Source organism: Vibrio sp. Vb0667, from assembly GCF_033391095.1.
Genome location: NZ_JAWPOL010000002.1, coordinates 57,672 through 173,014, shown reverse-complemented (window position 1 = coordinate 173,014; position 115,343 = coordinate 57,672). Strand labels below are relative to the sequence as shown.

Annotated in this window: 103 protein-coding genes and 2 pseudogenes (2 of these 105 cut by a window edge); 49 read left to right on the top strand and 56 right to left on the bottom strand. The window is 43.7% G+C overall.

Annotated features, from left to right (window positions below; translation table 11 throughout):
* A protein-coding gene (locus R8269_RS03395; RefSeq protein WP_005376305.1) for a TonB-dependent hemoglobin/transferrin/lactoferrin family receptor crosses the window boundary here: on the top strand, positions 1–456 show its final stretch. It extends 1,683 nt beyond the left edge of the window; 456 of the gene's 2,139 nt are visible here — the last part of the coding sequence; its start codon lies off the left edge, out of view; the stop codon is at positions 454–456.
* A gap of 335 nt (positions 457–791) precedes the next feature.
* Here R8269_RS03395 and galE read toward each other — a convergent pair whose 3' ends face one another.
* A complete protein-coding gene (galE, locus tag R8269_RS03390; RefSeq protein WP_005376309.1) occupies positions 792–1,808 on the bottom strand; it encodes a UDP-glucose 4-epimerase GalE in 1,017 nt (338 codons plus the stop codon).
* A gap of 54 nt (positions 1,809–1,862) precedes the next feature.
* On the bottom strand, positions 1,863–3,821 hold the full coding sequence (locus R8269_RS03385; RefSeq protein WP_064376836.1) for a diguanylate cyclase domain-containing protein: 1,959 nt from the start codon (positions 3,819–3,821) through the stop codon (positions 1,863–1,865).
* Between the two features lie 319 nt (positions 3,822–4,140).
* On the opposite strand from R8269_RS03385, the gene R8269_RS03380 reads away from it, so the two are divergent.
* The 3 genes from R8269_RS03380 to R8269_RS03370 are packed head-to-tail and all read left to right on the top strand — an operon-like array spanning position 4,141 to position 6,511.
* A complete protein-coding gene (locus tag R8269_RS03380; protein WP_005386314.1) occupies positions 4,141–4,896 on the top strand; it encodes a 5-oxoprolinase subunit PxpA in 756 nt (251 codons plus the stop codon).
* On the top strand, positions 4,896–5,579 hold the full coding sequence (locus R8269_RS03375; RefSeq protein ID WP_064354778.1) for a 5-oxoprolinase subunit B family protein: 684 nt from the start codon (positions 4,896–4,898) through the stop codon (positions 5,577–5,579). Before R8269_RS03380 ends, R8269_RS03375 begins: the two co-directional genes overlap by 1 nt.
* The gene (locus tag R8269_RS03370) at positions 5,576–6,511 is read left to right on the top strand and encodes a biotin-dependent carboxyltransferase family protein (RefSeq protein ID WP_005376316.1); all 936 of its coding nucleotides are present in this window, start codon (positions 5,576–5,578) and stop codon (positions 6,509–6,511) included. Before R8269_RS03375 ends, R8269_RS03370 begins: the two co-directional genes overlap by 4 nt.
* A gap of 28 nt (positions 6,512–6,539) precedes the next feature.
* On the opposite strand, the gene R8269_RS03365 is transcribed toward R8269_RS03370, so the two are convergent.
* The 3 genes from R8269_RS03365 to R8269_RS03355 form a co-directional block, all read right to left on the bottom strand.
* Positions 6,540–7,979, bottom strand: coding sequence for an FAD-dependent oxidoreductase (locus R8269_RS03365; protein WP_033907074.1), 1,440 nt, complete (start codon positions 7,977–7,979; stop codon positions 6,540–6,542).
* A 352-nt stretch (positions 7,980–8,331) separates the two neighbouring features.
* Positions 8,332–10,788: an ABC transporter permease gene (locus tag R8269_RS03360; RefSeq protein WP_258476995.1), complete on the bottom strand. Its 2,457-nt coding sequence runs from the start codon at positions 10,786–10,788 to the stop codon at positions 8,332–8,334.
* Entirely contained in the window at positions 10,788–11,480 is a 693-nt protein-coding gene (locus tag R8269_RS03355) for an ABC transporter ATP-binding protein (protein WP_005376323.1), read from the bottom strand. The genes R8269_RS03360 and R8269_RS03355 overlap by 1 nt, the downstream gene beginning before the upstream one ends.
* On the opposite strand from R8269_RS03355, the gene tesA reads away from it, so the two are divergent.
* The 4 genes from tesA to R8269_RS03335 all read left to right on the top strand — a co-directional run bounded on the left by tesA (position 11,479) and on the right by R8269_RS03335 (position 17,184).
* Entirely contained in the window at positions 11,479–12,081 is a 603-nt protein-coding gene (tesA, locus tag R8269_RS03350) for a multifunctional acyl-CoA thioesterase I/protease I/lysophospholipase L1 (RefSeq protein ID WP_005376324.1), read from the top strand. The two genes, R8269_RS03355 and tesA, sit on opposite strands and share 2 nt — an antisense overlap.
* A gap of 82 nt (positions 12,082–12,163) precedes the next feature.
* A complete protein-coding gene (gene fabV / locus R8269_RS03345) occupies positions 12,164–13,363 on the top strand; it encodes an enoyl-ACP reductase FabV (RefSeq protein WP_005376325.1) in 1,200 nt (399 codons plus the stop codon).
* 180 nt (positions 13,364–13,543) lie between these two features.
* On the top strand, positions 13,544–15,457 hold the full coding sequence (locus tag R8269_RS03340; RefSeq protein WP_005376326.1) for a sensor domain-containing phosphodiesterase: 1,914 nt from the start codon (positions 13,544–13,546) through the stop codon (positions 15,455–15,457).
* A gap of 71 nt (positions 15,458–15,528) precedes the next feature.
* The gene (locus R8269_RS03335) at positions 15,529–17,184 is read left to right on the top strand and encodes an ABC-ATPase domain-containing protein (RefSeq protein ID WP_064354773.1); all 1,656 of its coding nucleotides are present in this window, start codon (positions 15,529–15,531) and stop codon (positions 17,182–17,184) included.
* A gap of 79 nt (positions 17,185–17,263) precedes the next feature.
* On the opposite strand, the gene R8269_RS03330 is transcribed toward R8269_RS03335, so the two are convergent.
* Entirely contained in the window at positions 17,264–17,884 is a 621-nt protein-coding gene (locus tag R8269_RS03330) for a DNA-J related domain-containing protein (RefSeq protein ID WP_005376328.1), read from the bottom strand.
* Positions 17,885–18,012: 128 nt separating this feature from the next.
* Positions 18,013–18,852, bottom strand: coding sequence for an isopenicillin N synthase family dioxygenase (locus tag R8269_RS03325; RefSeq protein ID WP_215810382.1), 840 nt, complete (start codon positions 18,850–18,852; stop codon positions 18,013–18,015).
* Positions 18,853–19,094: 242 nt separating this feature from the next.
* Between R8269_RS03325 and R8269_RS03320 the strand changes: the two genes are divergently transcribed.
* On the top strand, positions 19,095–19,691 hold the full coding sequence (locus R8269_RS03320) for a DUF2238 domain-containing protein (protein ID WP_005376330.1): 597 nt from the start codon (positions 19,095–19,097) through the stop codon (positions 19,689–19,691).
* On the opposite strand, the gene cutA is transcribed toward R8269_RS03320, so the two are convergent.
* The 5 genes from cutA to R8269_RS03295 all read right to left on the bottom strand — a co-directional run bounded on the left by cutA (position 19,653) and on the right by R8269_RS03295 (position 22,698).
* Positions 19,653–19,985 carry a divalent-cation tolerance protein CutA gene (cutA, locus tag R8269_RS03315; protein WP_005376332.1) on the bottom strand — a complete coding sequence of 111 codons (333 nt, stop codon included), beginning with the start codon at positions 19,983–19,985 and terminating at the stop codon, positions 19,653–19,655. The two genes, R8269_RS03320 and cutA, sit on opposite strands and share 39 nt — an antisense overlap.
* Before the next feature lie 14 nt (positions 19,986–19,999).
* Positions 20,000–20,251, bottom strand: a complete 252-nt coding sequence (locus R8269_RS03310) for a hypothetical protein (RefSeq protein ID WP_005376334.1) — start codon at positions 20,249–20,251, stop codon at positions 20,000–20,002.
* Positions 20,235–21,944 (bottom strand): SgrR family transcriptional regulator, encoded by a 1,710-nt coding sequence (locus tag R8269_RS03305; RefSeq protein ID WP_054579607.1) that lies wholly within the window; start codon positions 21,942–21,944, stop codon positions 20,235–20,237. Before R8269_RS03305 ends, R8269_RS03310 begins: the two co-directional genes overlap by 17 nt.
* A 79-nt stretch (positions 21,945–22,023) precedes the next feature.
* Positions 22,024–22,257, bottom strand: a complete 234-nt coding sequence (locus R8269_RS03300) for a DUF3389 domain-containing protein (RefSeq protein ID WP_005376338.1) — start codon at positions 22,255–22,257, stop codon at positions 22,024–22,026.
* A gap of 6 nt (positions 22,258–22,263) precedes the next feature.
* Positions 22,264–22,698, bottom strand: a complete 435-nt coding sequence (locus R8269_RS03295; protein ID WP_005376340.1) for a hotdog fold thioesterase — start codon at positions 22,696–22,698, stop codon at positions 22,264–22,266.
* Positions 22,699–22,899: 201 nt separating this feature from the next.
* On the opposite strand from R8269_RS03295, the gene R8269_RS03290 reads away from it, so the two are divergent.
* Positions 22,900–23,688 (top strand): M48 family metallopeptidase, encoded by a 789-nt coding sequence (locus R8269_RS03290; protein ID WP_017634168.1) that lies wholly within the window; start codon positions 22,900–22,902, stop codon positions 23,686–23,688.
* Between the two features lie 76 nt (positions 23,689–23,764).
* Here R8269_RS03290 and R8269_RS03285 read toward each other — a convergent pair whose 3' ends face one another.
* Positions 23,765–24,793 (bottom strand): site-2 protease family protein, encoded by a 1,029-nt coding sequence (locus R8269_RS03285; protein WP_225452562.1) that lies wholly within the window; start codon positions 24,791–24,793, stop codon positions 23,765–23,767.
* A gap of 422 nt (positions 24,794–25,215) precedes the next feature.
* Between R8269_RS03285 and R8269_RS03280 the strand changes: the two genes are divergently transcribed.
* The 4 genes from R8269_RS03280 (at position 25,216) to R8269_RS03265 (ending at position 30,073) form a co-directional block, all read left to right on the top strand.
* Entirely contained in the window at positions 25,216–26,451 is a 1,236-nt protein-coding gene (locus R8269_RS03280; protein WP_005376347.1) for an outer membrane protein transport protein, read from the top strand.
* Positions 26,452–26,471: 20 nt separating this feature from the next.
* The gene (locus R8269_RS03275; RefSeq protein ID WP_230238024.1) at positions 26,472–28,880 is read left to right on the top strand and encodes a VolA/Pla-1 family phospholipase; all 2,409 of its coding nucleotides are present in this window, start codon (positions 26,472–26,474) and stop codon (positions 28,878–28,880) included.
* 136 nt (positions 28,881–29,016) lie between these two features.
* Complete coding sequence (locus R8269_RS03270; RefSeq protein ID WP_017634171.1) at positions 29,017–29,226, top strand: YgdI/YgdR family lipoprotein; 210 nt, start codon at positions 29,017–29,019, stop codon at positions 29,224–29,226.
* 289 nt (positions 29,227–29,515) lie between these two features.
* Complete coding sequence (locus tag R8269_RS03265) at positions 29,516–30,073, top strand: PhnA domain-containing protein (RefSeq protein ID WP_005376350.1); 558 nt, start codon at positions 29,516–29,518, stop codon at positions 30,071–30,073.
* A 185-nt stretch (positions 30,074–30,258) separates the two neighbouring features.
* Here the strand turns inward: R8269_RS03265 and R8269_RS03260 are convergent, their stop codons facing one another.
* From R8269_RS03260 to R8269_RS03250, 3 genes are all read right to left on the bottom strand, one after another.
* Positions 30,259–30,450 carry a hypothetical protein gene (locus tag R8269_RS03260; RefSeq protein ID WP_005376351.1) on the bottom strand — a complete coding sequence of 64 codons (192 nt, stop codon included), beginning with the start codon at positions 30,448–30,450 and terminating at the stop codon, positions 30,259–30,261.
* A 279-nt stretch (positions 30,451–30,729) separates the two neighbouring features.
* On the bottom strand, positions 30,730–31,749 hold the full coding sequence (locus R8269_RS03255; protein WP_031781325.1) for a TerC/Alx family metal homeostasis membrane protein: 1,020 nt from the start codon (positions 31,747–31,749) through the stop codon (positions 30,730–30,732).
* Between the two features lie 622 nt (positions 31,750–32,371).
* Positions 32,372–34,114 (bottom strand): bifunctional metallophosphatase/5'-nucleotidase, encoded by a 1,743-nt coding sequence (locus tag R8269_RS03250; RefSeq protein WP_053303605.1) that lies wholly within the window; start codon positions 34,112–34,114, stop codon positions 32,372–32,374.
* 268 nt (positions 34,115–34,382) lie between these two features.
* Here R8269_RS03250 and R8269_RS03245 point away from each other — a divergent pair, with 268 nt between their 5' ends.
* Positions 34,383–36,017: an ATP-dependent endonuclease gene (locus tag R8269_RS03245; RefSeq protein ID WP_047103581.1), complete on the top strand. Its 1,635-nt coding sequence runs from the start codon at positions 34,383–34,385 to the stop codon at positions 36,015–36,017.
* 153 nt (positions 36,018–36,170) lie between these two features.
* Here the strand turns inward: R8269_RS03245 and R8269_RS03240 are convergent, their stop codons facing one another.
* The gene (locus tag R8269_RS03240; RefSeq protein WP_017634175.1) at positions 36,171–36,653 is read right to left on the bottom strand and encodes a DUF1097 domain-containing protein; all 483 of its coding nucleotides are present in this window, start codon (positions 36,651–36,653) and stop codon (positions 36,171–36,173) included.
* A gap of 228 nt (positions 36,654–36,881) precedes the next feature.
* A complete protein-coding gene (locus R8269_RS03235) occupies positions 36,882–37,787 on the bottom strand; it encodes a LysR substrate-binding domain-containing protein (protein WP_005376369.1) in 906 nt (301 codons plus the stop codon).
* A 301-nt stretch (positions 37,788–38,088) separates the two neighbouring features.
* On the opposite strand from R8269_RS03235, the gene focA reads away from it, so the two are divergent.
* Complete coding sequence (gene focA, locus R8269_RS03230; RefSeq protein WP_186585330.1) at positions 38,089–39,540, top strand: formate transporter FocA; 1,452 nt, start codon at positions 38,089–38,091, stop codon at positions 39,538–39,540.
* A gap of 137 nt (positions 39,541–39,677) precedes the next feature.
* Here the strand turns inward: focA and R8269_RS03225 are convergent, their stop codons facing one another.
* From R8269_RS03225 to R8269_RS03215, 3 genes are all read right to left on the bottom strand, one after another.
* The gene (locus tag R8269_RS03225) at positions 39,678–40,247 is read right to left on the bottom strand and encodes a YceI family protein (RefSeq protein ID WP_017634178.1); all 570 of its coding nucleotides are present in this window, start codon (positions 40,245–40,247) and stop codon (positions 39,678–39,680) included.
* Positions 40,244–40,783, bottom strand: a complete 540-nt coding sequence (locus R8269_RS03220; protein ID WP_005390157.1) for a cytochrome b — start codon at positions 40,781–40,783, stop codon at positions 40,244–40,246. The genes R8269_RS03225 and R8269_RS03220 overlap by 4 nt, the downstream gene beginning before the upstream one ends.
* Positions 40,784–40,957: 174 nt before the next feature.
* Positions 40,958–41,200 (bottom strand): DUF2164 domain-containing protein, encoded by a 243-nt coding sequence (locus R8269_RS03215; RefSeq protein WP_005376386.1) that lies wholly within the window; start codon positions 41,198–41,200, stop codon positions 40,958–40,960.
* 183 nt (positions 41,201–41,383) lie between these two features.
* Here R8269_RS03215 and R8269_RS03210 point away from each other — a divergent pair, with 183 nt between their 5' ends.
* Both R8269_RS03210 and R8269_RS03205 read left to right on the top strand, forming a co-directional pair.
* A complete protein-coding gene (locus R8269_RS03210; protein ID WP_005376385.1) occupies positions 41,384–42,016 on the top strand; it encodes a hypothetical protein in 633 nt (210 codons plus the stop codon).
* 187 nt (positions 42,017–42,203) lie between these two features.
* Positions 42,204–42,992, top strand: a complete 789-nt coding sequence (locus tag R8269_RS03205) for an EAL domain-containing protein (protein WP_258476999.1) — start codon at positions 42,204–42,206, stop codon at positions 42,990–42,992.
* A 27-nt stretch (positions 42,993–43,019) separates the two neighbouring features.
* On the opposite strand, the gene R8269_RS03200 is transcribed toward R8269_RS03205, so the two are convergent.
* From R8269_RS03200 to R8269_RS03190, 3 genes are all read right to left on the bottom strand, one after another.
* Positions 43,020–44,279 carry a DEAD/DEAH box helicase gene (locus tag R8269_RS03200; RefSeq protein ID WP_005376383.1) on the bottom strand — a complete coding sequence of 420 codons (1,260 nt, stop codon included), beginning with the start codon at positions 44,277–44,279 and terminating at the stop codon, positions 43,020–43,022.
* A 67-nt stretch (positions 44,280–44,346) separates the two neighbouring features.
* A complete protein-coding gene (locus tag R8269_RS03195) occupies positions 44,347–44,949 on the bottom strand; it encodes an ACP phosphodiesterase (RefSeq protein WP_033906543.1) in 603 nt (200 codons plus the stop codon).
* An 81-nt stretch (positions 44,950–45,030) separates the two neighbouring features.
* The gene (locus tag R8269_RS03190; protein ID WP_005376381.1) at positions 45,031–45,204 is read right to left on the bottom strand and encodes a hypothetical protein; all 174 of its coding nucleotides are present in this window, start codon (positions 45,202–45,204) and stop codon (positions 45,031–45,033) included.
* A 314-nt stretch (positions 45,205–45,518) separates the two neighbouring features.
* On the opposite strand from R8269_RS03190, the gene R8269_RS03185 reads away from it, so the two are divergent.
* Positions 45,519–46,949, top strand: coding sequence for a methyl-accepting chemotaxis protein (locus R8269_RS03185; RefSeq protein ID WP_213898345.1), 1,431 nt, complete (start codon positions 45,519–45,521; stop codon positions 46,947–46,949).
* A 430-nt stretch (positions 46,950–47,379) separates the two neighbouring features.
* Here the strand turns inward: R8269_RS03185 and R8269_RS03180 are convergent, their stop codons facing one another.
* Both R8269_RS03180 and R8269_RS03175 read right to left on the bottom strand, forming a co-directional pair.
* Positions 47,380–48,048 carry an HAD-IA family hydrolase gene (locus tag R8269_RS03180; protein ID WP_047103569.1) on the bottom strand — a complete coding sequence of 223 codons (669 nt, stop codon included), beginning with the start codon at positions 48,046–48,048 and terminating at the stop codon, positions 47,380–47,382.
* Between the two features lie 195 nt (positions 48,049–48,243).
* Positions 48,244–48,753 carry a flavodoxin gene (locus tag R8269_RS03175; protein ID WP_169628835.1) on the bottom strand — a complete coding sequence of 170 codons (510 nt, stop codon included), beginning with the start codon at positions 48,751–48,753 and terminating at the stop codon, positions 48,244–48,246.
* A 145-nt stretch (positions 48,754–48,898) separates the two neighbouring features.
* On the opposite strand from R8269_RS03175, the gene R8269_RS03170 reads away from it, so the two are divergent.
* The 4 genes from R8269_RS03170 (at position 48,899) to glgC (ending at position 54,646) form a co-directional block, all read left to right on the top strand.
* Positions 48,899–49,369, top strand: coding sequence for a CreA family protein (locus tag R8269_RS03170; protein WP_005397614.1), 471 nt, complete (start codon positions 48,899–48,901; stop codon positions 49,367–49,369).
* Between the two features lie 232 nt (positions 49,370–49,601).
* Entirely contained in the window at positions 49,602–50,906 is a 1,305-nt protein-coding gene (locus R8269_RS03165) for an inosine/guanosine kinase (RefSeq protein WP_005376376.1), read from the top strand.
* A gap of 236 nt (positions 50,907–51,142) precedes the next feature.
* Positions 51,143–52,891, top strand: coding sequence for a formate--tetrahydrofolate ligase (locus tag R8269_RS03160; protein ID WP_258477000.1), 1,749 nt, complete (start codon positions 51,143–51,145; stop codon positions 52,889–52,891).
* A 537-nt stretch (positions 52,892–53,428) separates the two neighbouring features.
* Positions 53,429–54,646 (top strand): glucose-1-phosphate adenylyltransferase, encoded by a 1,218-nt coding sequence (glgC, locus tag R8269_RS03155; protein ID WP_033906540.1) that lies wholly within the window; start codon positions 53,429–53,431, stop codon positions 54,644–54,646.
* Between the two features lie 97 nt (positions 54,647–54,743).
* Here the strand turns inward: glgC and R8269_RS03150 are convergent, their stop codons facing one another.
* Together R8269_RS03150 and R8269_RS03145 are read right to left on the bottom strand one after the other, a co-directional pair.
* Positions 54,744–57,905: a chitinase C-terminal domain-containing protein gene (locus tag R8269_RS03150; protein WP_258477001.1), complete on the bottom strand. Its 3,162-nt coding sequence runs from the start codon at positions 57,903–57,905 to the stop codon at positions 54,744–54,746.
* A 277-nt stretch (positions 57,906–58,182) separates the two neighbouring features.
* On the bottom strand, positions 58,183–59,064 hold the full coding sequence (locus tag R8269_RS03145) for an AraC family transcriptional regulator (RefSeq protein WP_005386077.1): 882 nt from the start codon (positions 59,062–59,064) through the stop codon (positions 58,183–58,185).
* Positions 59,065–59,270: 206 nt separating this feature from the next.
* Between R8269_RS03145 and R8269_RS03140 the strand changes: the two genes are divergently transcribed.
* The 7 genes from R8269_RS03140 (at position 59,271) to R8269_RS03110 (ending at position 65,812) form a co-directional block, all read left to right on the top strand.
* Positions 59,271–60,419: an iron-containing alcohol dehydrogenase gene (locus tag R8269_RS03140; protein ID WP_104976106.1), complete on the top strand. Its 1,149-nt coding sequence runs from the start codon at positions 59,271–59,273 to the stop codon at positions 60,417–60,419.
* Positions 60,420–60,713: 294 nt separating this feature from the next.
* Entirely contained in the window at positions 60,714–61,370 is a 657-nt protein-coding gene (locus tag R8269_RS03135) for a lysoplasmalogenase (protein ID WP_005376394.1), read from the top strand.
* Between the two features lie 169 nt (positions 61,371–61,539).
* Positions 61,540–62,274 (top strand): amino acid ABC transporter ATP-binding protein, encoded by a 735-nt coding sequence (locus R8269_RS03130; RefSeq protein WP_017820955.1) that lies wholly within the window; start codon positions 61,540–61,542, stop codon positions 62,272–62,274.
* A complete protein-coding gene (locus tag R8269_RS03125) occupies positions 62,274–63,071 on the top strand; it encodes an amino acid ABC transporter permease (RefSeq protein ID WP_258477002.1) in 798 nt (265 codons plus the stop codon). The genes R8269_RS03130 and R8269_RS03125 overlap by 1 nt, the downstream gene beginning before the upstream one ends.
* Positions 63,072–63,080: 9 nt before the next feature.
* Entirely contained in the window at positions 63,081–63,899 is an 819-nt protein-coding gene (locus R8269_RS03120; RefSeq protein WP_206954118.1) for a transporter substrate-binding domain-containing protein, read from the top strand.
* Between the two features lie 81 nt (positions 63,900–63,980).
* The gene (locus R8269_RS03115; protein ID WP_213880723.1) at positions 63,981–64,901 is read left to right on the top strand and encodes an amino acid ABC transporter permease; all 921 of its coding nucleotides are present in this window, start codon (positions 63,981–63,983) and stop codon (positions 64,899–64,901) included.
* Between the two features lie 92 nt (positions 64,902–64,993).
* Positions 64,994–65,812, top strand: coding sequence for an EAL domain-containing protein (locus tag R8269_RS03110; RefSeq protein ID WP_258477003.1), 819 nt, complete (start codon positions 64,994–64,996; stop codon positions 65,810–65,812).
* Between the two features lie 106 nt (positions 65,813–65,918).
* Here R8269_RS03110 and R8269_RS03105 read toward each other — a convergent pair whose 3' ends face one another.
* Complete coding sequence (locus R8269_RS03105) at positions 65,919–66,452, bottom strand: RNA-binding S4 domain-containing protein (RefSeq protein ID WP_005376400.1); 534 nt, start codon at positions 66,450–66,452, stop codon at positions 65,919–65,921.
* A 226-nt stretch (positions 66,453–66,678) separates the two neighbouring features.
* Between R8269_RS03105 and R8269_RS03100 the strand changes: the two genes are divergently transcribed.
* A complete protein-coding gene (locus tag R8269_RS03100) occupies positions 66,679–67,632 on the top strand; it encodes an endonuclease/exonuclease/phosphatase family protein (RefSeq protein WP_318111058.1) in 954 nt (317 codons plus the stop codon).
* Positions 67,633–67,649: 17 nt separating this feature from the next.
* Here the strand turns inward: R8269_RS03100 and cra are convergent, their stop codons facing one another.
* The gene (gene cra / locus R8269_RS03095) at positions 67,650–68,630 is read right to left on the bottom strand and encodes a catabolite repressor/activator (RefSeq protein ID WP_062730994.1); all 981 of its coding nucleotides are present in this window, start codon (positions 68,628–68,630) and stop codon (positions 67,650–67,652) included.
* 373 nt (positions 68,631–69,003) lie between these two features.
* Between cra and fruB the strand changes: the two genes are divergently transcribed.
* From fruB to fruA, 3 genes are read left to right on the top strand one after another with little or no spacing between them, the layout of a single operon-like run.
* Positions 69,004–70,137, top strand: coding sequence for a fused PTS fructose transporter subunit IIA/HPr protein (fruB, locus tag R8269_RS03090; protein WP_318222450.1), 1,134 nt, complete (start codon positions 69,004–69,006; stop codon positions 70,135–70,137).
* A gap of 9 nt (positions 70,138–70,146) precedes the next feature.
* Positions 70,147–71,118: a 1-phosphofructokinase gene (gene pfkB / locus R8269_RS03085; protein ID WP_064377085.1), complete on the top strand. Its 972-nt coding sequence runs from the start codon at positions 70,147–70,149 to the stop codon at positions 71,116–71,118.
* Between the two features lie 18 nt (positions 71,119–71,136).
* Complete coding sequence (fruA, locus tag R8269_RS03080) at positions 71,137–72,876, top strand: PTS fructose transporter subunit IIBC (RefSeq protein ID WP_005376409.1); 1,740 nt, start codon at positions 71,137–71,139, stop codon at positions 72,874–72,876.
* A gap of 82 nt (positions 72,877–72,958) precedes the next feature.
* On the opposite strand, the gene R8269_RS03075 is transcribed toward fruA, so the two are convergent.
* From R8269_RS03075 to R8269_RS03060, 4 genes are all read right to left on the bottom strand, one after another.
* A complete protein-coding gene (locus tag R8269_RS03075) occupies positions 72,959–73,669 on the bottom strand; it encodes a hypothetical protein (protein ID WP_064377087.1) in 711 nt (236 codons plus the stop codon).
* 175 nt (positions 73,670–73,844) lie between these two features.
* Complete coding sequence (locus tag R8269_RS03070; RefSeq protein ID WP_053349132.1) at positions 73,845–76,904, bottom strand: efflux RND transporter permease subunit; 3,060 nt, start codon at positions 76,902–76,904, stop codon at positions 73,845–73,847.
* Entirely contained in the window at positions 76,904–77,965 is a 1,062-nt protein-coding gene (locus R8269_RS03065; RefSeq protein WP_062730998.1) for an efflux RND transporter periplasmic adaptor subunit, read from the bottom strand. The genes R8269_RS03070 and R8269_RS03065 overlap by 1 nt, the downstream gene beginning before the upstream one ends.
* Entirely contained in the window at positions 77,965–79,038 is a 1,074-nt protein-coding gene (locus R8269_RS03060) for an efflux RND transporter periplasmic adaptor subunit (protein ID WP_064377088.1), read from the bottom strand. Before R8269_RS03060 ends, R8269_RS03065 begins: the two co-directional genes overlap by 1 nt.
* A gap of 160 nt (positions 79,039–79,198) precedes the next feature.
* Here R8269_RS03060 and vdeR point away from each other — a divergent pair, with 160 nt between their 5' ends.
* Complete coding sequence (vdeR, locus tag R8269_RS03055; RefSeq protein ID WP_005376423.1) at positions 79,199–79,927, top strand: efflux transporter transcriptional repressor VdeR; 729 nt, start codon at positions 79,199–79,201, stop codon at positions 79,925–79,927.
* 71 nt (positions 79,928–79,998) lie between these two features.
* On the opposite strand, the gene gcvT is transcribed toward vdeR, so the two are convergent.
* Both gcvT and R8269_RS03045 read right to left on the bottom strand, forming a co-directional pair.
* Positions 79,999–81,117: a glycine cleavage system aminomethyltransferase GcvT gene (gene gcvT / locus R8269_RS03050; protein ID WP_064377089.1), complete on the bottom strand. Its 1,119-nt coding sequence runs from the start codon at positions 81,115–81,117 to the stop codon at positions 79,999–80,001.
* A 260-nt stretch (positions 81,118–81,377) separates the two neighbouring features.
* On the bottom strand, positions 81,378–82,001 hold the full coding sequence (locus R8269_RS03045; RefSeq protein WP_005376429.1) for a helix-turn-helix domain-containing protein: 624 nt from the start codon (positions 81,999–82,001) through the stop codon (positions 81,378–81,380).
* Positions 82,002–82,380: 379 nt separating this feature from the next.
* Here R8269_RS03045 and R8269_RS03040 point away from each other — a divergent pair, with 379 nt between their 5' ends.
* The 3 genes from R8269_RS03040 (at position 82,381) to gcvP (ending at position 87,101) form a co-directional block, all read left to right on the top strand.
* On the top strand, positions 82,381–83,676 hold the full coding sequence (locus R8269_RS03040) for a serine hydroxymethyltransferase (RefSeq protein WP_005376430.1): 1,296 nt from the start codon (positions 82,381–82,383) through the stop codon (positions 83,674–83,676).
* 53 nt (positions 83,677–83,729) lie between these two features.
* A complete protein-coding gene (gcvH, locus tag R8269_RS03035; RefSeq protein ID WP_005376432.1) occupies positions 83,730–84,110 on the top strand; it encodes a glycine cleavage system protein GcvH in 381 nt (126 codons plus the stop codon).
* Between the two features lie 126 nt (positions 84,111–84,236).
* Positions 84,237–87,101, top strand: coding sequence for an aminomethyl-transferring glycine dehydrogenase (gcvP, locus tag R8269_RS03030; RefSeq protein ID WP_017820968.1), 2,865 nt, complete (start codon positions 84,237–84,239; stop codon positions 87,099–87,101).
* A gap of 240 nt (positions 87,102–87,341) precedes the next feature.
* On the opposite strand, the gene R8269_RS03025 is transcribed toward gcvP, so the two are convergent.
* The 3 genes from R8269_RS03025 to R8269_RS03015 all read right to left on the bottom strand — a co-directional run bounded on the left by R8269_RS03025 (position 87,342) and on the right by R8269_RS03015 (position 89,993).
* The gene (locus R8269_RS03025; protein WP_005376435.1) at positions 87,342–87,743 is read right to left on the bottom strand and encodes a VOC family protein; all 402 of its coding nucleotides are present in this window, start codon (positions 87,741–87,743) and stop codon (positions 87,342–87,344) included.
* A 250-nt stretch (positions 87,744–87,993) separates the two neighbouring features.
* On the bottom strand, positions 87,994–88,821 hold the full coding sequence (locus tag R8269_RS03020) for an MBL fold metallo-hydrolase (protein WP_225455282.1): 828 nt from the start codon (positions 88,819–88,821) through the stop codon (positions 87,994–87,996).
* Positions 88,822–89,087: 266 nt separating this feature from the next.
* A complete protein-coding gene (locus R8269_RS03015) occupies positions 89,088–89,993 on the bottom strand; it encodes a LysR family transcriptional regulator (RefSeq protein ID WP_005376440.1) in 906 nt (301 codons plus the stop codon).
* Positions 89,994–90,086: 93 nt separating this feature from the next.
* Between R8269_RS03015 and R8269_RS03010 the strand changes: the two genes are divergently transcribed.
* The 3 genes from R8269_RS03010 to R8269_RS03000 all read left to right on the top strand — a co-directional run bounded on the left by R8269_RS03010 (position 90,087) and on the right by R8269_RS03000 (position 92,502).
* Positions 90,087–90,998, top strand: a complete 912-nt coding sequence (locus R8269_RS03010) for a DMT family transporter (protein WP_031778924.1) — start codon at positions 90,087–90,089, stop codon at positions 90,996–90,998.
* A 197-nt stretch (positions 90,999–91,195) separates the two neighbouring features.
* Positions 91,196–91,657: a carboxymuconolactone decarboxylase family protein gene (locus R8269_RS03005; RefSeq protein ID WP_005376442.1), complete on the top strand. Its 462-nt coding sequence runs from the start codon at positions 91,196–91,198 to the stop codon at positions 91,655–91,657.
* Positions 91,658–91,761: 104 nt separating this feature from the next.
* Complete coding sequence (locus R8269_RS03000) at positions 91,762–92,502, top strand: helix-turn-helix domain-containing protein (RefSeq protein ID WP_169644074.1); 741 nt, start codon at positions 91,762–91,764, stop codon at positions 92,500–92,502.
* Between the two features lie 119 nt (positions 92,503–92,621).
* On the opposite strand, the gene R8269_RS02995 is transcribed toward R8269_RS03000, so the two are convergent.
* From R8269_RS02995 to accD, 5 genes and pseudogenes are all read right to left on the bottom strand, one after another.
* The gene (locus R8269_RS02995) at positions 92,622–93,116 is read right to left on the bottom strand and encodes a YcxB family protein (protein WP_213885581.1); all 495 of its coding nucleotides are present in this window, start codon (positions 93,114–93,116) and stop codon (positions 92,622–92,624) included.
* Positions 93,117–93,340: 224 nt separating this feature from the next.
* Entirely contained in the window at positions 93,341–93,601 is a 261-nt protein-coding gene (locus R8269_RS02990) for a DUF5062 family protein (protein WP_005376453.1), read from the bottom strand.
* 82 nt (positions 93,602–93,683) lie between these two features.
* A pseudogene (locus R8269_RS02985) lies at positions 93,684–93,908 on the bottom strand (hypothetical protein); the annotation flags it as partial.
* 52 nt (positions 93,909–93,960) lie between these two features.
* Positions 93,961–94,821 carry an immunity 49 family protein gene (locus R8269_RS02980; protein ID WP_171344637.1) on the bottom strand — a complete coding sequence of 287 codons (861 nt, stop codon included), beginning with the start codon at positions 94,819–94,821 and terminating at the stop codon, positions 93,961–93,963.
* A 224-nt stretch (positions 94,822–95,045) separates the two neighbouring features.
* Positions 95,046–95,915, bottom strand: a complete 870-nt coding sequence (gene accD / locus R8269_RS02975; RefSeq protein ID WP_171344638.1) for an acetyl-CoA carboxylase, carboxyltransferase subunit beta — start codon at positions 95,913–95,915, stop codon at positions 95,046–95,048.
* Between the two features lie 109 nt (positions 95,916–96,024).
* Between accD and R8269_RS02970 the strand changes: the two genes are divergently transcribed.
* Complete coding sequence (locus R8269_RS02970; RefSeq protein ID WP_165439074.1) at positions 96,025–96,930, top strand: LysR family transcriptional regulator; 906 nt, start codon at positions 96,025–96,027, stop codon at positions 96,928–96,930.
* A gap of 204 nt (positions 96,931–97,134) precedes the next feature.
* Here the strand turns inward: R8269_RS02970 and R8269_RS02965 are convergent, their stop codons facing one another.
* Complete coding sequence (locus tag R8269_RS02965) at positions 97,135–99,777, bottom strand: hypothetical protein (RefSeq protein WP_171344640.1); 2,643 nt, start codon at positions 99,775–99,777, stop codon at positions 97,135–97,137.
* Between the two features lie 311 nt (positions 99,778–100,088).
* On the opposite strand from R8269_RS02965, the gene R8269_RS02960 reads away from it, so the two are divergent.
* Positions 100,089–101,849 carry an ABC transporter ATP-binding protein/permease gene (locus tag R8269_RS02960; protein WP_238967207.1) on the top strand — a complete coding sequence of 587 codons (1,761 nt, stop codon included), beginning with the start codon at positions 100,089–100,091 and terminating at the stop codon, positions 101,847–101,849.
* A gap of 499 nt (positions 101,850–102,348) precedes the next feature.
* Positions 102,349–102,741: a hypothetical protein gene (locus R8269_RS02955; RefSeq protein WP_005376463.1), complete on the top strand. Its 393-nt coding sequence runs from the start codon at positions 102,349–102,351 to the stop codon at positions 102,739–102,741.
* A gap of 40 nt (positions 102,742–102,781) precedes the next feature.
* On the opposite strand, the gene R8269_RS02950 is transcribed toward R8269_RS02955, so the two are convergent.
* From R8269_RS02950 to R8269_RS02935, 4 genes and pseudogenes are all read right to left on the bottom strand, one after another.
* Positions 102,782–103,786 (bottom strand): metal-dependent hydrolase, encoded by a 1,005-nt coding sequence (locus tag R8269_RS02950; RefSeq protein WP_206969559.1) that lies wholly within the window; start codon positions 103,784–103,786, stop codon positions 102,782–102,784.
* Between the two features lie 328 nt (positions 103,787–104,114).
* Entirely contained in the window at positions 104,115–104,573 is a 459-nt protein-coding gene (locus R8269_RS02945) for a hypothetical protein (RefSeq protein WP_005388759.1), read from the bottom strand.
* A gap of 93 nt (positions 104,574–104,666) precedes the next feature.
* Positions 104,667–105,700, bottom strand: a pseudogene (locus tag R8269_RS02940) (phospholipase A).
* A gap of 226 nt (positions 105,701–105,926) precedes the next feature.
* Entirely contained in the window at positions 105,927–106,430 is a 504-nt protein-coding gene (locus R8269_RS02935) for a DUF2938 domain-containing protein (protein ID WP_025767821.1), read from the bottom strand.
* Positions 106,431–106,514: 84 nt separating this feature from the next.
* Between R8269_RS02935 and R8269_RS02930 the strand changes: the two genes are divergently transcribed.
* Complete coding sequence (locus tag R8269_RS02930) at positions 106,515–106,922, top strand: helix-turn-helix domain-containing protein (protein ID WP_031778925.1); 408 nt, start codon at positions 106,515–106,517, stop codon at positions 106,920–106,922.
* Positions 106,923–106,994: 72 nt separating this feature from the next.
* On the opposite strand, the gene def is transcribed toward R8269_RS02930, so the two are convergent.
* The 4 genes from def to R8269_RS02910 form a co-directional block, all read right to left on the bottom strand.
* A complete protein-coding gene (gene def / locus R8269_RS02925; protein ID WP_318222449.1) occupies positions 106,995–107,501 on the bottom strand; it encodes a peptide deformylase in 507 nt (168 codons plus the stop codon).
* Between the two features lie 234 nt (positions 107,502–107,735).
* Positions 107,736–108,200, bottom strand: coding sequence for an ABZJ_00895 family protein (locus tag R8269_RS02920; RefSeq protein ID WP_017635325.1), 465 nt, complete (start codon positions 108,198–108,200; stop codon positions 107,736–107,738).
* A 538-nt stretch (positions 108,201–108,738) separates the two neighbouring features.
* Positions 108,739–110,184: an AGE family epimerase/isomerase gene (locus R8269_RS02915; protein ID WP_318222448.1), complete on the bottom strand. Its 1,446-nt coding sequence runs from the start codon at positions 110,182–110,184 to the stop codon at positions 108,739–108,741.
* 107 nt (positions 110,185–110,291) lie between these two features.
* Positions 110,292–110,834, bottom strand: a complete 543-nt coding sequence (locus R8269_RS02910; RefSeq protein WP_005376482.1) for an AAA family ATPase — start codon at positions 110,832–110,834, stop codon at positions 110,292–110,294.
* Between the two features lie 53 nt (positions 110,835–110,887).
* Here R8269_RS02910 and R8269_RS02905 point away from each other — a divergent pair, with 53 nt between their 5' ends.
* Complete coding sequence (locus R8269_RS02905) at positions 110,888–111,148, top strand: hypothetical protein (protein WP_005376483.1); 261 nt, start codon at positions 110,888–110,890, stop codon at positions 111,146–111,148.
* Here R8269_RS02905 and R8269_RS02900 read toward each other — a convergent pair.
* Positions 111,125–112,468, bottom strand: coding sequence for a magnesium transporter (locus R8269_RS02900; protein ID WP_215810368.1), 1,344 nt, complete (start codon positions 112,466–112,468; stop codon positions 111,125–111,127). The two genes, R8269_RS02905 and R8269_RS02900, sit on opposite strands and share 24 nt — an antisense overlap.
* A gap of 215 nt (positions 112,469–112,683) precedes the next feature.
* Here R8269_RS02900 and R8269_RS02895 point away from each other — a divergent pair, with 215 nt between their 5' ends.
* On the top strand, positions 112,684–113,559 hold the full coding sequence (locus tag R8269_RS02895; protein ID WP_215810367.1) for a universal stress protein: 876 nt from the start codon (positions 112,684–112,686) through the stop codon (positions 113,557–113,559).
* Between the two features lie 43 nt (positions 113,560–113,602).
* On the opposite strand, the gene R8269_RS02890 is transcribed toward R8269_RS02895, so the two are convergent.
* Positions 113,603–113,992 carry a MazG nucleotide pyrophosphohydrolase domain-containing protein gene (locus tag R8269_RS02890; RefSeq protein ID WP_213886086.1) on the bottom strand — a complete coding sequence of 130 codons (390 nt, stop codon included), beginning with the start codon at positions 113,990–113,992 and terminating at the stop codon, positions 113,603–113,605.
* 26 nt (positions 113,993–114,018) lie between these two features.
* Complete coding sequence (locus R8269_RS02885) at positions 114,019–114,447, bottom strand: PaaI family thioesterase (RefSeq protein ID WP_215810366.1); 429 nt, start codon at positions 114,445–114,447, stop codon at positions 114,019–114,021.
* A gap of 211 nt (positions 114,448–114,658) precedes the next feature.
* Between R8269_RS02885 and gloA the strand changes: the two genes are divergently transcribed.
* Both gloA and R8269_RS02875 read left to right on the top strand, forming a co-directional pair.
* Complete coding sequence (gene gloA, locus R8269_RS02880; protein WP_053303545.1) at positions 114,659–115,045, top strand: lactoylglutathione lyase; 387 nt, start codon at positions 114,659–114,661, stop codon at positions 115,043–115,045.
* An 11-nt stretch (positions 115,046–115,056) separates the two neighbouring features.
* Positions 115,057–115,343 carry the 5' portion of an alkene reductase gene (locus R8269_RS02875; protein ID WP_033906506.1) on the top strand. Its footprint extends 814 nt past the window's final position, so 287 of the gene's 1,101 nt are visible here — the first part of the coding sequence; it begins with the start codon at positions 115,057–115,059; the stop codon falls past the right edge of the window.

Genomic DNA, 115,343 nt, shown 5'->3' with positions numbered 1-115,343 from the left:
TCTAACCGTCTTGATTGGCATGCCATTGCTGGTCTTCCATCAGGCGTGACAACTCGCTTTGTTGCAGCATACACAGAAGGTGAAGATGGTGATGGTAATCCTTTGAACAGTGTAAACCCATGGAATGCCGTAGCTGCTGTAAATTACGATTCACCAAATGCACTTTGGGGGACAAGCCTAAAAGTAAACTACACGGCTAAGAAATCGAACAGTGATATCAACTCTGATGGTGATAAAGGCGGAATCAAAGACCAAGTTGCTTTGCCGTCTGCGACAGTCGTTGACTTAACGGCGTACTACAAACCAATGAAAGATATAACCATTCGTGCTGGTGTTATGAATCTAACGAATGAAGAATACCATCTTTGGAACGATGTTCGCGGTAAGACTGAGTTAAGTCGAGACAAAACGCAAGCTGAGCGTAATTATAACATTAGTGTTAAATACGAGTTCTAAACCTTAAAAACACAAAAGCCAGCGTAATGCTGGCTTTTTTTATGGCTTTCATTTCAAAAATGTAAAGAAAAGTATGAAAAATGAAAGTTTACTGTTTTGCCATCTCTTTTTTCACCATTACTGCTGCTGCAATGATGAAAGTGATGATCAGACCGAGTTCCATGAACTACCCCAATAGCTATGAGAAAATTTATAACCCAAATTAAGAGTCGGGCATAGTTTAACAGCTCTATATATACTTGCTACCTTTTAACCAGTAATTTACGATTTTTTCCGATTTGGATCAAAAAAGACGCAATCACGCGCCTTTTTGTTACTATTATGTAAATTAAAGATTAGGCATCTGGATAACCTTGAGGGTTAGTAGACTGCCAGCGCCATGTATCGCCAGTCATTTCTTCTAGAGTGCGAGTTGCTTTCCAACCTAACTCATTCATCGCTTTTGATGGATCCGCCCAACACTCTGCAATATCACCTGGACGACGCTCAACAAGTTGGTATGGGACATCTTTACCACTTGCGGCTTCAAATGCTTTCACCATGTCCAGTACACTGTAGCCGTTACCAGTACCGAGGTTATAGATATGAAGGCCAGCTTTGCTACCTACTTTTTCTAATGCAGCAACGTGACCATCGGATAAGTCCATTACATGAATATAATCACGTACGCCTGTGCCATCTTTGGTCGGATAATCACTACCAAACACAGAAAGGAACTCTCTGCGCCCTACCGCAACTTGAGAAACAAACGGCATTAAGTTGTTGGGAATACCTTGAGGATCTTCACCTAGCTCGCCTGTTGGATGTGAACCTACCGGGTTAAAGTAACGAAGAAGTGTAATGCTCCAGTCAGGGTTCGCGTTTTGGAAGTCGGTTAAACACTCTTCTACCATTAATTTGCTGCGCCCATATGGGTTAGTTGCGCTAGTTGGAAAGTCCTCTGTGATGGGTACAGAAGCAGGATCACCGTATACAGTCGCTGATGAACTAAATACCAACGATTTAACTCCGGCTTCACGCATTGCATCAACCAATACTAAAGTGCCATTAACGTTGTTGTCGTAATACTCTAAAGGTTTTGCTACAGACTCACCGACGGCCTTTAAACCTGCAAAATGGATAACAGCTTCAATATTGTGCGACTTTAGTGCTTCTACCATCGCCAATTTATCTCTGATATCGGCTTTAATGAAGGTTGGCTTTACACCACATACCTTTTCAATTCGATCTAATACCGTAGATTTACTGTTGTACAGGTTGTCTAGAATCACTGGCGTCATGCCAGCTTCGATCATTTGAATACACGTATGACTACCGATATAGCCCATACCACCCGTAACGAGTACTTTCATTTTATTATTCCTTCTGACGCGAATTGAGTTAGTTTAAAGCTTTGACGTTACGATTTAAACTGTCTCTTGTAATTCGCATCCCATTAATATTGCTTGGCCTTTCCCGGCTTTCTTTGCTTGATACATTGCCGTATCCGCACTTTTTAAAACTCGAGTAGCATCGCGCTCATTTACGCCGACTAATTTTACGCCGATACTAACGCCAACTTTGAGTAAGTGACCTTTGTACTCAATTGGAGCACATATGCTCTCGAGCAACTGTTCTGCTATTCGGGTGACCACTTTTTGATTGGCGGGATTAACCAACATGACAAATTCATCACCAGAAAGTCTTGCGATTAAATCACTATGTCTCGTCGCAGATGTTAGACGCTCGGAAACTTTTTTCAAAACTTCATCACCTGCATCATGACCGTAGGTATCGTTAACTTCTTTAAATCCATCCAGATCGAGGTACAAAACTGCAAATTCGTCACGCAAGTATCCAGAGCGTTGTACTAGTTGTTCCAACTCTAAATGGAACTTAGATCGATTGGCTAACCCCGTTAAAGCATCGTGATGAGCTAAATGCTCTAATCGTTCCATCTCTTTTGCGCCGGAAAGGTCGGTAAGAACAATAACCAGATCATAGAAACCATAGTCTTCACACTTAACGATACGATTGACTCGAGCAAACATCGGTACAAACTGACCAATATGGTTCTTCTCGATAACTTCACCTTGCCAAACGCCATAATTTTCTATCGACTCGATGATACTAGGCATCATTTCCTGTAACTTGCGCCACTTTAGCGTTTGGATGAATGACTTCCCAATAAGCTGATCCACCTCTAAGCCGACTAACTTAGTGACGGCAGGGTTTGCCATCGTAATGACACCGCGATGATTAAGAACAATGAGACCATCTTGGCTGCTTTCAAAAACACGTCCCGCAACACGTTGCCGGTTTATGGCTTCTTCAATTTCGGTGATATCTTGAATCGAAAACAGTAAGTATTCATGTGTCGAGAGGCGACGACTGGTTAGGCTCAACTGCTGTTCATTATCTGCATTTTTGAGGTGAATATCATCGCACTCTAGGCCTCGACTCAGGATCTGACTCAGCTCATTCGGTGTTTTAGTTTTAATTAGATCACGAATATTGGCATATTTAAGTTCATCTAATTTTTTTTGAAATATTTGCTGGGTCGCCGTATTACAATGAATAACACGTCCGGAATTGTCTGTAATAACTAATGCATGCTGAACAGATTCGATAACCTCTTCTGAAAATGCGCGCTTTTGTTCTAGTGTGTCTAGCGAATGTTGCCGCTGCTTCTCACGTACTGTTAACCTATTCATCATTTGATTGAAAGAGCTCGCGAGGTCTCCAATTTCATCCTTGGCGTAATAGCGAGCTTGATTTTCCGTGTTTCGTCCGTGTGTCACATTCTCTATTACGCGGTTGAGTTCCATCACGGGCTTGAGAACAAGCCTCTCGATACTTATGTAAAAAACAGTGCCACCAGCGATCAGAAACAGAAGAAGTAAAGCGCCATCTTGAAGTAAAGATTGTATGGCTTCTACAATTGGGCGATGAGAAAGCGTAACTCTCATGCTACCAATGACATAGCCATCATGGATAATCGGCTCTAGAACATAAAGAAATTTGGTTGATAAGGCATACCCTAGAGCGTGCAACCTACTTCTTTCGGTTTGACTTGGAACGGGTGCCAGTGCCCCACTTATCTCCATAACAGCGAATGGTTGGTCATCTTGGTCATAAAGTTTGACCCGCGTTACATTTGGCTGGTTTAAAAAGTTGGCGAGAATAGTTTGAGCTTTTTGCTTGTCCTTTGTCGTCAGCGCATCTTTAATTGAGAAAGAAACGTTGTTAATCAACTTTCTTGTCTGCTCGACCAGTTCATGCTTAGACGATTGGTATACAGTATACGAGGTGTAACCTTTTGAGATAACAAAGATAGCCGTTAAAAAGACCAGAAGAGGCCAAATAAGCTTCGCTCGTAATGACATATATATTCCTGTCGCAGACAACCACAAAAATGACAGAAGAACCATTATGCAATCTATCACCCATGAAGGGCGACAAGATTAACACGATGCTAATGCAAAATAACCTTAAATTCTCAAAAATTGGATGGAAAAGAAACGAAATACCTCAAAATTCGGATCAACTCAAATAACGGCAACATCTTTATGGACTAACGTGATCTTTTTCGTCACCTATCTGCTCAAAAAGCCTCGTTTTCATGATAGAAGAATGAAGTGAGTCACTGAACCTAGATGCATTTTCCTGCATCGTAAACCCATTGCTTGTGTAGAAATAAAACGTATGACATTGAATAAACAGCAACTTACATTGAACTGTGATATGGGCGAGAGCTTTGGCTCTTGGAGTATGGGCGCAGATGAAGACGTGATGCCCCATGTTGATATGGCGAACATCGCGTGTGGTTTTCATGCCTCCGACCCTAATGTCATGCACGACACCATCACCCTAGCGAATGACAACGATGTTGATATTGGCGCACACCCAGGTTACGCCGACCTACAAGGCTTTGGCAGACGAAGCATAAGCATGACGGGTGATGAAATTACGAACATGGTTATATATCAGGTTGGTGCTTTACAAGCATTATGCCGGGCGCAATACACAGACATCAGTTACATAAAGCCTCATGGTGCTCTATACAACGACATGATGAAAAGTGATGCGATATTTAGAGCGGTAGTAAAGGCGGCAGCACTGTTCAAAGTACCGTTAATGATCCTAGCTTCACAGGAAAACGAAAAATACTTAGAAATCGCAGACGATTATGATGTTCCCTTGCTATTTGAAGCATTTGCAGATCGTTTATACCAAGATGACGGCTTACTGACTCCTAGAACACAGCCCAATGCCGTGTTAAAAAGCGAGCACGCGATACTTGAGCAAGTCCGGACCTTAGCTGACTCTGGGCGTGTCAAAACCGCTTCAGGCGGTTACATATTATTGGAAGCCGATACAATTTGTGTTCATGGTGACAATGAAGAGTCGATCGCGCTGATCCAAAAGATCCGCCAAAGCCTATACGCTGGAGGAAATTAATGCATAAAGAGAAATTTAATATCTCTTTGATCTCCGAGTGCAGTATTTTCATTAAGTTTGATGAGAGTATTTCTGAAAATGCAGTCGGAGAGCTTGCTCGCAGCATAAGAGAAACTTTCGCTTCAATTGTTATGAACGTTGTCCCCTCCTATCAAACTATTCTCATTGATTACTTACCTTTTCGAATCAACGAAAAGAACTTAGTCAATGAGCTGCAACAAATCGTGAGCCAGTTTGATACTCAATCACTTAAGCTTTCCCAGCCGAATCACATTACTATCCCTGTATATTACTCTGAAGAAACCGCGTTAGATCTATCTCGTTTTAAAAAGCGAGGTCTGTCATTAGACGATCTTATTACCCTGCATACGAAAACCGAGTACGCGGTTTCTGCAATTGGCTTTGCTCCAGGCTTTGCATTTCTCTCTGACGTTGATACTCAATTGCACATGGCAAGGCTTGCCACACCAAGAACTCACGTGCCGGCCGGAAGTGTCGGAATCGCAGACTCTAAAACGGCCGTCTATCCATCAGATAGTCCTGGCGGATGGAACATTATTGGTAAAAGCCCGCTTGCGCTCTTCTCCGACTCTCCTCCTTTTATACCGTTTGAAGTGGGTGACAAGGTCACCTTTAATGCTATTTCAAAACAAGAGTTTATCGATTTAGGAGGCGTACTATGAGTTACGGTGGATTACTGGTGGAAAAGCCAGGACCGCTCTCTTTAGTTCAAGACTTTGGTCGTTTTGGCTTGGCGCATGTCGGTGTGACTCAAGGTGGCCCGGTCGACGACTATGCTTACAGTTGGGCCAACCATTTGCTTGGTAACGTAGTCAATTGCGTTGCGATTGAAATTACTTTGGGTAACGCTTGTTTTATTGCCTTGCATAACTGCCACCTTGCTATATGTGGCGGTGATTTAAATGCAAAAATAGATGGTGAACCTATTTCAAATTGGTCTGACTTTACGTTGAAAAAAGGACAGAAGCTTCAGTTCGGAGTCGCAAGGAATGGACTTCGCTCCTACCTAGCGGTTAAAGGTGGATTCAATGTTGCTCAGCACTTAGGAAGCGCATCGACCGTCTTGCGAGAATCTCTAGGTGGTTATGATTCAAATGGTGGCGCTTTGAAAGCTGGCGATATTCTTCCCTTTGTCCCTCATAACTTACCGAAACGTAAACCAAGGCAAATGACGTTTCGCTTTAAGCCAGATTACAACTTACCCATTAAGCTGAGAGTGATTGAAGGCTATCAGAACGAGGACTTTGATGAAGACGCTCGCCAAGCATTTTACAACAAAGCATTCATCATCTCCCCCAATTCGAATCGCATGGGCTACCGTCTTGAGGGCAATAACATTCGTCCACCTTACGAAGGCGTCCTATCAGAGGGAATTGCATTAGGTTCAATTCAAGTACCTAGCGATGGTAACCCTATTGTGCTGCTCAACGATCACCAGACTATTGGCGGGTATCCTAAATTTGGCTGCGTAGCCCGTATTGACTTACCTAGACTGGCACAGGCGAAGCCCGGACAAAAAGTCAATTTTGTGAAAGGAGATAGGCTAGGCTTGCAAGAAGTATGGTGCCAATGGGCTCAGTTTTTTGGGTATTAATACAACCACTGAGCCCAAACACAGCCGATTATGCAGGCATACCATAACGCACTGCTAAAGCTTGTGGATAGCCTCGCTCTTGAGTGAGTTTAATCGCGTACTGCTCGACCTCTTGTTCAGACCACTTTACAGCGACCGGATGCTGTGTTTCCACATTTTGGTTAGGATCGATGTCAAACCAGAATTGAAGCATTTTTTGCGCTGCGAGTAGTGTCGATGACGCTTTTACCACCTCTATTCTCGCGTAGTGGTTATCTTCAAAAGTCACATCTGCCGCTCTGAGTACTGGGTCTGTTCCGGGAATTTGCTGAGCGCCAAACAATGCTTTTCCTCCTTTTACAGCAGAGTGATAGTCGGGAATAAACTGCGCCATGTGTTTGATGGCGTTGTTCGTTCGCTCTTCTAACACTTCTTCTCTCCAGCCGTAACGGATCTTCGAGAGTAAAGGCATAGGCAGTTCAGGTTGAGCAGATGAGTTCGTGCTCTCCACTAAACCATCTTCAAACAGCGTGATTCCTTTTGTCATACCATGAAGTTGAAAGTAACCATCGCCATAAGGCGTCAATTGAGCCATTCCTTTATCGGTTCCACGCGGGCCATGAAAAATAACTTCTGGCCATTGTTGTTGACAGTCTGCCCACCTCGTAACGTAAGCGGCTTTAAACTCCACCAACCTGTCTCGCTTGGCACCAACTGTGTTGTCAATTGAGCCTGTTTCAAAGCCACACGCGTTAACCAAGTAGTCGCATGTCATCAGGTAATCGATACCTTCACGTTCATAGCCAAGTTGCCAGTGTTCCCCCATCCAATCGGCTTGCTTAAACGTTGCTTGTGTGAAGACCGAAGCATTAGGAAGCGTATCTAGTGTTAAGTTGGCAATTGCGGCGAGGCGAAAAACACTCCAACCATATTCTTGAACTGCGACAACCGGATACTTTAGCGCTTCAAGATCAGCATGTTGAGCAAAAGGAATGCACCACTCATCGAAGTTTGTAGGATGACTTGGTTGAGTACGTTGCGCGAGAGCTTCTAGCTCCGCTTTTGAATACAGTTTGTAGTATTCGCTTGGCTCGCCGAGCACTTTATTACTCTCATCTTTATCAACGAGCGTCTGATAAGCACTTTTCACAACCTCTAATCGCGGAATTAGTGTGGATGGGTCTCCACCATCGGAATGAGGAACCGCGATGATTGTCGGACGAATATTCAGTGAAAGCGGATACAGGCGAACAGTATCAATAGATTGTGCTAACAAGTCTAAGCATTGTTGCTCGGAAATCTCTCGATATAAATTACCACCAGCATGCAAATGACAAATGGGTGGACCATTTACTAGTGATACGCCCTTCTCTATTACGGAAACTTTAAAACCCAGCTCCGCAAAATGAATTGCTGCTGTTGCACCTGCTACACCGCCACCAACAACAGCGATATGCTTATCTTTATAACTTGGAAACTCAGACTTCATTGCTTCACTAAAAATTTTATAAGGAAAATTCTTTACTAACGGTGGATTCTACTCGTGTTTGGACTTGATTAAAATCACAAAAAGTTCATGGGTTTGCGAAATATCCAACAGCGCCTGTAAAGTGCATTAAAGTAGAAAAAATTTGCGAAAAAGTACTTGACGACATGGTTAAGAAGACACTTTTTTGTGTCTATGTGAATAATAATTTCACTGTAAGACCCATGGCGCAAAGCCTGCAGAAACACCCCACTTTTTACACCATTTAGTTATCCCAAAAGTTATCCACTGTTTTTGTGGATAACTAAAATAAAAGTGTCATGGAGTGTTCCAAATTTGATAACACTCGCTGCGATTAAGTGTTTACTGGCGTTAACAATCTTTTCAACAAACTCATCACTACAAGTGCCAACGTAACAAATGTTGCAAGCGGTAAAGCTATCCACAATTCGGGGTGAATTTGTGCATTGAGATCGAACCCATATGTCATGACTGCGGCCACACAAATTTCCGCAGCGAATACCGCAACACCACTAGCAATCAACGCCATAATTCCGTACTCGGCCCACAGGGTTGTGTTGATCCGTTTCTTACTTGAACCTAATGTGCGATACAAACGAATCTCTTGTTGACGTTGGGACAAGCTTAACCTCAGTAGAGTAAAGATGAGCAGCAGACCAGCAACAACGCCTAAAAGAGCAAGGATGGTGACTGCTGATACGATTTGCTGAATCAAAGCCTGAATTTTCTCGCCCATAGTTCGGATATCTAAAACAGAGACCGTTGGGTGAGCACGTGACATTGACGTCAACAACGCTTCATTTCCTTCTTCAATCCTATAACTGATGAGGTAAGAACCAGGTAAATTAGCCATCACGTCAGATGAGAAAATAAAATAAAAGTTAGGCTTCATGTCACGCCATTCGACATAACGGATGGTATCTACTACTGCATCGTAATTCTGACTGTTTATTACAAAGCGCGCCGTATCACCGAGTTTGATGCCTAAGTCATTTGCTACATCCGCTTCTACAGATACACTCCCTTTGTTTGTCCATTCACCCGAAAGCACATCATTATATTCTGGTAGGCTATCTCCCCATGTCAGGTTTAGCTCTCGACGTATCGCGTCAGAACCTTCTCCTTCGTACTCAATCTCTTTGACGTTTTGACCGTTGATCTCTGTTAGTCGTCCACGAATTATTGGATAAGCTTGTGACCGCGTAACTCCATTTTTGTCTAGGGTTTCTAGGTAGTTATCGAGTTCATAATCACCAATATTCAAAGCGAACACATTTGGCGCGTCTGCAGGTAAGGTTCTCTCCCAATCAGCGAGAATATCGCTGCGCACAAGCCAAATGATAGACAGCAACATCAAAGATAATGCCAAAGCACCAAACTGTAGGCCGCTGGTTACTGGCGTCCGGTTGATACGACTCAACGCAAGCTTCATTGCAGGATGGGTTGACACACGTGCAAACAGCTTTGTGAGTGTGACGCTAACTGCTGCGAGTACCACAAACAGTACCGCTATACCAGTGAGCACGATCCAAACTAAGGTGTTATCTGCATACAGTAAAAGCAGTGGAACAACGGGAACTAGAACAAGTAACATTCGCTTCCAAGAACGTTGCGCTTTACCCTGCTGTAGCACTTCTAACGCGGGAGTTTTAATCAAGCCTAACAATGGTATACCGAGAGCAGGCACCGTAATCAAGACTGCTGAGATAAATGCCACCAAAAATGGTGTGACACCGTAACCAGGAAGTGGCTCGGGTAATAAATCTTTGAGTGGAATGCGTAATAAATATTCCAGCCCGCTCCCTAACAATAGACCGACGACACTGGCACTAATGAGAAGGATTGTGACTTGAATAAATAACCACTTTTCAATCCATCGGCGGCTCGCACCAAGACTTTTCAACATCGCGATAGTTTGTGTCCGGCTGTTCACGTAATTTTGACACGTAAGAACCAATGTTGTCGCCGCCATAATGATGACAATTGCTACTGTCAACGACAGATACTGCGTCGTGCGTTCAAAAACCTCATTACTACGACTGGCAGTATCTTGCGTGCGCCAGCGATCGCTCGGAGAAAGCTGCGTATCATCTTGTAAGCTCTTTAGTGTTTTATCATCGGCTTGTAAAAATAGGCGGTATTGAACTCGACTCCCAACTTGAATTGCTCCTGTTTTATCTACGTCACTTTGATGAATGTATGCAGAAGGCATTTGCTGAAATGGATTAAAGCTCAAGCCTGGTTCCATCAATACTGCGCCTGATACAGTAAACTCGGCATCGCCTATCGTGACGCTGTCACCTGAATTTACGTTTAGTTGAGTCATAATCCGCTCATCAAGCCAGAGTTGGTTCTCTTTAACGCGACCGGCCGGATTATTTTCAAGAACGAGCTCTCCCATTAAAGGGTAATTATCATCCACCGCCCTTACAGAAATAAGCTGCATACCATTATCGCTAAATGCCATAGTGGCAAATCGCGTCATCATCGAACGTTCAAGGCTTTCAGTCGAGGCTAACAACGTGTCCGGAATGGGATTAGCAGACACAAACACCGCATCTGCCGTTAATGCGTCCTTCCCCTGCTTGACGATCACCTGCTCCATTCGTTCTGCTAATGCAGAAAGCGCAAAGATACTCGCAATCACGAGAATAAGAGCAACGCTAATAGGCCAAAGATTCCCCTGCCTTATTTCGCCGAAACTCCAGCGTATCAAACTTTTATTCGACGAGTGCTGTGTTGTACTGTTTTGCTCTGTGGATGTTGCTTCACTTGATGATACTGCAGACATTATATCTCCTCCTTAAGCTCACCCGCCTCCATACGATAGATACGGTCACATCGGCTTGCTAGATGACCATCGTGTGTTACTAAAATCAGAGTTGTCCCGTGCTGTTCATTAAGATCGAATAGCAGCTCAATCACTTTGTCTGCGGTTTGATGGTCAAGATTGCCGGTAGGCTCGTCTGCGAACAACAGCTCAGGCTGTGTCATAAATGCACGCGCTAGCGCAACTCGCTGTTGTTCACCACCAGATAACTGGCTTGGTAAATGGTCGACACGTTTTTCCAATCCAACAGCAGCTAATAATTCCGCTGCTCTTGCTTCATCTTCGGCTTCACCACGTAAAAGACAAGGAAGCGTGACATTACGTAATGCACTCAAACTCGGGATTAATAGGAAACTTTGGAAAACGAAACCTAAAGAGTCAGCCCGAATTTTCGCACGTGCTTCATCGTCCAGTTTTGATAATTCATGACCTAATAAAGTAATTTCGCCTGATGTCGGCGTATCAAGACCAGCTAGCAACGTCATCAATGTTGACTTACCTGCACCGGAAGTTCCGACGATGGCGATTTTTTCTCCTTTTCGGATGTCAACATTTACGTCTTTGAGGATTGTTAATTGTTCTTGATTAGTAGAGACTTGTTTAGAAACCAAATTGGCTTGAACAATAGGTGCATTAAGTACAGGTGTTTGCATGATTCGTATACTTTCCTTAGTTCTATTTTTTTGTTTTTCCGCTACTGCACATGCGAGCGAAAAACTACTTGTCTTGGGTGATAGCTTGAGTGCAGGCTATCAGATGCCGATCGAAGAGAGTTGGCCTAGCTTACTCCCTGATGCGTTGTCAGAACATGGTCAAGATGTAACAGTTATTAATGCCAGCATTTCTGGCGATACCACTGGCAATGGCTTAGCACGGTTACCTCAGTTGCTAACTCAGCATAGCCCTGACATGGTACTTATTGAGTTAGGTGCCAACGATGGCCTAAGAGGTTTCCCTCCTAAACTTATTACGTCGAATCTTTCAAAAATGATTACCATGATAAAAGATTCTGGTGCGGACGTTGTCATGATGCAAATTCGGGTTCCGCCTAATTATGGTAAGCGCTATAGCGATATGTTTTACGATATCTACCCTAAGCTTGCACAGCATCAACAAGTTGCCTTGATGCCATTCTTCTTAGAGCATGTTGTCACCAAACCAGAATGGATGATGGATGATGGCCTTCACCCAAAACCAGATGCACAACCTTGGATCGCTGATTTCGTTGCTCAAGAATTAATTAAACATCTCTAATTTTAATGGTCTAGCTCAATAAGTTTTACGTAACTTTACGTTAATCTATTTTCAATTCCACTCATCGAGGATAGATAACAACATGCGAATAGAACCGTTAATTCAAGGTGTTGTTGCTCGCTCTGCGCACCCCAAAGGGTGTCATGCATCTATTAAAGAGCAAATTGAATACGTAAAGCACGCCCCACAGATCAAAAAAGGCCCAAAACGGGTTTTGATTATTGGTGCCTCCTCTGGTTTCGGCCTAGCGGCACGAATAGCCCTAACGTTCGGTGGCGCTAACGCCGATACCATTGGCGTCTCATTTGAGCGTGGCCCTTCAGAGAAAGGGGTTGGGAGTGCGGGTTGGTATAACAACGTCTTTTTTAAGCAAGAAGCAAATCAAGCCGGGCGTACCGCAATAAATATTGTTGGCGATGCATTCTCTGGTTCGGTGCGCAATCAAGTGATTGAAGCCATTGAAACGTACTTTGAGGGTGAAGTTGACTTAGTCATCTATAGCTTGGCAACCGGTGTTCGACCTAAACCTGAATCTGATGAGTTTTGGCGCAGTGTCATTAAACCTATTGGTGAACCTGTCACTGGCGCTTCTATCATGCTGGAGAACGATAAGTGGATAGAAACCACCTTAACGCCTGCAACAGAAGAGGAAGCCAATGCCACCATTAAAGTAATGGGCGGCGAAGACTGGGAAAGCTGGATTGACACACTCATCAATAACGACTCTATCGCAAACGGCTGCAAAACCATCGCCTTTTCTTACATGGGCCCTGACATCACGCACCCAATTTATCTCGATGGTACGTTAGGTCGAGCGAAAATCGATTTACACCAAACCAGTCATTCATTAAACCTCAAACTCGCCAACTTTGACGGCGGTGCTTACGCAACCGTGTGTAAGGCGTTGGTGACGAAAGCCAGTGTATTCATCCCTGCGCTAAGTCCCTACCTGTTAGCGCTTTATCGAGTGATGAAGGAAAAAGGTACTCACGAACGCTGTATTGAACAAATGCAGCGACTGTTTACTACGAAGTTATACGATCAAGAGAAAGTGCCAGTTGACGGCGAACGCTTGATTCGAATAGATGACTTGGAACTTGAACCGCAAGTTCAACAAGAAGTCCACGCTCTTTTAGAACAGATGAATGCTGAAAACTTTAAAGAGATTGGTGATTACCAAGGTTTTAAAGATGAGTTTATGAAGCTCAATGGCTTTAACTTTGAATATGTCGACTATTCGCAAGACATTTCTATTGAATCGTTAATGTCGCTTAAGCCTTGATGCTTGTTACCTGTTTCAAGGATGAGATATGTGACAACTATTCCTAGTCCTGAACACTTTTCAGGACTTTTTTTTGTTTCGAGCCCTAGCCACCCTATACTTAATTAAAAAGCGAGAACAAAATAGAGCAGTCTGCATTTTTAATTCACAGGAAGTGAAACCACGTAAAGGATGACCTATATGGGGAGATTGCAAACATTAGACTACGAAATCCCTGAGTCTATGCGAAGAAGTTGGCAGGAAATCGTCAACTTACTGGCTCAAATAACACACGTACCCACCACATTAATTATGCGTATCCATCCGGATCGCATAGAAGTAAATACATCTAGCGAAACTCTAGGTAATCCTTATCGTACTGGCGATGCAGAGCTGCTTGGTAACGGTTTGTATTGCGAGCAAGTTATAGAACAGAAAGGCGAGCTTGTAATCCCCAATGCGCTTGAAGATGAAGAATGGCAAAATAACCCAGACATCAAACTAGGCATGATTTCTTATTGCGGCTTACCGCTATTCTGGCCAAATGGGGAAACATTTGGAACAATCTGTATGCTTGACTCTGAGAGAAACGAGTACAACGATAGTTACCGTCAGTTGCTTGAAACTTTCAAAGATTCAATCGAAGCACAGCTTTCAGTTGTGTACCAACAACATAAACTTCAGCGACTTAACACCGAGCTAAAGAGTCGAATTGAAAATCGTACCACGGATTTAGCCCAGTTAAGTTACTCCTTAACACAAGAAATTGATCGCCGTAAAGCCGCGGAAAAACAAGTGAGCTACCAAAAAACACATGATCAGGGAACTGGGTTTCTAAATCGCTCTGCACTTGAGAACATTGTCCAATACACCTTACAGTCCCTTGATAGTGATCAGCAATCGCTTGTGGTCATCAACATTGGTTTTAGTAACGCTCGCAGTATTCAGACCAGGCACGGGTTCGAGGTCTTTGACAACATTTTAAAAGAATTTCACTCCAGATTAACCAGACACGGTGCTAGCGGATTTATCACTGGTAGACCAAGTTCGAATGACATGGTTTTATTGATTTGGGGAGAGGATATTGAAGCTCGGTTAAATCAACTATTAGATGATATCACTAAAATTAGCGTAGATGGATTTGTCTTCAACAAAACAGAAATACATTTGCACACGTATATCGGTATAGTTCAAGCTTACAAAGATTGCAGCAATGCTAAGCGTATCCTTCAACATGCATGTTACGCGATGCTTCTATGTAAAGAATCCGGCGAACCTTTTAGTTATTTTAGAGAAAATCATTCGGCGGATCTCAATAGTCACAATGAACTGGAAAGTTACCTTTTACAAGCAGTGCGTAACGACGATTTAGTGTTGTACTTTCAACCTCAAGTAGACTCCAAAACACGTAAATGGATTGGCGCAGAAGCCTTGCTTCGCTGGAGACATCCAATACTTGGCGACGTTTCCAACGAAGCATTGATACATATGGCCGAACAAAACGGGCTTATCTTTGAAGTTGGCTCTTTTGTTCTGCGTACCGCGATAGACAAAGCGAAACAATGGTCTGAGTTAATCGATAACTTCAAAATTGCCGTCAACGTTTCTCCCATTCAATTACAAAACGTAAATTTTGCAGAACAAGTGCAACACCTACTCGACACTTTCCATTTGCCAGCACACTTTCTCGAACTCGAAGTAACCGAGAGCGCTCTAATTGCCGATGAAATAGTAGCACGCACAACGTTAAATAAGTTGCACAAACTAGGTGTGACATTGTCACTTGATGATTTTGGTACAGGATATGCCTCGTTCAGCTATTTAAAGAAATATCCATTTGATGCCATCAAAATTGATAAAAGCTTCGTCCAGCAAATGGAAAAGTCGGACGATGATCGCGCGATAATTTGTTCTATCATACACATTGCGAAAAAACTGGAACTCCAAGTCGTGATCGAAGGCATTGAATCTCCCCAACAAGAGCAGTTTCTCATTGGTGAGGGCTGTGATATCGGACAAGGTTTTCTTTATGGTAAACCTATGCCTTGTAATGAATTTGAGCAAAGTTTGTTTAATCAGCGCCTTTCTGGCGGGCAATACGCCTACTCTTCCTAAGCATTCTCTTTACTATGAGGGCGGTGGTTTCTATAATCGCCGCCCGCTTCTATTAAAAGGCTAATATCTTCATGGATCAGTTGACTGCCACGCTTAAGAAAATTGAAAAGCAGAACTATCGAGCTTATCAGCAAATCAAAGGTCAATACGACTTCACTGATTTCACTTTGTTTATCGATCATGTACAGGGTGACCCTTATGCATCGGCGTCACGTTTTCGTGCGACTCGCGCATGGTCTTTGACTGGTCTTGAGTGGCTAAGAGACGAGTCTCCTGCATTTCAAAGAGCTGCACGTGATTTTATTGCGCGTAGTTTTGAACAGTTTGCTAAACAAGAAAACTCAGTATCAATTTCACTGACAGGCCAAACTGTACTGGATAGCACCGCGGTGTTGTTTACTGAAGAAGGTATTGAACTGCGTTTTCGAGTTAACTTACCAGCCGAAGGTCGTTCAGTATTGGGGAAAAAAGCCAACAACATACTGACTTTCCACCTGCCTAAGTTTATCCGTCGAGCAACTTTAGAGCGTGAACTCGACAAAGCCGCTTTAATTAAGCACTGCCAAGTTGTTGAAGACCAAGATGCCCTGCGAGAACAGTTGGAGGCCAATAACTTAGTCGCGTTTGTCGCAAACGGCAGTATCCTTCCTCGAATTGCAGGTAATTGCGACCTTCCTATGAAAGAAGCCGTTGAGTTTAAAGCCCCTGAATCTCTACAAGTCACTTTACATGCGCCAAACAAGGGCCATGTCACAGGATTAGGAATTCCAAAAGGTATCACACTGATCGTAGGTGGCGGCTTCCACGGTAAATCTACCTTATTAAATGCAATAGAGCGTTCAATTTACGATCATATTCCAGGAGATGGTCGCGAATACATTGTTGCCGATAACAAGGCTATGAAGATTCGTGCCGAAGATGGCCGATGCGTACACCACTTGAACCTGTCGAACTACATCAACCATTTACCAATGGGTAAAGATACGGCGGACTTTTCTACTCAAGACGCATCAGGCTCAACGTCGCAAGCCGCTTGGCTTCAAGAGTCTATTGAAGCCGGTTCAAGCACATTATTGATTGATGAAGATACTTCTGCTACCAACTTCATGATTAGAGATGAGCGTATGCAGGCATTGGTGGCAAAAGGTGATGAGCCAATTACTCCTCTCGTCGACCGCATTGGTCAATTACGAGATGATCTTGATATCTCTACCATTATCGTTATGGGTGGGTCGGGCGACTACTTAGACGTTGCCGATACCGTCATTCAAATGCACGACTACCAAGCCGTTGATGTGACTGAAAAAGCGAAAGAAGTTATCGCTCAGCACCCTACTCAACGCCATAACGAGTCAGAAGAACGTTTACAGACCTTCCCACCTCGAGCACTGAACCGCGTTGCGTTGATGAATATTCTGACTGACGGCAAGTTCCGTGTGAATGCGAAAGGCAAAGAGTCACTTCGATTTGGTAAAGAGTTTACTGATCTTAGCGCTTTGGAACAGATAGAGTCAGCCGATGAAGTCAACACAATTGGCTGGTTATGGTTCCAAATTGCTCAACTTCCAGGTTGGTGTAATCATCCGGCGAAGGAGATTGAAGAAATGCTGTCTGGTGAGTGGCATGCCGCTCTTCCTAAGCAAGGCGACTTAGCCAAACCACGCACACTAGACGTTATGGCTGCCCTCAACCGCATGCGAAAATCTCAGTTTAAGTCATCATGCTAGTTTTGATACGCTGACAGAGACAGTTCAATCAAAAGGCAGCTATAGTTAGCTGCCTTCCTTTATCTTTATTCTTAGCGAATCATTCGTTTCTCAGTACATTCCACGCTTCACAAAGAACTCTAAATCTTTCTGCATCGCCATTTTCTCGATCAGGATGCCAACGAAGCGCGAGTTTTCGCCATTGTTTTCTAATTTCCGCAGGCGTAGCGTCAGTGTTAAGTTCAAATAGTGACAGTGCCTTTGTCTTATCTACGCTGGCTACTGACGAACCACCGATGAACTTTTGATAAGTTGTCCAAAATTCATTCAACAGTCGACGCACTTCATCTTCATCCGCTTCGTAATTGCGCCAATCTAAGTAATACTCACGCAAAGGATCATGAATATCGATCTTATGCCTCAAAGCTTCCATCGAAGACATGAGCTGAATATCCATGGCTTCGACTTGAAGCCAACTATCCGGATACAGAGTGTCTTGCAGTTGATATAATGCATTCATGATCAGGAAATTTCTTTTGAATAAATCCTTATCGGGAGAGTCGTCCAGCTTTGAAATATAACCTTGTTCACCCAACGAGCTTGCCAAGGTGTGCACTTTCCAATTAGAGGGCTGTTTTCTCAGAATTTCTAACATTGGCCAAAGCAGCGGATTTTCTATTGCATGAGGCTCAATACTATTGACAGTACGTTGTCCTTCCATTCATCCTCTCTGACACGAGTTTAGGGCCCCATTCACGGCACAAAAAACATAGTTTCCACTTTGTAGCATAAATGCAAAAAGGCCGATAGTCATTCACCATCGGCCTTTGTAAGGAGATCACGTAAAGGTTAAATAACCCCTAGCTCACGTAAACGTTCCATAAGGTAGCTATGTGCAGTGTAGCGCTCAGATAACACCACTTCCGGCTTTGGATGCAGGAACAACGGTAATGAGATACGTGACTTTTCTTGACGGCCACCCGTAGGGTTGATTACACGGTGAGTCGTTGAAGGGAAATAACCACCTGACGCTTCTTGAAGCATATCACCAATGTTGATGATTAAGTTCCCGAAGTCACATGGTACATCGATCCAATCACCCTCTTTACTCTTTACTTGCAGTCCAGGTTCATTAGCAGCAGGCAAAACCGTTAACAGGTTAATGTCTTCATGCGCAGCAGCACGAATAGCGCCTGGCTCTTCTTCGCCTGTCATCGGTGGGTAGTGAAGCACGCGTAGTAATGTTTTGTCACTGTTATTGATCATTTCTGACAACGCGATAGAGAACTTCTCTTGAACGTCCTTAGGTGCGTACGCTTCAACCCAACCTAATAGCTCTTGAGCAAATGCATTGGCACGCTCGTAGTACTCTAAGATTTCAGCTTTAAGCTGCTCTGGGATCTGCCCCCAAGGGTAAACATGAAAGTACTCTTTGATGTCTTTCACTTTGTGCCCTTTCGCCACTTCAGACACAGAAGGTGGGAAGTAGCCATCTTGGGTGTCTACGTTAAAGTGAAAATCATTCTTTTGATCTGAACAGAAAAACTCATGCCAGTTTTTGTAAATTGACTCTACAAGCTCTTGTGGAATCGGGTGGTTTTTCAACACACCGAACCCCGTTTCGCTTAGAGATGTAACGAACTGTTGAGCAGCATCGTCAGCAAGATAATCGACAGTTTCCAGTTTCATGGCTTTACTTCTTTTTTATTAGACTGAATCATGGATTCTATGGATGGGCATGTTGTAAATCAAACTTTAATGAAAAGTGCACGCGCAAACGTTTTAATGTTGAGCAGTTTGCCAATAAATCAACATTTTCAGTGATCAAAAAACCCATTAAAATATCAATTGCACACTGTTCAATTAAGTGCAATCATTAACACAATCTATGGAGTCCCACTGTAAGATAAATTGAAGGATCAAATAACTCTATGAAAAGCACCTCGACACTCTTAGGATTAACGATTTTTTATGCCATCGTGTTTTTATTTTCTGCGTTGGAACCTAACTCACGCGCAGTTTGGTTTGCGGAGATTATCCCGGCGATTGGTATTCTTGTTGCTATTTGGGCGATTTCGATTCGCTATCAGTTCAGTAATACGGCTTACTTTTTAATGTTCATCTGGCTCTGTTTGCACACTATCGGTGCGAAATATACGTTCTCCGAAGTGCCGTTTGACTGGTTTAACGACATGATTGGTTCAGAGCGAAATAATTTTGATCGCGTTGCGCACTTTTCAATTGGCCTTTACGCATATCCGATCGCTGAATACTTGATAAACAAAAAACGGTTCAACAAAGCGTTCTCTTGCTGGTTTGCCTTGTTTGCTATCATGTCACTTGCTGCTGGCTATGAGATTATCGAATGGTGGTATGCGGAGTTGGCTGGTGGCGATGAGGGAATTGCCTTTCTGGGCTCGCAAGGTGACATATGGGACGCCCAGAAAGATATGTTGTGCGATACCGTTGGTGCAGTGTTGTCGTTATTCTTAATGTCGGCTCAACGTCGATTCTCTCAACCATTCTAAATAAGGGTTAAACCCATCAACAATTGGAACCTGTACGATTTGAGCTACCTCGTATTCGTGCAGGTTTTCTATTTTCTCTTCCACCAATTCATAAAGTTCTCGACGAGTTTTGATCACCAGCAACCATTCGTTGTCAGTACAAATCTCCCCTTTCCACACATAGTGACTTTCAATAGGCATCGTTTGAATACACGCGGCTAATTGAGCATCTAGCAAACCTTTAATGATCTGATCTCGATTTTTTTCATTACTGGTTGTACTTAAAACCATGCAATAGTCATGTTTCATACTCATTTTCTAGCCCTTTATTATTTCATCGTCACTTTGCCGCCAATCATTTTGTAAGCGGGGGTTCCTCTTACTAAAGTGTCTCTTGCAAACTCTTGTCCGCAAGCGGGGCAAATACATGGGGTTTGTGTGAAATCGTCAACAATGCGCTCTTTGAAGCATTTAACCAGTGCGCCTTTCCCGCCTTTACGGTACTTAAATAGTTGAGTTTTACATTTAGAGCAAAAGATATCGACGGTTTTCGTCGGTTGTTTTTTATTCGGTTTCGCCATGGTTACTTTCTATATCCGGTTTGACCCATACATTATTAAAATCAAACCAACCTAAGGCATTACACTTTGCATTTTGTAACGCACCGCTGTGGTCTTTATTCACGCCTAGCCAGCAGTGAAACATAGGAATCACCTGACAGCTTTTTACTAATTGTCGTCCTAGCTCACGCGCAGGAAAGTCTGTGTGCATGCCGGCACGCCATTGATCGACAAGTTTAGCCCATTCACTAAAATCGTAACCTGAACTGAACTTCTCAATATCACTGTAATCCAGGAGCCAGCCCGCCAACGCGTCATTTCGGTTCGTTGCAATGCCCATAGCTTTCACCCAGATATCCACTTCCTCCGGTGCGGGCGGTTGAGAATCATAACGAATAAACTCAACCTCTATACCGTGCGGTTTTAAGAGTGTCTTGATGGCCTTGGCAACTACTGGAAACATCGGATGCTTTTTCTGATACGCTACGGAAATTACCTTATTAGCCTGTGGTACGCTGCCCGCTTCCGCTGGCCTAAGATCAATCCAACCGGGCTTAAGGCCAAAGGCTTGCAATACTCCCAGTTCCATCACTTTATCTTGTGGAACATGCGCGTAAATCTGGTGACTGTTGAGGGTTTGCGAGAGGAACTCTGCCCAACGTGGATCTTTTGCAATCCCGGTGTTTTTGTTTAGTAATAGGAATGTACATCCAGGGTCCAGCTCTACTTCATCGGATGAACCTTGTTTATCCATCTTCGGCTTTGACAGGCTTGGATAAACCATTGAAGAATAGGCTTCATCGATTACCCACACCTCCACTTGGTCAAGTAAAGGGCGAAAACCAAAGTAGCCATCAAAAGCAGTCAAAATAAGACGCTTATCATCATTCATTTTAACTTGGAACGGCCCTGTCCCTATCGGTTGTCTATCGAAGCTTTCAGAACGCAAAGCACTCGGTAGCAAAATTTTTGCTTGCGACTCACTCAGAGCCAGAGGCAGGTAGCGATCAGGACGGACGAGCTCAATATCAACGGTCCACTTTTGTGGCGAAGACACCCGCTTTATGTGAGAAAACAAGTTCAAGCTATTTAACGCAAGCACACTTTCAAGAACACAACTGGTTGTTAACGGTTCACCGTTATGAAAGCGTACTCCACGACGAAGATAAAAACGCCAATGTGTATCAGAAATTGCTTCCCACGTGTGGGCTAAATCTGGTTGAAGTTGTTCATTTTCATCAAGGCGAGTGAGTCCGCTAAAAATTTGTCTGGCGATGTGCTGTTCAGAACGCCGCATCGGTTTCTGCGGGTTTAACATCGACAATGGTCGATAATAAGGCAAACGCACGACCTGCTCGCCCTGTCGATGCTGAAGCCCTAAATAACCTTGGATAACCTGCGTCAATCGTGCCGCATCGTTATCAAGCGCATCTAGAGCCTGACCGATTTTCCCTTCATCGAGATAACGCCTGGCGAGGTTTTCGCTGACATCGCTTCGATTACGTTTAAAAACGAGTTTCGAAAGTTTTCCTCGACCCGCTGCCGGATGCCACTCAATCCAGCCCTCTTCTTCAAGTTTATTTAGAACAATACGAGCATTACGACGTGTACAAAACAACGCTTCGGTGATGTCTTCGAGCTGAACGTCCGTATCGTGACCGGAAAATTTTTCAAACAGTGTTTCGAACTGAACACGTAAACGAGGGCTACTCATAAAGAGGAAATTCTTATCTTGTTGTCGATAAGCTAAGTTTCCTCATTTTTACCAAAAAGTGCAAACATCACACTATAGATTATTGAATATCGATACCAATTTCTCGCGAAAGTTCAGCCAGTTGTTCCTCGTTGTCCAGCTTGATAGACCATTTGCACTCTGCTCCATGAGATAAAACAACGTTCGCTCCTCTACCCAGCAACTGAATTGCATCGGTTTGCGCTTGCAAGGTTACCATTGCACTACCGGAGAGCTTAATCACTATTTCACGCTGGGTTGCAATGATTTTTCCTAATGAAAACTCAATCACCATCTTAGTTTATACCGACTTTGTTTTGTGTTGTTTCACAGCGATGGTCAAGCGACTGGTACACACTAAACGGCCTCGCTCATCAGTGATATCGATTTGCCACACTTGCGTTGAAATACCCAGATGAAGCGGTTTTGCCGTACCAATCACATGACCACTTCGCATGGCTCGCACATGGTTCGCGTTAATATCTAAACCGACGCAGTAGCTGCCTTCATCGACAGAGAAGTTTGCAGCCAATGAGCCTAATGTTTCTGCGAGCACGACTGATGCACCACCGTGAAGCATTCCTAAAGGTTGATGAGTAAAGCTGCATACGGGCATGGTTGCTGTAAGGGAGTCGTCAGTGAAATCTGTATATTTAATTTGTAGGTGCTCGATCAGGGTATTTTTTGACGTGGCATTCAGAATCTCTATGCTTACGGGCTTTTTCCATATACTCATTGTTTTACTCTTAGTTTCACAAACTGGTTTGTTAGGTTGTAACGATGTGCTAGGAAGCTAGCATAGACGCTACTTGGGCATAACTTCAAGACGTAACATCTCACCCTCTTTATTAATCAGATGAATAACTTGATCCATGCATCATGTTACTATTTGGGTATATACTATTGCTTCAAAACAAAAAATTAAATGGAGCCTGTTATGAAGGTATGGATGAAAGCCTCTGCTCTTTTAACTATCGCGGGTTTAACAGCGTGTAGCGCATCACCGACGGGTCGCAACCAGATCCTGATGTTTTCAGATCAGGAAATGTCATCGCTTGGCGCTAAATCTTTCGAACAAATGAAGAAAGATATCCCAATCAGCAAAGATCGCAAAACGAATGCCTACGTTCAATGCGTTGCCAAACACATCACTGACACCATTCCCGCTCAATCTGGATTTAAAGACTGGGAAGTCGTTGTTTTTGATAGTGAACAAGTCAATGCGTTTGCTCTACCAGGTGGGAAGATCGGCGTGTATACCGGGCTTTTAGATGTCGCGAAAAACCAAGATCAGTTGGCAACAGTTATTGGTCACGAAGTCGCTCACGTCCTCGCTGACCACAGTAATGAACGTCTTTCACAAAGTCAGTTAGCAAATGCCGGGTTGTCTCTAGCAAACGTTGCCATTGGAGCTTCCGAGTACAAACAGTATCAACAAATGACGATGGCGGCACTTGGTGTCGGTGTCCAATACGGTGTTATTTTGCCATACGGTCGTACTCAGGAATCTGAGGCTGATATTGTCGGGCTGGAATTCATGGCAAAAGCAGGTTTCGACCCACGTCAAAGTGTCGATTTATGGAAAAATATGAGTGCTGCATCAGGTGGTTCTCAACCACCTGAATTCTTCTCAACCCACCCATCGCACAGTACGCGCATTAAAGATTTACAAGCAACCATAAATAAGCTGCCTGCGTATAACGCGAAAGCACCAAGATGTGGCTAATTCATTGCTACTATCGTCTACCTACTTAACTTGCCAAATAACAAAAAGCTCCCTAGGGAGCTTTTAATGATTCTAATCAAGTGCCCAATATCTGTAGCGGCAAACTTAACAAACTATCTCCGAGAGTGGCAAAATACCAGATGATAGAAACAAAACCTCCGACAGAGACCAAGTACCAAGCCAGTGAGAATAGCTGCCCATAACGGGTTAATGGCAATAAATGGCTTTGATGTCGAGCTCTCCATTCCATCACCACTTCCAACATTCCCATTAACAATAAAAACCCTAGCAACGTCAGACCGAAATAGTAACTGATAAAAATGCCTAATAAAGCGGTCGCAATACTGCCAACTAACCCGACCCAAGTATTCATTGAGAAGGTAATACTTTTGAGCACATGGCCACCATCTAATGGTAAAATAGGCAGCAGATTAAATAGGTTTAGCAAGGCGTTAAACACAGCAAGCCCAGCGAAGATCACCTCACCAGTCATCCAATAAAGCAAAGTAAAAACAATACTAAGTACTAAACCGAAAAATGGTCCCATGATTGAGATAACCACATCCTGCCAGCGCGTGTTTATCTTTTCGTCACTTAGCGCCAAACCACCTAGGAATGGAATCAAATAGATTCCTTTGGTCTTCATTCCAAAATACTTCATCGCTCTAATGTGACCATATTCATGAAAAACCAAACAAGCGATCAACGCTAGCGCGAACTCGATGGAAAATAGCCAAGAATATGCAGCGAGACTTGCAGACGCTAACGCCACTTTAATAACTTTCGCACTTTTAAGTGCTTTCATCCCAAGAGATACGAGGCCTATTACACTTAAACGCTTTTCGGATGGTGGCGTAACTTCTGGCACTTGGCGCTCGATGTCTTTTTCATTTCGACAACCTTCATTGACGAGCTCACCGTTAATTGTGACCTTGTAACTCAATTCAAACGGTTGCCATGTTAAAGAACACTCTAAATGACAGTTCAGGATTTCCTCACCCGCAGAGAGCCTAAACTGGTGTAGACAAGTCTCTGCGGTATTGTCACTGGCATCGATTTGAGACACCAACGTATTATCCCAATATAACTGCTGCCACCCAGCCATCGATCCTTCGAGCCTTAGCGAACGACCTAAAAATTCAACATTCAGTAATTCCAATGCGGTTCCTATTGCGTCTATTGAATAACTACATAGCGAGCGCGAATTATGCCTGTGAAGTGAAGAAACAGCAAAGCGAGCTATCTCTTGATTTGATCGTTATTTAACTATAAAGCTCGCAAAACAATTCTGGTCGTACCATTCTCTTCAAAAATATAAAGATAATACATGCCCTTACAAGCCATCGTTTGACCTATGCATCATATTTAAAACGCAAAATACGCTCAAACTTTGACAAGTTATTAAACATACAATTAACATTACATTTACATCATCGTTGTATTTCGCGTATTAACAATTGGTGTAAGTACCACACAACAATTACAAGGACTTCGGTCCAGCATTATGACACCCTAGGAGGGTCAAGGATGAACAAGAAGCACTGCTCTCTGCTTACAATTTCAATATTGTTTGCGTGTAATGCCCACTCAGCGGGCTTCCAGGTAGCTGAACATTCGGCATCTGGTCTTGGTCGAGCATTTTCAGGTGAAGGGGCTGTCGCAGATAATGCCAGCGTCCTTGCTCGTAACCCTGCAGCAATGACACTTTTCAAAGAAGCTCAATTTTCGGGCGCGTTATCTATCATCGACCCTGAAGTCGATGTGTACGACACTGTAAACAATGAACACGCGAAAGATGTCGCTCCTTTACAGATCGTGCCAGCAGGTTATTACATCAGCCCTATCAATGATAACTGGGCTTGGGGTATCGGTATGTTCACAACATACGGTGTTGCTACCGACTATCCAAATGATATTTCCGCAGGTGATATGGCGGGTGACACTTCCCTACTTTCAGTAAACATCAACCCTAATGTCGCTTACCGTATCAACGAGTCTTTCAGTGTCGGTGGTGGTATCAACCTCGTATACGCTGAAGCAGAGCTGACTCGTCACAAAGGCGCACTCGCCGGTATTTTAGGTGGTAATAAGTCCGATAACCTTGTCGGCATGGAAGGCGAAACTTTCGCTTGGGGTTGGAATGTCGGCGCTTTATTTGAGCTAAATGAAAACAACCGTTTTGGCTTTGGCTACCGCTCTAAGGTTGATCTAGATTTTGATGACGGTGAGTTTAGTAGTTACGACTCTGGTCGAGCTTCATCACCAAAAGTGGATGGCCGTTTAAAAATCTCTCTTCCTTCAATTATCGAATTATCGGCTTTCCATCAATTGAATGAACAATGGGCTGTACATTACGGCTGGCAACAAACCGACTGGAGCACATTTAAAGAACTAAAAGCGACCAGTAACGAATGTAATGACGGAGTATGTTTCTTTAAACCTGAGAAATATGAAGACAACAATCGCTACTCCATTGGTGCAACTTACATACTTAATACAGACTGGACATTCCGTGCAGGCTTTGCGTACGACGAACAAGCAGGTGAAGCGACATTGAGTATCCCTGACAGTGACCGTTTTTGGTACAGCGCGGGCCTAACTTACGCAATGAGTGAGAATTTAACTTTCGATGCAGGCTTTGCACTTGTTAAGAGTAAATCAGGCTCTTTCACTGAGACAAATGCTCTGGGTGAAGAGATTAAGTTTGACTCAGAAGGTACTGCTTACATCAGCGCGGTACAGATGAACTACACCTTCAAATAATGGGATTACGGAGTAAACCAATGAAACACACGTTTAAATTATCAATGCTTTGTTCTGCAATCCTTCTTGCTGGTTGTGGTGATGATACCTCCAGCTCTGGTACTTCCGACAAAGTTCAATTTGAAGATGAAGTCCAAGCATTGCTTGATCGCGAAACATCCATCAGTTTTACGCTTCAAGGAGCGAACGCAGATGTACCGGCACCGTCTTACTTATTAATGGACACAAGCGATGGTACGCTTGGTCTGCCAACTGATGGCGATGATGCTTTAACCAACCCTAGAGCCTCGATGAATACGATGGATGGATGGTCAACGTCTATGCCAATCGTTCTGAACTTTAAAGGCGATGGTTTTGCAACGGGCATGTTGCCGTCTGGTGTTAAAGTCATCAAGATTAACCAACGCTTAACCGAGTGGGACGGTAAATCTAACCCAATCGAAGAGGTACTCGTTCAGAATCAGGACTACGTAGTTCAAGCAAAAGGTAACTCTCTATACGTCCAGTTCTTGGCTGCACTTGATGAGTCAAGCGAGTACATTTTTGCGGTTACACAAGATGTTACTGACGTGAATGGTGAGCCAATTGGTACATCAGCAAGTTATGCGACTGGTAAATCGAAAGAAATCGTTTATGAAACTGGCGACCTTGCTTCTGTTCAAGCAGTCACTCAGGCGGTTGAAGGCATTTTTGGTATCGCCAAAGTAAACCCTAACGACATCGTTTACTCCTCATGGTTCAGTACCCAGTCTGTAGGTGATACGTTAGCGGCAGTCAAAGGAGTAACCGCTACTGGTTTTTCTACCGGCGCAAACACACTAAATACCGTTTACAAAAATGACTCAAACGAAGGTTCAGTTGACTTATCAACGGCCTACACAATAACGCTCGGTGAAACCCAAGACTTTAGCACTGCGCTAGACTCTGACGATGACTTTAGTAAATACATTAGCGATCTAGACGCAGCTAAAACGGCAATTAAAGGCCTTTACATGCAATCAGGTGCCGATGTAAGCGTGACACAAGGTGTGGTAAGACTGCCTCATTACCTGGAAAAAGGCGCAAGCTGGAACATGCAACCAATGGTATCTGCGATGCCAAGCCTAGCGAAGCTAAGCGCAGCATTAGCGGATCCGAACGAGCAAGCAAACATGGTTCAGCAGCTATCAACAGGCGTTTTTGCAAATGATCCTGTTGATGTGACAAAGCTTGCTACAGATCCTACAGAGCAGCTAAAACTTGTTGGAGCTAAGCTTACTCTTACCGATGGTACCCAGCTTGATAGTGAGCGTATCATTACTCGCTACTCGCCTGTTCCCGTAGTGAAATCGGTTGAAGATGTCGAAGTACTGGTCTTCACACCTAAATCTGGCGTCGCGACAGACGTTGTGATTTATCAACACGGCATCACCTCAGCGAAAGAGAATGCGTACGCGTTCGCGTTCAATATGGTAAAAGCAGGTGTGGCAGTTATCGCTATTGACTTACCTATTCATGGTACGCGCAGCTTAGATGAACAACGTTCCGCAAATGCGAATGTACTGGCTTATCTAAATCTTTCCAACTTAGCCGTTGCGCGTGACAACCTACGTCAAAGTGTTCTGGATGTGTTAGGTTTGCGCGCTAGCTTGGTAGTATCTGCTCAAGGCGGTCTTTTAGCTGGAGGTCCTCTGCAAGGCTTCAACCCAATGACGGGTTCAAAGGTCAAAATGCTAGGTCATTCACTTGGCGGTATTGTAGCTACATCTGCCGTCGCAGCAGCAAACAATACATTGGGCAGCCCTACTGCCGATGCGCTGTACACCTTTAGTTCTGCATCAGTACAGAACTCTGGTGGACAAATTGGTAATTTGTTACTGGGTTCAGACAATTACGGCCCTCAGATCAAACATAACCTCGCTTATGCAGCATCAAAAGACTATGCGACTTACGCTGATGCATCATGTGCGGATCTAGAAGATAAAACATGTTACGAAGCATTTGAGGCTGCGGCAACGGAAGCTCAAGTAGCAGCGCTAGAAGCAGGTTTCTCACAATTTATCTATGCAGCACAGACTACACTAGACACTGTCGATCCGTTCACAAACGCTTCAGATTTAGTGGCATCTGGTTCGCTAACGACACCATTCTTTATGACAGAAGTGGATGGCGATAGCACAGTACCAAACAGCGTTCCAAATGCACCATTCGCGGGTACTGAACCGCTTGCTAATAAGCTAGGGTTGAAGACTGTGAACAGTACGGACACTACTGTGAATGCAACTGCGAGCTTTGTACAGTTTAATGCTACTGCATCGCACAGTACTTTTGCTTCGCCAAATGGCACTTTGTCTGATATTGATCATCATGTAGAGATGCAGATGGAAAACACTGACTTCTTAATGGATGACGCACTAACAGGTGTCACTAACACTTCTGTTTTGAAGTAATCGCAACACCCTTCCTACCAAAGCCCAGTTTCTACTGGGCTTTTTCATTTCAATTCTATTCAAACCCACTCATATTTCCTCTGCTATAGTTAAATCGATGTCTTTGCCTAACTCACTTGTTTAAAAGGAAAACTCTATGCGCGTATTGACTGTTATTGCCACTGTATTACTTCTTTCTGCATGCGGAAGTAGCCAATATCTGATGTCGACAAATGAAGGGAAAATTATTACCTCTTACGGTAAACCAGACCTGAACGAGGAAACGGGTATGTACGAATATGAAGACATGGATGGTAAAGAAATGAGTATTTCAAAAGAGCAAATTGTCCAGATTGTCGAACGTTAACGACAGGCCCTCTGTAAATTAGAGGGCTATGTTCTAGCCACCCTCTCTCTAAATTTACCTCTTTTAAGCTTGTAATCGTTGTAGAAATTGACACAACTAATTCATAAGCCAAAACAATTAATAGTGTCTTTTATACTTCCGTATTATTTATTTAGCGAATATTTTACATCTTCACCTTAATCAGGTTGGAGTATTGTAAAATCTAGTCTTTAATTCGCTAACACCCTTTTATTTCTCAGGATAAAGTGGATAATACCGCCACAAAATAACATTACTAAGGTGAGTCCTTATGTCTATTGAAGCTACTCTGCTTGCGCGCTGCGAGTCAAAATGTGAACTGTGTTCTTCTGAATCTCAACTAACTGCATACGCTGTCCCACCTCACGGTAATGTGACGGTTGATACTGCCATCATGGTTTGTGATAAGTGTCTGGGTGAGATCGATGAGCCAAAAGACATTAACCACTGGCGTTGTCTAAACGAAAGTATGTGGAGCCAGGTTCCTGCTGTACAAGTGACTGCATGGCGCCAACTCACTCGCCTAAACACAGAAAGCTGGGCTCAAGATGCTCTTGACATGATGTACATGGAAGAAGAGCAAATGAACTGGGCAATGAAAGGGATGTCTGCTGACGATAAAACGGTTGACTGTAACGGCACTGAACTTAAGAAAGGTGACGATGTAACAGTAATTAAAGACCTACCAGTAAAAGGCACTAACCAAGTAATCAAACAAGGTACAGTGATTCGTGGCATTAGCCTTGGCGATGATCCAAAGCTAGTTTCGGGTAAGGCAAATGGTGGTCAGTCGATGTACGTGATCGCAGAATACTGCCGCAAGAAGTAATATCTCACTTCAGTCAAGTCAAAACGGGGCACCAATGGTGCTCCGTTTTTCTATACAACACTTAATCTACTATCATGTCTACCTCCTCTAGAGTGTTTCTTTTCTAGGGCGTAGGTTGAGTAGGCATGTTTTACAAATAAAAAAATACCGGCTCATAGGCCGGTATTTCTTACACTATTTCAATATTAACGGTACATACCGATGTCTTTTTGAATATGTGCTGACAAGTCTTCTGCGTAGTAACTGCGTGGCGCAGTGTTATCTACAAATAGAATGTCCAGTAAGTGAGCAATCAGTCCTTTGAAGTTAACCGCGTAGGTTTTCTTATCCATAGAGGTTGGTAAAGCTACATTTGTCATTTGCATTGCTTGTGCCATGATTGCCTCTCTTTAAAAGCAGTAGTCTGTTTAGTTGGTTGTATATTAGTCAGTTTATTATTGTTTAAGAAATGACAAATTTTACCCATTCAGATTAGAATTTATAATAAAACAAACTCATTACAAAACTCAAAAATACAAATGAATAATAACGGCATAAATAATCACAATTGCTGCGATTACATTGAATAACTGAACATTACCTGCATAATCGCCCCTTAAGCAACAACATATATTTAACAATATTTTTCGTTATTTCTTTTGATTTTAGTGCTTACTTTATATTTTTTGATTAGTAATATTAACGCTAGTTTGACGCTTCGCTTTATTTTTTAGGAGTGATGCCACCACTGCCGATGTCATCACAACAACTAAAAATGTGAGAGACCATGCTGTCGGAATCTCATATTCTGTTCCAACCAATAGCATTTTCACCCCGATAAACATCATGATTACTGATAATGCTGGTTTTAAGTACACAAACTTATCTAACATTGCTTGAAGAACAAAGTACAGCGATCGCAAACCCAATAATGCAAATACGTTCGCGGCTAAGACTAAAAATGGCTCTCGCGTTACCGCGAATATAGCTGGTATAGAATCCAATGCAAACATAACGTCCATTACTGCAATGACACCAACAACGATCAGCATCGGTGTTGCCACCCACTTACCAGCTTGCTTTAAGATTAAGTGATTTCCTTGGTAGTCATCTGTAACTGGCAATACCTTTCGAATCAACTGCTCCGGATATGGATTAACCTCTTCTGCTTCGCCTTTGTCGCGAGCTAGCTTAACACCTGTCCAAATAAGGAAAGCAGCAAATAAGTACAATACCCAGTGATACTGTGCAAGTAACTGAGCACCAACCGCAATCATGACAGCGCGTAAAACTAGCGCACCTATCACCCCCCAAAGCAATGCTCTCGGACGCAAATGCTCCGGCACACTGTATTGTGCAAAGATGATGGCAAACACAAACAAGTTATCAACGCTTAACGACTTCTCTAGTAAGTAACCAGTTAAGAATGAAATCGTTGCTTTGTCGTTCGTATAAGCGCTATGTGGCGCGTAAAAGTCCCAGAATAAATAAATAGAACCTGCAAAAACAAAGGCAAGCAAGAACCAAAAAACACTCCAAACGATGGCTTTTTTCATCGTGATAGCGCCACCACGTGTTTGATAGATATCAAGCGTAACAAGAACAAGGGTAAATAAACCAAAAGCACCATACATCGCTAATGATTCTTGAAGAGGCACCGATTGGCTCAATTGGGTGGTATTTTCGATAAGAGACATATTTCCTCCCATGGCGGAAGGACTTCGTTTGGTGACCTTCCGCAGACAATAACAACCAACAGCCACATAACGATTATGTGCTGCTAGTCAATGAATGCGTTGGTCTCGTTGAAGTGTTGACGTGAATGAACCACGTAACACCTTTACTTACCGGATAAGCTGATGCTTAACGAGATGACGATAAGTAAACTTGCGCTAACTACTCCCCAAACGCCGACATAATAACGCCGAGCGTCAGGCTTTCCAACAAAAAAGCCTTGTCTTATCGAAATAAAATTCTTATCAAAAATCAGGAAGCACTATAAAAAGAAAGAAATGGATTCAACCACCTGAACTTTAGTAAACAGACAAAAAGCAGCAAATGGATCAAGACAAACTCTTCATTGGTTAGAGCCCTAACGGGGAAGATAGATACAAAAAAGGAGCATTACTGCTCCCTTTTGTAACATCCACATTCTTAGCAATTCAAAAGCCGCTTAGAGGCACAAAGTAGACCAGTGTTGACCAAATTGCGATCCAGGCAACCACGACTGCCGTATCTGCCCAATCTTTATTCCACATACTGCCATCCTCATCAACCCATGTAGTAAGTGGAGAGCAGCAAAATCAATACCAGTATCTATTATCGACGTCGCTTTGTGTAAAGTTTGTGACTTTGATTCAAACAGTTTGGCTCATCGGTCAGGAGTTCAATAAAACAATCAGCCATGGACAAACTGGTCACACGCCCTTCTCCTTTCATCTCCTGCAATGCGTCGTACCCCTCTTTCCCTTTCATCGTATAGGCAGAAGAAGCCCCTCGATACCAAACATCATCTTGAACACCTACCCATTGTTTGCCATCAAAAATCACTAATGATTGAACTCTTTCACCTTTTGGGGCATCTGCGTGGTACTCGAAGTTTAAATTGTAAGTGTACGGATAACTGCCAGATCCAGTGCCTTCTACGCCATTGTTGAGTGCATTATTTATCGCGCCTTCAAGTGCACGGCGAATAGCGCTGCCTTTTACATCGTAAAAGCCGATAGGAACGGCAAAAGGCAACAGTCGTCCGGCAATGTCTGCCACTGTGATGTTGCCAGGGTTCAAAGAGGTTCGCACGCCACCCGCATTATGAATTGCAAATTGAACGTCATATCCACGTTTGTTTAAACAGTGCAGAAATGAGCGGGCAACGGAGGAAGCCAACTCACTCTCACCAAATTCATCGGGAATTCTCACATGACGCTTTTTGGTGTCAACACTAGCAATGACTTGTGACTGTAACTGCCTAACCTGAGGGATATATTTATCGCTCAGGATAGCTTGAGTTTCCGGGTGTTTCTTACAAACCACGACATTCGGTTGACCATGGATGAAGTCGCACGCGGTTTCGAATACACCTTGGTCGAGCTGTTGGTTTAGCGTCGAGTCCCAAAAAATACGTCGGCCAAGCAACAGTTCATTTTGTCCACTCAACATCGTTGCTTTACCGTATTCATCAAACTCAATGACGCAGTGCCCCATTGTCAAAGCATGGAAACCCGCTTGCACCACATAGGTATCATTAACTTTAATACCGTAGGGATCGTCTTGTCCTAACCCTATTGATGAAAAATCACCTTGCAACCGGTGGCTGTGTCCACCAACAATTATACCAATACCTGCGACTTGCTCAGCTAACTCTAAATCACCTTCATAACCTAAGTGGCTCAGAAGAATAATATTTTTTATACCTGATGAATGGATTTGTTTTACGGTCGCCTTGGCGGTTTCAATTGCTGAGTGAAAAGGCGTGTCTGCATCAGGGTTTGCGATGTCGCTCATTTTATCTATGGATAATCCGAAAATCGCGACCCGCTCACCATGGAATTCTTTAACAATGTATTGTGCGCTCTGTGTATCCGGTTGGTAACTATATACATCCTTGCAATCACTGATACGGTGAGGTTTTTTAAGCGATTCATTGGATAAATCCCAGTTGCCAGCAAGCAATGGGAACTGAGTACGTTGGCAAAACAATGCAACTGGCTCATTCCCCATATCTAATTCATGATTGCCTAACGCCATTGCATCAATTTTTAATGCGTTCAATAAGTCGGCATTAGCTTTGCCTTTAAATAGTGAGAAATACAGCGTGCCTTGGAAGCAATCTCCGGCATGGAGGAACAACATCCCATGACCTTGGCGCTGAGCATCATCTCTTAACTGCTCGACTCGGGTTGCGATACGAGAAAAGCCGCCAGCACTGACATAAGGCTCTAGCGTGAGTTCATTGTTTATCTTAAGCTTTAACTGTAATGACGTTGGTTCAAAGTAGGAATGTGTGTCATTGATGTGTGCCAGTTTGATTCTCACTGGCTTATGATTGTTATTCATCTTCATCTTCTCTTTTTTCATTCCTTATAATAATAAGAAGTGAATCATGACAGAATCATGAATTTTATGAAACTGCGATTTAGGATTTCATGTTTAAGTGATCACGATGCTGTCCCCCGGCTTTGAAAGCAAGCCTCGCTTGTAACGGTCTCTATTCAGTAAGAGGCTCTCGTAATTTTGTGAACTGAGCTTAACTCAAAAATTTCGAATTCATATATGCTTAGGAGTAGCAAAATAACTCTCGATAATTCAAATAATTGCAAGGAGGATTGAGATGAGACTAGAACGCATCGAAATCTCCGGGTTTAGAGGCATCAAACGCCTTTCACTCTCTTTTGACGAACTCACCACGCTTATCGGTGAAAACACGTGGGGCAAATCATCATTACTCGATGCCCTTTCCATCGCATTACCTGCCAATGGCTCATTGTATCAATTCAAACTGAAAGATTTTCACGTTGACTACTCAATTTCTCATCCACAAACACAACACTTACAGATCATTGTTTGTTTTAAAGCACAGGATAAAAACGAAGTAAAAGCGGGACGCTACAGACGCATAAAGCCTACATGGTGCACCAACGAAGATGGTGAGCAAGTCATTTACTATCGTATTAGTGCGTCTCGCGATGAGCACGGCATTAATACAGAGTACGCGTTTTTGGATCATAACGGCAAACCCAAAAAACTTCACCACTCAGAGAAACTCGCTATTGAGTTAATGACACTTCATCCTGTAATCCGACTACGTGACTCCCGACGCTTCCCAGATTTAAACCATGTCAACGGCGATGGTAAAAATGCTCGGATTGAAAAACGAATCAACAATACCTGTCGACGCTTATTGGCTATGCCTGGCCATGTAAATAAAGGTGAGATTCGTAGTAGTCTCGACTCAATGCAAACGCTTGTTGAACACTATTTTGCGTTCAGAAGTGTCAGTAAAGGTAACCCACGCAAACCTCGTGATGGTCTTTTCTATACAAGCCCTTCCTCTGATAAAGGTTTGAGTCAGTTCTTGAAAGAAACCAATGACAAACAAAGCCGCTTGCTTTTAATGGGGTTACTCAATGCCTATCTTCAAGCTAAGGGTCCCACCGATTTAAGGCGCTGCGCGAGACCAATACTGATCATTGAAGATCCAGAAGGTCGACTGCATCCAACTCATCTAGCGAGAGCGTGGTCCTTATTGCAATTGTTGCCAATGCAAAAGATATTAACCACCAACAGTGGCACGTTACTCGGTTCTGTTCCACTTTATTCAATTCGACGTTTAATTCGGCTATCAGACAGAACCATCGCTAAGAGTTTAAATTCAACAAAGTTTGGTCGAGATGAGTTGCGCCGAATTGGTTTCCATATTCGTTTTCATCGTTCAGGAGCATTATTTGCGCGGTGCTGGTTACTTGTTGAGGGCGAAACCGAAGTTTGGCTTTTTCATGAACTGGCTCGTCAATGCGGGTATGACTTGGCTGCCGAAGGGGTTCAAATCGTTGAGTTTGCTCAATCAGGTCTAAAATCACTCATCAAAGTAGCAAAAGAGTTTGGTATTGATTGGCATGTCGTTACCGATGGCGACCCAGCAGGGAAAAAGTACGCGCATGCAGTGCGAGCACAGCTCGACCATGATCAGGAAAGGCATCGACTTACGGAGTTACCCGACCGAGACATCGAGCACTTTCTGTACAACAATGGTTTTGAACTTTTCTTTAAGGACATCATCAAAGTTCCTCATGACCACCCTATCCCTGCTAAAAAAGTCGTAAATCGTGTTTTGAAAAAACATGCAAAACCGGACTTAGCTTTGGCTATTGTTTCTCATTGTGAAGAGAAAGGCATGGAGTGTATTCCTGTTCTTCTGCGCTGGACACTTAAACGCGTTGTTACCATGGCCAACGGCAATACATGAGTTAGGCGTATTTTACACTCAGCGTATTGTCTTGTAATACAAAAAAAGCACACCAATTTGGTGTGCTTGTATCAAACATCATTAATTTTGATTAAGGGTATTGAGAGGGATAAAACTCAATACACAGTGGATACCAATAAGATCGGGGGTTCACTACTGTGCTTGCTCAGCAAGCGAAGATGAAGTAGCGGTTGATTTCGTATGCAACCATAGCCCTGTCGCTTTCATTAGATAGCCAAACACACCACCTAGCAACAACGATGGAATAACAAGTTGCCAGTTTCCGTCAGCCGCAAATGTTGCGCATGAACCAATAAAAGTACCAGGGATGTACGCGAGCCAAGCCTGTTTAGCTTGAATACACATGAAGAATGCCACAATAGCGGTAATCACATAGCCAATAATTTCCAACCCCACGTAAGTGGAACCGTGAATAATTACCATTGCCCAGAATACGCCTGTCATATTGGTGATTAAGCTGATGCCTAGTCCTTTCAATCCGCTCGTTGGCGCTGCAAAGTAGCTCGTGCAACCTAAAAAACCAGCCCAAGAAAGCAAACCTAAAGAGATGGCGATCCAACCCCATACGCCAGATAAAATTCCAGTAGTGATAGAAATAGCTAAAAGTGTCGTCATGGTAGTCATACCTGCTCGGCTATTATCGTACCTATATGGTTCAATAACTGCCTTCATACATTGAAATCAAGGACACATGTTAGATACATCAGCTCAGCTTATCGGTGATATTGATCACAATAAGATATTATTATTTTCACAATTTACATTAAAAGTTTGACGCAACCGATAAATCAACAGATTTAGGGAATAAACCCAACTCATCTCGTAGGAATGTTTAATCAACCTTTAAAGAACTGAAGGCTTCCCTTTCATCATTCGCAGTCCCTCTCTTTTAATGCAGTCGACTAATGGGTTTTCTGCCATATCTGAACGCCATATAAATGAAAGCGTCCTTTCCATTTTTAACTCAGGTACATTTAATGCCACAAGATGACCTGCTTCTATATATCGCTCTACATCTAAATACGGTAAGCAAGTAAGGTACTGACCATTAGCAACTAAACTACGTAATACCGGAACATGTTCATATTCGCGCCACACATCCAAATCTTCAATAAGGTGGTGAATAGAACTATCAAATGTTTTTCGTGTGCCAGAGCCATGCTCTCTTAGTACCCACTTCGCTTGCTCTAACTGCGCAAGGCTAACAGACTGATTACGAGCAAAAGGATGATGAGAAGCTGCGACAACAGTAAGATGATCACGACACCATACTTCTTGGTGTAAACGGTTATCATCACAGCGCCCTTCAATAATCCCTAAGTCATACTTGTAATCTAATACCCCATCAATCACCCCTTTTGTACTTTGTACACCGAGGGAAATACGCATTTCTGGAAAGTCATTATCAATGATACTAATAAGGTCGGGAACTAAGTGCTCTGCTGGTGTTTGACTCGCTCCCATACGAATCTCACCACTCAATAAATGTTGCTCATAGAAGCCCATTTCAATCTGCAATGCGTCTTGTAGCAAGCGTTTTGCTTTTGGTCGTAACCACATCCCCCAATGGGTTAACGCCATTTGCTTGCCTTGCCTCTCAAACAACGGCCTGCCAAGCATCTTCTCTAATTGCGCAAGCGACATACTCGTCGCTGATTGTGTCAAAGCCAATTTTTCTGCGGCTTGGCTTACACTGCCGGTATCTGCAACTGCGTCGAAAACCGCTAATTGCTTAAGTGAGTAGCGCAAAGTGTCCTCCATTATTAGTGGGTATTTCCCAATCCCCACAATTGTTAAAGCATGCCCCAATAAGCAATAGAGTTCATTTTACCTGGCCCCGTAAAGTTATCAATTAATTTGATGAGGTTTCTAAATATTATCAATTTTACCTTACTAACCGTTCTCCCTATTCTGATTACGCGGTTCGGGAACACCGCAAGCCTCAATGGTTTTGAAACCGAAGTCGTTGAGGCTCTTAATAAAAACAACAATTTCATTTTTGAGTTAATAACCAAGGATTTTTTATGCGATTACAAATTAAGGAGTCAATATGGCGGTGACCAGTTCTCAAAATCACCAGTATTTTTCTCCAAAAGAGATGATGGTTGAAGCGGAAAAGTTTGCGTTAAGTAAGGCAAACAAAACCAGCAGTATGACATTAAGCCTCGCGATTATGGCCGGCGCGTTCATCGGGTTAGCATTCTTGTTTTACATCACGGTGACCACCGGCAGTACGGGCGCTGGTTGGGGCTTGAGCCGCCTAGCTGGTGGACTCGCATTTAGCATGGGATTGATCCTCATAGTGATCTGCGGTGGTGAATTATTTACCAGCTCCGTCCTATCCAGTATTTCTTGGGCCAATAAGCAAATCTCGTTCGGTAAGATGCTTTCGATCTGGGGCAAAGTTTACGTTGGTAACTTTATTGGTGCGATGTTCCTACTTGCGCTGGTTACTGCTGCTGGTCTTTATCAGATGGATGGCGGTCAATGGGGATTAAATGCGCTTAACATCGCACAACACAAACTTCACCACACTCTCATTCAAGCGTTTGCACTCGGCATTCTCTGTAACCTATTGGTCTGCCTAGCGATTTGGCTAACATTTAGTTCTGCAAATGCAATGACAAAAGCAGCAATGACAATTTTGCCTGTGGCAATGTTTGTCAGCAGCGGTTTTGAGCACTGTGTTGCGAACATGTTTATGGTTCCACTTGGTATTGTTATCGCGAATTTTGCACCTGAATCTTTTTGGGCATCTGTCGGTATGCCTGCGTCACAATACGCAGACCTAAACATTAGCCACTTTATTACCGCTAACTTAATTCCTGTCACGCTTGGCAACATCGTCGGCGGAGCGGTATTAGTTGGCCTTTCAAACTGGTGTATTTTTCGCCGACCAGAACTAAAAGCAGCGAATATTTCTTCTATCACTACAACTACAACACTGTCGTCAGTTAAGGATTTCACCATGAAAAATGCCTCTTTTGTTAAAGACATTATGAACCCAAAACCAGTCACCATTCGTGCAGAAACGCCAATTGCAGCCGCGCTGGATGTGTTACTTGATAATCACGTAACGAGCGCACCTGTTGTAGACGTACAAAATCGATTAGTTGGCTTCTTCTCTGCTCACGATGTGATGGTAGAACTATGGTGTGAGGACTACATTCCGGTGAAAGACCAAAAAGTCGTCGACATCATGAGCCGAGATGTGGTCGCAATTGACGCTGGTGATCGCCTCGTTGATGTTGTGGAATTCCTATGTATCGATAAAGAGCAGTTGTACCCAGCGAGCAGTATGGGTATTGCCACTCGCTTGACGTCTTTGTCTCTCGAAGAACGCGCTAAAAGTATCAAAGTAAGTAAGCCACAAGTGCTTCCTGTGCTTGAAAATGGGCAGATGGTCGGGGTGGTTACTCGTACTGAAGTATTAAAAGCACTACGCCCGATTTTTGGTGAGCGTTTAAACCTAGTGGAAAAAAGCGAGTTAGAAACAGCGTAATTCGCTAAACATTTACAACGTCTATTGGCTTTCAATCGCTATCACTGACTGGTTTATCGATGTTAGTGATGTGATTAAGATAATAAAAAAGCGCTCTTCAAGTGAAGAGCGCTTTTAGTGTATCTAAAAGGAACTAATTACTTCTTAATACCTTCGATATGAAGTTCCATATCGACGTAGCTTGAAGCACCCATTACTGGGATGTCAAAGTCAGCAAGCTCTAGGCGAGTGTTGCCAACAAAGCCAGCGCGCTCGCCGCCCCATGGGTCACTGCCAGCACCAACGAATTCAGCCTCAATAGTAATAGGCTTAGTAACACCGTGTAGCGTTAGATCACCAGTTACATCTAGTTTGCCATTGCCTTTATCAACCACTTTTGTGCTCGTAAAGGTTGCTTCACTGTATTTACCAGCATCGATGAAGTCACCACTACGAATGTGTTTGTCACGTTCAGCATGGTTTGAATCTAGGCTGGTTGTATCAACAACAACATTTACTTTTGAGTCAGCAATGTTGTTTTCATCAAAAGAAAAGTCACCAGAAAATGTATTGAAACGACCTTTGATGAAACTGTAACCCAAGTGGCTAACTTTAAAGTTGATTGAAGCGTGAGCACCTTTGGTATCGATGACATAATCTGCAGCTTGCGCACCAAATGGCAGTGCCATAGCGATAGCTAATCCTGTAGCGAAAAGTGACTTTTTCATTTTGAAGCTCCTAACATTTTTCTTAATGTGTTGTCTTTATCGATAAAGTGGTGTTTTAGTGCAGCAATAGCATGTAAACCTGCAATCAGGATGACTGCCCAAGCTGCATAGAAGTGAATCTCACCTGCAATATCTGATTGGCCTGGGAATAACTCTCCCGCTCCTGGCACGGTGAACCAATTAAACACTTCGATGCCGCGTCCATCAGACGTTGAAATGAGGTAACCTGAAACAAAGATGGTGACCAATAGTAGGTACATGACACCATGCGCTGCTTTAGCAGCAAGCACTTCGTAACGTTTGCCTTCTACCTTTGGTGACGCCGTCACATGTTTCCATACGATGCGTGCCAAAGTTAAAATAGCGAGTAAAATACCGACAGAGCGATGGTAATGCGGCGCAGTTCGATACCATTCGCTGTAATAGCTAAGGTCGACCATCCACAAACCCACTGCAAATAGACCAATAATGCACAGCGCTGATAACCAATGCATCACGCGTGCAGTAAGGTTGTAATTCTTTACCAGTGTATCCATCTCAAGTTCCTAGATATATTCCTAAGTTAATGCTGAGCAAGAAACACTACATTAACCTATTTACGTCATATGAAACAGATTATTTACCATCATTTACATCCAGCCAATGGTACCGTATCTATCAAGTTGTTCGAATTTTTTGAAGGAACTTTAAATCGTTTGTAAAACTGAAACTTACAGCTTAATTTCTTGTTCTATCTCATACAGCTCTTCGGAAACTTCTAACATTCTGCGTTCAACCAGTAACTTAGCATCTTCAACACCCTTGTTATAATAAATTACCCCTAGTTTTTCTGTAATAAAATCAATTAGAAACTCACTATCGAACTGGCCAATTTCAACATCTAGCTCGTCTTGCATGTAATCTTGAATGGCGGTGGCCAACGCCTCTTTTTGTGCGCGTTCTAGCTTTATCATTTTTTCCCTTTCAAATTTTTGTTCAACTTCTGCTTCTTTCGTGTTGCTCTATTAAAGATTAAACACGGTCATTTGTGAGAAATTTGGTGTTTAGATCAAGAAGTTGCCGAAGTAAATTAGTCTATTCTCAAAAGACTATGCTAACCTTTTGCAGTTCGTTTTGTAATTATTAAGGGATATTCTTTGCTACTCGACCTAGTTATTCAAAGTGTTAATGATTTTCAAGACGACTGTCTTAAGCTGTGTGAAAAGCATTACCCTGCGGTGCATAACCAAGGCATGAGTGAGCATCATCTTGGTCTCGCGTTTTCAAGAAGGATGGAACATACTTTTCGTCACTTTGGATACAACTGCGTGATAAAGCCAATCGAAGTGTTGGATTCTCCAGACCTTCCCCATCACTATCGAATTTCATCCGACATCGGCACTGTCTGGGTTCTGAGTCACCATATGGTCAGTGCCGGAAAATCTTGCCGGGAAAACTTACTCTCATCAATTACGGAATGGCAGAGTGAATATGGCTATGCCTTACAGCCTAATGACCTACTCTTTTTGGTTTGTGATCATTGGATAAGTCGCAGCAAAACGAGCCGAGAATTGCTTCATTGGTGGATGGGTGAACTACCCGATCAGATCAACGAATACACAGAACAAGGAATCACACTGTACACCAGCGAGTCGCAACTCACGCAATCGTTGGACACTCGATTCGGTATTAGCCCTTGTTACATTAAGTTTGGGCATCCTTTACGGCGTTCGAACAAACAGCAGTTAGTCAGAAAATATTTGCAGTTGTATGCCGTACTGCAATGGTAGCATCAAATTGAAGTGCTGAGATTATCAATTATTTCATCAATTTGTTTGATATCACTCGACAAAACTACCCATCCATTACCATCGTTCTTGCTTGAGTTAATGAGCACACTTAGATTCATTGCCAATGAAATAGAAAAATTAGCGCGATAACGCTGATGTTGAGACATTGATTTAGGTTGTGGTAACAATGATGAGCATCTCGCAACTACTTAGTTGCATCCGGAAAGAAGCCAACGGGCAGTATATTGCGAAATACGCGAACTTCACTCTCCGCAGTGTCTTTCAACCCATATATAAGAACGATATTTCCATCGTTGGCCTTGAAGCACTGGTAAGAATTAGCAATGCCAATGGCAACATGGTTAGGCCAGATCAGTTTTTCCAATCCAAAGCGACTCCCACTCAAGATTTGCTCAATGTTGAACGCTTAAGTCGCCTAATCCATATCAAAAATTTCTCTCAGTCTCGCTTTCACACAAAACAATTGTTTCTCAATGTATTACCGGTAGCGGCAGAGATACTAGTCAAAGACATCACGTATAACCGACTGCTAAAACAAACCATTTATGAATCGCATTTGATGAATGAACAAATCGTCATGGAGTTACTTGAATTGAAGGTGGAGGATGAACTCTCTTTGTCTCAAGCTGCTCGGGAGTTAAGTCTTGAAGGATTTAAATTAGCGATTGACGATTATGGCGTCAATGCATCGACAACTGAGCGAGTGAGAAGCGTTTGCCCAGATATAATCAAGATGGATCGCTCTTTATTGCTAAGGTATGAAAACGGTGATTTTAAAGCGCTTAACGATGCATTATCACTCGCAAAAGCGTTATGCTCTAAAACCGTTATCGAAGGAATTGAAACCGAGCATCAACTTCGCTTAATGAAAAAGCTCGGTTTCGATATGTATCAAGGGTACCTACTTGCTATCCCCCAAACGTTAGACGTCTATGAAGAGGCAAAAACAGCCTGACTATGTAAGAACAAAAGTTTGCGCGGTTTAGCGAGAGCTACGTGATTTACCACGATTTTTATGAATCGCCAATTTTGCTTTTAGCTTACGCTTCTCAGATGAACGACTACGACGACGCCCACCCCCATTTTGTTCAGGCTCAACTTCTTCTACAAGACTTGGTTCGAAACCTGCCAGCCATTCTTGGGGTAAGCGTTGATCAAGCAGGTTCTCGATAGCTTGCAACAAGTACTCCTCATCTCTACTCATCAGAGAAACCGCCAAACCTGACTTTCCTGCTCTTCCAGTGCGGCCAATTCGATGGACATAATCTTCTGCTTTGAATGGCATATCAAAGTTCACGACTTGTTCTAGCTCTTGAATATCTAACCCTCGTGCTGCCACATCGGTTGCAATCAAAGCACGCACCTTACCTTGTTTAAATTCATCCAAAGCTCTTTGGCGGGCGCCTTGTGATTTATCGCCGTTGATAGAAACCGCTTTGATGCCATCTAACTTGAGCTCTTTCGCTAATTCATCACTGCCTTGCTTCGTTTTTGTAAATACAAGCACTTGCTGCCAATTCCGCGAGCCAATTAAGTACGCTAGCAATTCACGTTTCCGTTTTTTATCCACTGGATAAACCATTTGTGTTACCGTTTCAGCAGTCGTATTTGCTGGTGAAACTTCGACTTCAACTGGCGATTCCATGAGTTTATACGCAATAGTTTTGATTCGCTTCTCAAATGTCGCAGAGAACAATAGGATCTGTTTCTCAGCAGGCAAACGTCGGAAGATGCGCTGCAAGTCAGGCCAAAATCCCATATCTAACATACGGTCGGCTTCGTCTAACACGAGCATACCGGTTTTAGAGATGTTTACGTTACCATTAAACAGGTGATCCAAAAGGCGGCCTGGCGTGGCAATCAAAATATCAGCGCCCTCTTCTAACTTTCTCTTTTGTACGCCAATGCTTGTACCACCATAAACACACACAATGCGAAGTTCTGTTTCTGCCGAGTACTGATTCAAATTATCAAATACCTGCTGTGCAAGCTCGCGTGTTGGAACCAAAATCAATGCTTGAGGTGTGCCGTTAAGTTTCTTTTGCTGAACGGTTTGTATGATAGGTAAACCAAACGCAGCCGTTTTTCCCGTACCAGTTTGTGCAGCAGCAAGTAAGTTTTTTCCTGCAAGGACGTGTGGAATTGACTTTTCTTGCACTGGTGTTGGCGTCACGATATTTAGATTGCCTAGCGTCTCGATTAGCTTTTGTTCGATGCCTAAATCAGCAAAATTAACAGACATGTGTAACCTCATTATTTTTGGAGCGCAGAGTTTACCAGAGCCCCTAAAGCCATACTACTTTTCTATCTCATTGAGTTGAGTCATTAAGCTGTTGCTGAAAATCATACGACTGGCGCAAAACATCTCGATAAAGTGACGAGAACTTCTCTTCTAATTCGGTGTAATCACTTTCAATCACTTTAAATGTTGTGGTTAAGTCTGCCATTCTAGGACTTCTTTGCGACATCCGATGTAGTGCAAATTCTATATTGTCTAGATCTTGATAGGATTGAAGCCATCGGCCATGCCACATTCTGCTGTGGAGCACCAAAAAACGTGGAGGCAAATGTTCATGAACCTCTCGGTTTACTCTCTCGTATGCCGTTTGGACAAAGTGTTCGAGAGGCACGGAATGAAAGTCGTTCCAGTGTTTTGCGAGGCAATGATCCCAAAACATATCCAAAGCGATAGGTGCAAAACGTCGCGCAACACCAGTGAAATGAGGCTTACATTCGTTGACGATTGGATGATGGTCTGTAATACGGTCAACAAATCTATGTAATCTGATGCCATTTGAGATATCGCGATCATACAGCTTGCTTGGATCTCCTTTTACGAAGTCTCCAAGCAAGTTTCCCAATAAATGGCTGTTACTGTGATCTGCGATATGCAGGTGGGCTAGAAAGTTCATTCGACGCCAGTTTTGGCCTCTAGGGCTTGGTGTGACATGAACCTAGTATAACGTCAATTACGACGAGATGAGAGTGTTCCGCTATTCGGCTTCATTGTCTGAGCCAACGTATTCCGACAAGATAATGCCAATTTCAAGCGCATCTAGCAGCTCTAGGCTCTCATCGTTTTGGTATTGGTCGCTCATTGTGACCTCCTTTATTTTAAGCTCTCTTGCTTTTACTTGCTGACGGCCTGACTCTTGCCATATCCACATCAGCAACTCCTTTTTATAGTCTTTATATGACACATTCATGACAGCGAGAAGTAAAGATTTAAAAACCTATGAGCATAATCAAAAGTAAACGATTGCAATTAGATTTCATATCCGCTCAACACTTTAGAGAAATGACTCTTTTATCAACATTCATGTCAATTTAAAGATATAACATACTGTTATAGGCGTCCCTAGATCTCATTTCTTAAACTAAATTTAGTATTCGTTACATATTTTGCTGATTAACTTCGCATATTTTGTTTCGATATAGCAATAGATTTGGTCAATATCTTTTATCTCTAATGGAGCTTTAAATGAGAGAAGTTGAGTTTAGAACGATAGACAGGCTGTTTATCAAGATGTCTATCAACGACAAAATGTGGGTTATATTCCTACTATTTTTAGTAGCCCTCACTTCAGTGGCTGGAAGCCGCTACTTCAATGAAATACAACAATTTGAGCAGCAAGCCATCTCGTCGAGCGAAGCGAAGCTTTCTGGTATCGTTGATGCTCAATCAAACCGCGCTACAGAAATTGACGGCGTATCGAAATCGAACCGCGTAAGCGAGAGTTCTTTTGTCGATGGGTCTGTCACCGCTTATGCCAAGTTGCATTCTGGGGAAGTGATTAAGCTGACTCAAAATGTGTCCACACAATACGAATCGTTAAAATCATCAGCTCTATCGTCACTATTACTCAGCTTCTTATGGGTTATTCCTTTTGCCCTATTCTCTTACTGGGTGGCAACGTTTATCGGAGGAGCTCTGTGGGTTTTATATACAACAACCGAAAAAATTGGTGACGGTGACTTAACCTCTCGTCTTGGTTTCCATCCAGGTCGAGATGAATTCGGTACCATCGGCTGTGCGCTAGACAAGTCTATGGATACCTTAAGTGAACTGGTTAATAGTGTTAAAAATAATGCAACGATGTTGAGCGAGACATCTTCTGCATTCGAAAAAGATATGCAGTTGAGTGAAACCCAGATATCTCATCAATATCAAACGCTTGATTCAGTCGCGACGGCAATGGAGGAAATGACAGCCTCTGCAAAGGAGGTATCAAGTATTTCTCAACAAGCAACGACGCAGTCAGACCAAGATGCCCAGAAGATCGAACTAAGCAGAAGCCGTGTACAAAACGTGATTGGCGAGATAGAGACGTTATCTAGCTATATTGAACAAGCCTCTACGTCAGTAACCAATTTAAACGAGAATACGACGCAGATTAATGACGTGATCACAACGATTAACGCCATTTCAGAACAAACTAATCTGTTGGCGCTAAACGCAGCAATCGAAGCAGCCCGTGCTGGTGAACAAGGTCGTGGATTTGCAGTGGTTGCCGATGAAGTACGTACATTAGCAAGCAGAACTCAACAGGCAACAGTAGAGATCCAAGCCATGATTGAGAAGCTTCAAATTGAGAGCCAGAACATTGCTTCAATCACCAACCGAACCGTTCAGCAAGCTCAAACCAGCAGCCAGCTTATTGATGAAATCGGCCATGATGTTACCTCTATTGCCGAGTCAGCACGCTCATTAATGGACATGAGCATTCAGATTTCCACATCTGCTGAAGAACAAAGCGCAGTTGCTAACGATATTGCATCGGAACTTTCAGAAATTCGTAGTCAATCAAGCACAATCAGAGAAGTGGCGGAGCAATCTACCGCTGGCGTCGCTAATCTCACGCAAGCCTCCGTTTCTCTTGGTGAGATATTACAACGCTACCGCACCGCATAACGTTGTGGAACTTATGATCAACAAGGGCTCCTTAAGGAGCCCTTTTCTTTAAACCGTGTTCAACTATTACCTTCGATATTTTCTACGACATCCAAGTGGATATTTGAAGTGAATCTCAAGTTCTCGCTGTACCGGATGAAATAATGTTCTTAAACAAAGCGTTCCGCTATGCTTGATCTTGCCAATTCCAATTTGCTGCTGGAAAACAATATGAATAATTACAAAGACACAAAAGACATAGAGAATCTGAATTGCCCACTCTGCCAAGGAGATGAATATCTCATTTCATCGGATGGCGAGAAATTCACATGCGCTGCTTGCGGATTTCATACAAAAAACTTCTCATCTATCCAATGTCTACATCAAACGCCTTACCTACAGTCTAAACTTAAGCACATCCACAGCTTAAGTCCGGTTTGCCATTAATAGGTCAAACAGAGCAGCCACACAGCTGCTCTTTTAATTCATCTAAATGATGGATGCGAATTACACGCTCGTCATCAACACGATTGATAGCTTCACCATTAAATAACTGCACCGTTTTGATACCGGCGTTTAGTCCCGCCTCAACTCCTTTAGGCGTGTCATCAATATAAAGACAGTCACTTGGTAAAAAGCCCATGCTCATAGCACTGTACATGATTAAATCGGGCTCAGGCTTCCAACTATTCGCATCGAATGCCGAGAACACTTTCCCTCGGAAAGCATCGAGTAAACCGGTTAACTCCAAAGCGTATTCAATTTTATCTTTAGGTCCATTAGACGCCACACAATATTCGATATTATGCGAATCCAAAAACTGAATTAATCGTTTTGCGCCATCCATCGGCTGTAAGTGACGCACAAAAAGAGACTGGACTTCTTCTCGGTATTGCGGCTCTAAAACATCAATTGGGACTTTGATATCTTTCAATTCTTTAGTATCTAAAAGGATGTCTGCGAGCTTTCCTCCTTTAAAGTGAGAAACGCACTCTTCCATCGTTAACTCAGCCCCATGCTGGTTAAATACATTGACGAGCGCTTGGCAACACAGTCTTTCGCTGTCGACCAACGTACCATCACAGTCAAATATCACGCACTTAATATTGGTAATTGCCATAGCCATCTCCAGACGTCTTAAAGGCTCAAGCCCAAGCTGATTTTAAGAATGTTTGGATTAATCTTATTTGAGTTTGGGATTGTTGAAACGACGAGCTTGGCATTTCATGGAAATAGAAGGGAGCAATTACAGTTTTTCTAAGCAAGATCACCCAACGTCATCTTGCTTTACTTTTTATGCACATTGATGTGTAAGTTAGTTTTCGATAACCACTGAGTCTAACAGTTTTTGCTCGGTGCTTAGTCTTTTAGCCAGATCAGCCACAAACGAGCTTTTGTATTTTGATTCAGAAACAGCAACATCAGAGATGAGTGTATTTCCTTCGAGATGGCTAACAATAGCAGCACCAATTGGGACTCCAGATTTAAAACCAACATATAATTCAAAATCTGGCGTGAGGATAATCTGTGTCAGATATTCAATGATCATATCTTTATCATACTGCTGTTTCCAGCGCTGAGATTGCAAGATAGAGAACATAATGGTCAGTCGATGAAAATCGACCAGAAAAATATCGTCGGGGTTAAATTCAGAGTCACTTTCCAGTAGTGTGTCTTTGTCGACTACTTGATACGTTGCTTTTTCTAGCGTTTTGAAATAGACATCGCGCCCTTTCAAACTCTCTGGTGTCGGAAATTCAACTTCGACCAGATCATACAGCCATGTATTTTTACGCTCGATACTGGCTAACTGTTGTTCATTCATCTTGATACCTTCGTTTAGAGCAGTACATTAGCATGAAGCCCGCAACAAACCTAGCGCACATAGACCTTTCCGTGGCTAAATTTTGTTTTAGGTGCAAACCTCTGATAGATTTCATCAATATCTTTCCTAGTTAAGGACAAAAATAATGAAAAAGATGCTGTTAAGTGCATTGCTTGCTACTACTCTAGTTGGTTGTTCAGATAACGATGTTGCTGACGTGGGGCTCGGTTGGTTTACTTTGAAAGACATCAAAGTCGGTGAGTTGAAAGACGAGGTGGTAACAGGTGTCACATGTCACATCGCCTCTATCGAAGCGGATTTCAGCTTAGCAGATCCAAGTGATAGCTCAATATCATGTCGTCAGACTGGCGAAATCACACCGGAAATGATTGCAAAAATAGATAAGAGTAAGTCCGGTGAAATTGTATTTAAGAAGTCAAAAAGCATTTTCTTCAAAACAATGAAGGTTCGCCGTATTTATGATGCCGATAACCAAACCTTACTCTACTTGTCTTATACAACAAAAGAGACCGATGGTAGCTTTAAGCATAGCCTTTCGACAGTCCCACTTTGGGGTACCAAGGCTTACGTTGAGCCAACTGAAGTGAAAAAGTAACGCGGGTAAATTTAGTTAGCGCGGAGCAGGCTCTTTCCGGGCGCTGCTGAGCAACAAGTTTAAAAAACAACCCATTGCAATACGACAAGCGTCATAAATTGCAGCTGCTTTGGTTGCTATTTACTCAGCTCGCTGATTTTTTCAGCGAGCAGACTTCTTTGTAATAAATCGCCACGATTTTCATTTTTTTGTGATACAATCCCGCCTCTTTTTTTCTCACTCAAGAACAAGCATGAAGTTTCCTGGTCAGCGTAAATCTAAACACTACTTCCCAACTCACGCTCGAGATCCATTAGTAAACCAAATCCGACAGGCACCTAAGCTATATCGCCCAACTATTGTTGGTGTCGGTCAAACCATTGTAGATATCGAAGCACGTGTAGATGACGCGTTTTTAGAGAAATACAACCTGAGTAAAGGACATTCGCTCGTTCTTGAAGAAAGCAAAGCAGATGCACTTTACGAAGAACTGGTTGAGCAAGGCCTGATCACACACCAATACCCAGGTGACACGATTGGCAATACTCTTCACAACTACTCAGTTTTAGCCGATAGCAAATCCGTTTTGCTCGGTGTGATGTCTAAGAACATTCAAGTCGGTTCTTTTGCTTACCGCTACCTTTGCCGTACGTCTTCACGCATGAACCTTAACCATTTACAAACGGTAGATGGCCCTATTGGTCGCTGCTACACCCTAATTTCTCAAGACGGTGAGCGTACATTTGCTATCAACGAAGGTCATATGAATCAACTACTTCCGGAAAGCATTCCTGAAGAGATCTTTGAGAAAGCATCAGCCCTGGTTGTTTCTTCTTACCTAATGCGTGGTAAAGAAGAAGATCCAATGCCTAAAGCGGTACAAAGAGCGATCGACTTTGCTAAGAAGCACGATGTCCCTGTTGTACTTACGTTAGGGACAAAGTACGTTATCGAAGGTAACGCACAGTGGTGGCAAGAATACATTCGCGAAAACATTTCTGTTGTCGCTATGAATGAAGAAGAAGGTGCGGCGCTAACAGGTGAAACAGAGCCGCTAGCTGCTGCTGATAAAGCACTTGAATGGGTTGATCTCGTACTGTGTACGGCAGGACCAAATGGTCTGTACATGGCTGGTTACACCGACGAGAAAGTAAAACGAGAAACCACACACGACATCCTTGAAAGCTCCCTCGAAGCCTTTAACCAGTACGAGTTTAGTCGTGCGATGCGTAAAGAAGACTGTCAAAACCCAATGAAGGTCTACTCTCACATCGGCCCTTACCTTGGTGGACCATTAGAGATTAAGAACACTAATGGTGCAGGTGATGCAGCCCTTTCAGCCTTACTGCATGACATGGCAGCAAACTCTTTCCACCAAAAAGAAGTGCCTAACTCAGAAAAGCACGAAGTACGATGCTTAACCTACTCCTCGCTTTCTCAGATCTGTAAATACGCAAACCGAGTAAGCTATGAAGTGTTGACGCAGCACTCTCCTCGCCTATCGCGAGCGCTTCCTGAACGAGAAGATAGCTTAGAAGAGACTTATTGGGATCGTTAAAACGACAGCTTTAAAGCTAAAAATATATCAAGGTCACCATTTGGTGGCCTTTTTGTTTTTATCTAGCACTATAACGAGTAGATTTCGTTAGTATGTCGCACAATACGAAGCAGTAAACTCTTTACAAGCCTAACCGAAACAGTACCATCACCAAGCAGACCTTTGCCTCACAATAATACTCGTTATAACTCAGGTAGTTTTTCAACGCTACCCGTGTGCCACTTTGGGGATTCTCCATGCAGTCAGATATCGAAATTTGCCGAAACACACCACTTTTTTCTATTGATGTTATCGCGGAAAAAGTAGGACTATTGCCCGAAGAGTATGACACTCACGGGAAGCACAAAGCCAAAGTCCACCCAAAATGTTTGGAACGACTCAAAGCAAATGATGACGGTAAACTTGTACTCGTCACTGCTATCACGCCGACTCCTCTTGGCGAAGGAAAAACCGTTACGACGATAGGACTGGCGCAAGGTTTAGCAAAGCTTAATCAATCTGTTATTGCATGTATAAGGCAACCTTCGATGGGACCCGTCTTCGGTATTAAAGGTGGCGCAGCGGGCGGCGGTTATTCTCAAGTAGCTCCAATGGAAGAGTTAAACTTACACCTTACTGGTGACATTCACGCAGTGACAGCGGCGCACAACCTTGCTTCAGCCGCTCTTGACGCTCGCTTGTTCCATGAGCAACGCGAGGGTTATGATGCCTTTGAATCACGCACCGGGTTAAGAGCACTTAAAATCGATACGGCAAGTATTACTTGGAAACGAGTGATGGACCATAATGATCGTGCACTACGTAAAGTCAAAATTGGCCTCAATGATGCAGGAAAAACCATCAATGGTTTCGAGCGTGACGAAGGGTTCGATATTTCAGCCGCTTCTGAGTTAATGGCTATCATTGCACTAGCCAAAGATTTAAAAGATTTACGTCAACGTATTGGGAAAATTGTCGTAGCGTACGATTTGAACGGAAACCCCGTCACTACGGAAGATCTACAAGTTGCAGGAGCAATGGCAGTAACACTAAAAGAGGCGATTGCACCAACACTGATGCAAACTCTAGAAGGTGTTCCTACGTTGATCCATGCAGGTCCATTTGCAAACATCGCCCATGGAAATTCATCCATTATCGCGGACGATATTGCGCTAAAACTGTCAGGTTACACGGTAACTGAAGCCGGTTTTGGTTCGGATATGGGATTTGAGAAAGCGTGTAACATTAAAGCTGCTGCCGCCAACAAAGCCCCGGACTGTGTAGTGATCGTAGCAACATTACGCGGCCTCAAAGCGAACTCCGGACACTACGATTTACGGCCAGGTATGGCTGTTCCAGATTCCATTTTTAATCCGGACCAAGCAGCATTGGAGGCTGGGTTTGAAAATTTAAAATGGCACATAAATAACGTTCATAAATACGGTTTACCTGCTGTCGTTGCCATTAACCAGTTTCCACAAGATTGTGTGAAAGAACTTAAAGCTCTTGAAGATCTGATTCACCAATTTAATCCCGAAGTTAAAGTAGCCATCAGCACCGCTTTTTCGCAAGGCGGACAAGGCGCAACGGAACTAGCTCAACATGTTATTGATGCGTGTACCACGCCTGTAGAGTTTTGTCCGTTATACAACAAAGAGCAATCATTACTCGAAAAGCTCATGGCAGTATGTGAAGCGGGCTATGGAGCAACCAATATAGAAATGACTCCTATCGCGACTGAACAGCTCAAACATTTTGAAAATCTAGGTTTTAACAACTTAGCGGTTTGCATCGCGAAGACACCACTATCTATAACCACGGACTCCGCAGTCAAAGGCGCACCAACTGGTTTTACCGTCCCAATCCGCGAGCTGCGCTTGTGTGCGGGCGCAGGATTCGTTTATGCATTATCTGGTACCGTGATGACGATGCCAGGCTTACCTGATAAACCCGCATTTATGAATTTAGATCTTGATGATGAAGGAAATATCATCGGTCTCTCTTAGTGCAGTGATAACGTATCGCTATCAGTGAAGTGAGCATATTCATTAAGTGAGTGGTCTACTTACCTATCCACTCACTCTCAACAACTGTGAAAAGAGTTGTCTCAGGCCTTCTACTCTTGAATTGTTGATACAAAGCTCTCCTGCCTTACATCAACGCGCCTGTTTTAGACCTTTAGAGTTAAGACGCTAACCCTAAGCCTTGTTTAGCCATAGTTATTAAGCTAGAAAACCCTATTTATCTTCTTGTTTTGTCGCCACTTTACATTGTAAATCCATACTTGTTGACCTCTCCTTTCTACAATTTTGCGCCAATTTGATGCACGGGCTATTTAGCGCTTCACTAATATGGTGCAGTTGTCTTACAGTGAAATTTTAACCTCCTTGATTTTTAAGGAGATATTCTATGGCTCGATTCTTGTAGTAGACTTTTCACTAATAAGCACATTAGCACATGCTTTTCAAAACCTCTGCGTTGCATACCACCTCCTTCAGGTTAGCACCGTTTTGATGCATGTCAGAAAAGGGAAAGGGAATACTATGGAAGACGCACTCGCCGTAATTTTAGCAGGAGGGATGGGGTCTAGACTCAGCCCACTCACCGATGACAGAACCAAGCCAGCCGTACCTTTTGGCGGAAAATATAGAATTATAGATTTCACACTAACCAATTGTTTACATTCGGGTTTACGCAAAATCCTTGTTTTAACCCAATATAAATCTCATTCACTTCAAAAACACTTACGAGACGGCTGGTCGATATTCAATCCAGAGCTAGGCGAGTACATTACTGCTGTTCCACCACAAATGCGCAAAGGTGGTGCATGGTATGAAGGAACCGCCGATGCGATTTATCACAACATGTGGTTGCTATCGCGAAATGATGCAAAGTATGTGGTTGTGTTATCCGGCGATCATATCTATCGAATGGACTACGCTGCAATGCTTGAAGAGCATAAAGAGAAAGGTGCTAAGCTCACCGTTGCCTGTATGGATGTTCCCGTAGAGGATGCTTCAGCATTCGGTGTAATGGGCACCGCAGAAAACGGGCTCGTTACTTCGTTTATAGAGAAACCTGAAACCCCACCTACTCTTCCTGGAAGCGCGACCAGAAGCCTTGTTTCTATGGGAATATATATCTTTGATATGGATGTTTTGAAAGAAGCGCTTGAAGAAGACTCAAAACTCGATTCATCAAGCCATGACTTCGGAAAAGACATCATACCTAAGCTGATTGATACCGAATCCGTTTACGCTTATCAATTCTGTGGCAGTAAAGGGCGCGTCGATAAAGATTGCTATTGGCGCGACGTGGGTACCATTGACTCCTTCTATGAAGCGAATATGGATCTACTAGAACCTGTGCCGCCAATGAACCTTTATCAGTCCAATTGGGCGATTCGTACTTACGAGCCGCAGTTTCCACCAGCTCGTACTGTATCGTCGGCCACGGGTAATGAAGGCATTTTTATTAACTCCATCATTGCTACCGGTGTCATCAATTCCGGAGGCTCAGTACAGCACTCCATAATCTCCTCTAACGTACGCATTCAAGATAGTGCAACGGTAGTCGATTCCATCATTTTTGATGACGTAGAAGTCGGTGAAGGAAGTCAGTTGGTCAACTGCATAGTTGATAAACATGTTCGTATTCCGCCACATACTCAAATTGGCATCAACAAACTTGAAGATGCGAAGCGATTTAAAATCTCAGACAAAGGTATTGTCGTCATACCCGAAAGTTACCAATTCGATTAAACGACAAACTATCACAACAAAAAAGCGCACGATAATCATCGTGCGCTTTTGTTTAAGTGCCTGTAAACATTAGGCTATAACAAATAATCCATAATAATTAGATGTTACATACCGTTGACCAGCTACCATCTGTACCCGGTTCAGCCGCTGTCCACCAGTTCGCTTGGTAAACCACACCGTTGTGGATGATCTTATCACCTTGGTTAGCGTGGCTTGGATTACCTGCCCAATCCGTTTGTGGCAGAGCTGGGTATGTCACTAAACCTGTCGTATCACACGTACCTGGTTCAGTGGTACCACCACCCGTGCCCGCATTGAGATCACCAATTGGTAGATCTGGCTGTTCAAACTTGAACGCAAACTCTTTACCACCAGAAATCACTGAGTAGTTAGCCGGACCAGAGATTGGTAGGTAGTAAACCATATCAAGCTCGTAAGTGCCGCCCGCTGGCAAGTCTTTCCATGCTGGTAGAGAGAACGACACACGGTGCATTACGCCATCTAAGCCACCAATGTTGTTTGCTCGAGTATGTCCAGAAGCAATCACTTTCAAACCACCACCTGATTGGTCTTTCGCGTTGTCCGGCGCAGATGCTGGGATATCGAATTGGAATTCAGTACCGCCAGGGATCGCTTGACCAGTGTTGTTCGTAAACGTGATTTTCGGGTTAATTGGGTAGTTTTGATCGCCAACTTTGAAGCCGCCAACACTAACAGTAATGTCTACTGCTTCAGTTGGTGTTGGACCAGTCGCTACTTTATTACCGTAAGGCGTCGCAGACTTAAACTTGTCGTAGATAGCTTTGGTCATAGTGTTACCCATGTGGTATTCACCATTACCTGCCGCACAAGCTTGTTCAGTGGCATCTACTGCCGTACGATTACCATTTGCATCCAGTACGTAACAGTTGTAGTCACCGGCTAGTTCCCAGAACATGATACCGCCGATCTCTTTATCGATAACGTAATCGGCTTTCACCTCGATAGAAGCTTTATCTTCCGTAGATAGGAATACGCTCTTCTCTGCGTTCCACAACCAAGGTGCCACAGCAACGCTATCGTAATGACGGGTATAAGTACCAACAAACTTATCTGAAGGATCGTTGACAGGGTCGAGACCGTAAGCAGCTGCGTAAGAGCCCCAAATACCGTTTTCTAGGTTCTTAGCATGCCACATTGGGTTAGAACCAGCGCCCATTTCGTTTCCTTTAGGGTCGGTATCATGCCACATGTTGTCGATACCAATAGCGCCGTGACCACAGTTGTTCTTCTCACCTTCACCTGTGCCCGGTTGGCACTCTGCTTGGTTTGGTAGTGCCGCTCGGCCCCAAAGGCCATTGTCGCCACCAGTAACACCTTGCCAACCACGGGTGTAGTAAGGAACACCAATGTTGATACGACCTGCTGGCATAGAGCCACGGAAGTAATGGTAAGCCCAGTCTGTGTTCAAGTAACCGATACCACCGTATGCAGCAGTGCCGTATACGTTCCACTGCGCTAGCTCAGAGTCTTTACCTGTATCGAATAAAGCCGCGTTATGACCAACGTGATCATTCCAAGCCCCATGCAAGTCGTAAGACATGATGTTTACGTAGTCTAGGTACTTAGTTACATCGAAGGTTTCCATCCCACGTAGCAAGTAACCTGAAGATGGTGCTGCGATAGTCAGCATATAATGAATACCATCTTGCGCGGATGCCGCATCAAGTTTCTCACGCAATACTTTCATCAGCTCTTGGTAAGACGCCCATAAATACTGACGACGTGGTTCCATGAAGTCTTTGTCGTAAGGGTTACCAGCACCAGCCATTGACGTCGGGTATTCATAGTCGATATCCAGGCCATCGAACTTGTACTGACGCATCATTTCAACGGCTGAAGTTGCGAACTTCTCAATACCAGCATGATTAATAGAACCGTCCGCATTCGTCGTCATGGTGTAGAAGCCACCATCAGCTACACGATCGCCGTTCGTATCGAAGTGACCGCCCGTTTCAGCCCAACCACCAATCGAGATTAGCGTTTTAACATCATGTTTTTGCTTGTAAGTTGCTAGTGCACCAAAATGACCTTTAAAACCAAGAGCAGGATCTACCTCAACGCCTGGCCAAGTTTTACCTGTAGCAGGGTTGTTAGGATCATTAACGTCGCCAACGTTTACTTTGCCGTCAGAACCAATGCTCACAAACGCGTAGTTAATGTGAGTAAGTTGTTCCCAAGGAATGTCTTTAACAAGGTAAGTCGATTGTGGGTCGTCACCTGCTCGCCAACTGGTGAAGTAGCCGATTACACGACGTGGGTGATCAGCCCCCATTTTCTCACGGCCTTCTTCGTCATAAATAGAACAGTAAGGAACATCTACACCCGTTGTTTGATAAAGACCATCAGGACGACAATTAGATGTCACTGCGCCGCCGTTTACCGTTAACGTCGCAAGTGCAGAATCTGCTGTTGCTCCAGCATCATCGGTAGCTCTCGCATAAACACTTAATGAGCCAGCTTGTGAAGGGGTTACATCCAGCGTGTATGGCGCTGCTGTAGCAGTGCCAGCAAGTACACCTGCAACATAAAAATCAACTTTAGAAACGGTACCATCCGCATCCGTAGCATTTGCAGTCAGTGTGACGGAACCACCCAGGTCAATAGAGGTCGCAGAAAGCGCGACATCCACTGTCGGCGCTTCGTTACCAGGTTGCGCTGATGCCACAGTTAACGTCACAACACTTGCCGTACTAACGGCACCTGCATCGTCATAGGCCTTGGTAGAGAACTCGTGCTGTCCTTCAGTTGCTGTCCACGATGCAGCATACGGCGCAGACGTTGCCTGACCAACTAATATACCATCAACAAAGAACTCTACTTTGCTAACAGTCCCATCAGTATCTGCCGCATCTGCAGCTAGGTTAACAACATCACCCGCAGTCACAGAAGCCGACGCAGAAGGCGATGTCAGAGTAACCGTCGGGACTTCATTCTGAGGTGGATCAACCGGTCCAGCGCCATCACAAGCGCCAAGTGTTTCCCACTCGCCCCACTCACCAGATTGCGCTGGATTGTTGTTTTGCGTCCAGTAACGCGCTTTATAAGCATTACCTTCATGCTGAACTTGGTCGCCACCGTTATAAACTTTTGATGATTGCCAAGTTTCTAGAGGGGCACAGTCAACTGCTGCGTAGCTATTGAAGGCCATAAGACAAGAAGCGGTGAGTGTGCTTAGTGTGAACACGTTTTTCACTGCGTTGCCGTTTTTAAGGTGCATAATCGCTCTTCCTTAAGTTATTGTTAAAACAATACTAAATGCGCTAAACGAAGCGCATCTATACTTTTATTTCGACGTAAAATAACTTAAGTACAAGTTGGTGATTTCACACTATCTATTTACGAGTTTTCCACACCGCCTCGCAACAATCCACTAAATGATTGCAACAACGTACCTATTATTTGGCACCAGTAACTAATTTTATAACTCAAATAAATATGTCACTCGCAAATTAATAAAAAAGGTAAAAAAAGTCGCCATTTTGAAATAAAGATCACTAAGCCTTTGTTGACCTTGGCGTTTCATTAAAATGCCGCTTGTACTCGCGACTAAACTGTGATGGGCTCGTGTAACCGACCATTCTCGCTGCATCATTAACACGTCTCCCCTCTAACTGGATCAATTCGCGCGCTTTGTTAAGTCGAACTTTCTTAATATATTGCAACGGAGATTCAAGCGTGACATTGCGAAATGCTTGATGGAAAGCAGAAACACTCATGTTGGCTTCTTCAGCCAATGCTTGTACGTTCAACTGTTCATGATACGCTTGATGTACACGATTTAGTGCTTTAGCGACCCTCGCGTAAGAACCTTCTTGATGTGCTAGGTCAAATAAAACATACCCCTCTTTGCTCACCAAAGTACGATACACAATTTCCTCAAGAAGCAGCTCGCCAAGCATGATGACATCAAGCTCGTTACACATTGCTTTCATTAACCGCTTGCACGCATCCAACATACCTTCATTCATACGTACCGACTTAAGGCCGCAACGGGTTGCATCCAGACACTTATTACTGAATTTCTCAGCCTCTAATTTTTTAACGAGTTTATGAAGAAGCGTTGGCGAAATATCTATCGAAATGCCAAGTAAAGGCTCATTGTTTGTCGCAAACGCTTCGCACTCTAGTGGCATGGGAACCCCGACAACAAGGTAATCTTCGGGCCCATATTGCACTGGTGTATCACCAATATGAATGTTCTTATGCCCTTGACCCAATACGATGATGCCGGACTGATAGACAAACGGCTGGCGATGATTCCCTTTGCTACTGCGATAAAACCATACGCCATCTATCGCTGTTTTCTTCATACCTTCTAGGTCATGCAGCCCCTGCTTTTCAACATATTGCTGCATGATATCTGCGAGAGTGTGCATTAGAGCGCTCCATCAATGACCAACGAGTTTGGTCTCTATTATCGTTTAGAGCACTATACTTCCTCTCGACTTTAACTTTCTAGCTCAAGAGCATTAATTTTGTAGAAATAGGCAAATTATTTGCAGAAATCGACCTGTTAACGATCGTTAATCAGGAGTAATATGCATGTATTCAATCTCCTTCACTGGAAGCAAGAGGGCTAATAATGAACTTTTCTTATGTAAACCCAACCAAGATTTTCTTTGGTCAAAAACAAATCGCTGCAATCAAAGAAGCTATCCCATCCGACCAAAAAGTTTTAGTGGTATACGGTGGTGGCTCCATCAAAAAAAATGGCGTGTACGACCAAGTAGCAGAAGCTCTTGAGGCACATGAATGGCTAGAGTTTTCAGGTGTTGAACCAAACCCAACCAAAGAAACACTCGATAAAGCAGTCGCAATGGTAAAAGAGCATGGCGTTGACTTTATTTTAGCGGTAGGTGGTGGTTCAGTCATCGATGGCTCCAAATACGTAGCAGCGGCATCAAAGTATGATGGTGATGGTTGGGATATCATGATTGGTAAGCACCAAGTCACTGAAGCGACGCCTCTAGCTGCAATTTTGACATTGCCAGCAACAGGCTCAGAGTCAAACATGGGCGCAGTTATCACTAAAAAAGAAACTCAAGACAAACTTCCGTTCATGTCTCCAGCAGTGCAGCCAAAATTTGCCGTGTTAGACCCAGATGTGATGAAAACACTGCCAGAACGCCAGCTTATCAACGGCATTGTTGACGCATGGGTGCACGTATGTGAGCAATACTTGACGCTTCCTACCGGTGCAATGGTTCAAGATGGTTACGCAGAAACACTGCTGAAAACTTTAAAAACACTCGGAGAACAGTTTGCGGAACGAGACGACGATATGTGGCGCGCAAACTTAATGTGGTCTGCTAACCAAGCATTGAATGGGTTAATTGGTAGTGGCGTTCCACAAGACTGGGCGACACATATGATCGGCCATGAATTAACCGCTCTATGGGGCGTTGATCATGCGCGTTCTCTTGCAATTGTCCAACCATCGTTACTTCGTAACCAAATGCAGTTTAAGCGCCCTAAGTTAGAACAAATGGGTCGCAACGTATTTGCTCTTGAAGCAGGTGAGGATTTAGCAGAGCGCACAATCGAAGCTATCGAAGCGTTTTATCATCAACTTGATGTCGCAACTAAGCTCGAAAACTATGGTGAGAGCCGTGAACAAGCTATCGATGCCATCATTGATCAACTAAACAAACACGGCATGACTGTTTTAGGTGAAAACCAGGCGATCACACTTGAACGTAGCCGAGAAATCTTAGAGTTAGCTGTCTCATAACTGCAACAATTCTTCACTGCCCTTCCTAGGGTTTAACGGTATTGTGACTTAACAGTCACAATACCGTTTTTTTATGCTATTTTGTAAGCCACATCACGTTCAAAACGAGGAGGCTTCTAAAAACAACGATTCCCTCCAGACAAAAAATCGGCCGTGTTGGTTAGTAAAGAGACAACTGTCCAGCTTTACACAAATAAAAATAATTGAGATCAAAAAACGAGTTAACTCGTTAATTAAGTTTTGATTTGTTGTAGTGATGTACTACATAATTTTGTCTGTTCGAGAAAACACTTTATGTGGCTAGTTGTTGTCGTATTAGCATTCATACATATCATCAGTATCCGTAAAGGCTCTAAATGGCTCTTTTACGTTTCTAAACCATTACCAGTGCTCTGTATGCTTGGTATTTTAATTCAGTCCCCGGCTTACCCAATGCCATATGCGCATTGGATTTTGATTGGCTTATCGCTCTCGTTGCTTGGTGACGTGTTATTAATGCTCCCTAGAGACAAGTTCATTACAGGATTAGTGCTCTTTTGCTCTGCCCATCTCTCCTATAGTTATGGTTTTGCCATCATGTCAGCGTGGCATTTTACACCTTGGCTCCCAATTGCCTTGTTCGGACTCGGTATATGCGTCTACTGGTTGTTCCGACCGGATCTCGGTAAAGAGAAACGGCCAGTTGCCAGTTATATATTGGTACTGATGACTATGTGCTGGGCTTCGATCGAGTATTATTTGAGTGGGAAAACACAATCCTCCTCTTTTGCAGTGCTCGGAAGCTTTATCTTTATTATCTCTGGCATCGTATTGGCTTTCGAACGCTTTGGAGGACGGTCAATATTTTCACGACAAGTTGTCATGGTGACCTACTATTCTGCACAGACACTAATGGTTATGTCTGTTGTTGCGATTGTTGTTCGTTATCCGTATCTCGTTGAACTGAGTTAGTCATACTCTAGACTCTAGACTGCACCAACATTAAAGAAACATGGATGTCTCTTGTAAGCGATCTGAATAGAGTCTTAAAATCATCGCCTAAACATTAGCTTATTCTTAATGAAATTACGCGCACAACTTGCTATTGTAAAAGGATATTTTTCCGTTATAGCGTGCCCCTTTGAAAGAGAATACTCCCGTCGTTGAGTTTAGCGACGTAAATAAGTGGTATGGCGATTACCACGCTCTAAAAGACATCAACTTCTCCGTGCATTCTGGCGAGATCGTCGTGGTGTGTGGCCCATCAGGTTCCGGAAAATCAACGCTCATTCGTTGCATCAATCATCTTGAATCGATTCAAGAAGGCCAGCTTCATGTGTTCGACCAGCCTTCTCACGCAAAATCTCTCAAGCCCGGTAAAATCGGCATGGTGTTCCAACACTTTCACCTTTTTCCTCATTTGACTGTACTGGAAAACCTCACCTTAGCGCCGATTCGCACACACAAATTATCAAAACAAGAAGCTGAAAAACGCGCAAGACATTACCTAAAGCGAGTCAATATTGAAGAGCAAGCGAGTAAGTATCCTATCCAGCTTTCTGGCGGTCAGCAGCAACGCGTCGCGATTGCCCGCTCCTTGTGTATGGAACCGGATTTACTCCTGTTTGACGAGCCAACTTCAGCGCTTGATCCGGAAATGATCAACGAAGTGTTGGATGTCATGGTTGAGCTGGCTCAAAGCGGAATGACGATGATTTGCGTCACGCATGAAATGGGATTTGCCAAAAAAGTAGCGAACCGCGTGGTATTTATGGATGAAGGCCAAATCGTGGAAATGAACTCTCCAGTCGCCTTATTTGAGACACCACAGCATCCACGAACCCAAGCATTTTTGAACCAAATTTTAAGTTACTGATGATAATTCGCGTAATCAAACCTGTCCTTCAAGCTTTACTGCAAATGACGCTCCTCTTCATCGCGATTGTGTGGGTTTTGGACTCTGGTGCCGACGCTATGGGCTATCAATGGCAATGGGAGCGCGTACCTGATTACATCGCTTTTTATGAAGATGGCGAATGGTGGCCGGCAGAACTTATTGATGGGCTATTGGTCACGCTTAACATCTCGGCTATTAGTCTATTTTTTACCTTAGTATTAGGGTTGGTTACCGCGTTACTAAGGCTTAGCGATTCGAAAGTCGGCAATGTTATTGGTACCACTTATGTCGAAGTAATACGTAACACGCCGTTGTTGGTGCAAATCTATTTACTCTACTTCGTGTTTGGCCCCGTGATTGGTTTGGACCGATTCAGTACCGCCGTTTTGGCATTATCCCTTTTCCAAGGTGCCTACACCGCGGAAATATTCCGTGCAGGTTTAAACAGTATTCCTAAAGGGCAATTCGAAGCAGCACAAACTCTCGGAATATCAACGTTTTACACCTACAAAGACGTAATTTTGCCTCAGGTTTTACAGCGCACATTACCGCCATTAACCAATGAAGTGGTTTCTTTGATCAAAAACTCTTCCATTGTAAGCGTGATGGCGATTTTTGATCTAACAACACAGGCACGCAACATCGTCTCAGAGACGGCGATGCCGTTCGAAATTTGGTTTACCGTGGCAGCAATTTATCTTGCTCTCACTCTGTCACTTTCTGGCTTGTCTGCATGGCTAGAACACAAACTCGGAGCCAGTTGGCGCAAATTATAAGGAGATAACATGAAGTTATTCAAAGCGACCATTACTGCATTATTAGGGCTAGCCATAGCTATGCCTACAATCGCGAAAGAAGATGTCGCCACACCCAATGTAGATCAAATCAAAGAACGAGGAACTTTGCGCGTTGGTATGTCAACATTTGTACCTTGGGCAATGCGTAACAAGCAAGGTGAGTTAATCGGTTTTGAAATCGATGTTGCCAAACGCTTAGCACAAGATTCAGGTTTGAAAGTGGAATTCGTACCGACTGCGTGGGATGGCATTATTCCCGCACTACTGGCGAAAAAGTTCGACGTGATCATTGGTGGCATGTCTGTTACGCCTGAACGTTCCAAAAGCGTCTTGTTTACTGCGCCCTACTCGCACTCAGGCGTTCAAGTAGCAGCAAACAAAGAACTCGCCTCTGGTTTTAGCGAATTTTCGGATTTTGACTCACGACGCGTAAAAATTGCGGCTCGTCGCGGCGCATTCACCGTTCAAGTAGCCAGAGAAACCTTCCCGAAAGCGAAGATCCTGCAATTTGATGACGACGCGCAAGCGTTCCAAGAGGTGCTGAATGGTAACGCCCACGCGGTCATTGCTTCTAGCCCAAAACCAGAACATGAGACAGTGAAACACAGCGACAAACTATTCCTTCCATTCTCTGAGCGACTATCACAAGGTAACGAAGCCTTTGCAGTTCGCTTGGGGGAAGAAGATAAAAAGGCCTTTTTCAATAAATGGATTGAAGCAAGAACCCAAGATGGATGGTTAAAACAACGTTATGAATACTGGTTCTCGACATTAGATTGGCAAGATCAAGTCGCGCAAGGCCAGTAATCTTAATGGCTCGTGGACGCCGCGAGCCTATACTCTCCAATCATTCATTTTACTTTTCCATAACTTATCGGAGTCAAATTTTTGGGCGAACACACTACCACTCGCACAGCACCCGCGAAATCCAGCACAGGCTACCTTTTACCGCAATTAAACACACTAGACTGGGTACTACTTGTTATGTGCGGTATCGGTGGTGTTTGGCTGTACCATCGGTCCGCTGTTGGTGTGCATTATTTGTGGCAGTGGAAAGAGGCGCTTGAATTACTTTTCACGCCTAGAGCAGATGGTAGTTTGCCCTACTTCTTCCAAGGTTTGATTTCGACGTTAAGGCTCAGTGTTTGGGGCATAAGCTTCGCATTAGTGTTTGGCACTTTGTTAGGCTTAGGACGCTTCTCTCGTTCCGTTTGGTTGCGCACACCTGCCAATGCGTTTATCCAGTTAGTGAGAAACATCCCTCCGTTGGTATTTGTTTTTATTTTCTACTTTTTCATTTCTAACCAATTGATCCCGTTACTTGGTTTGGAAGATCTTCTACGAAACTACAACGGCGAACCAAATGCGCTACAGCACTTTCTGTTTGGGCCTTCGAACCTTTGGGAAAACCTTGCCTCTGGCGTGTTATGTGTCGGCTTACTCTCTTCTGCCTACATTGCAGAAGTTGTGCGCGGTGGTTTACAAAGTATCGACCAAGGTCAGTGGGAAGCGGCTGACTCATTGGGCTTGTCTCGATGGGTGAAATACCGATTTGTTATCGCGCCACAGGTGCTTAAATCAATCACACCTGCACTTGCCGGTCAAACCATCTCTTTGGTGAAAGACACCTCTATTGTTTCACTGATTTCGATACAAGAAATGACGTTTGTTGGGACAGAGATGGCAAATTCATCAGGGTATATATTTGAAATTTGGTTGATTGTCGGCCTTGCTTACTTCTTAATTTGTTTTGGTCTGTCACTTATTTTTCGCCATATTGAAGCAAAATCGGAAGCCATTTCAAATTAACTCAACCACATATGTAATTAGGCACATTTGATTCTTCAAATCAGAATTGCACCCTGTTACATTGACAAGATGCTAAATTTTCGGCGTTTTTCATGGAGTTAAAGAATCAATCCGACTACGAGCGATACATAAAACAAGATAATCTTGGTGAATATTACGTAGTTCTCAATCAATTCACTTTTCACAGTGTTTATCAGCCAATTTTTGATAGACGTCAACGTATTATTGGTATGGAAGCCTTACTGCGTATTCGTGGCATTGATGGTTTCCTAATTCGTCCTGACGTGTTTCTGGCCAATAATGGTCTTGATCCCTACTTTCGCTTATGTGTAGAGTTTTTATCCAGAGCAATGCACATTCGAAATTTTGCACGCTATTTCGCGGGGACGCCGATCAAACTGTTTCTTAACGTCATGCCTCAAACGCTACTCACACTAACCAAAGACATGGGCTTTAAAGATAACGGCCTGCTTTACAAACGCCTTTCCGAACTTGGTATGAGCCCAACAGACGTAGTTTTTGAAGTAGTCGAAGAGTCATGCGGAGATACGGATTTATTAATCAAAGCAGTACAGTTAATGAAAGCGAATGGTTTTATCTTTGCTATCGATGATTTTGGCGCCCAACATTCTGATATCGCACGTGTTCAGCAGCTCTGCCCTGACATCATCAAAATCGATCGTTCCTATTTGCTAGACTACTGCGCCGGAGAAACCTTTTCCATACATAGCGCCGTTGATCTAGCGGATCATATGGGAGCAAAAGTCATTATAGAAGGGGTTGAAGAAGACGTGCAGCTACAAGCTATGTATCAACTTAATTTGGATTATTACCAAGGCTTTTACTTAGGAAAGCCTTGCGCCATTCATCACTGGACAGATAGCCTAAACATCGAGACGACAGTGCATTAACACTGCCCACTTACAGCACAGTGAAACCAAAAAAGCGCCGATATAATATGCTCGGCGCTTTTTAGTTTTACTCAGATGTCACTTATTTAGTTAAGCGTTCATTTCCCTAGAAAAAATCAATAGAATTACGTCCGCTCTTCGGATCACGAGTGGCTTGCGGTTTGTCTTCTTTTTTGCCTTTCTTAGCAGACTGAGACAACGCTTCTTTCTGCGCTTTACGCTCTTTATGTGCCGCTTTGCGGCCTGTTGATTTAGGCCCAGAGGCTTTAGGTGACTTACTTTGACGAGACTTATCTTTACGAGAAGACTGCGCTTCTTTTTTCGCTTTCTTTTCTGCTTTTTGCTCTGCCGTTTCAGGTTCGGTTACTGGCGCATCGCAAACCACAACATAATATTCCTGGTTAAACTCGAAAAAGTCACCATCATACATCTTGCGGCGCTTACGTGTTTCTAGTTCACCATTCACCGCGACGTAGCCTTCCTCGATGATATGTTTTGCTTCGCCGCCACCGCTGACCAAGTTTGCGATTTTAAAAAGCTTGTACAGTTCGATTGGATGCGCATCAACATCGATGCCAATCGCTTCGATCTCAATCTCTTCGCCTTCTAAATACTCTTCGTGGTCGTAATCTTGGGTCATGTTACTTACTCTTACTATTTGATGCCCTGAAGTTTAAACGCAATGCTTAAAAATAGAAACCTCTGCCGATGTTCAATCACCGATTCGCCTTGGCATTTGAGCACCTCTTAACCCATTTAACTTGTCGCTTGTTAACTTGTATACCGATGCGTAGCTCAAACGAAGCTGCAATTACGCAACCTGAAGGTATATACTCTCTAAGTTATTGTTGAAAAGAGCGAATACTTTGTCTCAACCAAGTAGAATTACCTTTGTCACTGCGAACTTGTTTAATTTTGTCGCACCGCCTAACGCCTACTATGATTTCGAGAACATATACTCGTTAGAGCAATGGCGAGACAAACTTTCGTGGACACAACGTCAAGTTGAAAAACTGGAAGGCGACGTGATTGGCTTACAAGAAGTATTCAGTATCGAGAAGACCCAGGCATTCTTTTCAACCATCGGCTACCCCTACTTTGCGACCGTTGACACCCCACATGTTGAAGATGAGTACATTTACTCAAGCCCTGTTGTGGCAATCGCATCTCGGTTTCCAATAGAAAAAGTACAAGCGGTAGAGTTTGACTTAGCAACGCTTGAGCCTTTTGGAGTAAGTGTTGTTCCAGAGTTCAGTCGCAAACCTATCTATGCCCAAGTAATACATCCTGTACTTGGTCATATCGCCGTTTACGTAACGCACCTGAAATCTCAACGCCCAGCCGACTCAGAACAACCAGAAACGTCTAGCACGATTATTGGGCGCTGGTTATCCACCCAGCAAAGAGGCTGGGAAGCAGCGATGTTAAGAGACGCGATGCAAAAGAGGTATCGAAAAGAACCAATGCCGACAGTGTTAATGGGCGATATGAATCAACCTATCACTCCTATCAGCGTTAACAGCTCATTGGTATCCAACACTGGTGACAGCGTCACTGAATTACAACTCAAAGATGGTTGGTTATTGCAAAGTGACACCCTGAAGGATGAACGCCCAGCCACGCACTATCATTTTTCCACTGGGAATGTACTCGACTATATCTTGCTCTCACAAGAGTTTGATACCTTATCAGATATATCGGTTGCCGAGGTTGTTGACTATCAGGTGTCTAACCAACATCTGATCAACCCGATTTATAACAGAGATAAAAACGCCAGCGACCACGCATTTGTGGCGCTGACGGTTGAAGTAAAGCTTTGAGCAACCTATTTAGTTACTTAGTGACGTTTCACAATTTTACGCGGGATAAGTTCTACGCCAGGCTTGTAACGCTTGGCGGAAGCGTTGAGTGCTAACTCCATTGCGCTGTCCGCGATCAACTCAAACTGTTGAGGCAAAGAGTTGATTTTCACAGGCAAGAAGTCCAGCAGTCGATTATCACCAAATGTCGCTAAACGCACCTTTCCCATCAGTTCTGGTTTTTCTAGCATTACATCCAACACACCTTCTAACAGTGTGTATGACGTTGTAACAATGGCATCTGGCAATGCGTTCTCTGTTAACCATCTCTCTAAGACTTTCTTGCCTTCTTCCCGAGAGAAGTGTTGTCCATAACCCACTGTTGCCGTTTTGCCACCTTGTTGAGAAGCAGATAGAAAACCGAGCTCACGCTCTTTTGAGACTTGAAGATCTTGCAATGCACCGATTAAGCCAATGGACTTAATATCTTCGGACAGTACTGACTGAGTGAGTTCAAGTGCGGCGTCAAAATCTTCGCTGATGACACAACAAAAGTGCTCATCATCCATTGGACGGTCTAGCGCGATAACTGGCGTACCTGAATTTTGCAACTTAAGATAATACTCGTTTGCAGTGGGCATACCACTTGCCACAAACAACGCATCAATACGACGACTGACTAATGCTTCCGCCACCTTTTGCTCTGTATCAGGATCATCATCAGAGCAGCCAATCAAAATTTGGTACCCCGCTTTCCGAGAGTTTTGCTCTATCAGCTTTGCAAGACGCGCATAACTGGTGTTCTCTAAGTCTGGGATGATAAGCCCAAATGAGCGTGAATTACCTGCCCGCAAGGAAGACGCCGCATGATCTGGCTTATAATTGTACTCTTCTACAACGGCCATCACCTTTTTCTGAGTCTTCTCGCTGATGCGGTATTTCTGCGCTTTTCCGTTAATCACATAGCTTGCAGTTGTCTTAGAAACACCCGCTAATTTGGCTATTTCATCCAGTGTCATATTCTAAACCTTATTCTGTGCGCGCGATCATATTAATACATCAACGATCTTTCGATAAGTTGAATTATAAGCTGAACCGATTCAGTATAAAAGCTGAAAGGATTCAGCAAAACTTAAAAATTGACGTAAATCACCTGAATACACAACAAACCAATTTGTAGGCTAGGCTATAGGACAGCGGCAAAGGCTCGTTTGTTAACATCAGTTTTTAAAACAGTTTTTCTGAGTCTTTTAAAAAATTTACCAACAAGCTGAATCGATTTAGCTTGAAAGATAAAAGGTTTGAGGAGTGATAAGCGCTCAGAAGAAGCGGCGTTCAACTTCTCACACAGAATACATTTTTAAATTGATACCTTAAGGCTGGAGAAGCACCATGCTTAAGCTAAATAAGAACGACATTACCCTCTCGCAATCAGCGACAGATAAGTTTGAAGCAATAAAGAGTATTGCTCATAGCCTGACTGATAAAGGCCTAGTTGAACGCGGTTACGTTGAAGGCATGCTAAACCGTGAAAACCAAAACTCTACGTTTTTGGGGAACGGTATCGCCATCCCGCACGGTACAACCGACACTCGTGCAATGGTGAACACAACGGGTGTTGCTGTGCATCACTTCCCACAAGGTGTCGACTGGGGTGATGGCAATACTGTGTTCGTCGCTATCGGTATCGCAGCTAAATCTGATGAACACCTTGGCATTCTTAAACAGCTCACCAAAGTGCTAGGCGCAGATGGCGTAGAAGAGCGTCTGCGTAATGCAAAAAACGAAGACGAGATCATCGCCCTACTGCACGGTGATGTTCAGCTTGAAGCAGACTTTGACGCTTCTTTAATTCAACTCATGTTCCCTGCAAGCGACATGCTACAGATGAGTGCTGTTGCTGGTGGTCTGTTAAAAAATACGGGATGTGCTGATAACGAATTCGTTGCAGATCTCGTTACCAAACAACCAACTCACTTAGGTAATGGCCTGTGGTTAATTGGCAGTGACAAACATGTCACTCGCACAGGTGTGTCATTTGTCTCGACGGCAAACGACTGCGAATATGAAGGTCAAAAAGTGCGTGCACTTGTCGCGTTCGCGGCATGTAACAATGCTCACCAACCTATCCTAAAAACGCTTTCTAATATTGTGTTTAACAATGAACACGGCAAGCTTTTAGATGCATCAGTAGAACAGATTCTTGCTTTGTTCAAAGGTGAAGAAGTCACAGCTGCATCTTCAGAAGAAGGCAATACCGCTGTATTTAAAATCAAAAACTCTCACGGCCTACATGCTCGTCCGGGGGCAATGTTAGTCGCAGAAGCGAAAAAGTTTGAATCCACTATACGTGTTTCCAACCTAGACGGAGATGGAAAAGCAGTAAACGCGAAGAGCCTAATGAAAGTCATCGCGCTGGGCGTTAAGCACGGTCACCAACTTCAATTTACAGCAGAAGGCCCTGATGCGCCGCAAGCCTTGGAGTCTATCGGAAATGCAATCGCTTCTGGCCTTGGTGAAGGTTAAGGATCCGATATGACAAACAAAACAAATAAGGTTGTCACTATTACGCTCAACCCAGCATTGGATTTAACAGGTTCAGTAAATGAACTAAACGTTGGTTCCGTGAGCTTAGTACAGCAAAGCAATCTCCACGCTGCTGGTAAAGGTGTCAACGTAGCAAAAGTATTGAGCGATTTAGGCGCAGACGTCACGGTTACCGGCTTTCTCGGTAAAGATAACCCTGAGCTATTTCATCAGCTTTTTAATGACATCAACGTTAAGAATGAATTTGTGGAAGTAGAGGGTGCCACTCGTATCAACGTTAAGCTGGTTGAGGCCAATGGCAACGTCAGTGATATCAACTTCCCTGGCGTTCAAGTAGCGGCCGACGAAATTACTCGCTTTGAGGAGACACTATTTCGTCTAGCGGAGACGCATGATTACTTTGTACTTGCAGGTAGCTTACCTGGAGGCGTAACCGCTGAACAATGCGCTGCATGGATAGAAGCACTGCATCAACAAGGCAAAAAGGTGTTGTTCGACAGTAGCAAAGCCGCATTGAAGTCAGGTATTGATGCTCACCCATGGTTGATTAAACCTAACGATGAAGAACTTGGTGATTTTGTTGGCGAACACCTAGAAACGCCTGAACAATGCCAAGCTGCTGCGCAAACACTGAGCGACAAGGGCATAGAAAACATCGTGGTTTCTATGGGACCTGACGGTGTTATGTGGCTCAACCAAGGCGAATGGCTTAGTGCAAAACCGCCTCGAATGAATGTAGTGAGCACCGTTGGCGCAGGAGATACGCTGGTCGCTGGCTTGTGTTGGGGCCACATGCAACTGATGCCTAAAAACGATTTATTGCGCTTCGCTACGGCACTTTCTGCTTTGGCAGTTAGTCAAGTTGGCGTAGGGCTAACCAGTCAGGAAGAACTGGAAAATATCAAGCGACAAACTGAAGTTAGCGCGCTTTACCCTATTACAAACTTAGAACAAAACTAAGGAACAGAAGGTTATCGTATGAATATTGCCATTATTACTGCCTGTCCGAGCGGTGTAGCAAATAGCATCCTTGCGGCAGGATTACTAGAACAAGCCGCCGCAAAATTAAACTGGAATGCCAAAATAGAATGTCAATCAAGTGTGGTTGAACCAACACTATTGACGGAAGCTGACGTTGAACAAGCAGAAGTCATTGTCATTGCGGCAAATACTAGCGTCGACACTTCTCGTTTTGTAGGAAAAAAGGTTTACCAAGCGGAAATTAGCGAAGTAGCAAAAGACGCAACTGCGTTTCTCCAGCAAGCGGTTGAAAACGCCACTTTACTTGAAAAAGCAACCACACTTGCAGCCCCTATCACTACAGATACAACATCAGCATCAAAGAAGATTGTTGCAATCACGGCATGCCCTACTGGCGTTGCGCATACCTTTATGGCGGCAGAAGCTTTAGAAGAAGAAGGCAAGCGTCGTGGCCATCAAATCAAGGTGGAAACTCGTGGTTCAGTTGGCGCTAAAAACCAACTGACTGAGCAAGAAATTGCAGACGCCGATCTGGTGATCATTGCTGCGGATATTGAAGTGCCACTTGATCGCTTTAACGGCAAAAAGATGTACCGCACGAAAACAGGTCCAGCTCTGAAGAAAACAGCCGAAGAGATGGACAAAGCATTCGAGCAAGCCACGGTGTATCAACATTCTGGTTCAGCTAACTCTTCATCTTCCACCGAAGAGAAAAAAGGCGCTTACAAACACCTAATGACGGGTGTTTCGCACATGCTTCCTGTCGTCGTTGCAGGTGGTTTGATCATCGCTCTATCTTTCGTGTTCGGTATTGAAGCATTTAAAGAAGAAGGCACACTAGCAGCAGCCTTGATGAACATTGGTGGTGGCTCTGCATTCGCATTGATGATTCCTGTACTTGCTGGTTACATCGCGTTCTCAATTGCTGACCGTCCTGGTCTGGCTCCTGGTCTTGTTGGTGGTATGCTAGCAAGTTCAACGGGTGCTGGTTTCCTAGGTGGTATCGCAGCTGGCTTCATTGCCGGTTACGCAGCGAAACTCCTCGCAGATAAGGTGAAACTGCCACAATCGATGGAAGCGCTTAAACCAATCCTGATCATTCCATTTGTAGCAACATTGTTCACTGGCCTTGTCATGATCTACATCGTAGGCGGCCCAGTTTCAGGCATCATGAACGGCCTGACTGACTTCCTAAACAACATGGGTTCTGACAGTGCAGTACTACTGGGTATTATCCTTGGCGCAATGATGTGTTTCGACCTAGGAGGCCCGGTAAACAAAGCCGCTTACGCATTTGGTGTTGGCCTTCTGGCTTCACAAACTTACGCACCAATGGCGGCAATCATGGCCGCAGGTATGGTTCCTGCGCTAGGTATGGGTTTAGCGACCTTCATTGCGAAGAACAAATTTGAACAAAATGAACGTGAGGCTGGTAAAGCATCATTTGTCTTGGGCCTGTGTTTCATCTCTGAAGGCGCAATTCCATTTGCTGCGAAAGATCCAATGCGCGTGATTCCATCTTGTATGGCAGGTGGCGCGCTTACTGGTGCCCTATCGATGCTATTCGGTGCGAAATTAATGGCACCACACGGCGGTCTATTCGTGCTGCTAATTCCTAACGCAATTTCACCAGTATTAATGTATTTAGTGGCTATTGCAGCGGGTACAGCGGTAACTGGCTTTACTTACGCATTCTTAAAAAGCAAAGCAGAAGCGAAGCAAGAAGTCGCAGCTTAATTAGAGCGACTCCGGTTAACAATGCCACCCTCGAATTTGGCATTTAGCACCTCCCTTTAATTCCGGTTAAGGGAGGTGTTTTTTATTCCGCAGCCGGAACGGCTACAATGTCTACTTCCCCACTGCTCATATCCACCGTTGCTTGATAAGCGCTATGCGGGTCACCGTAGTGCTTGAAGGTAAAGTGGTAAACGTTAGCTGGCGTCCACAAGGTTTTTGACTCTGCGGGCAGAATGTCATAGCCGTCTTGCTGATAAAGCTCTGTCGCCATTACATTTGCGATTGCCGCCTGCTGGTTAGCGTCTCGATCAACCTTTGGCTCTAATGACGGGTTACTTGGATAAGATTCACCGTTGTAACTCATGAGTCGATATGAGCCATTACTCCAAACGATAAAGTCCTGCCAACCATTACTGTAACTGTCGGCTAGTACAATAGGCGTGCGAGTTACCGACATTCGATTAATAACGTTTCCCTCATTATCAAACATATATGCAGAGCAGCCACCACTACCACAGAAATAGCGATCTTGAAGCAACACTATGTGTTCTGCCTTTCCGTCGCTGTTTAGGTCGGCGCTACCCGATAGATAACGTAGGTTGTCTTGCTCGAGCGACAGCCCTTCAGGGGCTAAAACCTTACTATCAATCCAACTGGAAATGACTTCGGCACTAACACTGTTAATTTTAGGGGCAGGTTGTTTGGTTTCTGTCGGCATGCTATCCGTCGCGGTGCAGCCAACCAAGGTGAAAGAACCAACGAAGAAGAGTCCGTTTAATATGCGCTTATTCATGTAATCTCAATCTTTGATGTGTCGTTACATCAGTATACGCATGATTTGCATTGTAATCGTAAGAAAATCATTAAAATCAAGCAAATGAATGGTTTGGTATGTATTAGTAAGATCAAAAAAGCCCCGAAGAAAACCTTCAGGGCTAGGCAGGAAGCTGGCAAATAGCCAGGAGTCCCTATGCAGTGGTCGGTTTTACCCTAAACAGAATTGCAAACATCACTGGCACCACTATCAGTGTCAGTACAGTAGCAAAACCAAGACCTGCCATAATCGTTATTGCCATCGAGCCAAAGAAGGCGTCGAAGACCAGTGGTATCATCCCCAAGATAGTTGTTAGGGCAGCCATACTTACCGGACGAACGCGGCTTATCGCACTATCGACAATCGCGAGGTAAGGATCTTTACCTGACTCCAACTCAAGGTTAATTTGGTCAAGCAACACAATACCGTTTTTCAAAATCATGCCACTTAGGCTTAACAAACCAAGGAATGCTGTAAAACTGAACGGCATGTTCGTGGTAAGCAAACCAAAAGCAACGCCAATGATCGCTAACGGAACGGTGAACCAAATGACCAACGGCTTTTTGATTGAGTTAAACAGTAAAATAGTAATGATGAACATCAACAAGTAACCCATCGGCAATGAACCGAATAGGCCTTCTTGTGCATCTTTGGATGATTCGTACTCACCACCCCATGTGATTTCGTACCCTTCTGGAACATGCAATGCCATCACTTTAGGCTGTACACGAGCAAATAAGCTTGCTGCCGTGTCGTCACTCAACACATCATGGTCCGCGAGAACGGTTAACGTACGCTTACGGTCACGACGCTGAATTAGCGGCTCACTCCAATCCAGTTGAACGCCATCAATCACTTGATCAACCGGAATATAAGTTTGCAACGAAGGACTCCAAATGGTCACGTTTTGTAGTGATTCAAAATCTACGCGTTCTTCTTCAGGAAGACGTGTCATAATTGGCAACGTATGTGTACCATCACGCAAGTAACCTAAGGTGCTACCACCAAACGCCATTTGCAGTGTGCTTGAAAGATCTTCTTTCGAAATACCTAAGCGACGAGCTTTAGACTCATTGAAAACGGGTACAAGTTCCTTGGTGCGCTCTCGCCAATCGTGACGAATGTTTCGGGCACCAGGATCGGTATGAAGGATGTCTTCAACTTGCACCGCCAAGTCACGTAAAACTTGTGGATCAGGGCCAGTAATACGCGCTTCGATCTTAGACGCTGGTGATGGACCAAATTCCATCAATTTAAACTGGAACGTAGGCGCATCAAATGTTTTCGCCAGATTCTCATCTAACTTATGCAGTAAACCAAACATTTTCTCACGATCAGTCGCGCGAACTTGGAACTGCGCGTACGCTTCGTAACTTTTTTCTGGTTGATAGGTTAAAGCAAAACGCTGTAGGCCCTGCCCAATCGAAGCAGAAACAAAGTCAATATCATCTTGCTGACGAATGTAGCTTTCGACCTCTTCAGCTTTTTTAATCGTTTCTCGGATGTCAGTACCCTCTGGCATCCACATATCCACGTAGAACATCGGCGTATTCGATGGTGGGAAGAACTGCTGTTTTACATTACCAAATGCCACGACAGCACCCACTAATAGCGCCACCATGCCAGCAACGGTAAGCCAGCGGAATCGCAATGCAAATTTCAGTGATGCCCCAAATACGACAAACAACCAGCCTTTATAAGGATCATCTTCGCTAGTACCCTGCTCTTTGTTTTCCTCTTTCAACAAAAGATCGGCAAGGAAAGGCGTCAGTGTAATAGCGGTAATCCAGCTTAAAAATAGTGAGAAACACAGCACCCAGAATAGAGAGCCCATGAACTCACCTGTCGCATCTTGCGACAAACCGATAGGTGCAAAAGCCGTAATTGCAATAACAGTTGCGCCCAGCAAAGGCCATTGTGTTTGCTTTACAATATCGACAGCCGCTTGAACTTTGGTACGCCCTTTCTTTAGGCCAACCAATATGCCTTCCACGACAACAATCGCGTTATCAACCAGCATACCCAAGGCAATAATTAACGCGCCAAGAGAAATACGATGCAGTTCGATGTTGTTGTAATTCATCAAAATGAAGGTACCAAATACCGTCAATAACAACACAACTCCAATGATGACACCACTGCGTAAACCCATAGTAAACAGCAACACAATGATTACGATCGCCACTGCCTCCGCTAGACTAATTACAAACGCTTTAACAGATTCATCCACCTCATTGGCTTGGTTGTAAAAGTAGTTCATATCGATGCCAGCAGGCTTGATAGACTCTAGGCTCGCGAGCTCCGCATCCAAACGTTCACCAACCTCAACCACGTTCACACCCGACGCAAACGAGATACCGATATTAATCGCTTTTTGACCGTTAAAGAGTACGACGTTGCTTGGCTTCTCTTGAATACCGCGAGAAATCGTTGCTACGTCTTTTAGACGAATTAGATTTCCTGTGTCACGGCCATGAATGATCAGATTTTCTAGTGCTTCTACAGTGTTTAAAGTGCCGCTTGGGCGAATAACAAGGCTTTCGCCATTGACCATCACTTCACCTGCTGAAACCACATTGTTTTGCTGGTTCAACAAGCTCGAAACCACATTCATGTCTAAGTTCAGTGCAGCAAGGCGATCAAGTGAGATCTCAACGAATAGCATTTCTTGCTGATCGCCCGTGATGTCTACCTTACCAACACCATCAACAAGCTCGATTTCACGGGTCAGGTAATCCGCATAACGTTTCAGCTCTACATAGTCGTAATCGTCACCAGTGAGCATTAACATCACGCCATAAACGTCACCGAAATCATCAATGATCTGTAAAGACTGAACACCTTGAGGCAATGATGGTCGTAAATCATTAATTTTACGGCGCATTTCATCCCAAATTTGCGGCAGTTCATCAGGACCATAGTCCATTTCCATGCTCACCGTTATTTGAGACATACCATTAGAAGACGTAGAGGTAATTTTGTCGATATAAGGGAGTTTTCGAATCTCTTTTTCTAGAGGATACGTCAGCTCTTCTTCAACTTCTTTTGACGTCGCGCCAGGGTATGTTGAGATGATCATGGCATCTTTGATCGTAAATGCCGGGTCTTCTAATCGTCCAAGCTCCAAAAATGACGTTAAACCACCAACAGCAAGGATAATAATGAACAACCAGCTGATGACTTTGTTTTTTATTGAATACTCAGCAATGTTCATTATTGGTTATTCTCCACAACATCCACATGTTTACCTTCGCGTAATTTACGCAGATTTGAATTAATCAGAATATCGCCCTGGCTAACACCTGACGACACAATGGCTCCATTGCCATTCACTTGAGAAATCATGACAGGCACTCGTGTGACAATGTCACCTTCTTTTTTCCACACAAAGAACTCATTCCCTTCACTGCCTGCTTGAAGCGCCGTGACAGGAACACTGTAACCATCAATAGAGGTAATGCCCGCCTTCACCATATCGACCAAAACGCTTACGCTGGTTCCCGGCAATATCTCTGTTTTTGGCTGTGGCATCGTCAAGTACATTTCGTAGGTTTGAGTTTCAGCGTTGGGTTCACTTGTGTGCTCTAAATAGTCCAAAGCAAATCTGCCATCGATGCCGGAGAAGGTTGCTCTAGGCTTGTAGCTCATGCTGTCTGAGTTTGGGTCTACCATCGCTAAAACATTGTCGGAAAGCTCAATACGCACGTAAACCAAATCGTTTTGGTATAGGTTTAACACGGGTTCACCAATTGCCACACGCTCAAAACGTTCTTTGAAAACATCGGATACTTTACCGGCGAACGGGGCGAATAAACGGGTGTAATTCAATTGATTGGTCGCGTTATAGAAAGTAGCCTCAGCTAGCTCTTTATTGGCGGTTAGCTCATCAAGTTCCGCTTTTGAAATCATTTGACGTGCATGCAAGTCTTCACCGCGTTTAAGCTGACGAATTGCGAGTGTGTATTGTGCTTCTGCGTCATTCACGGCTTGCTTCTCTTTGCTATCATCTAGCTTTGCGATCATTTGCCCCTGCTTCACAACGTCACCCGCTTTAACCAATACGTGCTGAACTTCCCCAGCGCGGCGAAATGCCATTGGCGTTTGCTCTGCAGGCACTACTATGCCTTTGAACGCGCGATGTTGACTTTGTACTGGTGCATCCACCGAGATAGTCGACACAAAAAGTGACTGCTCGACGATAGCTTGGTTTTCATTTTTGCACCCTGTTAAAACTGCAAGTGCAATCGCAGAGATCGTAAGTAGAGAACGTTTCATTAAATGCCTCCCTCACGAACCCAAGCTTTCACCACTTGTCCTTCAACCAGTCTCTCAACACCAGCAATAACAACGTAATCATTGTTATCAAGCCCGGCTTTCACACCACCTGCTACGTCAAGTGACACAGTGACTTTATTGACCTGCTGCGTGCTTCTGTCCATTACCCAAACTTCACCTTGCGTCCCATTTTTGTTGACCCAAGCAGACTGAGGTAACGTCATCGCATCCGATACATGTTGTTTAGCAATGTGTACCTGCCCTGTCATACCTGTCAGCAAATTGCGATCTTCTGGTCGAGTGATGGTCACGATCGCCTCATAACTATTGGTATCGATGTTTGGCTGCGTCGAAATTTCTTTAAATTGCCCAGGAATACGTTTTCTTGGCTCGCTATCCATCGTCACCCACATATCGGAGTTTTGCAGTGACTCAAGTGATACAGATTCCGCATAACTTACTGGCAAGGTGAACGACACATCCAACGTCGTGTTATCAATGAGATTCAAGATCTCCTGCTTCTCTGCTACTACCTGAAACGGGTTGACATAGGTATATGACACAATGCCATCAAACGGTGCATGAATTTTGGTATAGCTCAAATCGGTTTTAGCTTGTTCGTAGTTCGCCAATGCCGCTTTATATTGAGTTTCTTTCTGATCGTACTCATCAGTACTAATGAGTTTTTTTCCGTAAAGGTTTTTCGCGCGGTCCCATTGTGTTTTCGCTAACGCGTACTGCGCTTGAGCGGCATCTAACGCAAGCTGAAGATCTTTAGGGTCTAACGTTGCGAGCACTTCACCTTTTTGGACCTTTTGACCCATGCGTACACGTAATTCATCTACCTCTCCACCAACCTGAAAAGAAAGCTGCGCGCGATGTGTTGCATCAATACGCGCTAAAAAGGCGTGCGAGTCTTCAAGTTCTAGGTCTTTCACCGCCAGTAATTTTACAGGCTTGATTAAAGGTTCAGACGGCTCAGAAATGGCTTTATTACACCCAGTTAGCATCCCAGAAAGACTTAATGTCACCACTGCGCCAACTAAAGTGCGCCTTAAATATTGTTTTCGCACCCGCTTTCTCCGTAGGTTTTATATATTACACAGCCGTGCAGTATAAGCAGAATTTGAAATTGATCAACATATTTTCCAGGTGGATAGCAAATTAATTAGTCAAAGCGTTCGGTTTCTGGTAAAAGTAAGCGCGTGATTAATATTCGGGAAAATTCGAACTATGAATGAAAGAAAGCAGGGGCGTAGAAGTGCTGAAGCAGCAGAACAAACTAAGTGTCTGATCCTTAAAGTGGCAGCAGATATGTTTTGTGAACTTGGTTACGAGCGTGTCTCGCTGCGCAATATCAGTGAAAAGGCTGGTGTTTCACATAGTTTGATCCGTCACCACTTCGGCAGCAAAGAGAAAATCTGGCAAGCGGTTAGCGATGCAATGGACGAGTTCATGCAGTGCTATATGGCTGAACTCATCAATGAAATGCCGGAGAACACACCTTCGAATAGAAAAATTTATCTGTTTATGGTTCGCATGCTAGCATTTGCTCTCGTCAATCCTCATCCAGTACAGATGATCGCCGATGCCATTCGACAAGGCGATGACGGTGCTCTGCTGCAGTATTTCTTAAAGTCAAAAGATGAGTTCGCTGCGATATTTACCGGAATTTTCGAGCAGTACAACAGCGAAAACCCTAATGCACAATTTGATCAGTGGGAATCAAAGTGGCAAATGTTGATCTTCGCACATGGTGCTGTCAGTCTCGCGCCAATGATGCAAGAAACATGGCCGGATATTGCAGATAATCGCGAAAAACTGCTGATCAAGCATTGGGAGTTGTTTAATACCATTATGGCCTCTCAATTTGGGATCCCAAAAGAAGAGATGATTCATCCGGAAAAGCTTGAAGATATCGTTATTGATATGTGCTGTACTATTGATGAAGCAGTAAACTAAAAGTAAACAAGCGAAAAGAAGACATAAAAAATGCCGAGCTACAAAGCTCGGCATTTTTGTTTCAATTCGTTTTAACCACGGTAGTAGCGTTGTGGTACGAACGGCATTTTTTCAACTGTCATTGGTAGCATTTTACCACGCACTTCAGCGAACACTTCAGTACCAATCGCCGCCAAATCCGCACGAACATAACCCATTGAGACTGGCTTACCTGCATTCGGACCCGCCGTACCGCTGGTTACAACGCCAATTTTAACGCCGTCAGCATCAAACAGTTCAACACCTTCACGCACTGGCGCTTTGGTTTGACCTACTAGACCCACACGCTTACGCGCCACATCTTTAGTCTCAATCTGCTTAAGAATAATGTCTGCGCCAGGGAAACCACCTTCACGTTCACCACCAATACGACGAACTTTTTGGATACCCCATAGCAAGCTCGCTTCAACAGGTGTTGTTGTTGTGTCTAGGTCATGACCGTATAGACAAAGGCCACACTCAAGACGAAGCGAATCACGAGCACCAAGGCCAATCCATTCAACTTCATCTTCAGCAGTCAGTTTACGTGCTAGCTCTTCCGCTTTGTCAGCAGGAACCGAGATTTCGTAACCGTCTTCGCCTGTATAACCACTACGAGAAACAATGCACTCGGCGCCTAAAATATCGACTTTACGAATATCCATGAACAGCATTTCAGAAACTTCTGGTGCAAAACGCGCCAATACAGCCGCCGCTTTAGGGCCTTGGATTGCAAGTAGAGCTCGGTCTTCGATAATTTCTAGCTCAACACCAGATGGTAAATGCGCTTGTAGGTGTGCGATATCTTGCGCTTTACATGCTGCGTTCACAACCACAAACAGATGATCGCCTAGGTTAGCCACCATCAAGTCGTCCATGATGCCGCCCTCTTCATTAGTGAAAAAAGCGTAACGCTGTTTACCAGACTCAAGATCCACAATATCCACTGGAACTAATGTTTCTAGGAACGCAGCTGCACCGTCACCAATTAGGCGAAGCTGTGCCATGTGAGAAACGTCAAACAGACCTGCCGCATCACGAGTATGTAAGTGTTCCTTCTTTACGCCTAGAGGATACTGAACAGGCATATCGTAACCCGCGAACGGGACCATTTTGGCACCAACTTCAACGTGAAGTGCGTGTAGTGGTGTTTTCAGTAGTTCTTGAGTCATTTTCGTCTCCATTTAGATAGACCCGAGAATGCTATCGGCATTCGATGTGTTTCCAATAATAAACATGGCTCATTCTATTTTGCACGAACAAGACGTAGATCGACTTGCAAAAGTGTGACTCTTAACATTTTAATCACAACAAATCGTACAAAAAAAGCGCTTTAATGAGCAAGTTCTCATCAAAAAAGCGCCTTTTCATCATAACGACCACCAACAGCAATCGTTTGCTTTCACTATAGGAAATTTACAAGTATTTATCACTATTTGGCTGTCACCCACAAAATGAGCGCATCTTCCTCGCTAACACTGGTCAACATATGTCCCATATTTGCATCGTAATAAACGCTGTCTCCCTCGCTTAAAACAACAGGTTCGTAAAACTCAGAATAGAACATGACCTCACCAGATAAGATAAGCAGAAATTCTTCGCCATCATGACGAACCCAGTCTTTATATTCATCAAAACTACGAGCTCGAATTTGGCTCTTAAACGGCATCATTTTCTTATTGGAAAGTTGTGTCGCGAGCAGTTCATGTTCATAAGTTTGTGTTGGGTGTGGTTTACCTTCATTCTTCTTGGTAACATCCCTACGCCCTGTCGCTACCTTTTTTCTAGGTGGCTCAAATAGTTGTGGCATGTCAATTTGTAAGCCAAGTGCCAATTTTTGCATCGCTTGAAACGTCGGGGAGATCTGCTCATTTTCTATTTTGCTCAGTGTAGATCGAGCAAGCCCGGTTCGCTGACTGGCCTCTTCTAATGTGATACCGAGTTTCGAGCGGATATCCTTAATACGCTGGCCCAGTTTTAACGGCTCGATATTTTGGTCATGTTGCTCTTTTGCCAACGTCATCGATGGGTATTCATCGTAAATACTTTCTGCCATAAATCCCTCTATAGATATCCATATTTTTTGTCTTACTCGCATTGTGCATGAAGCACATAGTGGATAGAAGTCCACCAAGTGAATTAAACCGTGCTCTTGTTAACAAATTTTGAAATCTTGTTTCCTATAGGAAATTTTTGGTTGATTGTTCCCGTCACAGGCGCTATGTTACCAACTTGTTAGATGTAGAGATGCATATTTCCGTAAGAGATTGGTAAAGGAAACACGCAATCCAACGGAGTTTTTGCCCAAATTTAGGGCCGGATGTTCACTCTGTTCTGCTACGCAGTTCAGCTGTTTTTGAGGACAAATGAACCACAACCGCAAATCATAACTCATCTATTGCGGGTTCATTTTCAGATTTGGAAGGTCAACTACCATGAATAAGAGTTACCCTAACCACAGCTTGGAAAACTTTTTCTCTACCAACCTCTCTGCGACAGATGATGCTGTCTTTGCTGGAATTCAAGCGGAATCCGCTCGCCAAAACGAACAAATCGAACTTATCGCTTCTGAGAACATTGTTTCTAAAGCGGTAATGCAAGCTCAAGGCACATGCCTAACAAACAAATACGCTGAAGGCTACCCAGGTCGTCGTTACTATGGTGGTTGTGAGCACGTAGATACAGTGGAAGCCATTGCTATCGAACGCGCAAAAAAACTTTTCAATTGTGAATACGCAAACGTTCAACCACACTCAGGCGCACAAGCAAACGGCGCAGTAAAACTAGCACTGCTTCAACCTGGTGACACCATTCTTGGTATGTCTTTAGACGCAGGTGGTCACCTGACGCACGGTGCACGCCCTGCACTTTCTGGTAAATGGTTTAATGCAGTTCAATACGGTGTTGATCGCGAAACACTGGAAATCAACTACGAAGATGTTCGTGAGCTAGCACTTGAGCACCAACCTAAAATGATCATCGCAGGTGGTAGCGCTATTCCACGTACTATCGACTTTGCAAAATTCCGTGAAATCGCAGACGAAGTAAATGCAATTCTTATGGTCGACATGGCACACATCGCCGGTCTTATCGCAACAGGCGCGCACCCTAGCCCACTGCCACACGCACACGTTGTTACGACTACAACACACAAAACATTGCGTGGCCCTCGCGGCGGTATGATTCTTACTAACCACGAAGACATCATTAAGAAAATCAACTCAGCCGTATTCCCTGGCCTACAAGGTGGCCCACTGATGCACGTTATCGCAGCCAAAGCGGTCGCATTTGGTGAAGCGCTTGGCCCTGAATTTAAAACTTATATTGATTCGGTGATCAATAACGCAAAAGTCCTAGCGGAAGTATTGCAAACTCGCGGTTGCGACATCGTAACTGGTGGCACAGACACGCACCTAATGCTGGTTGACCTTCGTCCGAAAGGGTTGAAAGGCAATAAAGCAGAAGAAGCTCTAGAGCGTGCTGGGATCACATGTAACAAAAATGGCATCCCATTCGATACAGAGAAGCCTATGATTACATCGGGCATCCGTTTAGGAACGCCTGCGGGTACAAGCCGCGGCTTTGGCGCTGAAGAATTCAAACTCATCGGTAATTGGATTGGTGACGTACTGGACGGTTTAGTGAACAACCCTGAAGGTGACGCAGAAGTTGAAAAACGCGTTCGCAAAGAAGTAAAAGAACTTTGCAGTCGCTTTCCTCTATACCAGTAAACGATTTTTTTGAAATCATAATAATTCCTGACAAGTTATTCGGAGATTAAGCAATGGACAAAACACTGAAGTTTGCAGATAGCCACGAGTGGGTACGTGACAACGGTGACGGCACAGTAACAATTGGTATTTCTGAGCATGCACAAGAAATGCTAGGTGACGTGGTATTCGTTGACCTACCAGACGTAGAAGACGAAGTTGAAGCAGGTGAAAGCTTCTCTCTCGTTGAATCTGTAAAAGCAGCGTCAGACATCTACGCACCAATCACTGGTGAAATCGTAGAAATCAATGAAGAACTAGAAGACAGCCCAGAGCTAATTAACGAAGAGCCGTACGAAGGTGGCTGGATCGTAAAAGTGAAGATGTCTGATGTATCTGAACTAGATAACCTGAAAGACGCAGACGAATACCTAAACTCTATCGAAGAAGAGTAATTAGGATGTGACGAAAGCTGTTCCCTAGCCTGTTTAGAGAACAGCTTTTTTTCTAGGTTCGGACGTATAATTTAATTTATTAGTAACGCAAATCCGTTACCCGAACCAAGGAGTAGGTAAAGGACAATGACTGAATTACTTCAAAGCCTCAGCACACAAAACGAGTTCGTTGCTCGCCACAATGGACCAAACAAATCTGACCAACAGAAAATGTTGGAAGCGATCAACGCAGTTAGCCTAGATTCGCTTATCGACGAAACCGTACCAGCACAAATTCGCCTAGAGCAACCAATGAGCTTGGCAGAAGCGAAAAGCGAAGCAGACATGCTGGCAGCAATGCGTAAGTTCGCCGATCAGAACCAAGTTAAACGTACATTCATTGGTCAGGGTTACTACAACACCTTCACGCCGAACGTGATTCTACGCAACGTGATGGAAAACCCGGGCTGGTACACCGCTTACACCCCTTACCAACCAGAGATCTCACAAGGTCGTTTAGAAGCACTTCTAAACTACCAACAAATGGTGATGGATCTTACTGGTATGGAAATCGCGAACGCGTCATTGCTTGATGAAGCAACGGCAGCCGCAGAAGCGATGACACTTTGTAAGCGTGCGGGTAAAAGCAAGAGCAACGTATTCTTCGTTGCTGACGACGTTCACCCACAAACCATCGAAGTGGTAAAAACTCGTGCGAAATTCATCGGCTTTGAAGTCTTGGTTGGTTCTTTAGAATCACTACCAGAGCAAGACGTGTTCGGCGCACTAGTTCAATACCCAAGTACAACAGGTGAAGTTCGTGACCTAACGGACATCATCGCTAAAGCGCAAGCAAACAAAACACTAGTGACTGTAGCAACGGACCTTCTTGCTTCTACCCTACTTAAACCTGCAGGTGAAATGGGCGCAGACGTAGCAATCGGTTCAGCACAACGTTTTGGCGTGCCGATGGGTTACGGCGGTCCACACGCTGCTTTCATGGCAACGCGTGATAAGCACAAGCGTACAATGCCTGGTCGCGTTATCGGTGTTTCTATCGATACCAACGGTAACCAAGCACTGCGTATGGCAATGCAAACGCGTGAACAGCACATCCGTCGTGAAAAAGCGACTTCAAACATCTGTACTGCTCAAGCACTGCTAGCGAACATGGCGTCTTTCTACGCGGTTTACCACGGCGCAGAAGGTCTACGCACGATTGCTCGTCGTACGCACCACATGACAGCCATCCTAGCCGCTGGCCTAACTAAAGGCGGCTTCGAGCTTGCTCACAACAGCTTCTTCGACACCATCACTATCAACACAGGTGCACAAACTGAAGACCTATACGCGAAAGCACTAGCCGCAGACATCAACCTACGTAAGTTGGGTACTCAGCTAGGTGTGAGCTTCGACGAAACCACAACCGTGGCAGATGTAGAAGCCCTATTCGCAGTATTCGGTGTGAAAGAAGAAGTCGCAGCACTATCAACTGAAATCGCAGGCAACGAGTTTGCAGCCATTCCAGAAGCATTGCGCCGCACAACAGAATATCTAACACACCCTGTGTTTAACACGCACCACAGCGAAACACAGATGATGCGTTACCTAAAACAGCTAGAGAACAAAGACTTCTCACTCACGCACGGCATGATCCCACTGGGCAGCTGTACGATGAAGCTGAACGCAGCAGCAGAGATGATTCCAGTAACTTGGCCTGAGTTTGGTTCGATCCACCCGTTCGCACCAGCAGAACAAGCAGCTGGTTACGCTGCACTCGCAAAAGACCTTAAAGAAAAGCTATGTGAAATCACTGGCTATGACGCATTCTCACTACAACCAAACTCTGGTGCATCGGGTGAGTACGCAGGTCTTATCGCGATTCAACGCTACCACGAAAGCCGTGGCGAAGGTCACCGCAACGTATGTTTGATCCCAAGCTCTGCGCACGGTACTAACCCTGCGACAGCATCTATGGTGTCAATGAAAGTGGTTGTGGTTAAGTGTGATGAAGAAGGCAACATCGACATCGACGACCTAGCAGCGAAAATCGAGAAACACAAAGACAACCTATCAAGCATTATGATCACTTACCCTTCTACGCACGGCGTTTACGAAGAGAAAGTGAAAGAAGTGTGTGAAATGGTTCATGCCGCTGGTGGTCAGGTTTACCTAGACGGCGCTAACATGAACGCGCAGGTTGGTCTAACATCACCAGGCTTCATCGGTTCAGACGTTTCTCACCTAAACCTACACAAAACCTTCTGCATCCCGCACGGTGGTGGCGGTCCGGGTATGGGTCCTATCGGTGTGAAATCTCACCTAGCTCCTTTCTTACCAGGGCATATTGAAGACGGTGTAGAAGGCGCAGATTTCGCAGTATCAGCAGCAGATATGGGTAGCGCTTCTATCCTGCCTATCTCTTGGGCTTACATCGCAATGATGGGCGAAGCTGGCCTAACAGATGCTACAAAAGTAGCAATTCTGAACGCAAACTACGTGATGGAAACACTTCGCCAACACTACCCTGTTCTTTACCGTGGCAAAAATGGCCGCGTAGCGCACGAATGTATTATCGACATTCGTCCGCTGAAAGAAGAAACAGGTATCAGCGAAGAAGACATCGCGAAGCGTCTAATGGACTACGGTTTCCACGCACCAACTATGTCGTTCCCTGTAGCGGGCACGCTAATGGTTGAGCCAACGGAATCGGAAGATCTAGAAGAGCTAGACCGCTTCTGTGATGCGATGATCGCTATCCGCGAAGAAATGGAGAAAGTGAAAAACGGTGAATGGCCACTGGATAACAACCCACTTGTTAACGCGCCACACACACAAGTTGATCTTTCAGCTGAAGATTGGGACCGCCCTTACTCTCGCGAGATTGGCTGCTTCCCGTCTAAAGCGACCAAATCTTGGAAGTACTGGCCAACGGTAAATCGCGTAGATAACGTATACGGTGACCGTAACCTAATCTGTTCATGCCCAAGCATCGATAACTACGAAGATTAATTTTTGTAGAATCTAAATAAACAAAGGCGAACCGATTGGTTCGCCTTTGTTTTTGGTGTGCCGCCCTAACATTTGTTGATACATCGAGAAGGAATGATGGCTAGTTATTGTTTGCACAAAAGTGATTTAGAAATACAGTGACTTCTGAGAACCTTTGAATTAGCACTAATATCTCAGAGCCTTAAAAGCTTGTTGGAAACTCCTCATGAACACTATGTTATGCAGGTGCTGTGTAGTTTCTCAGTTCAGTTGCAGTAAGTCCCACTTATTACCATAGAGATCTTGGAACACCACCACTGTCCCGTATTCTTCCACACGAGGCTCTTCATTAAATACAACACCATTTTTCTTCATCAACTCGTAGTCACGCCAAAAATCATTAGTTTGCAGAAACAGGAAAACACGACCACCTGTTTGATTTCCTACTGCATGCGTTTGCTCCGGTGTACTCGCTTGAGCTAAAAGTAGGTTTGTACCATTGGAGTTTGGAGGAGAAACTTGAACCCAGCGTTTACCACAACCTAGGTTGGTATCTTCAACCAGAGTGAATTGAAGTTTTTGAGTATAGAATTCGATAGCATCGTCGTAATTTTCAACGACTAGAGCAATGTTTCCGATTTGCTGCTGAACAGTTTTGGCCATGATGATTTCCGCTGTGTCAAAACGCTAATTGTACTCTATTTTGAGACTTTTCTAGAAAGCACATAACGCCTTGCAAATGTGTAAGGCACACAATACGAATGCTTACGCACGGCGCCTTTGTCACTAGAACCGACAAACAATATAGCTGCCACCAGTGTCGAATCTTGATTGAGCAACTTATTAAAGCCTTAGCTATAACTCAAGAGCAAATCTCTAACCTAATAAAGAAGGCTGCTCGTATACCACGGTATTATAGTTCTTCTAGTTTTCCCTTAGCTAAATCTTCTTGTTGCTTAAGGAACATGAAGAAGTTTGCCTCACTGATAAACGGGTTACCGCTTGTGCCGAGCTTCTTCCTATTTTCAAAAAGGAAATTTTTATGTGGATGGTTCGAAAGGTTAACGTTCACAATAGGTGCCTGTAGTGAAATTTTTCTAATTTTCTCCATGCTAGTCAGGAACTGGCCAATAACTTCTGGATCATTGCTACTTACGCTATGCCCACCAACGATAAAAGCACGATATTGTTCGCCATTATCTTCAACAGCGAAGTCTAAGGAATAATCACCTTCCGTGTGGCCAGGTGTGAGATAGAACTTAAACTCATGTCCACCAATAACCATAGAGCTATCGCTTTTTATCTCTATGTCTAAATTTGGAGGAAGGAACTTGTTCTCACCTTCGCTTTTGTTTGATTGCTGTATAGATAGTTCATGAGCGCTTTTGGTCATCACGACTTTGGAACCATACTTCTCTTGAAGTAACTGGGCGCCCCCAACGTGGTCAGAATGCCCATGAGTTACCAATATGTGCGTTATTGGCTTATCTTTTAGCCCTAGCTTCTCTAGGTTGATAGGTATCCACTCAGAGTAAGGGAAGTCAAGCGTATCAATGATAACAAGTCCGTCTTCTGTAGCAATGGCATATGATGAGACCCACTTGTCTCCTACATAATAGACATTATCAAACATCTGAAATGGTTCTACATAACCGTTCTTATCATTCATTGCTGGAACATATTGACTTAAGGAAGCAAAAGACGAAGCACTGAAAAGTAAACCTACAATAATTTTTTTCACGAAATCGCACACAAATATATCCTTAATAATTTCTTATAGAACCTCGCGGATGAGAAAGCTCTAAACGATTTTCAGAGGCAAATACAACTGCAAATACTTTCTACTTAGCTTGAGTTTTAGCTGACCGAATCACTTGTAAACTCGAATCCCATTAACTGCCTATGTATTCATGATTCTTTTAGAGGTTAAATAAATGAACTCAATTGAAGCAGAGTCATGAAGCTTCACTTGAGGTTACCGGCACAGCACAATGTGATAAACCTCTTTCAAGCAAACATTTGAATGCGATTTTTCCAATTTAAGACATGTTCAATAAATGCATCAACTCTTGCAGGCCTTTTATCGCGGTCTCGATACATAATGAATACTTCTTTACCCGAGCATTGCCATTCTGGCAACAAAGGCAGCAGGTTATGTTGATCATGATTTAGCTCATGAAAGTAATAGGTTGGAATCCACGCAATTCCTAAACCATGGATGACGGCGTCTCTAACTAGCAGTACATCATTTGAAGTGAATTGAAACTTTAGCGGATGATCAAATGTTTCATTGGTGATTTGATTAACTAATTTCCATTGGCTGTCGTTGTTTACCGTAATTAGGCGATGATGAACAAGTTGTTCTGGATGGGTAATCGGTTGGTGTTGTTCTAAATAGCTTCGTGATGCACAAAGCGCAAATGGAATCGACCATAATTTCTGAGCAATCCAGTCTTGTTCAATAAGATCACCAAGACGAAAACTAACATCGACACGGTTAGATACAAGATTGATTTTTTCATTCTGTACATCTAAATCGATACATATCTTCGGATGTTGCTCTGCAAATTCATAAACGCACCGCTTTAACCACATCTGTGTCATGTTAATTGGCGCTGATATTTTGATCGTTCCGCTTAAAGACTGACGCTCAGTCGCAATTCTCGATGTCACATTATTTAAGCTAAGAAGTAACGGCTCACAGAGTTGATAATATTTTTCGCCATCAGTTGTTAACGCAAAGTGGTGTGCACTGCGGTTAAATAGTCTGCAATTTAAGTTTGTTTCCAGCCTTTTTAACTTCCGGCTTAGCGTGGCTAACGGGACATTAAGACGCTCAGATGCTTGTGTTAGGCTTTGATAGCGAGCAACAGAAACGAATAACAAAAGATCATCCAAAGAGTGACGTTCCATATTTGGGATTAACCCTCTTAAATTTGGCTATTAAAAATCAAATATGAAATATATAGCATTATCGCGTCAAGTTAATTTTTATCAGGAAGATCTATGTCTAAGCATTTATCAATTTGGTGCGGTGTTGTTGTCGCTATCTTTTTTTGGTCTAGTAACTTTAACGTAATAAAGGCTATTAATAGCGATGTCTCTCCTTTGGATTCAGCGACGTTACGATTTTCCGTTGCAGCTTTAATACTCTTACTGATAAGAGGTACTAAACGCTCTCCATATGGAGCCAAACTCACACGAAAAAGTATGTTGTCGTTGTTTGTTATAGCAACCGTGGGTGTAACTATCCAAAACTTCTCTATTTTCTCTGCAATGAGATTTACTACCCCAGTTAACGCAGCGGTTGTTCAGGCAAACCTACCACTTGTCACTATCTTGTTGTCGGGCTTTATTCTCAAAACTTCCATTTCGGTTAAAACTATTTTAGGTGCACTAATCAGTTTTTGTGGAGTGGTAATCGTCATTACAGGGGGAAATATTCATTCTATTAGCAGCAATAGTAATATTGGTGATCTATACATGTTATTTGCTTTAATTAGTGGGTGTTTATACACAATTCTAGCGAAGCGTTTAACATCTCATATCCCAGTAACTCAGCAGTTACGTTGGGTGTTAAGTATTGGTGCCATTCAAATGATCGCTATAGCGATGTACCACGGCGACTTTAGCCGTAGCTTAAATGCCATAACATTTAAAGACCTAGCATTAATAGCTTACATGAGCCTGTTTGGCACTTTGATCGCTTATTACTTTTGGATGAAAGGTGCTATCGTTCTTGGTCCAGATAAAATGTCTCCATTATTTAATATTATGCCGGTATTCACTCTACTGATTTCGTTCATTTCTGGTGAGCAGGCTCAATGGGAAAATGTTTTAGGCGTCTTTATCGTTGCGGCTGGTGTGTATATAGGTAACTCAGCACCTTTTGCTCGTTTACGGAAGGTGGTGGAGTAAAAATAGACGCCAACCTTAAGTCGCATTATTTAGAGCAATACTTTGTTAATTGGCATAAGTTTTCTTGGTTTCCAATAGGTACATTTTTTCGCTTTCGTCGTTCACTCTTTTATCTAACTTTATTGAGTGCATGTCGAAAATCTTCAATCTTTTGCTAAGAGCGTTTTTTACTATGTAAAAAACAGAGGAGAATGACCATGAAAAAACGACTCAACTATATTGAAGTAGCGCCAAAAGCAATAGAAATCCTATACGCTCAGGAAGCTTACTTCCATGAACAATTTAGCCAATCAGAAACTATGAACATGATCATATGGGAACTGGTTAAGTTACGCATATCGCAAATCAATCAATGTGCATTTTGTATCGACATGCATAGTAAAGATGCGCTTAAGTTAGGTGAAAAGCCGGAACGCATATGGGGGCTTAGTGCATGGAAAGATATGCCATTCTACAGCGATGCAGAACACGTTGCGCTTGGCTGGGCTGAATTACTAACTGCTGGCCTACCAGTAGATGATGATACCTATCAGCTGACCTTGAATACCTTTGGAGAAGAAGCTATGGTCAACCTAACAATTGCGATCAACGCGATCAATAGTTGGAACCGAATAGTTAAGGCATTTAAGCCAAAGGTTGGAGTCTATAAACCTCGATAATTCTATTTGACGGTTCTTACTTGTAAGCCACTGCTTATACCTCAACTTAATAGGATGAAAAGTACATGTGTATCACTTTCTCATTTAAGTTGAGGTTAAATAGGATGATTCATTTGAACTTAGAATTTGATATTTTAAAACCTCAAAAGGCTTTAGCTGGCTATGTTCAAGCCATTTGGTCAGCATCCGTCAAACCTGATACGACGCAAACCGTACGTAAACAATTACTCAGTGATGCTGGTACAGGTGTGGTATTCATTTTACAGAATGAAGTACAAATGGATGGTGAGTGGCAGACGCCGGGGGTTGTCCTACTGCCTATAAGCATTCTGGCACATCAGGTCTGCCTACCGCCAGGCGCGGTGATGACTGGCGTACGCTTTCATCCTGCTGTTGGTTATCAACTATTTGGTAAACGTCTAGAACAGCTATTGCGGATTCAAGACGACCACCCTTTGGCTTCTTCTGCACTAGCAACATTTGAGTCTCTGCAAATAGCTCGTTCGCCATATGCAAGGATTTCTACGTTATATCGCTGGGTTCAAACACTGATTGAGGAATATGAACCGCAGTATGTCGGCCACATTATTGACCAACCTACAGGGACCATCAGTCAGCGCCAGAGAGAGCGCAATTTTCAGAAATGGTTGGGGATTACTCCTAAACATTACCAACGCATTAAACGAGTGAAGCACACTTTAGAGCAACTCCGAGCGCAACCCGATCTTACTTTATCGGAGTTGGCGCTGGAGCAAGGTTTTTCCGATCAAGCACACATGACTAGAGAGTGTAAGCAGATTGCGCGCATGACACCGAAGCAGTATGTCCGAAAGAGAAACCTCTAAACCTTATTAGCTTTCTACATCAAACCCCATTGATTCAGAATCGACCATATACTTGTTACAATGTTCGATCATATATCACCTACTTTTTCGATCGCTCATTCCAGCTTGATGTGAGTTGGTTAGCTCGCTTTTGATGCCGCGTGCCGCTCTACCATAAACGCGATCACTTCTTCGCTTAAGCAAGATTTGCTGATGTATTGGCGTTGTTTACCAAGGTGAAGGATAAAGCCCAAATCAGTTTGTTCGAGTTGGTCGATTTCATTCCAAGCGAGGCTGCGGTCAACTTTACCGCTTTTGTAGCGCACGCCATCTGCATTCACTTCAAACACCACTTTACTGCCGCGGCTTGAGCTGATGGTTTGACGCCACAGCCACCAAGTTCTTTTGAAGTAAACGCTGCACGCTTCAATCACACTCAATACGATAAAGAACCAACCGACGTAACCGTTAGGTAGCAGTTCAAACTCCAATAAAACCACACCAAAGATAAGAAACAGCATCCCTTTTAGGTACGCTTGTGGGAACTTCGTTGGCTGGCTAGTTTGATCATAACACTCAGCAAAAAATGGCTTGTCGAGTGTGTATTCTGTAGTGAATTCGAAATCTTTAGACATGTATGGTTACTTCAAGGCTTCTATAAATGAGTATTCTTGGTTGCACTCTCGCAACGCATGCATTGTAGCGCTTCTCGGGATTTATCTTTAGTCCTTTTGATTCTGTTTTGTAAATCAATGATACCGCCACGCAAAAAGACCTCGGTGCTCTCGCCAAGATCAAACAAGGCGAACCATTTGGCTCGCCTTGCTAATTAACAACCTGTGTGACTTGTTGAGGTTTTCTACTTTAGAGGGTCGTTGTCTGGCAACGCACTGTGTATCCATACTGCCAGTCGGTGTTTGATGCTTGCGCCGTCTAGCTTGCTTTCCGGCAATGGCGTGATCTGTTTTGCATCGACCAAGAATAGGTAAATCGCTTTTACTCTTAGAGGTTGTGGTGACTGAGGAAGGTCAAAACCTTGTAGCTTCGCCATCTTCCCACCAATCTCTAGTGCCTTCTTAACCAGTTTGTCTTCATTGTGAAGCTTGGAGCTTTTTGACATTGATAAATCCTCTTCTTCGCTTCAATTAAGAATACATGAAGTGTCACGTATGGCGTGTTAGTAAGCTCGCATATTGATAAGTTTATGCCTTCTTACCGAGTAACTGATTGAAAAACGACCTTAATTCGTCATCACCAAGATTGAGCAGGTAGTCACCAACATACCATTCAACAATCGATTGATTTGGATGTGCCGTGACTTGCGGGTTACCAAACCAAATGCCCTTTTCCGTGGCAAACGTGTATTGGAGTTCTTTCAACTCTTCACAGCTAAATGGCAGGATAAGGTGCAACATGTTTGCTTGAGGTGCTGCCGAACGGCATTGCTGCAGACACTACATAAGGTGTTCTATTAATGATTTATTTAGAACAAAGATCCTGTTCACCGTAAACGAGCCATTTCGGCAAATATGCGGTTTCTGGAATTGTCCAGCCATACTTATCGTATGCCAATGCAGCAAGACCAATCAGTTTCAAAGAAACATTCCCTTTTGGCGAATAACGAACATCTTCATTCATGTAGAACTGGTAATGCGCCTCTAACGCATCTCTCAGTGCTTCTTGATAATGCGCCTCATCGCCATCGATAATGGCAACAAACACATTCACAAATGGAATAAACAAAGAATGTACATAGGGCACTCTGGTTGATTCTAAGTATTGCGGAGAAGATTTCTCCATCACAGTTTGCAATAACTCAGGTAACGCTGATGAATTGCTAAATACACCGTTAACGAACTCGACTAGCGCAACATCGAATGGATCTTTTAAACGCACTAACGACTCATCCATGATGGTCATCAGCTCTACGCCGCGCCAATCTCTCGCGGCCATCGTTAAACAGATTTCATCCAACCAAGCATCCATCGTTCCCCCTGCAACAGAACGGTTACCTACTTCCGAACAATGTCGGTGCCCAACGGAGAATTCAACAACTTGCTCTGAATTATTGGCCAGTAAGTACACGTTATTCAGTAACTCAAGCGCTCTTTTTATATAAGCTGGCGAGGCATGATGTTGTCCATATTTTGAAGCAGTGAAGAATGAGTGGAGCGAATGCCAAGCATCGCCTTTCATTCTTTTGAGAGGTTGCTGATAAAAAGATTGTTTTTCATCAAGCATTTTTTCCCAAAAACTATAGAAACGTTCGTCTTCTTCACGAAAAATACGCAATTTTCTTTCTTCAGGTATCTCTAAATAGTGATTTTTCATTGGTTCCATCGTTCCCTAGCCTCGCATTATAAGTTGTTCTAATTTTTGCCGTGATGATAATCATCCTCAAAATCAAGCATTGAATGATGCCGAAGTTGTTTTATGAAATCAATTTATAATCAGTATCTTATATCGAAAAAAATGAATCGAAAAGCCGCCTTTACGCTATTAAATCAATCGATTGCATATCAGTAAATATCTCAAAGAACATATAAAGCATGAGCCAACCGCAATTACTTAACTTCTAGTCGGATGCTTGTATTAGTGAGTTTTGCTATCAACCCGCCTATCCTCTCGCGCATATCGTGCCTTTGCACAATCATATCTAAAGCGCCATGCTCAAGCAGAAACTCGCTTTGTTGAAAGCCATCCGGTAGCTTTTCTCGCACGGTTTGTTCAATCACACGACGCCCTGCAAACCCGATTCTTGCCTCAGGCTCACCAATATTGATGTCCCCCAGCATTGCCAAGCTTGCCGAGACGCCACCAAAGGTTTGATCGGTCAATACCGAGATATAAGGCAAGCGCGCATTGGATAAACGCTCCAACGCAGCGCTGGTTTTTGCCATTTGCATTAAAGCCATCAGCGACTCTTGCATACGTGCGCCACCACACGCAGAAAAGCAAACTAACCCGCAATTTTCCTCTATCGCCGTATTCACGGCATCAACAAAACGAGCACCCACAACCGACCCCATCGAGCCAGCCATGAAAGAGAACTCGAACGCGCAAGCCACGATGGGTAAGCCCAACAGCTCGCCTTTCATTACGACCAACGCATCTTTCTCGCCAGTACTTTTTTGAGAGAGAGCAAGACGCTCTTTGTAGCGTTTCTTGTCCTTAAAGTTGAGCAGATCTTTCGGCTCATATTCGCTAGCAAGCTCTATACGCTCACCTTTGTCCAAGAAGCTATCTAAACGATGTCGCGCAGACATTCGCAAATGGTATTGACACTTGGGGCAAACTTCCAAGTTTTCCTTGAGCGCGATGCGATACAGCACTTGGTCACAAGACGGACACTTAGTCCATACGCCTTCCGGAATCGACGCTTTACGCGTATTAATGATGTTCTTTTTATCTAATAGTTTTTCTAACCAACTCATTGGAAAACCTTTATGCCCAAACAACGGTAACTCGCATTGTATAAACCTGTTTTAAGTAACAAAGTGCAACTTATTGGCTTTATAATCCAACCAAATGGGATTAATGGAGATGCTTGAGAAAATTGATCAGCAATGGCTAAAAAGCTTCCATTGTGTCTACGAGAACAATAGCTTCAAAAGAGCCGCCGAGTTTTTATCTCTGCCGACATCAAATGTCAGTCGCCATATTGCGTTACTTGAAGAACAGCTTGATGTGCGTTTATTCGACAGAACGACTCGACGAATCTGTGCAACAGACGCTGGAGAACAGCTCTATTTACGCACACAGCCTTTGTTAGACAAACTGAATGATGCGCTTGAAGAAGTGACGCAACACTCTCGTGAGGTCATGGGGCAGCTCAACGTTGTCATGCCAGATTCACCAGAACTAGCTAAAGCCGTCGTCTCTTTTTGTGCTCAGTACCCTGCTATTTCATTGAATTGCGAGACGAACCTAAGCCCTAAAGAGGACTTGCTCGATGGGTTTGACGTTATCTTGAGTTTTCACCGCGGCAAGCTTGAAGACAGCAATTGGATTGCAAAAGAGATCAAGCGTTGGCCGAGTATTGTGGTCGCATCACCTAAGCTATTGCACACACGTCAGAGACCTTTCAAAATTACCGATTTGAAGCACGTTCCTTGTATCAGCAGCTTTACTGCATTGAAAGGAACACCTTGGGTTTTCAGAAATTCGGAAGGAGAACTGATAAGTCAACGAGTACAATCTGCATTTAAGGTCAACAGTGGGCAACTTGCAAAAGCCGGCGCGTTAGCAGGATTCGGGTTTGCGATTCTACCTGTCGAGTTTTGCCATGAAGAAATCGAATCAGGAGATCTGGAAGTGATCGAACTGGAATATGAACCCGAAGATTTGGTGCTGTATGCCTTTTACGCTTCAAGAAAACACTTAGCCAAGAAGATCCCGGAGTTTATCGAGCACTTAAAACGCCAAGCGAATAACGAAACAAGTGGGTAACTGTCAGATCAGGTCTGAATTAGTACCAAATTAACACAAGTAACCTTATCCGCTCTTCTTTGACTTAGGGTAAGTCTTGCATTTAGCAAAACGCAAAACTTGCCCCCATGATTAGAAACTTATCAAACCATTCATTCTCGTTATTAGCTTGACACAAAATTTAAGTCAGATCGCAAAGATTCACCCTTGCGCAATTTCTTCGCTTCATGCCATTAAGTTTTTAAGACGATGCGCATCCGGATGATTTTCCTGAATAAGTACCCGACTCAATGCTTCAACGAATTCACGCTTCATGACATCAGTCGATGCTTGCTCAGGTTGCGTCATTGTTAATACTGCAAACGGATTGGGTGCAAGGTGAATGTCTTTCCAGATACTTCTACAAATCTCCGCATGAAGATGTTGAGGTAATTGTCCTGATTGTAAAAACAACCCCATGATACTGTCATCATTCACAGACCATAAATGACGATAAGCACCTTCAAATAGTTGCGATGGATGGAGTTTTCCCCTGAACCCTTGACGGCTGTACAAGACGTTTAACACATCTGCACTCCATTGCTGCCAAATATCTTCAGGCAAATGAGTTTTCAGGTTGGCATACTGACTGATAATCCAGATTGAATCGACATACATAGAGTCTCCACGAACTAGCTCACTCAAAGTCATAAACCAGGATTCTATTTCCGACTTATTACGTTCGTTATACCCTTCTACTTCTAACGTGCCTTTTAATACTCCCAAGTAGAAAGTCACATGATCAAAACGTCGTCGATATCCCTTCTGTTTCACTGCCAATATTTCAGTCATCAGCTCAGCACGAGATGGCATAGAAAGCCGACAACTTAATCGACTTAACTGGAAAAATAGCTTCCACACCCATTGAGGGAATACTTTAGCAACTTCATTCAATAATGAAGTCAATAATTCAGGTGTTATTTGTTCAGGGCAGTCATTTAAATAGTCAAGAACAACCTTTAGTGGCTCCACTGCATAATCACCATCGCCTGGCTTACTTTTCCCTTTGTTCACTGAAGGTATCAATGCGACAGCCTGATCCACTCTACCTGCGACAATAAACAGCTGAATGATAGCACTGCGATCGTCATAGTTTTTTTGATATTTCTTCAACTGAGCTGCTTTTAATACTGCATGAACAAACGCTTCATCCTGCCAGTGCTTCTTGACAGCGTCTAATAGTGCAGTTGCAGTTTTACATGTTTTAATGACCGAAGGAATATCTGCAACCTCTCCCGAATAAGGCCGTTCATTCTTACTATTTTCGCTTTCACCAATAGTGATGAACGGTTTATCTGCACGGAACCCTCTACGATAATACGGCGTCCACTCTTCAACTGACGTCGCCTTACCAAGTTTACCAATAACTCTTGTCGCTTTTAACAAATCTCCCTTTGTAAACCAATAAGCAGCAAGTAACGTTAGAGGTTTATTTTGTTCACTCTCTACATAGAATTTTTCTGCCTTATCTAACAACTCCGTAGTTAAATAGGGAAGAAGACGCTTTGTGTAGTTACCAAATTCATCTCCTTCTGGATACGCCTTAATTAGATAGGGTAATATACGTTCTGGTTGCCCTTCAAAACCCCACGCAACACCATTTATTAGAGCCGATTTCTGCCAGCGAGGAGCAATTTCCGAGTATAGCCTTTCTAGTTCATCATCGGGTAGGCAAAGCTTACACCCTAGTTTTAACCGATTTTCTTCTTTTGCGCCGAATGGATTTTTTTTGTCTTCATCAATCATCCTTTGTTCAACTAGTGCACAAACATCTTTGCCAGCTTTTACTGCATTGGCCAGTTCAGTGTCGGCATCTGGCTTGTGCTGACTTTTGCTGTCTACATATTGGTTGAGGATAAATACAGGGTCATCAATAGCCGACCAATCATACCCAATCAGTTCAACATGTTCCTTTAAAGCCTCAATTGAGCATTTTTCCATTTGATAGGATGCCAATTCTAAAGCGATGCTAGCTCTCTGATTGAGATCTGCACTCCAGATATACTTACTTAGCGACTCAGCAATTTCATACCATCGCTCACAATTTTGTTTTCCTGCAAGCCTCGCCGCTGCGACAGCTGCACGAAATGTACCGCCAGAGCGACAATCTCTTGGCGCATAATGACGAGCAAGACGTAACAATCCTTTATAACAACGCTGCACTTCAGGGTGATTGCTGTCTAAGTTGATGGTTGCGAATGTTTCAATAGCTGTGCCATAGGCAGCCGCCTCATCCCCCCCGTCTTGAATCATTGGTCTAAGTGCACCAAGAGAACTCAAGCTACAAATTGCTTGATCTTTTAGCTTCCCATCGGCTAATCCTCGGATAATCTCAGCCCATGACTCTGCTACGTACTCGCGATTGTAGGTATTAGATGCCTTTGCATAAGGTATCGCTTTTTCGTGCTTGCCTTGGGCACAGAGAGCGCGAATCACACCCTCCAATGCGCCATCACTACGGGAGTATTGGTTACGATACATGACATCATCATAAGGTAATAAGACAGCAACTTTTTCTGTCCAAGTTCGGTTCAACTCATGATAGATCTCAGAGGTTTTCAGCGACTCAACAGGTACATTTTCACGTAAGCCCAGTGTGAATAACGGTAACTGAGTGACATCTCCCCCCAATTCAACCAACTGAATTTCAAGCATTATGGTGCTCAAGTAGTATTGCAGTTCATTTAATTCTTCTAGTGCCGATACTGCACCACAAACATCACCGAGCTTGAGCTTATCGTAAGCATCCAAGAAAGGTTTACATCCTTCACCGGGTTGTGAAGACAACAATTTCTCAGCAATATCGTACCAGTTTATTACTTGTGGCATTAAGCCAGCCTCCTGCTTATTGAAAGCTTAGAACCTAATCGAATAAATTCATTATAAACCAAACGCTTAGGTAAGGATAGACTAATTCTAAAGCATTATATTCTTCACTAGAAATTCAAATGGAAAATTGGTGTGCCGTGGAGTTAGCTAATTGAAGTAACTTCCCCTGACAATTCTTTGATTCCTTGGGGTCAAATAGCCCACCCTAGCCTCAGTAAAATGGCGTCTTTTACTCGAACCAGAGCCCCACTGGTCTCACCAACCAAACTCGCTTACTATGCCAGTTACCTAAAACGCTTTGTGAGTCACTCATGAGCAGAAAAAATAACAAAAATCTCAGCATTCTTCTTAAACTCAGCACCTTTATTGCACCTTATAAATGGCGGGTTGCGGCAGCCTTGGTTGCCCTTGTCGCGACAGCAAGTTTGACGTTATCCGTTGGCTATGGAGTGCGCATTCTTATCGACCAAGGCTTTGCTCAGCAATCATTGCAAGAGCTCACCAATGCGATTCAGTTTATTGTCGGTGTCACATTGTGTATTGCCATTGGGACTTTCTTTCGCTTTTACCTTGTCTCTGCCGTAGGTGAGCGCGTTAGTGCGGATATTCGCCTTGCGGTGTTTAACCATGTGATTACGCTGCATCCGAGCTATTTTGAGACCAACAGTAGTGGCGATATTATGTCACGCCTGACTACCGATACCACATTGCTGCAAAGCATTATTGGTTCATCGTTCTCGATGGCGATGCGTAGCGCTTTGATGTGTTTTGGTGCCATCATTATGTTATTCGCTACCAACGTTAAGCTCACGCTGATTGTGCTTGCTTCTGTGCCTTTGGTTCTGGTTCCGATTTTGTTTTATGGACGACGCGTGCGTGCTCTCTCTCGCCAAAGTCAGGACTCAATGGCCGATGTTGGCAGCTACGCTGGAGAAGCGATAGAACATATTAAAACCGTGCAAAGTTTTAGCTCAGAGTCGCATGAACGAGCGGCTTTCGCTGTCGAGGTGGAAAAAGCTTATGAAGTAGGTAGACAGAGAGTAAAACAGCGCGCGATCCTGATATCAGGCGTTATTGTGATTGTGTTCAGCGCGATTGCAGGCATGCTTTGGGTAGGCGGCAGCGATGTGATTCAGGGAAAAATGTCTGCGGGTGACCTAGCCGCATTTGTGTTTTATGCCATTATGGTTGCCTCATCGACTGCAACCATTTCCGAAGTCATGGGTGAATTGCAAAGAGCCGCAGGTGCTACCGAACGGCTGATTGAGATCCTTCAAGTAGACAGTGATATTAAAGCGCCAAGCAACCATTTGCCTGTCCGTGCCGACATGCCTGCTGAGGTTAACTTTAATTCGGTGAGTTTCAACTACCCTTCTCGCCCAAATCAACCAGCAATCAAAGAATTAAATCTAACCGCTGAACAAGGAAAAGTACTGGCGTTGGTCGGCCCTTCTGGTGCAGGTAAAACAACACTATTCGAACTGCTGCAACGATTTTATGACCCACAGCAAGGGCAAGTGTTGTTTGGTGGTGAAGATATTCGACAGTTCGACCCAAACGAGCTTCGACGTCAAATGGCGCTCGTACCACAACAACCAGCGCTGTTTAGCCATGATGTTTTTCATAATATTCGCTACGGTAATCCTGAAGCGACGGATGTACAAGTTATCGAAGCCGCGAAAAAAGCCCATGCCCATGAGTTTATTGAGAAGCTTCCCGAAGGCTATCACAGCTTTTTAGGGGAGCGCGGCGTTAGGCTATCAGGCGGACAAAAGCAGCGCATTGCGATTGCTCGCGCGATTCTAAAAGATCCAAAAATCTTACTGCTAGACGAAGCTACCAGCGCCCTTGATAGTGAAAGTGAACATCACGTTCAGCAAGCACTTGAAGCTCTAATGAAAGGACGCACAACGCTGATCATTGCTCATCGTCTTTCGACTATCCAACATGCGGATAAAATTGCGGTGCTCGACAATGGCGAATTAGTCGATGTTGGTAACCACCAATCATTAATGCAAAGCTGTGAGTTGTATCAGCGACTTGTGGCATTGCAATTTAAGCACTTGGAGTAACGCCTAGTTAAGCGCTCAAAAATAAGCAAAGGCGGACCAAATAATTTAATAACAGGAGTTTAACGATGTTTTTGTGTCAGTCCAGCGAGCCCTTGCGAGACTAGGAATCTAATAGCAGCGCTCTGAGTGGTTAATGAGATAATTTAGACCATGAAAAGCTAGGATAGAAGATCCCACATCATGTCCCATCGTCGCTGTACAAGGTGACGAAATACAAAAGATGCCACTCGCAGTTAAACGAGCGGCATTAAACCAAGCAGCTCGCCTTTTAACAAAGGAATTCCAGTAAGAATCCAGTAACCAGCGTATTCTTCCTTCAACTAGAAACACCGTTCACAACCACCATATAAAAACCATTCAACTTCATTTGTAACAATCTAGGTTTCAAAAATAGGAAATCATTGCTGAAAAAGTTTACCGCGTTTTGTGTTGCTATCTATGGTTACAATGTTTGAGACATCAATGCCTTTAAACCAAGCAACACAAAAGCGGCACCGATATGAACAGCGAAGCGAAACAACTATTTTCTTATCTATGTCAGCGATACGATGCGCTTTCTCAAGAGCTTGAGTCTCGCCCTTTTCCTGAATTTTCTGAGACTATTACTCATCCTCTTGGGCACTGTTTAGTCCGTTGCCCAGCAGGTAGCCAACGCTTTTCTATTGTAGCAGTCAACTTTGCACCCTCCGTTCGCGGGCAAGGCGTGCTTACTGCATTTATCGACTACATCAAAAGCAATCCTTACCACTACCAAGGTGTTGAGGTTGCAATCATTGAAAACAAGAACTTAGCTAAACGGCTTTTGTCTCTTGGCTGGAAGTACAAGTCCCTGTTTGGCAAGATTTTCTTCGCTAGCAAGCCGACCCTAGTAAAGGACTTTCAGTCTGCGTAATAGTTATTACGAAACCGCATCGACATCCAAAGTAAAACCATCACTCAAAATCCGTAAGCATGTTGAAAAAAACTTGGCGATCTTCTGCAGTACTTCCTCGATGAGCAGTGTATTCAACGTGCGCGTCTGCGCTGGCTTTTGGGGATAGATTGATGCCCCATAACGCATTAATTTGGTTTGGTACGATGGAATAACGCATATCAACAATTCGCATTTCATTATTCGGATCCGTCGCTACAAAACCGTTTGAAAACCAACGGAAACGTTCGATGTCTCTTGCTTGTTGCGATTGCGGGTTTAGCCACGGAAATTGCTCTTTTATATTTAACTTTGGAGTTGATTCGCCAGGGTAAATTTTTATTGAACGCCCCACCCTTACGGCATCTACATAGTAGCTCTCTTCCGTTTCATAAATTAGTTTCCAAACCAAAAGATTGCTAAAGCTTGGTTTGGCTTTTAACTGTATAGCGTTGTGTTGTCGCTCTTTGACGATTTCCCAACCAGCTGCTTCTGCTCTATCTCGTTGGATCATTCCAAGGCTTAGGTAAGCCAGACACCATAAAAATGCAATGCGGGCATAGTTTGGGCTTCGCTTCAGTGCAGCAAACAAAAGCAATATTAAAATAGGGAGTGTGAACGCGGGGTCGATTACCGAAATAGTGTTCCAAGCATAACGCGTGTTGCTTATCGGCCATAGAAGCTGTGTTCCATAACTGGTGCATGCGTCTAATAACGCATGGGTACTATAACCAAGCGCGCAGTAAAACCAACTCTGCCGGAAGCTTAGTCCTCGCTTTTTTGCGAACAATGGATACAACACCAAAGCACAAATGAAACTACCAAACGGGATAAACAAGAGCGAGTGAGTAAATTGGCGATGGTATTCCAAATACAGCAAAGGATCAGTTGAAGAACGGATGAGCACATCTAAATCCGGAGCCATCCCAGAGACCACGCCCAACACGCCAACAACTGCAAGGTTTCGCTTGTTGCTCACGGCCAGTGGCAAAGCTGCACCCAATAAACCTTGCGTTAACGGATCCATCGTTCACTTCCTTTAGATAGATGAAGCTCAGCTGGAAAGCGTACACGCTCAATAGTCGGTTCCAATTTAAAAACCAGAAGGTTCTTCGACATAAATTATCCGCATTTAAGTGGAAAACAATACACGACTTAGTCATGCATTTGCTTGTTTAGCAACAAACACCTTGATTTAGTGTAAGAAGGAATCACGCCGTTCGCTAGTGAACGAACAAATCTGAGTCTAGGCTTGTTTGGTATTTCAAACCCGAAGGTTTATCTGACGCGAAAAAACAAGGCGAACCAAATGGCTCGCCTTGTTTCTAATTTACTGAACGATAAACGACAGGTGTTTAGTCTTGAGGATTCTCTTTCGCGTTGATTTCAGCGTAAGTGTGTAGCAGCTCCGTCAATGTTTTTACCCACGCAAAAACATCCGAAGGTGCATTTTCGATTAGTTTTTCCACTAGAGCACAGTGTGTTTCTAGCGTGATGGCCTCTTCCAAACGGAATGAGATCGCGTAGAAATGCCAAAGCACCAATCTCGTCATTCGCTCGCTATTTTGCTTTGCGTTGTCTGAGTCATCAAACGCTTGTTGAATTTCACTCAGTGCGATTGCTGTCATGCGTAGCATTGCATCAAGACGTGCAGACAACATGCGGTCTTCACTATCCACTTCTTCTTGATCAAAAGTGAACAGCTCATTCATCACGTCTTCTGGCACCATTTTACTGATCATACGAGCACTAAACTCTTCCAGCTCATGGCGAGGCATAGTTACAAGACAATCGAAGGTGTAATCACGAAGCATAAAATCACTCTAGGTTAGAAATCAATTTCAGCCTCGCATTCTAAATATTGAAATTTCAATTGCCAGTGTTAGTTTCTATCCATCTACGCAAAACTACAAAACACCGTTGATTGCAATACCAACACCAATCCGCTGCTGATTATGATCATAGTCGATCAAGCTCTTACCATAACCCGCTGAGTATTGTGCGTACCCCTGAACTTTGCCCCAAATCGGAAATGACACTCCCAGTTCTGCAAAACCCTTATGTGTTTGAAAGTTCTGGCGACCTAAAAAGGTAAACTCGTAACCATTCCACTTGTAAGCACTCGATAGCTCAAAGTGTCCCATATAGTCTTCGATATCCGGGTTATCATCACCTTTGGGATCATTAGGCGATGTCTTTTCATCTTCAGGTATACGCCACCAAGGCTGGATAGAAACCGCAAAATTGTCTTTTGCAAAGGTTACGTTGGCATAGACACGGTTCCAACTGCGCGATAGCTCCTGTCTCTGACCGTTAGACTCATGTTCAATACCAAAACCTAACCAAGTCGAACCATCAAGTGGTTTCCAGTCAGTTGGGGTGTAGTAAAAAAGCTCTGGACGATAATTGGTTTCACGGAATGGACGAGATGCTGCACCCGTATATACCTGCCAAAATGATTTAAGAGTCATTCCAAAAAACAGACCATCGCCATCAAACAACAAGTCATCATAGTTCATTGGTACTTTAAAACTGATTTGGAACTCCGCCTCTTCCTTACGCAGTTCATCGCCGTATTTGGTGTCGGCATACGCGCGTTTATTTACACGATCACTGTATGTAAACGGAAGAATATAGTTAACGCGATGCGCGACCAGACTAAACGGTTCGAACGCGTTTTCTCGTTCTGATTCCAAACGCTTGTCGACCAAACTTTCCTGAAGTTCTTCAGGCTCTTCAATTTCTGGATCAGCGGGCACTGTGCTGGTTACTGTGTCAAGCTCACACTGCGCGCGAATGCTCTTTATGGTTTCTTCACCTTTGCTTTGCTTTGCTTTATTTTGTCTAGCAAACATAAATCATAAGCACTGGCTGTTTCTCCCATCGCAACTGGCGCTGCCAATAAACTCAGTATTGATATCCCTGCCACTTTTGAAGCCATCTGAAACCCTTAATATTCTTTATGTCAAACCAGATAATTTTAGTTTTTCTTGGTAAACCGCTTGCCATTCTGACGTTAAGGCAATGTTAAATGTCCGCCGACTTTACGTCTTGGATAAATGCAACAGACTTTAGACATATCGGTCAACTATGATCAAAGCGCAAAAAACAACCAAGAGTTGAGCATCATAGATAAAAACCACTCGTTTGCATGATGCTCATTTTATCTATGCAAAATACTGGCTCGTAACTTTGATTGCAAACCCGGCAATGAATAAACCCAAACCATAACCCAAATGCGCCAATGTGCTAAGAAAACGGGCTTTCCAAGGTGTTGGGGTTTTACTCGCAGCAAAACCAAATCCTAGACAAGGTTGAATGACCAAAAATGGGAAGATCAACGTTACCACGCCTGTAATTAAGCTAGGCATTAGACTGGGCTCTACCAACCAATGATGACCAAAAACAGTAACGTGAGCCAAAGCGAAAGTAACGCCGATGGCATAATGCAAAAACCAGCCCAGTGACTTTTCTCCCGGCATCGCCTCTGACGCCATAATTGGCGCATGCATAAACTTTCCTTGGGGCATGTACAAAACCCAGCGCGCAACCAACGCATAGTTTAATGAAGGAATACCAAACACTCTCCTTTGTAACCATGCCCATAAATCCATTATCAAAGTGGCACCAATCCCTATTAGCACCGCTTGCAATCCCATTAAAAGCAGCATTTTTCTCTCCTCAAGTTTTTGATTTGTTAATGTCTTAGTTGCATGCTACAACTTAAAGCCAACTTGAAGTCAATGGGGAATAATATGGATATTGCAGAAGTGGTTAGAAAATCAGGATTGCCGACTTCAACGCTCAGGTACTACGAACAGCTGGGGTTAATTCGCTCGATAGGAAGGAATGGATTGAGACGCCAATATTCACCAGAGGTACTCAATACACTCAATTTAATTAGTTTGGGGCGTATCGCTGGAATATCGCTTAACGAAATGGCAGAAATGTTGAATCAATCAGAAGTTTCAAAGCCATATATCGATCGTGACTTACTAACGAAAAAGGCACTTGAGATTGATGAGCAAATAAAACGTTTGAAAGCGGTGCGAGACAGCCTAAACCATGTTGCCACCTGCCCTCATGAGTCACATATGGACTGTTCTTCATTTCAGAAGCTTATGAAGGTCGTAAAGCGTTATGTCCCCCAAAAGCAGAGATAAACCGCTCTCCCTACCGTCCTATTCTTGATTTACAAGGAAGTAACTCGCGGTTGTGAGTTACTTCCTTTCATATTACTTAGCTTGCGATTTTACGTACTTCTTCACTTTTTTCATCGCCATTTTTTGCTTTAACGGTGAAAGGTAATCAATGAACAAGTTACCAGATAGGTGATCAATTTCGTGCTGCATCACAATCGCCAAGAACTCATCGCTCTCGATTGTAATCGGGTTGCCATCACGGTCTAGTGCAGAAACAACAACTGACGTGTAACGCTCTACATCTGCGTAGTACTCAGGAACAGATAGGCACCCTTCTTGACCAAGTGCTTTGTTTTCTCCGCTCACCACTTCTGGGTTAACCAAGATTAAAGGGTCATTGCGTTCGTCAGAGATATCGATGACAACAACCGCCTCTTTTCTGCCTACTTGGGTTGAAGCTAAACTGATACCATTGCCCGTTGCGTAAAGTGTTTCTAGCATATCGTCTATCAGCGTTTGTACTGTCGATACATCAGTGACTTTTTCTGCTTTTACTTTAAGCCTTGGGTCTGGAATGGAGAGAATTTCGAGGACTGCCATACTTACCTTTCATATCTATAAATCGTAATTCGTGGCGAATTATACACACGTTTCTCGATACATAAACCTGCTAAGCTATCTTGCGCACAAGGCATAAACCATTAACTCAAACGACAACACAATCAATGGGTTTGCCTTTTAGACAAAAAATCCTATAAACAGGAAACTAAAACGCCAGCACATTATGGCTGGCGTCTTGTCATGATCCTAATTGAATCGTTTGTTGTATTTTATCTACTGACTTTCCTTGGCTTTGAGTAATACTCTAATCGCCATTTTCTCACCACTTTTTAAAATTAAGTAGGCGATGCCAATCGTTATTAGCATTATGATAGCAATAAAAATACTTACCCCACCGAGCTCAGATAATAAATAAAACGGAGAAATATCTAACGACATTAAGATAAGAGAGAACACTACCAAACTTGCTAAAGTCCACAGTAAAACAGCATACCATCTTGTTTTTGATGGCATTACATCTCCAGTCTTGTAGCCGAAGTAATAACCAACACTCATGGCTGGGATTAACGTGCTAAGAAAGCCTGTACCACTCATTTCTATCCCAACAATATATTCAATGGCCAACAGCAATGCAGCCCAACAAACGGACGCCAGACACAACAGAGACGTAACAAGAAGTACCGATGGTGGCTGGTTTATTTCTGATTCTGAATAGTTATTTTTTAATTCCACTTTCATTTCTTTCCATTTATTTGAATAAAATAAGCGTTTTAGATCATGCTTCCGCTTGGACAACCTAGAGAAACAACACCACAAGAAATACAACTTGTAGCTTTTTAAATAGTTTTATTTTCATTTAACCTAGATTCCAACTAACTGTTATTTTTAATAACTAAACCCTCTCTCTCAAATTGTATATTCAATAAGCTTACTCATATGGACCCAGTGCAACCATGTTAATACGTTCTATGTATCAGAAACAATTCATTTATTTCCAATGACACTAGTGAGATCATGCGACGTGATTGGAATCTCACTTAAGTTTTCATGGACCTATAGCGCTGAAAATTGAAGCCTCTACCTGTCATAGAATAAAAAGCCGTCAAAACCAGTTGGTTCTGACGGCTTTTTATAAGTGCCCAGGGATCATTACCTACACAATTACTGCTTGAAGCTTATCTAGTGACAGACCTAGATAGCTAATAGTCATCCTTGCTATCGGAGGACTTTATCGGCTTTTACGCGGACTTTAACTAACACATCACCATCGACCAACCTAAGGTCGAATATTGGTGAATGTCGCGATGGTGACTCCATCACTTTGTGACGACAACGATTTTACGTCTGCGCTAAAGTAATACGGATTAAGTGGCATTTTGCTCTCTGATGGTCGTGCGTAGTAAAGCTTGGCAGGCTGTTTTGCCATTTGTTGCGCGTACAAATACCCGACCAACGCATGTTCAAACTGGTGGTAACCATTTCCCCAATGGAACGCTTTGGTTGATTTAGGGCTTAGACCGACGCCTCCATATTGATGATCCACCCATGCATCCATAAAAGTGGGTAACGTGTATTGAAGCGTTTCTTTCATCGAACCATCAACAAGGGAAACTGTCATTGCCGCTTGATCAAGCTCTGCCCATTCCCAAGACGAGCTATAATGCTTATATGGTCTTGATTGCCAAGCAGGGATGCTCTCTTGCGTCCATTTACTCTGCCATTCTGGTGAGAAAAGCGCTTTGACTTGCTCAAAGTTTTGCTGGTATTGCGCTTGTTTAAGCGTGTGTTTCATTCCTTTGAAACCAAACTCTGTCCACTTTGAATTTTCCAACAACTGACCTGTCAGATACGTCATCCAATACGCCTTGATGGTGTGTCCAAAATCATTGTGTTTCGCATCTGGCATCATTACCGCTTTGTGGTGTATCGCGCCATAAAAGCGCTGCTCTTTGACGGAATGGTAGTTATCTATCATCACTTGCGTCAGCCATTGCAGATCTTGCTTCCACTTGGCTTGCGCTGGCGGTGGTAAAAGTGGCGCCGTTAACAACAGATAGCCATTGATCTGGTCAAGTTGAGCGACTAGCTCTTGCTGCTTCGCACTTTCCCCATCACCGTCTTTCAAAACCCAAGCCAGACCGCGATCATCGCTTCGTCGGTATTGTTTAAATATAAACGCTTGCTGGTCGATGAGCGCTTGTTCGACCTTTGGATCTTGAGTCAAGTAGTAATACATCGCCAAACCCACCAAGGCGTAAGCTTGGTCTTGAGAAGTTCGTTGTTGCCACTCCATCCCCGGTTTCCCACTACGCGTAAAGCTCACAAAGCCGCCGTTTTTCTCATCTTGTAGATGATCAATCAGGTAATAAGCCCCTTTCTTTGCCAGCTCTAATGCTTGCTTGTCACCCGTAAGATGAAAAAGCACGCCATAAGCGTAAGTTTGGCGCGATTTCATGCGGGTGTATTCGCGATCGAAGTGCGGGCTAATCCACCCTTTGTTTAATTCTCCACACGGCTTTTGTGGGTCGAGAATGACACCGTTATCACAACGAAAAGTCGGAAAATTCCCCGCAGGTTGTCCATGCGCGCTTTCCATCATCCAATATGGGGCTAGGCCATTCGTCACATGGTTTAACCAATCATCCCCCGAAGGCAGGCCTACATCAGCAAAGCTGCTCATGCTCGTCGTTGCGAGCAATAAGGTAAGATATTTAAAAGACATAACACTCAATTAAGTTATTGAATTTTATCCAGTATAAATAACTCCCTTTACGCATATTGTTGTCGTGCTCACAATAGCCTTACGCATTTGTTTGCATCAATCATCTTTCAGCCTTGTTCGATGACTGAGCCGAGAATAAACGCTACTCTGTCTTCGACTGACATTTTGGGCACTTCGATCAATTGATAACCAAATTTGTGATAAGCGTTGACCATCTGTTGATACGTAGCCACCGCTTCAGAAAAGTCTTGCTTTCGCTCTTCGTCGTTGCTGAATATCGACGTCCACGGTGGAAAAATGAATGCTTGAGAATGATAACGAAGCGTCTGGCAATGCGTGATGAGCTCATGCGAGATTGGCAGTTGTTCCAACTTACTGTAGCCATATACGTCCACAATACTGCGATCAAAAAACACATTCCCTTGGTGGACATTGAAAGCTCGGTAATTGCTCACTTCTGCCTTCATCATTTCGTCTCGAAAAGCTTGTTTGTCATTCCAAGGTAATGCTGAACCGTGATTGGCAACCTGCGTTTGTATTATTTGACGGCCGGTTTCTGGCGCGCAGATAAAACCTTGTGTTTTTAGCTGTTCGATTACCGAAGTTTTCCCTGCACCGGGACCACCAGAGAATACGATGAGTTTATTCAAAATTGTTTCCTTATTTTTTGTTTGAGTGAAGTAATGCGTGTACAGCCAAGAAAATGGGCATCATCTGGCGTTTGAAATTGGAATTTGGCACGCCAGCGTTAAGCGAGATCGGTAGTGGGAAATTTGGGGGAATAGAACTGAGCAGTGAAGAGATTTACAAAGTAAGAACCGAAACGACGTGTTCATCGGTTATGGAAAACGGAGGAATGCTGAGCGAAGCAAGCTCGCCCAAAATACTGGGTTGGGAAGTGGTGCGATTGGTTCTGATGGTTAACGCGTCAATTGGATATCTATATCAAGAAAATGGCACCTAAGCCTAAGAACGCAAAGAAACCGACGACATCGGTAACGGTCGTCAATACTACCGAGCCAGCCACGGCGGGGTCAATGTTAAACTTCTTCAACGTGAATGGTATCAACGTCCCCGATGCCGCGGCCGCCAAACTATTGAGGAAAATTGCACAACAGATAATAAGCGCCAATGGCCAAGAGTCAAACACCATGTAAACGACACCCGCGATCACCAATCCCATAATTAAACCATTAATGGTGGCGATTTTTAATTCCTTATTCACCAATAGCTTCAAGTTACTTTGGTGCAAGTGGTTTAGTGCGATACCTCGAATGGCCACCGCTAAGGTTTGGCTACCCGCGATGCCGCCCATGCTCGCCACGACAGGCATTAAGATCGCAAGCGCAACGACTTGCTCGACCACATTATCAAAAAGCCCAATGATGGCGGAGGCTACGAAAGCGGTCAGCAAGTTAATCACTAGCCAAAGTGCTCTTAACCTTGTCGCCACGCTTAATGGTGTGAACAAATCTTCTTCGCTTCGTACGTTTTCTGCCACTACAGCTTGTAGGCTGAGTTCGCGCAACGTAATCGCGATGGTCGCCATCGACAAGACGCCCATAATTTTGCCACCAGCCATGATAGGAAACCAATGTGCTCCACCATCAATCGAGACTTGTTTGCTGACGCTTTGAATCGTTTGAATATCTTCTAGAATTGGCGTAACTACGGTCAAGTCGGTAAGTTTGATATGATTTTCGTGCAGCAACAGGGTTTGCGGCTCTATCGTACCAATCACACCACTCGCATCACGCACAATAATCAACCGCACTGGACTTTGCCCACGTTTTAGCAGCTCGGTTTTGATGCCTCCTACGCTGTTTTTAGGGTTTGCGACCAGAAAGTGAGGCTCGGCATAACGTCCAACTTTGTTGTCTTCATACGACAATGCTTGTTGGATATGCGCGACAGACTCTTCACTTTGATCAATAAGGTATTCATCTACAAATTCGGTCGGTAGAAAGTCTGCAAAGATGATCAGTTCCGAATCCGTGATGTACGCTAAGCGTTCATGTTGCAGCTCTTTGTTGAGTGATTGATGAATGTGCTTGGCGGTGTCATATCGCAGCAAATTTAATACCGTCCAGTACTTCTCTGGCGGCACCGCTTCTATCACGCGTTTACGATAAGCAATGTTGACCGACTCCAAAATGTTCGCGATTTGCGCTTCCTGATAGTCTTTCAAAAAACCGAGGTCTTCGGTCGACTCTATCGCTTTAATGATCTCGGCAAGCAAATGAGGCACTTTGCGATTAATTTGTAATTGGCTGGAATCTATCATTACTTTTACCTATAGCTTTCACTACCACATTCGCCGCATTGACGATATGTGCTATCCGAAGGCATGAATTCTTGATGTTAAAATTCTAGGCGATAGTTGACTTAATTGCGGAATTTATATTTCGCTCGCAGAAACAAAACGCCTCTGCATCAGTTCATGGTATAGACTTGAATGTGTGTCAGGCTCATTCGCCTTGTTTGATAATGGAGTAATCAATGGCACCTGTATTTTTTCTGACTCAGCAGGCCGCCTTACCAAGTCGTAAGGTGCTTCGTAAAGTGATTCAATTTTCGACAGCGCTGGCTCAGCCTATTGTAGTTTTAGTGGAAGACCATCGCCGAAGTGAAGATCACGCATTCGCTCATTTTCTCAGTTTCAACTCTTGCCATATAGAAAAAAGACAAGCTGAGTTTGAAGCTTGGACCTTAAAGTTCAACGCATTAATTGTCGAACTTTGTGAAGAAGAAGAGCTTGAAACACCAAAGCTCTCTTACGAGCATTTCAAAGGGAGCCATTGGGTTGAGCAAGTTGCGAAACGGCTTGTTGACCACACTGACTTACTGCTCGTGGGACACTTTAACAAACACGAGATTCAAACGATGCTCACAGAACTAGCACAACAAGATTGCGACTTGTTGCTACTGAGTGAGCGGTCATGGCCTTCTCACGCCAACATGCTTTGTGCAATCGACCCACTTCATCGAGGGGATGAAAAGTCGATAGTAGATAAAGCCATCGTCTCGCGAGGCTCAAAATTAGAACAAACCTTAAGCGGGAAAATGACGCTCGTTTACTGCCGATACGTCGCACCATACCTCTCTCGCTATCGTGCAGAGATATTAAGCAATCAAAAAGCAGGCATTACAGACTTTATTAGTGCGCAAAAGTTAACGCGAGTTCCATTACTATTACCGGAAGGAAACCCTGAAACGGCGTTACCAAAAGCAGTTAAGCAATCACAAGCAGCGATTTTGATTATGGGGGCATGTAAACGAAGCATGTCATCTCAATTTTGGTCTGGCAGCACTGTAGACACGTTACTTGACCAACCACCTTGTGACCTACTGTTGGTCAACAGCTCCAAGGGCTGACTAGGTATTCCCTATTAACCAACCCTTTCAATACCAAGCGCAGTTATTGGCTCTTTACACCTTCTAACTGCGCGGCTTCATGCTCTGCGTTCAAGGCTTGTTTCTGCTGCTGTTTTATCTCATCCCAACTGCGTCCCGACTCAATCGCAGATACACGCTGATCGTATTTGTTGCAGGCTCTTTCGAGTACTTTCTCAGGATCTATACCCTTTTCTCTTTCCAGCGCTTTTAATACGTTAAGGTAGTTCCACAACACATCGCCTAACTCGTCTTCCAAATGACAAAGGCGATCCTCACGAATCTCTTCGCGGACTTCATCAACTTCTTTGCCAATGGCCTCCAGATAAGTCTCTACGCCTTTAAACCAAGTGTTGGTTTGGTCATATTGAGATTTTCTCGTCGCAATTGCATACAGCTCATCAAATTTCTTCATTGCCTCTCCGTAGAACACGTTTTTATTTATGCCTTTTTAGGACGAATAAACTTCCCTTTAGCCGTCACTCTAACTTCGCTATTGACCCGCAATTGAGCCACCAGTTGATATATACCGCGTCGTTCACCTTCACAGTGTGCAGTAATCGTGACTCGATCATCTAACTGAATAGGTGCATGGTAGCGCACATCCAACTGCGCCGTAAGGGCTTGAATGTCTCTAGATAACAAACAATGCGTCATTGCACCATCGAGAAGCGAACTGGCAATACCACCATGCAACAGGTCTGTGTAACCTTGATGACGCGGTAAAACGTGAAACTCTCCGACAACAGAACCATCGGCTAGGTATTGGTAGTTCACGGACAAAGAGTTCGGATTCACATTAATTGAAGAACAAACCGCACATTGATGATGAGATTCGTGAGTGTAATGACAATAGCTGTTTGTAGACATGATAGTTACTCGGTTTCTCAAAAGAGAAATTAGCATATGCCAACAATTAAAAAGAAACGGCGAGTAATCTTTGTTTGCATGTTGCAGGGCCAGCAACCTCGCTTTTCATAACACTAAATAATCATTTTAATAATTAACGATAATTTTCAGTTTATTTAGAGTGGCGATATGGTTTGCATAGTGATTACGCAACGTTATGAAAAGGCGACTTATGAAGTTTCTCCACACGATGATCCGTGTAGCTGATCTAGACAAATCTATCGAATTTTATACAAAAGTTCTGGGAATGAGTGTTTTGGATCGTTTTGAAAACCAAGAATACCGTTACTCACTGGTGTTTGTTGGTAACCCTGATCAACCAGATGGCGCGACCATCGAGCTAACTTATAACTGGGATACCGACAGTTACGACTTGGGTAACGCATTCGGACACATGGCACTGGGGTCTGAAGATATTTACGCCGCTTGCGAAAAAATCAAAGCGCTTGGTGGCAACGTTACTCGCGAGCCAGGTCCAATGAAAGGCGGAGAAACTCACATCGCGTTCATTAAAGATCCCGATGGTTACCAAATCGAACTCATCCAAACTCACAAATAACGAGGTTTCCTATGACAGACGCATTATTTCAACCCATTCAACTTGGCTCTCTCTCATTAAAAAACCGTATCGTTATGCCTCCGATGACGCGCTCTCGTGCTTCTCAACCAGGTAATATCGCTAACTACATGATGGCGACATACTATGCTCAACGTGCTGAAGCGGGCCTAATCGTTGCTGAAGGCACACAAATTTCGCCAATGGGTCAAGGCTATGCATGGACACCAGGCATTTACAGCCCAGAGCAAATTGCTGGTTGGAAAAAGGTAACTAATGCGGTGCACGAGAAAGGCGGCGT

What these genes read in the sequence shown, in the direction of transcription:
- focA (WP_186585330.1), top strand. Translation starts at nt 38,089, where the DNA reads ATGGCGGTGACCAGTTCTCAAAATCACCAGTATTTTTCTCCAAAAGAG.
- R8269_RS03360 (WP_258476995.1), bottom strand. Translation starts at nt 10,788, where the DNA reads ATGTCTGCAGTATCATCAAGTGAAGCAACATCCACAGAGCAAAACAGT.
- R8269_RS03365 (WP_033907074.1), bottom strand. Translation starts at nt 7,979, where the DNA reads ATGAAGTCTGAGTTTCCAAGTTATAAAGATAAGCATATCGCTGTTGTT.
- R8269_RS03160 (WP_258477000.1), top strand. Translation starts at nt 51,143, where the DNA reads ATGCAGTCAGATATCGAAATTTGCCGAAACACACCACTTTTTTCTATT.
- R8269_RS03165 (WP_005376376.1), top strand. Translation starts at nt 49,602, where the DNA reads ATGAAGTTTCCTGGTCAGCGTAAATCTAAACACTACTTCCCAACTCAC.
- galE (WP_005376309.1), bottom strand. Translation starts at nt 1,808, where the DNA reads ATGAAAGTACTCGTTACGGGTGGTATGGGCTATATCGGTAGTCATACG.
- R8269_RS02980 (WP_171344637.1), bottom strand. Translation starts at nt 94,821, where the DNA reads ATGGAACCAATGAAAAATCACTATTTAGAGATACCTGAAGAAAGAAAA.
- R8269_RS02885 (WP_215810366.1), bottom strand. Translation starts at nt 114,447, where the DNA reads ATGTCTACAAACAGCTATTGTCATTACACTCACGAATCTCATCATCAA.
- R8269_RS03045 (WP_005376429.1), bottom strand. Translation starts at nt 82,001, where the DNA reads ATGGCAGAAAGTATTTACGATGAATACCCATCGATGACGTTGGCAAAA.
- R8269_RS03105 (WP_005376400.1), bottom strand. Translation starts at nt 66,452, where the DNA reads ATGACCCAAGATTACGACCACGAAGAGTATTTAGAAGGCGAAGAGATT.
- R8269_RS03025 (WP_005376435.1), bottom strand. Translation starts at nt 87,743, where the DNA reads ATGGCCAAAACTGTTCAGCAGCAAATCGGAAACATTGCTCTAGTCGTT.
- R8269_RS02955 (WP_005376463.1), top strand. Translation starts at nt 102,349, where the DNA reads ATGAACAGCGAAGCGAAACAACTATTTTCTTATCTATGTCAGCGATAC.
- def (WP_318222449.1), bottom strand. Translation starts at nt 107,501, where the DNA reads ATGGCAGTCCTCGAAATTCTCTCCATTCCAGACCCAAGGCTTAAAGTA.
- R8269_RS02930 (WP_031778925.1), top strand. Translation starts at nt 106,515, where the DNA reads ATGGATATTGCAGAAGTGGTTAGAAAATCAGGATTGCCGACTTCAACG.
- R8269_RS03000 (WP_169644074.1), top strand. Translation starts at nt 91,762, where the DNA reads ATGATTCATTTGAACTTAGAATTTGATATTTTAAAACCTCAAAAGGCT.
- R8269_RS03065 (WP_062730998.1), bottom strand. Translation starts at nt 77,965, where the DNA reads ATGAAACGTTCTCTACTTACGATCTCTGCGATTGCACTTGCAGTTTTA.
- R8269_RS03275 (WP_230238024.1), top strand. Translation starts at nt 26,472, where the DNA reads ATGAAACACACGTTTAAATTATCAATGCTTTGTTCTGCAATCCTTCTT.
- R8269_RS03150 (WP_258477001.1), bottom strand. Translation starts at nt 57,905, where the DNA reads ATGCACCTTAAAAACGGCAACGCAGTGAAAAACGTGTTCACACTAAGC.
- R8269_RS03340 (WP_005376326.1), top strand. Translation starts at nt 13,544, where the DNA reads ATGGGGAGATTGCAAACATTAGACTACGAAATCCCTGAGTCTATGCGA.
- R8269_RS03290 (WP_017634168.1), top strand. Translation starts at nt 22,900, where the DNA reads ATGAAGGTATGGATGAAAGCCTCTGCTCTTTTAACTATCGCGGGTTTA.
- fruA (WP_005376409.1), top strand. Translation starts at nt 71,137, where the DNA reads ATGAATATTGCCATTATTACTGCCTGTCCGAGCGGTGTAGCAAATAGC.
- R8269_RS02950 (WP_206969559.1), bottom strand. Translation starts at nt 103,786, where the DNA reads ATGGATCCGTTAACGCAAGGTTTATTGGGTGCAGCTTTGCCACTGGCC.
- R8269_RS03305 (WP_054579607.1), bottom strand. Translation starts at nt 21,944, where the DNA reads ATGAGTAGCCCTCGTTTACGTGTTCAGTTCGAAACACTGTTTGAAAAA.
- R8269_RS02945 (WP_005388759.1), bottom strand. Translation starts at nt 104,573, where the DNA reads ATGCTTCGTGATTACACCTTCGATTGTCTTGTAACTATGCCTCGCCAT.
- R8269_RS03240 (WP_017634175.1), bottom strand. Translation starts at nt 36,653, where the DNA reads ATGACGACACTTTTAGCTATTTCTATCACTACTGGAATTTTATCTGGC.
- R8269_RS03190 (WP_005376381.1), bottom strand. Translation starts at nt 45,204, where the DNA reads ATGTGGATATGGCAAGAGTCAGGCCGTCAGCAAGTAAAAGCAAGAGAG.
- fabV (WP_005376325.1), top strand. Translation starts at nt 12,164, where the DNA reads ATGCGAATAGAACCGTTAATTCAAGGTGTTGTTGCTCGCTCTGCGCAC.
- R8269_RS03140 (WP_104976106.1), top strand. Translation starts at nt 59,271, where the DNA reads ATGAACTTTTCTTATGTAAACCCAACCAAGATTTTCTTTGGTCAAAAA.
- R8269_RS03295 (WP_005376340.1), bottom strand. Translation starts at nt 22,698, where the DNA reads ATGAGTATATGGAAAAAGCCCGTAAGCATAGAGATTCTGAATGCCACG.
- R8269_RS02900 (WP_215810368.1), bottom strand. Translation starts at nt 112,468, where the DNA reads ATGATAGATTCCAGCCAATTACAAATTAATCGCAAAGTGCCTCATTTG.
- R8269_RS02935 (WP_025767821.1), bottom strand. Translation starts at nt 106,430, where the DNA reads ATGCTGCTTTTAATGGGATTGCAAGCGGTGCTAATAGGGATTGGTGCC.
- R8269_RS03250 (WP_053303605.1), bottom strand. Translation starts at nt 34,114, where the DNA reads ATGAAGATGAATAACAATCATAAGCCAGTGAGAATCAAACTGGCACAC.
- gcvP (WP_017820968.1), top strand. Translation starts at nt 84,237, where the DNA reads ATGACTGAATTACTTCAAAGCCTCAGCACACAAAACGAGTTCGTTGCT.
- R8269_RS03145 (WP_005386077.1), bottom strand. Translation starts at nt 59,064, where the DNA reads ATGCACACTCTCGCAGATATCATGCAGCAATATGTTGAAAAGCAGGGG.
- R8269_RS03225 (WP_017634178.1), bottom strand. Translation starts at nt 40,247, where the DNA reads ATGAAAAAGTCACTTTTCGCTACAGGATTAGCTATCGCTATGGCACTG.
- pfkB (WP_064377085.1), top strand. Translation starts at nt 70,147, where the DNA reads ATGACAAACAAAACAAATAAGGTTGTCACTATTACGCTCAACCCAGCA.
- R8269_RS03185 (WP_213898345.1), top strand. Translation starts at nt 45,519, where the DNA reads ATGAGAGAAGTTGAGTTTAGAACGATAGACAGGCTGTTTATCAAGATG.
- R8269_RS03125 (WP_258477002.1), top strand. Translation starts at nt 62,274, where the DNA reads ATGATAATTCGCGTAATCAAACCTGTCCTTCAAGCTTTACTGCAAATG.
- R8269_RS03170 (WP_005397614.1), top strand. Translation starts at nt 48,899, where the DNA reads ATGAAAAAGATGCTGTTAAGTGCATTGCTTGCTACTACTCTAGTTGGT.
- R8269_RS03040 (WP_005376430.1), top strand. Translation starts at nt 82,381, where the DNA reads ATGAATAAGAGTTACCCTAACCACAGCTTGGAAAACTTTTTCTCTACC.
- R8269_RS03120 (WP_206954118.1), top strand. Translation starts at nt 63,081, where the DNA reads ATGAAGTTATTCAAAGCGACCATTACTGCATTATTAGGGCTAGCCATA.
- R8269_RS03255 (WP_031781325.1), bottom strand. Translation starts at nt 31,749, where the DNA reads ATGTCTCTTATCGAAAATACCACCCAATTGAGCCAATCGGTGCCTCTT.
- R8269_RS03245 (WP_047103581.1), top strand. Translation starts at nt 34,383, where the DNA reads ATGAGACTAGAACGCATCGAAATCTCCGGGTTTAGAGGCATCAAACGC.
- R8269_RS02915 (WP_318222448.1), bottom strand. Translation starts at nt 110,184, where the DNA reads ATGTCTTTTAAATATCTTACCTTATTGCTCGCAACGACGAGCATGAGC.
- R8269_RS03005 (WP_005376442.1), top strand. Translation starts at nt 91,196, where the DNA reads ATGAAAAAACGACTCAACTATATTGAAGTAGCGCCAAAAGCAATAGAA.
- R8269_RS03110 (WP_258477003.1), top strand. Translation starts at nt 64,994, where the DNA reads ATGGAGTTAAAGAATCAATCCGACTACGAGCGATACATAAAACAAGAT.
- tesA (WP_005376324.1), top strand. Translation starts at nt 11,479, where the DNA reads ATGATTCGTATACTTTCCTTAGTTCTATTTTTTTGTTTTTCCGCTACT.
- gcvT (WP_064377089.1), bottom strand. Translation starts at nt 81,117, where the DNA reads ATGACTCAAGAACTACTGAAAACACCACTACACGCACTTCACGTTGAA.
- R8269_RS03265 (WP_005376350.1), top strand. Translation starts at nt 29,516, where the DNA reads ATGTCTATTGAAGCTACTCTGCTTGCGCGCTGCGAGTCAAAATGTGAA.
- fruB (WP_318222450.1), top strand. Translation starts at nt 69,004, where the DNA reads ATGCTTAAGCTAAATAAGAACGACATTACCCTCTCGCAATCAGCGACA.
- R8269_RS02995 (WP_213885581.1), bottom strand. Translation starts at nt 93,116, where the DNA reads ATGTCTAAAGATTTCGAATTCACTACAGAATACACACTCGACAAGCCA.
- R8269_RS03355 (WP_005376323.1), bottom strand. Translation starts at nt 11,480, where the DNA reads ATGCAAACACCTGTACTTAATGCACCTATTGTTCAAGCCAATTTGGTT.
- R8269_RS03135 (WP_005376394.1), top strand. Translation starts at nt 60,714, where the DNA reads ATGTGGCTAGTTGTTGTCGTATTAGCATTCATACATATCATCAGTATC.
- R8269_RS03205 (WP_258476999.1), top strand. Translation starts at nt 42,204, where the DNA reads ATGATGAGCATCTCGCAACTACTTAGTTGCATCCGGAAAGAAGCCAAC.
- R8269_RS03070 (WP_053349132.1), bottom strand. Translation starts at nt 76,904, where the DNA reads ATGAACATTGCTGAGTATTCAATAAAAAACAAAGTCATCAGCTGGTTG.
- cutA (WP_005376332.1), bottom strand. Translation starts at nt 19,985, where the DNA reads ATGAGTATGAAACATGACTATTGCATGGTTTTAAGTACAACCAGTAAT.
- R8269_RS03195 (WP_033906543.1), bottom strand. Translation starts at nt 44,949, where the DNA reads ATGAACTTTCTAGCCCACCTGCATATCGCAGATCACAGTAACAGCCAT.
- R8269_RS03015 (WP_005376440.1), bottom strand. Translation starts at nt 89,993, where the DNA reads ATGGAACGTCACTCTTTGGATGATCTTTTGTTATTCGTTTCTGTTGCT.
- R8269_RS03385 (WP_064376836.1), bottom strand. Translation starts at nt 3,821, where the DNA reads ATGTCATTACGAGCGAAGCTTATTTGGCCTCTTCTGGTCTTTTTAACG.
- cra (WP_062730994.1), bottom strand. Translation starts at nt 68,630, where the DNA reads ATGACACTGGATGAAATAGCCAAATTAGCGGGTGTTTCTAAGACAACT.
- R8269_RS02970 (WP_165439074.1), top strand. Translation starts at nt 96,025, where the DNA reads ATGCTTGAGAAAATTGATCAGCAATGGCTAAAAAGCTTCCATTGTGTC.
- R8269_RS03180 (WP_047103569.1), bottom strand. Translation starts at nt 48,048, where the DNA reads ATGGCAATTACCAATATTAAGTGCGTGATATTTGACTGTGATGGTACG.
- R8269_RS02920 (WP_017635325.1), bottom strand. Translation starts at nt 108,200, where the DNA reads ATGAAAGTGGAATTAAAAAATAACTATTCAGAATCAGAAATAAACCAG.
- R8269_RS03280 (WP_005376347.1), top strand. Translation starts at nt 25,216, where the DNA reads ATGAACAAGAAGCACTGCTCTCTGCTTACAATTTCAATATTGTTTGCG.
- R8269_RS03325 (WP_215810382.1), bottom strand. Translation starts at nt 18,852, where the DNA reads ATGAAACTGGAAACTGTCGATTATCTTGCTGACGATGCTGCTCAACAG.
- R8269_RS03215 (WP_005376386.1), bottom strand. Translation starts at nt 41,200, where the DNA reads ATGATAAAGCTAGAACGCGCACAAAAAGAGGCGTTGGCCACCGCCATT.
- R8269_RS02990 (WP_005376453.1), bottom strand. Translation starts at nt 93,601, where the DNA reads ATGTCAAAAAGCTCCAAGCTTCACAATGAAGACAAACTGGTTAAGAAG.
- R8269_RS03370 (WP_005376316.1), top strand. Translation starts at nt 5,576, where the DNA reads ATGAGTTACGGTGGATTACTGGTGGAAAAGCCAGGACCGCTCTCTTTA.
- R8269_RS03335 (WP_064354773.1), top strand. Translation starts at nt 15,529, where the DNA reads ATGGATCAGTTGACTGCCACGCTTAAGAAAATTGAAAAGCAGAACTAT.
- vdeR (WP_005376423.1), top strand. Translation starts at nt 79,199, where the DNA reads ATGAATGAAAGAAAGCAGGGGCGTAGAAGTGCTGAAGCAGCAGAACAA.
- R8269_RS03260 (WP_005376351.1), bottom strand. Translation starts at nt 30,450, where the DNA reads ATGGCACAAGCAATGCAAATGACAAATGTAGCTTTACCAACCTCTATG.
- gcvH (WP_005376432.1), top strand. Translation starts at nt 83,730, where the DNA reads ATGGACAAAACACTGAAGTTTGCAGATAGCCACGAGTGGGTACGTGAC.
- R8269_RS03375 (WP_064354778.1), top strand. Translation starts at nt 4,896, where the DNA reads ATGCATAAAGAGAAATTTAATATCTCTTTGATCTCCGAGTGCAGTATT.
- R8269_RS03075 (WP_064377087.1), bottom strand. Translation starts at nt 73,669, where the DNA reads ATGAATAAGCGCATATTAAACGGACTCTTCTTCGTTGGTTCTTTCACC.
- glgC (WP_033906540.1), top strand. Translation starts at nt 53,429, where the DNA reads ATGGAAGACGCACTCGCCGTAATTTTAGCAGGAGGGATGGGGTCTAGA.
- R8269_RS03175 (WP_169628835.1), bottom strand. Translation starts at nt 48,753, where the DNA reads ATGAATGAACAACAGTTAGCCAGTATCGAGCGTAAAAATACATGGCTG.
- R8269_RS03270 (WP_017634171.1), top strand. Translation starts at nt 29,017, where the DNA reads ATGCGCGTATTGACTGTTATTGCCACTGTATTACTTCTTTCTGCATGC.
- accD (WP_171344638.1), bottom strand. Translation starts at nt 95,915, where the DNA reads ATGAGTTGGTTAGAAAAACTATTAGATAAAAAGAACATCATTAATACG.
- R8269_RS02965 (WP_171344640.1), bottom strand. Translation starts at nt 99,777, where the DNA reads ATGCCACAAGTAATAAACTGGTACGATATTGCTGAGAAATTGTTGTCT.
- R8269_RS03285 (WP_225452562.1), bottom strand. Translation starts at nt 24,793, where the DNA reads ATGGCTGGGTGGCAGCAGTTATATTGGGATAATACGTTGGTGTCTCAA.
- R8269_RS03220 (WP_005390157.1), bottom strand. Translation starts at nt 40,783, where the DNA reads ATGGATACACTGGTAAAGAATTACAACCTTACTGCACGCGTGATGCAT.
- R8269_RS02890 (WP_213886086.1), bottom strand. Translation starts at nt 113,992, where the DNA reads ATGAAGAAATTTGATGAGCTGTATGCAATTGCGACGAGAAAATCTCAA.
- R8269_RS02895 (WP_215810367.1), top strand. Translation starts at nt 112,684, where the DNA reads ATGGCACCTGTATTTTTTCTGACTCAGCAGGCCGCCTTACCAAGTCGT.
- R8269_RS03320 (WP_005376330.1), top strand. Translation starts at nt 19,095, where the DNA reads ATGAAAAGCACCTCGACACTCTTAGGATTAACGATTTTTTATGCCATC.
- R8269_RS02960 (WP_238967207.1), top strand. Translation starts at nt 100,089, where the DNA reads ATGAGCAGAAAAAATAACAAAAATCTCAGCATTCTTCTTAAACTCAGC.
- R8269_RS03380 (WP_005386314.1), top strand. Translation starts at nt 4,141, where the DNA reads ATGACATTGAATAAACAGCAACTTACATTGAACTGTGATATGGGCGAG.
- R8269_RS03330 (WP_005376328.1), bottom strand. Translation starts at nt 17,884, where the DNA reads ATGGAAGGACAACGTACTGTCAATAGTATTGAGCCTCATGCAATAGAA.
- R8269_RS03300 (WP_005376338.1), bottom strand. Translation starts at nt 22,257, where the DNA reads ATGGTGATTGAGTTTTCATTAGGAAAAATCATTGCAACCCAGCGTGAA.
- R8269_RS02905 (WP_005376483.1), top strand. Translation starts at nt 110,888, where the DNA reads ATGGGCATCATCTGGCGTTTGAAATTGGAATTTGGCACGCCAGCGTTA.
- R8269_RS03310 (WP_005376334.1), bottom strand. Translation starts at nt 20,251, where the DNA reads ATGGCGAAACCGAATAAAAAACAACCGACGAAAACCGTCGATATCTTT.
- R8269_RS03010 (WP_031778924.1), top strand. Translation starts at nt 90,087, where the DNA reads ATGTCTAAGCATTTATCAATTTGGTGCGGTGTTGTTGTCGCTATCTTT.
- gloA (WP_053303545.1), top strand. Translation starts at nt 114,659, where the DNA reads ATGAAGTTTCTCCACACGATGATCCGTGTAGCTGATCTAGACAAATCT.
- R8269_RS03200 (WP_005376383.1), bottom strand. Translation starts at nt 44,279, where the DNA reads ATGTCTGTTAATTTTGCTGATTTAGGCATCGAACAAAAGCTAATCGAG.